This is a genomic window from Alloalcanivorax xenomutans (genome assembly GCF_032810065.1).
Taxonomy (GTDB): domain Bacteria; phylum Pseudomonadota; class Gammaproteobacteria; order Pseudomonadales; family Alcanivoracaceae; genus Alloalcanivorax; species Alloalcanivorax xenomutans.
In genome coordinates this window covers 2,175,341-2,288,565 of sequence record NZ_CP136538.1, presented here as the reverse complement: position 1 = coordinate 2,288,565, position 113,225 = coordinate 2,175,341, and the positions used below count along the sequence as shown (strand labels likewise).

General features: G+C 61.3%; 112 protein-coding genes and 1 tRNA gene (2 of these 113 running past the window's edge). 59 read left to right on the top strand and 54 right to left on the bottom strand.

Going from position 1 to position 113,225, the window contains the following annotated elements; translation table 11 throughout:
* Both RYH70_RS10655 and RYH70_RS10650 read right to left on the bottom strand, forming a co-directional pair.
* A protein-coding gene (locus RYH70_RS10655; RefSeq protein ID WP_317009106.1) for a DUF349 domain-containing protein crosses the window boundary here: on the bottom strand, positions 1–159 show its beginning. Its footprint begins 2,409 nt before the window's first position; only the first 159 of its 2,568 coding nucleotides appear in the window; it begins with the start codon at positions 157–159; the stop codon falls past the left edge of the window.
* A gap of 127 nt (positions 160–286) precedes the next feature.
* Positions 287–1,177 carry an acyltransferase gene (locus tag RYH70_RS10650; protein WP_026949269.1) on the bottom strand — a complete coding sequence of 297 codons (891 nt, stop codon included), beginning with the start codon at positions 1,175–1,177 and terminating at the stop codon, positions 287–289.
* Between the two features lie 411 nt (positions 1,178–1,588).
* Between RYH70_RS10650 and RYH70_RS10645 the strand changes: the two genes are divergently transcribed.
* On the top strand, positions 1,589–2,770 hold the full coding sequence (locus tag RYH70_RS10645; protein ID WP_233917690.1) for a CaiB/BaiF CoA transferase family protein: 1,182 nt from the start codon (positions 1,589–1,591) through the stop codon (positions 2,768–2,770).
* Between the two features lie 35 nt (positions 2,771–2,805).
* A complete protein-coding gene (locus tag RYH70_RS10640; RefSeq protein ID WP_022995020.1) occupies positions 2,806–3,759 on the top strand; it encodes a hypothetical protein in 954 nt (317 codons plus the stop codon).
* Between the two features lie 169 nt (positions 3,760–3,928).
* Here the strand turns inward: RYH70_RS10640 and RYH70_RS10635 are convergent, their stop codons facing one another.
* The 3 genes from RYH70_RS10635 to RYH70_RS10625 all read right to left on the bottom strand — a co-directional run bounded on the left by RYH70_RS10635 (position 3,929) and on the right by RYH70_RS10625 (position 5,649).
* Complete coding sequence (locus tag RYH70_RS10635) at positions 3,929–4,594, bottom strand: TIGR04211 family SH3 domain-containing protein (RefSeq protein ID WP_026949271.1); 666 nt, start codon at positions 4,592–4,594, stop codon at positions 3,929–3,931.
* 136 nt (positions 4,595–4,730) lie between these two features.
* Complete coding sequence (locus RYH70_RS10630; protein ID WP_022995022.1) at positions 4,731–5,030, bottom strand: YciI family protein; 300 nt, start codon at positions 5,028–5,030, stop codon at positions 4,731–4,733.
* Positions 5,008–5,649: an inner membrane-spanning protein YciB gene (locus RYH70_RS10625; RefSeq protein ID WP_022995023.1), complete on the bottom strand. Its 642-nt coding sequence runs from the start codon at positions 5,647–5,649 to the stop codon at positions 5,008–5,010. The genes RYH70_RS10630 and RYH70_RS10625 overlap by 23 nt, the downstream gene beginning before the upstream one ends.
* Before the next feature lie 149 nt (positions 5,650–5,798).
* Here RYH70_RS10625 and RYH70_RS10620 point away from each other — a divergent pair, with 149 nt between their 5' ends.
* The 6 genes from RYH70_RS10620 to rluB all read left to right on the top strand — a co-directional run bounded on the left by RYH70_RS10620 (position 5,799) and on the right by rluB (position 11,252).
* The gene (locus RYH70_RS10620; RefSeq protein WP_022995024.1) at positions 5,799–6,674 is read left to right on the top strand and encodes a PHP domain-containing protein; all 876 of its coding nucleotides are present in this window, start codon (positions 5,799–5,801) and stop codon (positions 6,672–6,674) included.
* Positions 6,671–7,294 carry an L-threonylcarbamoyladenylate synthase gene (locus tag RYH70_RS10615; protein ID WP_022995025.1) on the top strand — a complete coding sequence of 208 codons (624 nt, stop codon included), beginning with the start codon at positions 6,671–6,673 and terminating at the stop codon, positions 7,292–7,294. Before RYH70_RS10620 ends, RYH70_RS10615 begins: the two co-directional genes overlap by 4 nt.
* A gap of 94 nt (positions 7,295–7,388) precedes the next feature.
* A complete protein-coding gene (locus RYH70_RS10610; protein WP_014994666.1) occupies positions 7,389–8,603 on the top strand; it encodes a tryptophan--tRNA ligase in 1,215 nt (404 codons plus the stop codon).
* Positions 8,604–8,642: 39 nt separating this feature from the next.
* A complete protein-coding gene (locus RYH70_RS10605) occupies positions 8,643–9,557 on the top strand; it encodes a segregation and condensation protein A (protein WP_014994665.1) in 915 nt (304 codons plus the stop codon).
* Positions 9,554–10,417, top strand: coding sequence for an SMC-Scp complex subunit ScpB (gene scpB, locus RYH70_RS10600; protein WP_233917689.1), 864 nt, complete (start codon positions 9,554–9,556; stop codon positions 10,415–10,417). Before RYH70_RS10605 ends, scpB begins: the two co-directional genes overlap by 4 nt.
* On the top strand, positions 10,410–11,252 hold the full coding sequence (gene rluB / locus RYH70_RS10595) for a 23S rRNA pseudouridine(2605) synthase RluB (protein WP_022995028.1): 843 nt from the start codon (positions 10,410–10,412) through the stop codon (positions 11,250–11,252). Before scpB ends, rluB begins: the two co-directional genes overlap by 8 nt.
* A gap of 64 nt (positions 11,253–11,316) precedes the next feature.
* Here rluB and RYH70_RS10590 read toward each other — a convergent pair whose 3' ends face one another.
* A complete protein-coding gene (locus RYH70_RS10590) occupies positions 11,317–12,033 on the bottom strand; it encodes a 16S rRNA (uracil(1498)-N(3))-methyltransferase (RefSeq protein ID WP_233917688.1) in 717 nt (238 codons plus the stop codon).
* A 115-nt stretch (positions 12,034–12,148) separates the two neighbouring features.
* Between RYH70_RS10590 and RYH70_RS10585 the strand changes: the two genes are divergently transcribed.
* Both RYH70_RS10585 and RYH70_RS10580 read left to right on the top strand, forming a co-directional pair.
* A complete protein-coding gene (locus tag RYH70_RS10585) occupies positions 12,149–12,991 on the top strand; it encodes an AAA family ATPase (protein WP_022995030.1) in 843 nt (280 codons plus the stop codon).
* A 45-nt stretch (positions 12,992–13,036) separates the two neighbouring features.
* Positions 13,037–14,215 carry a vWA domain-containing protein gene (locus RYH70_RS10580; RefSeq protein ID WP_022995031.1) on the top strand — a complete coding sequence of 393 codons (1,179 nt, stop codon included), beginning with the start codon at positions 13,037–13,039 and terminating at the stop codon, positions 14,213–14,215.
* Positions 14,216–14,263: 48 nt separating this feature from the next.
* Here the strand turns inward: RYH70_RS10580 and RYH70_RS10575 are convergent, their stop codons facing one another.
* The 4 genes from RYH70_RS10575 to RYH70_RS10560 form a co-directional block, all read right to left on the bottom strand.
* On the bottom strand, positions 14,264–15,175 hold the full coding sequence (locus RYH70_RS10575) for a DMT family transporter (RefSeq protein WP_022995032.1): 912 nt from the start codon (positions 15,173–15,175) through the stop codon (positions 14,264–14,266).
* A gap of 131 nt (positions 15,176–15,306) precedes the next feature.
* Positions 15,307–16,068: a slipin family protein gene (locus RYH70_RS10570; RefSeq protein ID WP_055100012.1), complete on the bottom strand. Its 762-nt coding sequence runs from the start codon at positions 16,066–16,068 to the stop codon at positions 15,307–15,309.
* A complete protein-coding gene (locus tag RYH70_RS10565) occupies positions 16,065–17,450 on the bottom strand; it encodes an NfeD family protein (protein WP_063139545.1) in 1,386 nt (461 codons plus the stop codon). The genes RYH70_RS10570 and RYH70_RS10565 overlap by 4 nt, the downstream gene beginning before the upstream one ends.
* Before the next feature lie 168 nt (positions 17,451–17,618).
* Positions 17,619–18,392, bottom strand: a complete 774-nt coding sequence (locus RYH70_RS10560) for a metallophosphoesterase (RefSeq protein ID WP_063139546.1) — start codon at positions 18,390–18,392, stop codon at positions 17,619–17,621.
* A gap of 129 nt (positions 18,393–18,521) precedes the next feature.
* On the opposite strand from RYH70_RS10560, the gene RYH70_RS10555 reads away from it, so the two are divergent.
* On the top strand, positions 18,522–19,601 hold the full coding sequence (locus tag RYH70_RS10555) for a fatty acid desaturase family protein (RefSeq protein ID WP_253825067.1): 1,080 nt from the start codon (positions 18,522–18,524) through the stop codon (positions 19,599–19,601).
* Positions 19,602–19,608: 7 nt separating this feature from the next.
* Here RYH70_RS10555 and RYH70_RS10550 read toward each other — a convergent pair whose 3' ends face one another.
* Positions 19,609–20,796, bottom strand: a complete 1,188-nt coding sequence (locus tag RYH70_RS10550; RefSeq protein ID WP_317009105.1) for a Bcr/CflA family efflux MFS transporter — start codon at positions 20,794–20,796, stop codon at positions 19,609–19,611.
* Between the two features lie 98 nt (positions 20,797–20,894).
* On the opposite strand from RYH70_RS10550, the gene RYH70_RS10545 reads away from it, so the two are divergent.
* The 4 genes from RYH70_RS10545 to RYH70_RS10530 all read left to right on the top strand — a co-directional run bounded on the left by RYH70_RS10545 (position 20,895) and on the right by RYH70_RS10530 (position 24,406).
* Positions 20,895–21,791: a LysR family transcriptional regulator gene (locus RYH70_RS10545; RefSeq protein ID WP_022995038.1), complete on the top strand. Its 897-nt coding sequence runs from the start codon at positions 20,895–20,897 to the stop codon at positions 21,789–21,791.
* Positions 21,792–21,880: 89 nt separating this feature from the next.
* Positions 21,881–22,804, top strand: coding sequence for a LysR substrate-binding domain-containing protein (locus tag RYH70_RS10540; RefSeq protein WP_026949277.1), 924 nt, complete (start codon positions 21,881–21,883; stop codon positions 22,802–22,804).
* Positions 22,805–22,892: 88 nt separating this feature from the next.
* Entirely contained in the window at positions 22,893–23,759 is an 867-nt protein-coding gene (locus tag RYH70_RS10535) for a CmcJ/NvfI family oxidoreductase (RefSeq protein WP_026949278.1), read from the top strand.
* 26 nt (positions 23,760–23,785) lie between these two features.
* Positions 23,786–24,406, top strand: a complete 621-nt coding sequence (locus RYH70_RS10530; protein ID WP_022995041.1) for a 2-hydroxychromene-2-carboxylate isomerase — start codon at positions 23,786–23,788, stop codon at positions 24,404–24,406.
* 7 nt (positions 24,407–24,413) lie between these two features.
* On the opposite strand, the gene RYH70_RS10525 is transcribed toward RYH70_RS10530, so the two are convergent.
* From RYH70_RS10525 to RYH70_RS10505, 5 genes are all read right to left on the bottom strand, one after another.
* Entirely contained in the window at positions 24,414–25,493 is a 1,080-nt protein-coding gene (locus tag RYH70_RS10525) for a saccharopine dehydrogenase family protein (protein WP_317010154.1), read from the bottom strand.
* Between the two features lie 18 nt (positions 25,494–25,511).
* Positions 25,512–26,744, bottom strand: coding sequence for an NADH:flavin oxidoreductase/NADH oxidase family protein (locus RYH70_RS10520; protein WP_317010153.1), 1,233 nt, complete (start codon positions 26,742–26,744; stop codon positions 25,512–25,514).
* Between the two features lie 68 nt (positions 26,745–26,812).
* Entirely contained in the window at positions 26,813–27,241 is a 429-nt protein-coding gene (locus RYH70_RS10515; RefSeq protein ID WP_022995045.1) for a MerR family transcriptional regulator, read from the bottom strand.
* A gap of 177 nt (positions 27,242–27,418) precedes the next feature.
* The gene (locus RYH70_RS10510) at positions 27,419–28,543 is read right to left on the bottom strand and encodes a type I restriction enzyme HsdR N-terminal domain-containing protein (RefSeq protein ID WP_218839862.1); all 1,125 of its coding nucleotides are present in this window, start codon (positions 28,541–28,543) and stop codon (positions 27,419–27,421) included.
* Between the two features lie 361 nt (positions 28,544–28,904).
* Positions 28,905–31,052 (bottom strand): TonB-dependent siderophore receptor, encoded by a 2,148-nt coding sequence (locus tag RYH70_RS10505; protein WP_284455523.1) that lies wholly within the window; start codon positions 31,050–31,052, stop codon positions 28,905–28,907.
* A gap of 290 nt (positions 31,053–31,342) precedes the next feature.
* Here RYH70_RS10505 and ccoN point away from each other — a divergent pair, with 290 nt between their 5' ends.
* From ccoN to RYH70_RS10445, 12 genes are all read left to right on the top strand, one after another.
* The gene (ccoN, locus tag RYH70_RS10500; protein WP_022995061.1) at positions 31,343–32,776 is read left to right on the top strand and encodes a cytochrome-c oxidase, cbb3-type subunit I; all 1,434 of its coding nucleotides are present in this window, start codon (positions 31,343–31,345) and stop codon (positions 32,774–32,776) included.
* A gap of 10 nt (positions 32,777–32,786) precedes the next feature.
* Positions 32,787–33,422 carry a cytochrome-c oxidase, cbb3-type subunit II gene (gene ccoO / locus RYH70_RS10495; RefSeq protein WP_022995062.1) on the top strand — a complete coding sequence of 212 codons (636 nt, stop codon included), beginning with the start codon at positions 32,787–32,789 and terminating at the stop codon, positions 33,420–33,422.
* Positions 33,419–33,589 (top strand): cbb3-type cytochrome oxidase subunit 3, encoded by a 171-nt coding sequence (locus RYH70_RS10490; protein WP_022995063.1) that lies wholly within the window; start codon positions 33,419–33,421, stop codon positions 33,587–33,589. The genes ccoO and RYH70_RS10490 overlap by 4 nt, the downstream gene beginning before the upstream one ends.
* On the top strand, positions 33,582–34,493 hold the full coding sequence (gene ccoP / locus RYH70_RS10485; RefSeq protein WP_022995064.1) for a cytochrome-c oxidase, cbb3-type subunit III: 912 nt from the start codon (positions 33,582–33,584) through the stop codon (positions 34,491–34,493). The genes RYH70_RS10490 and ccoP overlap by 8 nt, the downstream gene beginning before the upstream one ends.
* A gap of 5 nt (positions 34,494–34,498) precedes the next feature.
* Positions 34,499–35,905 (top strand): cytochrome c oxidase accessory protein CcoG, encoded by a 1,407-nt coding sequence (gene ccoG / locus RYH70_RS10480; RefSeq protein WP_317010152.1) that lies wholly within the window; start codon positions 34,499–34,501, stop codon positions 35,903–35,905.
* Complete coding sequence (locus RYH70_RS10475; RefSeq protein WP_116028076.1) at positions 35,880–36,374, top strand: FixH family protein; 495 nt, start codon at positions 35,880–35,882, stop codon at positions 36,372–36,374. The genes ccoG and RYH70_RS10475 overlap by 26 nt, the downstream gene beginning before the upstream one ends.
* Positions 36,371–38,749: a heavy metal translocating P-type ATPase gene (locus RYH70_RS10470; RefSeq protein ID WP_317010151.1), complete on the top strand. Its 2,379-nt coding sequence runs from the start codon at positions 36,371–36,373 to the stop codon at positions 38,747–38,749. Before RYH70_RS10475 ends, RYH70_RS10470 begins: the two co-directional genes overlap by 4 nt.
* Entirely contained in the window at positions 38,728–38,910 is a 183-nt protein-coding gene (gene ccoS / locus RYH70_RS10465) for a cbb3-type cytochrome oxidase assembly protein CcoS (RefSeq protein ID WP_022995068.1), read from the top strand. The genes RYH70_RS10470 and ccoS overlap by 22 nt, the downstream gene beginning before the upstream one ends.
* Positions 38,900–39,610: a sulfite exporter TauE/SafE family protein gene (locus tag RYH70_RS10460; RefSeq protein ID WP_284455526.1), complete on the top strand. Its 711-nt coding sequence runs from the start codon at positions 38,900–38,902 to the stop codon at positions 39,608–39,610. Before ccoS ends, RYH70_RS10460 begins: the two co-directional genes overlap by 11 nt.
* Before the next feature lie 64 nt (positions 39,611–39,674).
* Positions 39,675–41,048 carry an oxygen-independent coproporphyrinogen III oxidase gene (gene hemN, locus RYH70_RS10455; RefSeq protein ID WP_022995070.1) on the top strand — a complete coding sequence of 458 codons (1,374 nt, stop codon included), beginning with the start codon at positions 39,675–39,677 and terminating at the stop codon, positions 41,046–41,048.
* An 82-nt stretch (positions 41,049–41,130) separates the two neighbouring features.
* Entirely contained in the window at positions 41,131–41,844 is a 714-nt protein-coding gene (gene fnr / locus RYH70_RS10450; RefSeq protein WP_116028079.1) for a fumarate/nitrate reduction transcriptional regulator Fnr, read from the top strand.
* A complete protein-coding gene (locus tag RYH70_RS10445) occupies positions 41,841–42,758 on the top strand; it encodes a universal stress protein (RefSeq protein ID WP_055100027.1) in 918 nt (305 codons plus the stop codon). The genes fnr and RYH70_RS10445 overlap by 4 nt, the downstream gene beginning before the upstream one ends.
* Before the next feature lie 336 nt (positions 42,759–43,094).
* Here RYH70_RS10445 and RYH70_RS10440 read toward each other — a convergent pair whose 3' ends face one another.
* Together RYH70_RS10440 and yaaA are read right to left on the bottom strand one after the other, a co-directional pair.
* Complete coding sequence (locus RYH70_RS10440) at positions 43,095–44,198, bottom strand: IS110 family RNA-guided transposase (RefSeq protein ID WP_394356126.1); 1,104 nt, start codon at positions 44,196–44,198, stop codon at positions 43,095–43,097.
* A 129-nt stretch (positions 44,199–44,327) separates the two neighbouring features.
* Positions 44,328–45,107, bottom strand: coding sequence for a peroxide stress protein YaaA (gene yaaA, locus RYH70_RS10435; protein WP_284455527.1), 780 nt, complete (start codon positions 45,105–45,107; stop codon positions 44,328–44,330).
* 223 nt (positions 45,108–45,330) lie between these two features.
* Here yaaA and RYH70_RS10430 point away from each other — a divergent pair, with 223 nt between their 5' ends.
* Both RYH70_RS10430 and RYH70_RS10425 read left to right on the top strand, forming a co-directional pair.
* Complete coding sequence (locus RYH70_RS10430; protein ID WP_080530956.1) at positions 45,331–45,807, top strand: hypothetical protein; 477 nt, start codon at positions 45,331–45,333, stop codon at positions 45,805–45,807.
* Positions 45,808–45,887: 80 nt separating this feature from the next.
* Complete coding sequence (locus tag RYH70_RS10425; protein WP_026949297.1) at positions 45,888–46,727, top strand: MBL fold metallo-hydrolase; 840 nt, start codon at positions 45,888–45,890, stop codon at positions 46,725–46,727.
* Between the two features lie 34 nt (positions 46,728–46,761).
* On the opposite strand, the gene corA is transcribed toward RYH70_RS10425, so the two are convergent.
* Positions 46,762–47,712, bottom strand: coding sequence for a magnesium/cobalt transporter CorA (gene corA, locus RYH70_RS10420; RefSeq protein WP_022995076.1), 951 nt, complete (start codon positions 47,710–47,712; stop codon positions 46,762–46,764).
* A gap of 94 nt (positions 47,713–47,806) precedes the next feature.
* Here corA and RYH70_RS10415 point away from each other — a divergent pair, with 94 nt between their 5' ends.
* On the top strand, positions 47,807–48,448 hold the full coding sequence (locus RYH70_RS10415) for an alpha-ketoglutarate-dependent dioxygenase AlkB family protein (RefSeq protein WP_244168472.1): 642 nt from the start codon (positions 47,807–47,809) through the stop codon (positions 48,446–48,448).
* A 12-nt stretch (positions 48,449–48,460) separates the two neighbouring features.
* On the opposite strand, the gene RYH70_RS10410 is transcribed toward RYH70_RS10415, so the two are convergent.
* Positions 48,461–49,684, bottom strand: coding sequence for a nucleoside recognition domain-containing protein (locus tag RYH70_RS10410; RefSeq protein WP_026949299.1), 1,224 nt, complete (start codon positions 49,682–49,684; stop codon positions 48,461–48,463).
* Between the two features lie 201 nt (positions 49,685–49,885).
* On the opposite strand from RYH70_RS10410, the gene RYH70_RS10405 reads away from it, so the two are divergent.
* Positions 49,886–51,997 (top strand): carboxy terminal-processing peptidase, encoded by a 2,112-nt coding sequence (locus tag RYH70_RS10405; protein WP_022995079.1) that lies wholly within the window; start codon positions 49,886–49,888, stop codon positions 51,995–51,997.
* Between the two features lie 12 nt (positions 51,998–52,009).
* Here the strand turns inward: RYH70_RS10405 and RYH70_RS10400 are convergent, their stop codons facing one another.
* A complete protein-coding gene (locus RYH70_RS10400; RefSeq protein ID WP_055100106.1) occupies positions 52,010–52,783 on the bottom strand; it encodes an alpha/beta fold hydrolase in 774 nt (257 codons plus the stop codon).
* Positions 52,784–52,998: 215 nt separating this feature from the next.
* Between RYH70_RS10400 and RYH70_RS10395 the strand changes: the two genes are divergently transcribed.
* The 4 genes from RYH70_RS10395 to RYH70_RS10380 all read left to right on the top strand — a co-directional run bounded on the left by RYH70_RS10395 (position 52,999) and on the right by RYH70_RS10380 (position 57,775).
* The gene (locus tag RYH70_RS10395) at positions 52,999–54,429 is read left to right on the top strand and encodes an ABC1 kinase family protein (RefSeq protein WP_022995081.1); all 1,431 of its coding nucleotides are present in this window, start codon (positions 52,999–53,001) and stop codon (positions 54,427–54,429) included.
* 470 nt (positions 54,430–54,899) lie between these two features.
* On the top strand, positions 54,900–56,114 hold the full coding sequence (locus tag RYH70_RS10390) for a Re/Si-specific NAD(P)(+) transhydrogenase subunit alpha (RefSeq protein WP_022995082.1): 1,215 nt from the start codon (positions 54,900–54,902) through the stop codon (positions 56,112–56,114).
* Entirely contained in the window at positions 56,114–56,389 is a 276-nt protein-coding gene (locus RYH70_RS10385) for an NAD(P) transhydrogenase subunit alpha (protein WP_014994608.1), read from the top strand. Before RYH70_RS10390 ends, RYH70_RS10385 begins: the two co-directional genes overlap by 1 nt.
* 3 nt (positions 56,390–56,392) lie before the next feature.
* Positions 56,393–57,775: an NAD(P)(+) transhydrogenase (Re/Si-specific) subunit beta gene (locus tag RYH70_RS10380; protein ID WP_022995083.1), complete on the top strand. Its 1,383-nt coding sequence runs from the start codon at positions 56,393–56,395 to the stop codon at positions 57,773–57,775.
* A gap of 78 nt (positions 57,776–57,853) precedes the next feature.
* Here RYH70_RS10380 and RYH70_RS10375 read toward each other — a convergent pair whose 3' ends face one another.
* Both RYH70_RS10375 and RYH70_RS10370 read right to left on the bottom strand, forming a co-directional pair.
* Complete coding sequence (locus RYH70_RS10375; protein WP_022995084.1) at positions 57,854–58,678, bottom strand: hypothetical protein; 825 nt, start codon at positions 58,676–58,678, stop codon at positions 57,854–57,856.
* Positions 58,675–59,190 (bottom strand): RNA polymerase sigma factor, encoded by a 516-nt coding sequence (locus tag RYH70_RS10370; RefSeq protein ID WP_022995085.1) that lies wholly within the window; start codon positions 59,188–59,190, stop codon positions 58,675–58,677. Before RYH70_RS10370 ends, RYH70_RS10375 begins: the two co-directional genes overlap by 4 nt.
* A gap of 198 nt (positions 59,191–59,388) precedes the next feature.
* On the opposite strand from RYH70_RS10370, the gene RYH70_RS10365 reads away from it, so the two are divergent.
* Together RYH70_RS10365 and RYH70_RS10360 are read left to right on the top strand one after the other, a co-directional pair.
* A complete protein-coding gene (locus RYH70_RS10365) occupies positions 59,389–59,700 on the top strand; it encodes a hypothetical protein (RefSeq protein WP_022995086.1) in 312 nt (103 codons plus the stop codon).
* A gap of 55 nt (positions 59,701–59,755) precedes the next feature.
* Positions 59,756–59,986 (top strand): hypothetical protein, encoded by a 231-nt coding sequence (locus RYH70_RS10360; protein ID WP_022995087.1) that lies wholly within the window; start codon positions 59,756–59,758, stop codon positions 59,984–59,986.
* Positions 59,987–60,027: 41 nt separating this feature from the next.
* Here the strand turns inward: RYH70_RS10360 and thpR are convergent, their stop codons facing one another.
* Positions 60,028–60,585 (bottom strand): RNA 2',3'-cyclic phosphodiesterase, encoded by a 558-nt coding sequence (gene thpR, locus RYH70_RS10355; protein ID WP_055100034.1) that lies wholly within the window; start codon positions 60,583–60,585, stop codon positions 60,028–60,030.
* 87 nt (positions 60,586–60,672) lie between these two features.
* On the opposite strand from thpR, the gene rimO reads away from it, so the two are divergent.
* The 6 genes from rimO to RYH70_RS10325 all read left to right on the top strand — a co-directional run bounded on the left by rimO (position 60,673) and on the right by RYH70_RS10325 (position 67,810).
* Positions 60,673–61,989, top strand: a complete 1,317-nt coding sequence (rimO, locus tag RYH70_RS10350) for a 30S ribosomal protein S12 methylthiotransferase RimO (protein WP_233917673.1) — start codon at positions 60,673–60,675, stop codon at positions 61,987–61,989.
* Positions 61,986–62,834: a DMT family transporter gene (locus tag RYH70_RS10345; protein ID WP_026949304.1), complete on the top strand. Its 849-nt coding sequence runs from the start codon at positions 61,986–61,988 to the stop codon at positions 62,832–62,834. The genes rimO and RYH70_RS10345 overlap by 4 nt, the downstream gene beginning before the upstream one ends.
* A gap of 96 nt (positions 62,835–62,930) precedes the next feature.
* A complete protein-coding gene (locus RYH70_RS10340) occupies positions 62,931–63,899 on the top strand; it encodes an alpha/beta fold hydrolase (protein WP_317010150.1) in 969 nt (322 codons plus the stop codon).
* A 68-nt stretch (positions 63,900–63,967) separates the two neighbouring features.
* A complete protein-coding gene (locus tag RYH70_RS10335) occupies positions 63,968–64,633 on the top strand; it encodes a class I SAM-dependent methyltransferase (RefSeq protein ID WP_022995092.1) in 666 nt (221 codons plus the stop codon).
* Positions 64,634–64,743: 110 nt separating this feature from the next.
* On the top strand, positions 64,744–67,122 hold the full coding sequence (gene lon / locus RYH70_RS10330) for an endopeptidase La (RefSeq protein ID WP_022995093.1): 2,379 nt from the start codon (positions 64,744–64,746) through the stop codon (positions 67,120–67,122).
* Between the two features lie 64 nt (positions 67,123–67,186).
* Positions 67,187–67,810 carry a pseudouridine synthase gene (locus tag RYH70_RS10325; RefSeq protein WP_394356131.1) on the top strand — a complete coding sequence of 208 codons (624 nt, stop codon included), beginning with the start codon at positions 67,187–67,189 and terminating at the stop codon, positions 67,808–67,810.
* 14 nt (positions 67,811–67,824) lie between these two features.
* Here the strand turns inward: RYH70_RS10325 and RYH70_RS10320 are convergent, their stop codons facing one another.
* Positions 67,825–68,145, bottom strand: a complete 321-nt coding sequence (locus RYH70_RS10320) for an SET domain-containing protein (RefSeq protein ID WP_022995095.1) — start codon at positions 68,143–68,145, stop codon at positions 67,825–67,827.
* Positions 68,146–68,213: 68 nt separating this feature from the next.
* Here RYH70_RS10320 and RYH70_RS10315 point away from each other — a divergent pair, with 68 nt between their 5' ends.
* From RYH70_RS10315 to RYH70_RS10305, 3 genes are read left to right on the top strand one after another with little or no spacing between them, the layout of a single operon-like run.
* Positions 68,214–69,098, top strand: coding sequence for a haloalkane dehalogenase (locus tag RYH70_RS10315; RefSeq protein ID WP_317010148.1), 885 nt, complete (start codon positions 68,214–68,216; stop codon positions 69,096–69,098).
* A 37-nt stretch (positions 69,099–69,135) separates the two neighbouring features.
* Entirely contained in the window at positions 69,136–70,800 is a 1,665-nt protein-coding gene (locus RYH70_RS10310; RefSeq protein WP_022995097.1) for an ABC1 kinase family protein, read from the top strand.
* Between the two features lie 14 nt (positions 70,801–70,814).
* Positions 70,815–71,600, top strand: a complete 786-nt coding sequence (locus tag RYH70_RS10305) for a M48 family metallopeptidase (RefSeq protein WP_317010147.1) — start codon at positions 70,815–70,817, stop codon at positions 71,598–71,600.
* A gap of 152 nt (positions 71,601–71,752) precedes the next feature.
* On the opposite strand, the gene nfuA is transcribed toward RYH70_RS10305, so the two are convergent.
* Complete coding sequence (gene nfuA, locus RYH70_RS10300) at positions 71,753–72,346, bottom strand: Fe-S biogenesis protein NfuA (protein ID WP_022995099.1); 594 nt, start codon at positions 72,344–72,346, stop codon at positions 71,753–71,755.
* Positions 72,347–72,457: 111 nt separating this feature from the next.
* On the opposite strand from nfuA, the gene RYH70_RS10295 reads away from it, so the two are divergent.
* The 4 genes from RYH70_RS10295 to RYH70_RS10280 all read left to right on the top strand — a co-directional run bounded on the left by RYH70_RS10295 (position 72,458) and on the right by RYH70_RS10280 (position 76,331).
* The gene (locus RYH70_RS10295; RefSeq protein WP_082439254.1) at positions 72,458–73,819 is read left to right on the top strand and encodes an MATE family efflux transporter; all 1,362 of its coding nucleotides are present in this window, start codon (positions 72,458–72,460) and stop codon (positions 73,817–73,819) included.
* Between the two features lie 10 nt (positions 73,820–73,829).
* A complete protein-coding gene (locus RYH70_RS10290) occupies positions 73,830–74,054 on the top strand; it encodes a DUF2970 domain-containing protein (protein ID WP_022995954.1) in 225 nt (74 codons plus the stop codon).
* Between the two features lie 131 nt (positions 74,055–74,185).
* Positions 74,186–75,835, top strand: coding sequence for a nitrite/sulfite reductase (locus RYH70_RS10285; RefSeq protein WP_026949310.1), 1,650 nt, complete (start codon positions 74,186–74,188; stop codon positions 75,833–75,835).
* Positions 75,828–76,331: a DUF934 domain-containing protein gene (locus tag RYH70_RS10280; RefSeq protein WP_022995952.1), complete on the top strand. Its 504-nt coding sequence runs from the start codon at positions 75,828–75,830 to the stop codon at positions 76,329–76,331. Before RYH70_RS10285 ends, RYH70_RS10280 begins: the two co-directional genes overlap by 8 nt.
* An 83-nt stretch (positions 76,332–76,414) precedes the next feature.
* Here RYH70_RS10280 and RYH70_RS10275 read toward each other — a convergent pair whose 3' ends face one another.
* The 6 genes from RYH70_RS10275 to RYH70_RS10250 form a co-directional block, all read right to left on the bottom strand.
* Positions 76,415–77,377, bottom strand: coding sequence for a zinc transporter ZntB (locus tag RYH70_RS10275; RefSeq protein WP_022995951.1), 963 nt, complete (start codon positions 77,375–77,377; stop codon positions 76,415–76,417).
* Between the two features lie 40 nt (positions 77,378–77,417).
* Positions 77,418–78,410 carry a YhdH/YhfP family quinone oxidoreductase gene (locus RYH70_RS10270; protein WP_317010146.1) on the bottom strand — a complete coding sequence of 331 codons (993 nt, stop codon included), beginning with the start codon at positions 78,408–78,410 and terminating at the stop codon, positions 77,418–77,420.
* A 57-nt stretch (positions 78,411–78,467) separates the two neighbouring features.
* Positions 78,468–79,523, bottom strand: coding sequence for a protease SohB (sohB, locus tag RYH70_RS10265; protein WP_116028087.1), 1,056 nt, complete (start codon positions 79,521–79,523; stop codon positions 78,468–78,470).
* A 61-nt stretch (positions 79,524–79,584) separates the two neighbouring features.
* Positions 79,585–80,232, bottom strand: a complete 648-nt coding sequence (locus tag RYH70_RS10260; protein WP_022995948.1) for a hypothetical protein — start codon at positions 80,230–80,232, stop codon at positions 79,585–79,587.
* A 36-nt stretch (positions 80,233–80,268) separates the two neighbouring features.
* Complete coding sequence (gene nudC, locus RYH70_RS10255) at positions 80,269–81,093, bottom strand: NAD(+) diphosphatase (RefSeq protein ID WP_022995947.1); 825 nt, start codon at positions 81,091–81,093, stop codon at positions 80,269–80,271.
* The gene (locus RYH70_RS10250) at positions 81,090–82,823 is read right to left on the bottom strand and encodes a hypothetical protein (RefSeq protein WP_317010145.1); all 1,734 of its coding nucleotides are present in this window, start codon (positions 82,821–82,823) and stop codon (positions 81,090–81,092) included. Before RYH70_RS10250 ends, nudC begins: the two co-directional genes overlap by 4 nt.
* A gap of 227 nt (positions 82,824–83,050) precedes the next feature.
* On the opposite strand from RYH70_RS10250, the gene nhaB reads away from it, so the two are divergent.
* Positions 83,051–84,643, top strand: coding sequence for a sodium/proton antiporter NhaB (gene nhaB, locus RYH70_RS10245; RefSeq protein WP_317010144.1), 1,593 nt, complete (start codon positions 83,051–83,053; stop codon positions 84,641–84,643).
* 91 nt (positions 84,644–84,734) lie between these two features.
* On the opposite strand, the gene thrH is transcribed toward nhaB, so the two are convergent.
* The 3 genes from thrH to RYH70_RS10230 form a co-directional block, all read right to left on the bottom strand.
* The gene (gene thrH, locus RYH70_RS10240; protein WP_022995944.1) at positions 84,735–85,352 is read right to left on the bottom strand and encodes a bifunctional phosphoserine phosphatase/homoserine phosphotransferase ThrH; all 618 of its coding nucleotides are present in this window, start codon (positions 85,350–85,352) and stop codon (positions 84,735–84,737) included.
* 165 nt (positions 85,353–85,517) lie between these two features.
* Positions 85,518–86,492: an HTH-type transcriptional regulator CysB gene (gene cysB / locus RYH70_RS10235; protein WP_026949316.1), complete on the bottom strand. Its 975-nt coding sequence runs from the start codon at positions 86,490–86,492 to the stop codon at positions 85,518–85,520.
* A gap of 110 nt (positions 86,493–86,602) precedes the next feature.
* Positions 86,603–87,517 carry a 5'-nucleotidase gene (locus RYH70_RS10230; protein WP_022995942.1) on the bottom strand — a complete coding sequence of 305 codons (915 nt, stop codon included), beginning with the start codon at positions 87,515–87,517 and terminating at the stop codon, positions 86,603–86,605.
* Positions 87,518–87,722: 205 nt separating this feature from the next.
* Between RYH70_RS10230 and RYH70_RS10225 the strand changes: the two genes are divergently transcribed.
* Positions 87,723–88,367 (top strand): hypothetical protein, encoded by a 645-nt coding sequence (locus tag RYH70_RS10225; RefSeq protein WP_022995941.1) that lies wholly within the window; start codon positions 87,723–87,725, stop codon positions 88,365–88,367.
* Between the two features lie 46 nt (positions 88,368–88,413).
* Here RYH70_RS10225 and RYH70_RS10220 read toward each other — a convergent pair whose 3' ends face one another.
* Complete coding sequence (locus RYH70_RS10220) at positions 88,414–89,082, bottom strand: hypothetical protein (protein ID WP_022995940.1); 669 nt, start codon at positions 89,080–89,082, stop codon at positions 88,414–88,416.
* Positions 89,083–89,197: 115 nt separating this feature from the next.
* Complete coding sequence (locus RYH70_RS10215) at positions 89,198–89,671, bottom strand: DUF2489 domain-containing protein (RefSeq protein ID WP_317010143.1); 474 nt, start codon at positions 89,669–89,671, stop codon at positions 89,198–89,200.
* A 357-nt stretch (positions 89,672–90,028) separates the two neighbouring features.
* On the opposite strand from RYH70_RS10215, the gene RYH70_RS10210 reads away from it, so the two are divergent.
* The 5 genes from RYH70_RS10210 to mtnC all read left to right on the top strand — a co-directional run bounded on the left by RYH70_RS10210 (position 90,029) and on the right by mtnC (position 93,516).
* Positions 90,029–90,454, top strand: coding sequence for a hypothetical protein (locus RYH70_RS10210; protein ID WP_055100111.1), 426 nt, complete (start codon positions 90,029–90,031; stop codon positions 90,452–90,454).
* A 117-nt stretch (positions 90,455–90,571) separates the two neighbouring features.
* Positions 90,572–91,609 carry an S-methyl-5-thioribose-1-phosphate isomerase gene (gene mtnA / locus RYH70_RS10205; RefSeq protein ID WP_284455535.1) on the top strand — a complete coding sequence of 346 codons (1,038 nt, stop codon included), beginning with the start codon at positions 90,572–90,574 and terminating at the stop codon, positions 91,607–91,609.
* Positions 91,606–92,235 (top strand): methylthioribulose 1-phosphate dehydratase, encoded by a 630-nt coding sequence (locus RYH70_RS10200; protein ID WP_063139571.1) that lies wholly within the window; start codon positions 91,606–91,608, stop codon positions 92,233–92,235. Before mtnA ends, RYH70_RS10200 begins: the two co-directional genes overlap by 4 nt.
* A gap of 53 nt (positions 92,236–92,288) precedes the next feature.
* Complete coding sequence (locus RYH70_RS10195; RefSeq protein WP_284455536.1) at positions 92,289–92,834, top strand: 1,2-dihydroxy-3-keto-5-methylthiopentene dioxygenase; 546 nt, start codon at positions 92,289–92,291, stop codon at positions 92,832–92,834.
* Between the two features lie 4 nt (positions 92,835–92,838).
* Positions 92,839–93,516, top strand: a complete 678-nt coding sequence (gene mtnC / locus RYH70_RS10190; protein ID WP_055100044.1) for an acireductone synthase — start codon at positions 92,839–92,841, stop codon at positions 93,514–93,516.
* On the opposite strand, the gene RYH70_RS10185 is transcribed toward mtnC, so the two are convergent.
* Entirely contained in the window at positions 93,498–94,622 is a 1,125-nt protein-coding gene (locus RYH70_RS10185) for a methyltransferase (RefSeq protein WP_284455537.1), read from the bottom strand. The genes mtnC and RYH70_RS10185 overlap by 19 nt on opposite strands.
* Positions 94,623–94,754: 132 nt before the next feature.
* On the opposite strand from RYH70_RS10185, the gene RYH70_RS10180 reads away from it, so the two are divergent.
* A tRNA-Pro gene (locus tag RYH70_RS10180) sits at positions 94,755–94,831 on the top strand.
* Between the two features lie 42 nt (positions 94,832–94,873).
* On the opposite strand, the gene RYH70_RS10175 is transcribed toward RYH70_RS10180, so the two are convergent.
* The gene (locus tag RYH70_RS10175; RefSeq protein ID WP_244168525.1) at positions 94,874–95,653 is read right to left on the bottom strand and encodes a DUF481 domain-containing protein; all 780 of its coding nucleotides are present in this window, start codon (positions 95,651–95,653) and stop codon (positions 94,874–94,876) included.
* Positions 95,654–95,929: 276 nt separating this feature from the next.
* Between RYH70_RS10175 and metH the strand changes: the two genes are divergently transcribed.
* On the top strand, positions 95,930–99,631 hold the full coding sequence (metH, locus tag RYH70_RS10170; protein ID WP_080530944.1) for a methionine synthase: 3,702 nt from the start codon (positions 95,930–95,932) through the stop codon (positions 99,629–99,631).
* Here metH and RYH70_RS10165 read toward each other — a convergent pair.
* From RYH70_RS10165 to RYH70_RS10095, 15 genes are all read right to left on the bottom strand, one after another.
* Positions 99,628–101,679, bottom strand: a complete 2,052-nt coding sequence (locus tag RYH70_RS10165) for a PEP-utilizing enzyme (RefSeq protein WP_284455863.1) — start codon at positions 101,677–101,679, stop codon at positions 99,628–99,630. The genes metH and RYH70_RS10165 overlap by 4 nt on opposite strands.
* Complete coding sequence (locus tag RYH70_RS10160; RefSeq protein WP_055100049.1) at positions 101,676–102,416, bottom strand: lipoprotein intramolecular transacylase Lit; 741 nt, start codon at positions 102,414–102,416, stop codon at positions 101,676–101,678. Before RYH70_RS10160 ends, RYH70_RS10165 begins: the two co-directional genes overlap by 4 nt.
* Before the next feature lie 3 nt (positions 102,417–102,419).
* Positions 102,420–102,950: a type II secretion system protein GspM gene (gene gspM, locus RYH70_RS10155; protein WP_022995928.1), complete on the bottom strand. Its 531-nt coding sequence runs from the start codon at positions 102,948–102,950 to the stop codon at positions 102,420–102,422.
* A complete protein-coding gene (gspL, locus tag RYH70_RS10150; RefSeq protein WP_022995927.1) occupies positions 102,947–104,149 on the bottom strand; it encodes a type II secretion system protein GspL in 1,203 nt (400 codons plus the stop codon). The genes gspM and gspL overlap by 4 nt, the downstream gene beginning before the upstream one ends.
* Positions 104,150–104,190: 41 nt before the next feature.
* A complete protein-coding gene (gene gspK, locus RYH70_RS10145; RefSeq protein WP_026949321.1) occupies positions 104,191–105,282 on the bottom strand; it encodes a type II secretion system minor pseudopilin GspK in 1,092 nt (363 codons plus the stop codon).
* Complete coding sequence (gene gspJ / locus RYH70_RS10140; RefSeq protein WP_116028091.1) at positions 105,273–105,896, bottom strand: type II secretion system minor pseudopilin GspJ; 624 nt, start codon at positions 105,894–105,896, stop codon at positions 105,273–105,275. The genes gspK and gspJ overlap by 10 nt, the downstream gene beginning before the upstream one ends.
* Positions 105,896–106,327 carry a type II secretion system minor pseudopilin GspI gene (gene gspI / locus RYH70_RS10135; protein ID WP_022995924.1) on the bottom strand — a complete coding sequence of 144 codons (432 nt, stop codon included), beginning with the start codon at positions 106,325–106,327 and terminating at the stop codon, positions 105,896–105,898. Before gspI ends, gspJ begins: the two co-directional genes overlap by 1 nt.
* Positions 106,324–107,043 carry a prepilin-type N-terminal cleavage/methylation domain-containing protein gene (locus RYH70_RS10130; RefSeq protein ID WP_063139580.1) on the bottom strand — a complete coding sequence of 240 codons (720 nt, stop codon included), beginning with the start codon at positions 107,041–107,043 and terminating at the stop codon, positions 106,324–106,326. Before RYH70_RS10130 ends, gspI begins: the two co-directional genes overlap by 4 nt.
* Before the next feature lie 31 nt (positions 107,044–107,074).
* Positions 107,075–107,506 carry a type II secretion system major pseudopilin GspG gene (gene gspG / locus RYH70_RS10125; protein ID WP_014994558.1) on the bottom strand — a complete coding sequence of 144 codons (432 nt, stop codon included), beginning with the start codon at positions 107,504–107,506 and terminating at the stop codon, positions 107,075–107,077.
* A gap of 45 nt (positions 107,507–107,551) precedes the next feature.
* Positions 107,552–108,772 (bottom strand): type II secretion system inner membrane protein GspF, encoded by a 1,221-nt coding sequence (gene gspF / locus RYH70_RS10120; protein ID WP_022995922.1) that lies wholly within the window; start codon positions 108,770–108,772, stop codon positions 107,552–107,554.
* 167 nt (positions 108,773–108,939) lie between these two features.
* A complete protein-coding gene (gene gspE / locus RYH70_RS10115) occupies positions 108,940–110,421 on the bottom strand; it encodes a type II secretion system ATPase GspE (protein WP_080531886.1) in 1,482 nt (493 codons plus the stop codon).
* Between the two features lie 50 nt (positions 110,422–110,471).
* Positions 110,472–111,605, bottom strand: coding sequence for a response regulator (locus RYH70_RS10110; RefSeq protein WP_167374840.1), 1,134 nt, complete (start codon positions 111,603–111,605; stop codon positions 110,472–110,474).
* Between the two features lies 1 nt (position 111,606).
* Entirely contained in the window at positions 111,607–112,182 is a 576-nt protein-coding gene (locus RYH70_RS10105; protein ID WP_022995919.1) for a chemotaxis protein CheB, read from the bottom strand.
* A gap of 87 nt (positions 112,183–112,269) precedes the next feature.
* Complete coding sequence (locus RYH70_RS10100; protein ID WP_022995918.1) at positions 112,270–112,761, bottom strand: response regulator; 492 nt, start codon at positions 112,759–112,761, stop codon at positions 112,270–112,272.
* Between the two features lie 13 nt (positions 112,762–112,774).
* Positions 112,775–113,225 carry the 3' portion of a CheR family methyltransferase gene (locus RYH70_RS10095; protein ID WP_026949325.1) on the bottom strand. 404 nt of this gene lie beyond the right edge of the window, so 451 of the gene's 855 nt are visible here — the last part of the coding sequence; its start codon lies beyond the right edge, outside the window — the gene reads right to left on this strand; its stop codon occupies positions 112,775–112,777.

Below are 113,225 nucleotides of genomic sequence, written 5' to 3'. Positions count from 1 at the left end.
CCTTTGTGTGGCGCTGGCCCGCACCTCTTCGCTGGCATCCTCGCGCGCCAGACTGGCGAGCAGGTCGGCCTGTTGCCGAGGGTCGAGCGTGTCTACGGCCGCCTTGCGAACAGCGGCGTCACGGTGTTGCCACCGGGGTTTGAATAGTTTGCCGAACATGGGCATCCCGTGGGAAAGAAGTCACCAGCATCAACGGCGCCCGCTCAACGGGCACCGTTCGTGATTATCGCGGCCGACCCGAATTCGGTGGCCGCCTTTTGACGCCATACTATAGGCAAAGACCGGGTCAGGCGGAAAGGTGGGATTGTATCAGCGCGTCTTTTTCCGCCCAAATGTCGCTGATCCAGCTCTGGAAGCGCTGGCGGTACTCTTCATCGTTCTCGTAATCGCCCTGGTTGGCCCAGTCTGGAATGGGGCGCTGACGGACGATTACCTGGACTTTGTCCATGGCGCCGCCGAGAAACGCCAGCAGAGAGCGGTCGGTTCCGGGCGGATAGACAATGGTGACATCGAGCAGAGTGTGCAACTGGCCGCCCATGGCGCTGAGGGTGAAGGCGGCGCCGCCGGCTTTGGGTTTGAGCAGATGGCGATAGGGTGACTGCTGCTGGTCGTGTTTGTCCTGGGTGAAGCGGGTGCCTTCAAAGAAGTTCATCACCGATACCGGGTAGTGGGCGTACTTTTCGCAGGCACGGCGGGTGGTTTCCATGTCCTTGCCGCGCAATTCCGGATTGCGGGCGATCTGTTCCTTGCTGTAGCGCTTCATGAACGGAAAATCGAGTCCCCACCAGGCCAGTCCCAACAGCGGCACCCAGATCAGTTCCTGCTTGAGAAAGAACTTCAGCGACGGTACGCGCCGGTTGGTGACCTTCTGCAGCACCAGGATGTCGGCCCAGGACTGGTGATTGGCGGTGACCAGATACCAGTCGTCGCGGCGCAAGCCTTCCAGGCCTTCCACTTCCCAGCGTAGACCGCTGCTGATGCCGATGATGACGTTGTTGATCGACATCCAGGTTTCCGCCACCACCACCAGGGCCCGGGAAAGCCGGACCCGGGCGGCGTGCCAGGGAAGAATCAGCTTGATCAAGGTCAGCACGTAAAACGGCCCAATGATCACCGTGGTGCTTAGAACGATGCCTGTCAGCGCCAGAATGCCGCGAATTTTGTTGTATACGGTCATGGATACGTTTGGATGGGAAAACCGCGATGCTAACGGACTTGCAGGCCAAAGTCCCATGTCCATTTCGGTCACTTCGGCGATCGACTTGGCCATTGGCGCAGTGCGATGAAGGTCGTACTCTCAGGCCCGCTAGGGTCAGTTCCCACTGTTTCCATCCCGCCTGTTGTGGCTAAAACGTCACCAATCCAGGCATGAGGAGAGAAGTTTGGTCATTCCAAATAAACGACGAATAACGCAGAGTGGTGACGTTTTAGCCGCAACCCGAAGGGCTGGAGCCCTTTTTACCTCCCGCGTCGTTGTCGGTTACTTATTTGGAATGACCAAACCGCGCGCCCTCCGCCTCGCTGGAGGCAAAAAGGGCATCCAGCAGGCGGGATGGAAACAGTGGGAACTGGCCCTAGGAGTAAACGTATGACCGGCCCCCTTAATTCACTGAAAGTTCTGGATTTCTCCACGCTGTTGCCGGGCCCGTTCGGCACCCTGATTCTGGCGGACATGGGCGCCGACGTGCTGCGCATCGAATCTCCCACGCGCCCGGACTTCGTGCGGCTGCTGCCGCCGTCGGTGAACGGTGTTTCCGCCGCTCATGCCTATCTCAATCGTTCCAAGCGTGCCATGGCGCTGGACCTGAAACAGCCCGAGGGCATCGAGATCGTGCACCGGCTGGTGCGCGACTACGACATCGTGGTGGAGCAGTTTCGCCCTGGTGTGATGGACAAGTTGGGGCTGGGTTACGAGGCGCTCAAGGCGATCAATCCGGGGCTGATTTATTGCTCGATCACTGGCTACGGTCAGACCGGGCCGTATCGGGACCGCGCCGGCCATGATCTTAACTATCTGTCCATCGCCGGCATGACCGGCTACAACGGCCGGCGTGACAGCGGGCCGGCGCCAATGGCGTGCCAGGTGGCGGATGTGGCGGGCGGCTCCTGTCACGCGGTGATGGCGATACTCGCGGCGGTCATTCACCGTCAGCAAACCGGCGAGGGGCAGTACCTGGACATTTCCATGACCGACGCCGCCTTCAGCCTGCATGCGCTGACCGCGCCAGGGGCCCTGGTCGCCGGCGAGGATCCCGAACTGGAAGGCACCAAGCTCAACGGCGGCAGCTTCTACGATTGTTATCGCACCAGCGACGGACGCTATCTTTCCGTGGCCGGCCTGGAGCCGCAATTCTTCAGCCGGTTCTGCGAGGCCATTCAACGGCCGGATCTCACCGCCAAGGGGCTGAGCTTTTCGCCGCAGGTGGTGGATGAGGTAAAGGGCGCCATCGCCGAGGCGATCGGCGCGCATCCACTGGAACATTGGCTGCGGGTGTTCGCCGAAGTGGATTGTTGCGTGGAGCCGGTGTTGAGCTTTTCCGAGGCCCGTGAGCATCCTCAACTGAAGGCCCGGAGCATGGTGGTGTCGGTGCCCGACGGGCGCGGCGGTGAACAACCACAGGTGGCTTCGCCATTCCGGTTCTCCGCCACCCCGGTGAGCTATCGTTTCGCCGGCGTTGGCCTTGGGCAGCACAATGAGGACGTGTTGCGGGAGCAGGGCTTCACCGATGAGGATATCGTCCGTTTGCGTGAGGCCGGCGCGCTGGGCTGATTCCCGCCGCCGCGCTGCGGCGCTATGCTGAGGCCATGAGGCGTGTTTTATGGCTGGGCGTGCTGGTGTTGAGTGGAGCGGTTCGCGCGGAGTCGCCGGACAGCTGTTACTCAGGCGCCAACGATACTCTGGTGGACCGTACCCACGGCTGGTTGTCACGCACACTGTGCTGGCCGAGCCGTTGGGTGGACGGCTTTTTCGAGGATCCGGTGCGCGACAGCAACGAGCCGGCCGCCAGTCGGGTGCGTGTTACCGCGGAGCAGGTGTGGCGCGACGATAACGACGATGCCAGCGATGTGGATGTGGACGCAAGAGTCTGGCTTCCCAGTGCCGAACGCCGTTTCTCTTTGTTGTTCCGTAACCAGGACGAGGAGCAGGGCAGGGATGCCCGGGCGGCCCGGGAGCTCCCCGCGGGCGAGCGCGACGACGGTTTTCGTGGCGCGTTGCGCTGGGTCATCGACCGCTCCGATGCCATGGATCTGGACCTGGACGCGGGCGTGCGTTCCGACCTGACCACCTACACGCGGCTTCGTTACCGCCGTCTGTACCCGTTGTTCAATGAAACCGCCTGGCTGCGCTATACCCAACGCTTTTACTGGCGTGATCCGGAAGGTTGGGGCAGCCGTTCCCTGTTCGAGCTGGACCGGCCACTGACACCAACCTCCAGCGTGCGTTTTTCCAGCGAAGTCCGTTATTCCGAGGAACTCAATGAGGGCGATCTGGGGATGGGGCTGTTTCAAGGAGTCAACTTGTTCAAGCGGCTCGGGTCTCGTTCCGCGTTGGATCTGGGGATGGCCGTGGACGGCTACAGCAAGCCTGGGGTGGTGGAGAATTACCGGGTGTATGCGCGCTATCGGCGCAATGTCTGGCGGCCCTGGCTGTTCGTGGAGGTGGAGCCCTTCGTGTTATGGCCCCGGGAGCACGATTATGAGGGGATCAATGGCGTGGTGCTGCGTCTGGAAACCCTGTTTGGCCGGCTGGAGAGTTGACGCCATGGGCGAGCCTTCGCTTGCAAGGCAAGTCCTGCAGAGGCCTCGTCCGTGGCAGACTGGAGAGCTGTGGGGGCTTGCCTGCAAGCGAATTCTTGGACCTGAAAGCCCATTCGCTGCCAGGGCAGCTCCCACAGCGGCTCTGTGGTCCAGTCCATGGGGCAGCGGGTCAGTTGGCCCAATTGTTCCGGCGGCGGCCGGATTTGGATTTCAGCAGCAAGCCGCCGATGGCACCAAGCAACAGGATGCCCACGCCGGTGATCCACTTGCGGGAGGTGTTGTCATTGCGCAGCAGGGCATTCTCCGCTTTCACCTGATCCAACTCCGAACGCAGCATGCTCAACTCCTCGTTGAGACGGCGGTTGGCCTGATCCAGACGGATCGGGTCGGCGGCCACGTTGCGTAGCTGGTCCAGTTCATTGCTGCGGGAAGTCAGGGAGGAACGCAGTTCTTCCACTTCGCCGCGCAGGGCATCGCGTTGACCTTCCAGTTCCGCCATTTGCCGGCGCAGATCACTGGCCGTGCTGGTGGCTTTCTCGGTGTCCTGGGTCAGCTTTTGCAGGCGCAGCGCCGCGGTGGGAGTACGGCTGATGTACTGTTTTTCCACATAGCCTTCCCGGTTGCCGTAGCGGATGTGGATCCAGTCCCCCTCTTCGCCAAGCAACTCCACCCGGGTGCCGCTTTTGATCCCTCTGTGCACGATGCGGTAGCCAGTGCCGGCGCCGGCTCGCATGGGGACATAGATTTCATCGCCGATCCAGGCCGCGGCGGCATATACAGGGGCTGGCAAACACAGCGCCAGCATCAGCAAGCCGCTTAACCATCGATTTCGCATTCACGGGTCTCCTTGTCGTCCGGCGTGAGTAATACGGCGCAATGAACGGGAAGCGCGGCGGCTATTCTTGCCGAAACAAGCACGCTTTGCCGTAGTGCCGCGTACAGTATTTGTAAAAACGATCTTAAAAAGGCTCTCAGGGCAGAACCTTCTTGAAGGGCTTCACCTGAACCTGGCGGTATACGCCGGCATCCACATAAGGGTCGGCATCGGCCCAGGCCTGGGCTTCCGCCAGCGAGGGGAATTCCGCCACTACCAGGGAACCGGTGAACCCGGCTTCGCCGGGGTTGTCGCTGTCCACCGCCGGCAACGGCCCGGCCAGCACCAGCCGGCCTTGATCTCTGAGCGTTTCCAGGCGCGCCAGGTGCGCGGGTCGTGCGGGCGTTCGCAGGGGCAGGGAGTCGGGCACGTCCTCACTGATGATCGCGTAAAGCATCGTTGTCCTTGTCGTCGGGCTTTTTGTCATTGGCGTCGCCGTGAAACAGACTCTTGCGGTCCGCCTCGGGCATGCGCTTGTAAAAATAGGCGAAAGCAGCCAGATAGAACACCATCTGGATCGCGGTAAAGCCGAACAGTTTGAAATTCACCCAGAAGTCGGTGCTGAAATTGAAGGCGATGTACAGATTCAGCAAGCCGATGAAGATGAAATAAAGCACGAACGCCAGATTCAGCCGCCGCCAGTCCCTGGTTTGCAGGGTGACCACCTTGCCAAAGGCGCTACGCATCAGGCTTTCGCAGAGACGTTGCAGCAGATTGCGGTGTTTCAGGAAATGGCCCACGGCCAGAATCGCCGCCAGCACGAAACTGATGATGGAGGGACGCCATTTAATGAAGACGTCATTGTTCAAGGCCAGGGTGAGGCCGCCGAATACCAGGGTTATCGCCAGTATCACCAGATGCAAACGATGCCAGCGCTTCCAGATCAGGCGTCCGGCGATGACCTGAAAACTGGTGGCGCCGAGCAGCCCCCAGGTGGCCAGCATGATATCCCGGCCGCTAACGAAGTAGAGGCCGAAGAACACCACCACGGGCAAGTAGTCAAATAGGGTTTTCATGGCGACATTACTTTCATAGCGACGTTGTCCTCCCGGAGGACGCATGTTATCGGGAAGCGCGGCACAAATCACCCGCCCCGGTCCATGATGGGGATTGGTCGGCGGTTATGATAGTGTGCCACCACCATGATCGCCCGTCTGGAGGGCTAATGTACCAGTGTCCGGATTTTCACTCCCACAGCCGCGCTTCCGATGGCCAGCTCAGCCCGGCGGAGCTGGTGTCGCGGGCGGCGGACTATGGCGTGGATGCCCTGGCGCTGACCGATCACGATACCCTGGCCGGGTTGCCGGAGGCGCGTGCCCGGGCGCGGGAAGTGGGATTGGAACTGGTGCCGGGGATCGAGCTGTCGGTGCAGTGGGACAATCGTGAAATCCATGTGGTCGGTTTGTGGCTTGATGAGGCCAACCCCGTGCTTCGGGCCCGGGTGGCCAGCCAGATGGAGGCGCGCCGGGAGCGCGCCCGGCGTATCGGCGACCGTCTCGATCGTGCCGCTGGATTGAGTGGCAGCTATGACAAGGCCTGCGCCCTGGCGGACAGTGACGCGCCTGGCCGGCCCTGGTTCGCGCGCATGCTGATCAGCGAAGGCAAGGCCCGGGACAATCAGCACGCGTTCAATCGCTTTCTCAAGAAAGGCCAGTCCGCCTACGTTTCCACACCCTGGTGCACGCTGGAGCAGGGCGTGGCGGATTTGCTGGCCGCAGGCGCGGTGCCAGTGCTGGCGCATCCACAGGCTTACAATATGACCCGCAAACGCTTGCGGCAGTTGGTTGGCGCCTTCCGTGATGCCGGTGGCCTGGCACTGGAAGCGTTGATGCCGGGGTTGACGCCGGCGCAGGGCGCGCTGCTGGAAGAGTGCTGGCGCCACTTCGGACTGGCGGTGTCCGGTGGCAGTGATTTCCATTCCCCGGAACAAAAGTGGCTGCGACTGGGCGGGCTGCCGCCTTACCCGAAGGACGCGGTCCCGGTATGGGCGGCCCGAGACCTTGCGTCAGCGCGCCAAGCGGCGGACAATCCGCGCCCATGACCACCGTACTACACATTCATCCGGAAGATCCGCAGCCGCGTTTGATCAGCGAAGCCGCCAAGGTGTTGCGCCAGGGCGGGCTGATTGCCTACCCCACCGACACCACCTACGCATTGGGTTGTGGCATCGGCGAGAAGGCGGCATTGGATCGGCTGATTCGCATTCGCCGACTGGACAATAAACACCAGTTCACTCTGCTGTGTCCGGATCTGTCGGTGCTGGCGCTGTACGCCAAGGTGGACAACCCGGACTACCGTTTGCTCAAGGCGCACACCCCGGGTGCCTATACGTTTATTCTCCAGGGCACCAGTGAGGTGCCGCGGCGGCTGATGCATCCGAAAAAGCGCACCATCGGTATCCGGGTGCCGGACCATCCGATCTGTCAGGCGCTGCTGGCGGAATACGGCGAGCCGATCATGACCAGTACCGCCCATTTGCCGGACGATGAATTTCCACTCACCGATCCGCAGGACGTGCGCGACTTTCTTAATAACCAGGTGGATATGGTGATCGATGGCGGCTTCTGCGGCGTCACCGAAACCACGGTGATCTCCCTGGTCGATGGCAACGGGCCGGAGGTGATCCGCGAAGGGGCCGGGCCGTTGGACGCCATTTTCTGAACCCGGCGGGGTACACAATCCGTGCACCCTGTCCCTGGGCACCTTCTTCGCCTTATAATCGCTGGCTTTCACGCCTTTACGACAGGAGTCGGTTTTGAGTTCCGTGGTTCCCGCCCAACGAGTGGTTTCCGGCATGCGTGCCACCGGCCGTCTGCACCTGGGACACTATCATGGGGTACTGAAGAACTGGGCACGTCTGCAGCATGAGTACGAGTGTTTCTTTTTCGTCGCGGACTGGCATGGTCTGACTACCGAATATGAAAATCCGGGCAGCATCGAGCAGCACACCTGGGATCTGGTGGTGGATTGGCTGGCCGCAGGGGTCAACCCGGGTTCCGCCACGCTATTCGTGCAGAGCCAGGTGCCGGAGCACGCGGAACTGCATCTGCTGCTGTCGATGATCACGCCGCTGTCCTGGCTGGAGCGGGTGCCGACCTACAAGGACCAGCAGGAAAAGCTCAAGGAAAAGGACCTGGGCACCTATGGTTTTCTCGGTTACCCGCTGCTGCAGGCGGCGGACATTTTGATTTACCGGGCCGGACAGGTGCCGGTGGGGGCCGATCAGGTGGCCCACGTGGAACTGACCCGGGAAGTGGCGCGCCGTTTCAACCACCTTTATGGCCGCGAGCCGGGGTTTGAGGAGGCGGTGGCCGCGGCGATCAAGAAGATGGGCAAGAAACAGTCCCGTATCTACTTGAATCACCGCCGCCAGTATCAGGAACAGGGTGATGAATCGGCCCTGGAAACCGCCCGGGCCTTGGTCCAGGACCAGCAGAACATTACTCTGGGTGACAAGGAGCGGCTCTACGGCGACCTGGAGGGTGGCGGCAAGGTGATTCTGCCCGAACCCCAGGCGCTACTGACCCCGGCTTCGCGCATGCCGGGCCTGGACGGTCAGAAAATGTCCAAGTCCTACGGCAATTTCATCAGTCTGCGCGAGGAGCCGGGGGAAGTGGAAAGCAAGATCCGGCGCATGCCCACGGACCCGGCCAGGGTGCGCCGCAGTGACCCTGGTGATCCGGAGAATTGCCCGGTATGGGAATTCCACAAGGTCTACAGCGATGATGCCACCCGCATCTGGGTGCGCGAGGGCTGCACCAGCGCGGGGATCGGCTGTCTGGACTGCAAAAAGCCGGTGATCGAGGCGGTGCAGGAGGAAGTGGAGCCGATCCGCAAGCGGGCGGAAGAACATTTGCGCAATCCGGACCTGGTGCGGTCGGTGCTGTCCGACGGCTGCGAAGAGGCCCGGGAACAGGCTCGTGCCACTTTGGAAGAGGTGCGGGCGGTAATGGGACTGCACTATCGATGAATAAGCCGTCGATAAGCAGGTACCGATGAGCAAGGTGCGATGAACGATCCGAATCCGGTGGACAATCCGCTGATGCCACCGCCTGCTCCACAGCAGGCGGAGATGCCCTTTGGGCTGATCTACGGCAAGGCGATCACCAAGCTGCCGGATGATCTGTACATTCCGCCCGATGCCCTGGAAGTGTTCCTGGAAGCGTTCGAGGGGCCACTGGATTTGCTGCTGTACCTGATCAAGCGGCAGAACCTGGACATCCTTGATATTCCGGTGGCGCAAATCACCAGCCAGTACATGGAGTACGTTGAGCTGATGAAAGCGCTCAACCTGGAGCTGGCCGCCGAGTATCTGGTCATGGCGGCCATGCTGGGCGAGATCAAATCCCGCTCGTTGCTGCCGCGCCCGGCCAACGAGGGAGAGGACGAAGGCGAGGACCCCCGCGCCGAATTGATCCGCCGGTTGCAGGAATACGAGCGGTTCAAGAAGGCGGCGGAAGATATCGAGGCGCTGCCCCGGCTGGAGCGCGATATCCACCTGGCCGCCGCCCGCCGTCCGGAGTATGTGCGTGAGAAGTCGCAGCCGGACGTGGATATGCGCGAATTGCTGCTGGCGCTCAAGGAAGTGCTGCACCGAGCCGACATGTTTGAGAGCCACCAGGTATCGCGGGAAAAGCTTTCCACCCGCGAACGCATGGCGAATGTGCTGGACCGGCTGAAGGGGCGGGAATTCGTGCCCTTCGTGGAGTTGTTCGACGCCGAGGAGAGCAAGCTGGGCGTTGTGGTGACCTTCCTGGCGGTGCTGGAGCTGGTCAAGGTGTCACTGGTGGAACTGGTTCAGAACTCGCCGTTCTCACCGATCCACATCAAGGCGAAAACGGTGACGGTGGAAGAGTCTGATGTGATCGCGCAGCTGGAATTGGAAGATGACATCCCGGACGCCGAACAAGGGAGCGAGGCATGAGTGAACTGTCGCCGGAGCGGATCAAGAGCATTCTGGAAGCGGCGATTCTGGCCGCCGACGGCCCGCTGGACCGGGATACCATGCTGACTCTGTTCGATGAACAGGATTGCCCCAGCAAGGCGGATCTGAGCCGGTTGTTGGAATCGCTGAGCGAGGATTATGCCGAACGGGGTATTGAGCTGAAGGAAGTCGCCACCGGCTTCCGTTTTCAGGTGCGCACCGAGCTGGGGCCCTGGGTCAGCCGCCTGTGGCAGGAAAAGCCGCCCCGCTACAGCCGGGCGGTATTGGAAACGCTGGCGTTGATGGCTTACCGCCAGCCGATCACCCGCGGCGAGATCGAAGAGATCCGCGGCGTTTCGGTGAGTTCCCATATTATTAAGAGCCTGATGGAACGCGGCTGGGTGCGCGTGGTCGGACACCGGGATGTGCCGGGCCGGCCGGCGATGTTCGCCACCACCCGCCAGTTCCTCGATTACTTCGATTTGAAGAGTCTGGACGAGCTGCCGCCTTTGGCGGAGATCCGTGACCTCGACAAGCTTAACGAGGAACTGGCGCTCAGTGACGCGCCGTCCGAGAACGAGCCTGTGCCGGAGGGAGAAGATGGAGACGGGGCCGAACCGGACAACGCCAACGTGCTGGCATTGAATATGCACGATGAGCCGGAGATCGACGAATCCACCTTGATGAGCATGGAAAAGGTGGACTCGGTGATCGCCAATTTTGAAGCGGAATTCCGCCGCCGGCCGGATTCGGGTGCATCGGAAGAGGAGGGCGCTTCTCCCGATGAGCAGGACCCGGAGCCGCCGGAGCAGGAGGCGGCCGACATGACGGCCGATGAAGAGCGTTCGCCCAATGAGTGAGAAGTTACAGAAGGTGCTGGCCCGTGCCGGGCTGGGTTCGCGCCGGGAACTGGAGGTCTGGATCGCCGACGGGCGAGTCTCCGTGAACGGCAAGGTGGCGACCCTGGGAGACCGGGTGGAGCCAGAAGATGTATTAAGAGTGGATGGCAGGATCATTCGAGTGAAGCCGGAAGAAGACATAGTTCGACGCGTGATCATTTATCACAAACCCGCCGGGGAGGTGTGCTCGCGAAATGATCCCGAAGGCCGGCCCACGGTGTTTGACAACCTGCCGCGTCTGCAGGGTATGCGCTGGGTGCAGGTGGGACGGCTGGATATCAATACCACCGGCCTGATGCTGTTCACCACGGACGGAGAGCTGGCACACCGCCTGATGCACCCGTCCAACGGTTTTGTTCGCGAGTACGCGGTGCGTATCCGTGGCGAGCTCACCGACGAGCAGCGCAGTGCACTGCTGGAAGGCGTGATGCTGGAGGATGGGGTTTCCAAGTTCGACAGCATTGAGGAGGCCGGCCACAACGAGGACGCCGCCAACCGTTGGTACAAGGTATCGCTTACCGGTGGGAAATACCGCGAAGTGCGCCGTCTGTTCCAGTCACAGGGGCTGGATGTATCGCGGTTGATGCGGATTCGTTTCGGCGATCTGACGTTGCCCTCCGGCTTGCGCATGGGGCGTTGGCAGGAACTCACCGAGGAAGAAATTCGCCCGCTATTGGACAGGGTGGATCTGAAAGGCAAGAAATACACCGGTCTGTATGGTCGAGCCCGGTTGCGTCATCAGCGCGGCGGCAACAAGCCACCGCGTAAGCCGCGGCGCAACCCTTACCGCCGCTGACGGCTGCCCTGAAAAACACGACCCCGCTTCGGCGGGGTCGTTTCGTTCGGTAACCTGACAAATATCAGGGCAGGCGCATCAGACTCCCCACCAGGGCGGGCAGGGCGGTCTCCACGCGCAGAATACGGGTGCCGAAACGGTGGCAGCGGAACCCATGCGCTGCCAGCAGTTCCACCTCGAACGGGGTCCAGCCCCCTTCCGGGCCGATGGCCAGGGTCAGCGGCCCCTCCTGCTGATGGGGCAGGTCCGCATGATCGCCGGGGTGAGCCAGCAGCCGCTCTCCGGGGCCGGCCCAGGTATCCAGTTCATCTTCCACGAAAGGACGGAAGCGCGGTGCCAGGCGTAACTCGGGTAATCGGGTATCCATCGCCTGCTCCAGTCCCAGCAGCAGCTTTTCCCGCAACAGGCCGGCCTTCAGATTGGGGGTGCGCCAGTAGCTCTTGTCCACCTTCCAGCTGTTGATCAACACAATCCGCTTGATGCCCAGGCTGGCGGCGTCCACCAGCAGCCGCTTGAGCATCTTGGGGCGGGGCAGGGCCAGCAGCAGGTTCAGATCAAGCGGGGGAGGAGGGGGAGAAAAAGCTTTAAAAAAAACTGTTATCTCATTGTTTTTTATGGAGTCCAGACGAGCAAAGCCTATCTCTCCGTCGAGCACGCCGGCACGGCACTGATCCCCTTCGCTCAATTTCAGCACCTGGCGCACGTGCTCGCATTGGCGGGCATCGAGCCGCCAAAACGGGCCTTCCAGATGTTGTTCCGGGTGCAGAAGGAGCAGATTCATGGTCGCGGATTATGACACAATCCTCCCGCTTCATGGCGGTTCTGGCCCTATGCGCTCTGTCCGCGGATTGCTAGAGTGTCCGGCCATGTTTCCGAAACGATGTGGAGATTCCTGCATGCAGTTCCAGGGTACCGACCAGTACGTCGCCACCGACGACCTGAAAATGGCGGTGAACGCCGCGATCGCGCTGCAGCGCCCTCTGTTGATCAAAGGGGAGCCCGGCACTGGCAAAACCTTGCTGGCCGAACAGGTGGCCGAGGCTCTGGGCAAGCCGCTGCTGGCTTGGCACATCAAGTCCACCACCAAGGCCCAGCAAGGCCTGTACGAGTACGATGCGGTATCCCGGCTGCGGGATTCCCAGCTCGGCGCCGAAGGCGTGGAGGACGTGTCCAACTACATCAAGAAGGGCAAGCTGTGGGAAGCCTTCGCCGCCGATGAGCAGGTGGTGTTGCTGATCGACGAGATCGACAAGGCCGATATCGAGTTCCCCAACGACCTGTTGCAGGAACTGGATCGCATGGAGTTTTTCGTCTACGAGACGGGCGAAACCGTGCGCGCGGCCAAGCGGCCGATCGTGATCATTACTTCCAACAACGAGAAGGAACTGCCGGACGCCTTCCTGCGCCGTTGTTTCTTCCACTACATCAATTTCCCCGATGCCCAGACCATGATGAAAATCGTGGATGTGCATTTCCCGGACATCAAGCAGGAGCTGGTCTCCGAGGCGCTGGAAATTTTCTTCGACCTGCGCAAGGTACCGGGCCTGAAGAAAAAGCCGTCCACCAGCGAGCTGATCGACTGGCTGAAGCTGCTGCTGGCCGACGATATCCCCGACGACGTGCTGCGCAATCGCGACACCAAGAAGGCGATTCCGCCGCTGTATGGCGCCCTGGTGAAAAACGAAGCGGACGTTCAACTGCTGGAGCGCCTGGCGTTCATGAACCGGCGCGAGCGCTGATCGGCGGCCCGTGCCGATACGCTCATTCCGTTCACAGAGGTTGCTATGCTGATTGGCTTCTTTGAAAACCTGCGCACTCACCGGGTGCCGGTGAGCCTGCGGGAGCTGCTGGATCTGTGCGATGCACTCAAACACCACGTGGCCTTCGGCTCCGTGGAGGACTTCTACATGCTCTCGCGGGCGGTGATGGTCAAGGACGAGAAGTACTACGATCGTTTTGATCGCGCCTTCGCCAGCTATTTCGAAGGGATCGAGAACATTGAGCCGGAATGGCTCAATCGGGTGATTCCTGACGAATGGCTGCGCAAACAACTGGAAAAGACCCTGTCTCCGGAAGAGCGGGAAAAGCTCAAGGGGCTGGGCAGCCTGGAGAAAATTCTCGACGAACTGCGCAAGCGTCTGGAAGAGCAGGAGAAGCGGCACCAGGGCGGCAACAAATGGGTTGGCACCGGTGGCACCAGCCCGTTCGGTGGTTACGGCGAGAACCCGGAAGGGATTCGCATGACCGGCCCTTCCCGCAATAAGCGCGCGGTGAAAGTCTGGGAAAAACGCGAGTTCCGGAATCTGGATGACTCGGTGGAACTGGGCATCCGCAACATCAAGCTGGCGTTGCGTCGGTTGCGCAAGTTCGCCCGCACCGGCCGGGAGGAAGAACTGGATCTGGACGACACCATTTCTTCCACCGCCCGCAACGCCGGTCTGCTCGATATCAAGATGCGCCCGGAACGGGAGAACCGTGCCAAGGTGTTGTTGTTTTTCGACGTGGGCGGTTCCATGGACCCCTACATCAAGCTCTGCGAGGAGCTGTTCTCCGCCGCCCGGCTGGAGTTCAAGCACATGGAGTATTTCTACTTCCATAACTTCGTTTATGAGTATGTCTGGAAGGACAACCGCCGTCGTTGGGACGAGAAAACCGCCACTTGGGATGTCCTGCACAAGTACGGCAATGATTACAAAGTGATCTTCATCGGTGATGCCGCCATGAGCCCGTACGAGATCAATTCCGCCGGCGGTTCCGTGGAGCACTGGAACGAAGAACCCGGATCGGTCTGGTTCCAACGTATCAAGGACACCTACGAGAAGGTGGTGTGGCTGAACCCCGAGCCGCAAAGGGCCTGGGAGATGACCACGTCCACCCAGTGGATCAAGCAGCTCACCGAGGACCATATGTACCCGCTGACCCTGGAAGGGCTGGAGCGGGCCATGAAATACCTCAGCAAATAACCTCCCGGGGCGCCTCTCCCCCGCCGGGAGAGAGGCGCCGGGCTGGTTTCAGGCCGGTTTCGGCTTCTTGTCGGATTTCAGCATGGCGATGCTGGCCAGGACCAGCGCCATGCCCAGCCACTGCACCGGCCCCAGGTGCTCATCCGGAAACACCGTTATTGCCGCCAGTACCGTCACCACCGGCCCGAACATGGACACCACACCGGCCCGGCTGGTATCGGTGCGGCGAATGCCCTCGAACATGAGGAAGAACGGGACCACGGTGGAAAACACCACCATCACCAGCATCCAGCCGAGCGCGGGTGCGGGCAACCACAGGCTCTGCAACGGCACACCGGGCAACAGGAACACCAGCATCGCCACCAGCGTGAAACTGTTGGAAAGCTGGTTGAAGCGCACCGACCCCAGCGGTTTCATCAGCGACTGACTGGCCCGCCAGAACAGGGCGTAGCACAGTGCCGCGCCGAAGCCGTAGGCGAGACCGGCCGGGTTTACGGTGCCGCCGTGCCAGCCCGGCATGAGCACCAGAGCGATACCAATCCAGGCGCCGGTGAAGATCAGCAGGGAACGGCCCTCGGGCCAGCGTCGACGCTCCACCGCCTGCAACACCATGACCATGGCCGGAAACAGATACAGCAACATGCGTGACAGACTGGCGCCCAGGCTTTCGATGGCATGGAAATCACACCAGGCGCTGATAAAGAACAACAATCCGGTGCCGGCGCACAGAGCCCATTGTTGGTGTCCCAGACCGCCAGCTGGCGCGGGATTGCGACGCAGCAGCCACATCCCGCCAAGCCAGAACAGCGGCACGGCCAGGGCAAAGCGCCAAATCAGCAGCGCGTTCACGGAGACACCGTGTTGATAGATCAGCCGGGCGAAAATACCCTTGAAGGCCATGGCGAAAGTAGCAGCCGCCACCAAGGACAGGCCGGCTTGCCAAAAACCGCGACGAATCATGGGAACTCCATCTTAAACAGGCTCTTAAAGACTGCATGTTCCCGTCACGCCGCTGGGATATCCAATGAAAAGCAGGATTGGCATCCATTCCCAAATAGAATGGATGCCTTTGGTACCGATAATAAAAAGTATTAGCTGCCCGTTTCTCCAGGTTTCAAGAATCCTTTCAACAGATCCATGGGCAGCGGAAAGACAATGGTGCTGGAGCGATCGTTGGCCACTTCCGTCAGGGTTTGCAGATAGCGCAGCTGCAGCGCCTGGGGCTGCTCCGACAGCGTGCGCGCCGCCTCCAGCAACACCTGGGCCGCCTCTTTTTCTCCGTTGGCGTGGATCACCTTGGCGCGGCGAATCCGTTCGGCTTCAGCCTGTCGTGCGATCACCCGCACCATGGTTTCATCCAGGTCCACATGTTTGATCTCCACGTTGGAGACCTTGATGCCCCAGGAATCGGTCTGCTCATCGAGGATTTCCTGGATGTCGCGATTCAACTCGTCCCGCGATGCCAGCATCTCATCCAACTCATGTTTGCCCAGCACCGAACGCAGGGTGGTTTGTGACAGTTGGCTGGTGGCGGCGAAGAAATCCTCCACATTGACCACCGCCTTTTGTGCGTCGATCACGCGGAAATACAACACCGCGTTGACCTTCACCGAAACGTTGTCCCGGGAAATCACATCCTGAGTGGGCACATCGAGCACGCGGATACGCAGGTCCACTTTCACCATTTGCTGCACGATGGGGATAATCACGATCAGCCCGGGCCCCTTGACCCGGTAGAAGCGGCCAAGCATGAACACCACGCCGCGTTCGTACTCGCGCAGAATCCGAAAGGCGCTGAGCAGAAAGGCGATCAAAAGGACCGCCAGTGAAATCCAGAAATAGTAGATCGTCATGATGCGTCCTCCACATTCAGGGTCAGACCCTTCCGGCCGATGACCCGTAATCGTTGGCCCTTGCGCACCGGGGCGGCGGCGCGGGCACGCCACAGCTCGCCATTGATGCGTACCATGCCGAGAAGTTCGAAATCCTGAGCCGCCACCGCCGACTGGCCAATCAAGGTATCGGCGCCGCTGACCAGAGCCTGCCGCCGGGAGCGGGTAATCAGCCGGATAATGACGCCGATCAAAAGCAAGGATCCGGTGCCGACGGCGGCGATCACGGGCAATGCGATCTGGAACGCGGGCAGTTCGGTATCCATCAGCATCACCGAACCGATCACGAAAGCGGCCACGCCGCCGATACCCAACACGCCGAACGAGGGGGACAGGGCTTCCGCCGCGATCAGTCCTATACCCAGCACAATCAACGCCAGGCCAACGTAGCTCACCGGCAACAGATGCAAGGCGTAGGCGGCCACCAACAGACAGATGCCTCCAAGCACGCCCGCCACGCCGACGCCGGGACTGGAAAACTCCAGGATCAGGCCGTAGATGCCCACCAATAACAGCAGGTAGGCGACACTGGGGTTGGTGATGATCGCCAGAAAGCCGGTGCGCCAGTCCTGCTCGATGTTCCGTACCTGATGGCCGCTCAGCGTCAGGGTGTGTCGCTGCCCGCGAATTTCGATTTCCCGGCCTTCCAACCGCGACAACAAGGCGGGCAGGTCATCGGCGATCAGGTCGATGACGTTCTGTTCCAGCGCCTCCTCGGCGGGCAGGCTGGCGCCCTGGCGTACCGCTTGCTCGGCCCAGTCGGCATTGCGCCCGCGCAGTTCCGCCAGCCCGCGGATATACGCCACGGCGTCGTTGACCTGTTTATTGCGCAGGGCGGTGGCGCTGTCCGGCGCGGTGCTCTGATCTTCGCCATCGCTGCCGGCGGGATTGCGGGCCGGGGCGCCGCCGCCCAACTCAACCGGGGTTGCCGCGCCAAGATTGGTGGCCGGTGCCATGGCCGCGATATGGGCGGCGTAGAGTAGATAGGTGCCGGCGCTTGCGGCACGGCTGCCGGAAGGGGCAACGTGGATGGTCACCGGCACCCGCGAGTCGAGAATGGCGCGAATCATGGCGCGCATGGAGTGGTCCAGGCCGCCAGGTGTGTTCAGCTGTAGCACGAACAAAGCCGCCGCCTCGTCGTTGGCGTCTTCCAGCGCGCGCACGAACCAGTCGCTGACCGCCGGGCCGATGGCGTCATCCAGGACCATCACGCGGACATCAGGTGGTGACGCGGATGCGGCGGAGTGTTGCGCGGAGGGCGATTGAGCGGAAACGGGGAGGGCGATCAGCACGGCCATGGCCAGCGCCAGAAGCAGGATTAGGAACAACGGCTTACGTGCCATGGTTCTCCTCCCGTTGAGGGCGAGGCCCGCCGGACCGGCGCGGCCCTGTATCCATGTAAACGCAAACCGTTGCCGAGTACCAGCGCTTTGCACGCTGGGCGGTTTTGATCTCAGGTTTCTTTTTAAATCAATTAATTACAATGAAAAATTAAAGTAAATACTTCGCCGCTAGGCTGGCACGTTGACCGTCTTGTTCCAGTCAAACCCGGAGGTTTCACCGCGGTAGCCGGACTGATTGGAGATCAAGCGCCCTTCGCCCACCGGCAGATCCAGCGACAGATGGGTATGGCCATGAATCCACAGATCCACCAGACCGATACGGTCTTCCAGCCGGGAGAAGAAAGCGCCGTCCAGCGGTCCGGGTGAGAAGACCGGATGGCAACAGACGCCGGCGGGGCCGTGATGGCTGATCACCACGGTGGGACCGTCAAAGGGTTCGGCGATGCGCCGGTCCAGCCATTCAACGGCGGCCTGATGCAGGGCGAGTGCATGTTCCGGGAGAAACGGCACACCCTCGATGGTGATTAACTGATGGTCCGGCATACGTTGCGCGGCCAGCGCCATCGGCTCGTCCCGGCTTTCGCCGTCATAGGCCAGATAATCGGTCCACAGGGTGCAGCCGAGGAAGCGAACGCCGCCGATCACCGTCTGATCCCGGTCCAGTACCTGGACCCGGGTCCCTTCCGCGCGCTGGCGCATGGCGGCCAGATTATCCTGGATGTCGTGGCGGTAATATTCGTGGTTGCCCGGCACATAAAGCACCGGTTTGTCGTGCTTTTCGGATTGCTCCACGGCCCACTGCACACCGCGGTCGCCGGTGTCGATATCGCCGGCGAGAACAATCAGGTCGGCGTCGGTCTCGGGGATGTCGGGAATCGCCACCGGTGGCTCGGCACGACGGTACAGCTCGTTATGCAGATCGCTGAGAGGATGGATGATCACGATACTTCCTTGCTCCGGCAGGATGGTATGGGGTTCTTAAGCATAGCTGTTCCCTACGGTAAGGTCAGCCGTCGACACCGATGCCTTATTACGGCGATACACACTGAGGGGCTTTCGGTGTAACGTCTCATGACCCGCAAATACACATCCCATTACACGACGGGATTGCCGAACAAGAAATCCGGAGAGCACCGGGAGAAGGTCATGGACCATCAGGCGGTATATCGACATAACCACGCCACCCGTCGCAAGATTCACGACATTTTCACCCGTGAGGAGATGGCGGCACTCACCGCCCGCTCCGATGCCATGGGCGCTTGGGCGATCGCCTCCACCTGGGCCGCTATCGCCGGCTGTTTCTGGGTGATGGCTTGGGCTCAGAGGTGGGAACCATGGCTGCAGATACCGGTATTGATACTGGCGACGGCTCTGCTGGGCGGCCGGCAACTGGCCTTGTCCATTCTCACCCACGAAGCCACCCACAAGACGCTGTTTCAGCGCCGTTGGGCCAATGAAGGTCTCACCGACTGGTTGTGCGCCAGGCCGTTGGGACTCAATCTGGCCAAATACCGGGCCCACCATTTCATCCATCACGCCAGGACCGGTACCGATGAGGACGCGGACATTTCGCTGATCGAGCATTTGCCCACCACCCGCCGCTCTCTGATGCGCAAGTTCCTGCGTGACCTGACCGGCCTCACCGGTCTCAAGTTTCTGCTCGGCCGCGCGTTGATGGACGCCGAGCGGATGGAATGGACCGTGGCCACCAATGTGGAATGGCTGCCGAAGCGCGGCTTTGTCTGGCACCTGCGGGCGTGGCTGCGCAACAGTTTGCCGACGATGATCAGCAATCTGCTGCTGTTTGCCGCGCTTTACCTCTGTGGCTATCCGCAATTGTTTCTCGGCTGGGTCATGGCTTACCTGATTCCCTATCCCTTGTTTATCCGCATTCGCGCGCTTGCCGAACACGCCGGCACCGAACGCTGTGCCGACATGTTCCGCAATACCCGCACCACCCGGGCCGGCTGGCTGGCACGTCTGTTCGTGGCGCCGTTCCGGGTCAACTATCACCTGGAGCATCATGCCATGGCCTCGGTGCCCTGGTTCCGCCTGCCAGCCATGCACCGCATGCTGCGGGAACGGCAAGTGGTACCGGCGCCACCGGGGTACTGGCGGGTGCTGGACATCGTTTCGTCGGCACCGGCGTGAGTGCCACTCAGGAGCCCTTCAGGCCCGGACGCAACAGCGCCACGTATGCCAGCAAGGCCAACAACACCAGTGCCATGCTGTACAACGGAAAGGTGATGCTCTGGCCATCGTGCAAAGCCGCCATGCCTTGAGTAACGGCGGCTACCACGGCGTAATAGGCGAGTCCCATTACGGCTCCGGCGGTTCCGAGCGCATCATGGTACCGCTCCAGTGCCCGGTGCAGACAGACGGTGGTGGTCAGGGTGAAACCGGTGAATAGCAGGGCGGCGAAGGCGATGAACGGGACCAGGGCAAAGTCCCGCGTTGACAGACCGGCGACACCGGCCAGGCCGCCGGCAGCGAGCAACATCCCGATTAGCCCCAGCCGGATGAGCGCGCCGCTTTCCCAGCCTTTCCAGCCCAAATAACGCAGGATTATGGCGCCGACCACGCTGCCACTCACTACCCAGAGTCCAGTCAGACCGTACTCCGCGGGCGTCAGCCCCCCGCTTTGAATCAACAAAAACGGGGCTTCCCCGTGGTAACTGAACAGCACGCCGTTGGCGATTCCGATAACCGCCACCATGCCGGCAATAAAGCGATCACCCAGCATGCGCCGGACAACAGGCAGCAGCGCTGGCGTCGGCCCGCCGCCGGTCTCCGGCAAGGCGCGCCAGACCGCCAGCCACAGGACCAACCCCATCATCAGCAGCAGTGTCAGTGCGGCCCGCCAGCCCCACAAGGTGGTTACCATGCCGCCCAGCAAAGGGCCTATTGCGGTGGACAGCGGAATCAGCATGCCGATCGTGGCAAATACCCGCACCCGATCTTCGCCCTGGAACGCTTCCCGGCACACCGCCTGGATCACCACCGAACAGGCGGCAGCCCCGAACGCTTGCACCGCGCGTCCCGCGCGCAGCATGGCCAGTCCTTCTGCACCAACGCACAGCCAACTGCCCGCCGCGTAGACCGCAAGAGCAGCAAGCAGGGCGGGGCGGCGTCCCCAGCGGTCACTGAACCGACCCCACACCAAAACACCAAGTGCGAAACCGAGAAAGAAGACGCTTAGGGAGGTCTGCGCCTGACTTTCGCTGATGGCAAGTCCCGCGGCCAGATCCGCCAGCGCGGGGGTGTAGATGGTTTCGCCGATCTGCGGCAGTGTCACAAGAGCGGCGAGCAGAATCACCGAGGGTGGGGGAAATCGTGTAGGGGACATGGGGCCTCCGTTCAGCTTGGTGGGCAAGATTAGGAGGCCCGGGGTGTTGATGGAATGTGCTTTAATGGAATCCTTTCTTAATCAGAAGTTACGAATTAATGAAGGCCAGACTGGACCACATGAGCACCTTCCTGAGCGTGTGCGACAACGGCAGTATTGCCGCGGCCGCCCGTGCGCTCGGATTGTCCGCGCCGGCGGTCAGCAAACAGTTGTCCGCTTTGGAGCAGTCCCTTGAGGTTGTCCTGCTTGAGAGAACCACCCGCCGCATGGTCCTGACTCCGGCCGGCAGAACCTTTCAGGAGCACGCCGTGGCCACGTTACGACTGCTCGACGACGCGGAAAGAAATTGCCTCTCGCGAATCAAAGGCGAACCTTCAGGAACCTTGAGAGTGGTGGCTGCCCGTTGGCTGACGAAGACGTCTTTGTTACCACACCTGGACGAATTCGTGCGCCGCTACCCGGCAATTGATCTGGAATTGGAACTGGCCGAGCGCTTCCCGGATCTGGAGCAGGAAAACGTCGATCTGATCTTCGCCATGTCGATGGCGGGCAGCAACGGCATGGTACGGCGAAGTCTTGGCAAGACCGCCTATTGGCTTTGCGCCTCGCCGGACTACATAGAGCGCCACGGCATGCCTGAAACACCGGAGCAATTGGCGGAACACCGGCTCATTACCCATGCCATGCGGCATCCGCCGGATCGTGTCTGGCTGTGGGGTAGTCGCCAAGTGGTTATGCGGCCGGCGCTGCGGCTCAACGACACCGAGGCAATGATCGAAGCCGTAAAACAGGGGCTTGGCCTGGCCTGGTTGCATCACTATATGGTGCTGGAAGCAATAGAGGCCGGACACTTGTGCCGGCTGCGGTCCGAGTGGGAACAACCACCGATTGATGTGGCCTTGTTCTATCGGGCCAGCGGCCGGGCCCTGCCGGCGCTGCGTCATTTCATCGATTTCGCGGTGAGCCACTGTCGCCTGCCGCCACTCCCGACTTAGCATTCCTGACCTGGCATTTCCGACATAGACTCGACAAAAGCGGAACAACAGGCGCAGTCTTGGCGGATGTTTTCCCATGAGAGAAAGGAATGACAGCCCCTCTTTATCGCCTGCCGCCAATGGACGCGCTGCGCGGTTTCGTCGCCGTGGCCCGCAGAATGAGCATCACCGTGGCGGCGGAGGATTTGCACCTGACCCAATCGGCGGTCAGCCGCCAGATCCAGACCCTGGAAGCTCGCCTGGGCTGCAAATTGCTGGTCCGGGAATACCGTGGCGTCAGACTGACCGAGGAAGGCCGGCGGCTGTTCCAATCGGTGGACCCGATGATGCGGGAACTGCAGGAGTTGGTGGAAACGCTGGGTGGCGGTGAACAGCGCAAGCCGGTCACCATTACCGCCAGTATGGGGGTGGTGGGGCTGTGGCTACTGCCGCGACTTGGCGATTTCATCACGCGCCACCCGGAGGTGGATGTGCGTGTGGCCGCCAACAACAGAGTCGTGGATCTGGACACCGAGGGCGTTGATCTGGCGATTCGTTACTGTGCACGCTCCGCGGCTCCGGAGGGCGCGATCAAGCTGTTCGGCGATGAAATTATCGTGGTCGGGCACCCGGACTGGCGGAATGACGCCCTGAACCAGCCGGAAGTGTTCGCCCGTCAGGTGCTATTGGAGTTCGATGATCCTGACCATCCCTGGCTGCAGTGGTCATCCCATCTCGGCAGCACCGGACTGAACCATTTGCGCCCGGCGCGGTTGGTACGTTTCAACCAGTACGACCAATTGATTCAGGCGGCGGTGAACGGTCAGGGGCTGGCGCTGGGACGACGGGCGCTGGTGGCGGATTTGATCAGGGAAGGGCGCTTACAAGTCTTCGATTTTGGCGTGGGAACGTGGTCCGGCCCTCCAGCCCAAAAATACGCCCACTGGCTGATCCAGGCATCGGCGTCGCCGTCCGCCTCGGTGCGTGCATTGGCGGAATGGCTGGTGTCCCAGGCGGCATTAAGCCATGAGTAAAATGCATGTCATGGTTGCAAAATGATCGTTTGAGCCGCGTGCCTTTGAAGCCTTCAATGGAAATCTCATCCAGACGGAGGCGCAGCGTATGAATCATCTCTCATCGTCTTTTGCTCGTCATGAGGCGGCCACGCGGGCCTATCTCAGTTTTCATGTACCTGGCCCCGAGCGGCCCTGTCACTACATGTATCAGCCCGAGGATGGCTCACCCCAGGATTCAGGCCGGTATGAAACCCGGGCCATGACGGTTCTGGATGCGCGTCGAGCGGACTTCGAACCAGGGCTGGACAAACAGGGGTTCCGGTTATTGCGAACGGATACAGCGGTGCCGGACCAGGTGGACGATGGTGCCTGGATCGCCGCGACCTACTATCCGCCAATGGCGGAGATGGCCCGGCGCGCCACCGGCGCCGATCGTGCGCTGGTGTTCGATCATCAGGTCCGCCGCCGTGAGCCAGGCCAGATCACAGCCGGGTTTGGGCGGCATGGTGATGGCAGCCGCCCGGGGGCGGTGGGGCGGCTGCACAACGATTACAGCGAGGCTTCCGGACGGGCCAGGGTGGCCACGGTGCTGGCTCGCCAGGGGGAGCGTATGTCGCCTCACAGTCGCTATGCCATTGTTAACTTGTGGCGGCCGTTACGCGGCCCGGTGCTGGATGCGCCGCTGGCACTGTGCGATGCCTCGACTCTTTCGGTACTGGACCTGAACCCGGCGGAAGTGCGCTACCGGGAGCGCACTGGCGAGATTTATCTGGCTCGCTACACCGCCCGCCAACGCTGGTATCACTACCCGGCAATGACGCCGGACGAGGTGCTGATTTTCAAGCAGTACGACACCCAGTTGAGTGGTACCGCGCGGTTTACGCCGCATGGCGCCTTCGATCCGCCGGCGCTGCCCGCTGATGTGGCTCCGCGGCATAGTATCGAACTTCGCGTACTGCTGATTCATCACTGACCGCTCTCATCGAAGAGGATGTGCTCATGGTCTCGAAACACACCGCTCCAGCCATGGAGCTCTGGTACGACTTTGGCAGCAACTACAGTTACCTGAGCATCATGCGGGTGGAAGAGGCGGCGGATCGCCACGGCGTCGCCATTGTCTGGAAGCCGTTCCTGCTCGGTCCCGTTTTCAAGGCACTGGGCTGGCAGGGATCGCCATTCCTGGCACAACAGGAAAAGCTGCGTTACGTGTGGCAGGACATGCTTCGCCAATGTGAAAAGTACCGGCTGCCGTGGACCCGGCCATCCACTTTTCCCCGCAACGGACTGCTGTCGTCACGGGTGGCGCTGCTGGGAGCGGATATGCCATGGATCGCGGAATTCAACCGCCAGGTGATGCTGCATAACTTTCAACGTGACCGGGACATAAACAGCGAGGAAGAAGTGGGCGGTATCCTTGCGGATATGGGGTTGCCGGCGGAATCCTTGTTGAAGGCCGCCCAGTCCGACCACAACAAACAGCGCTTGAGGGAGCAGACCCAGGAAGCCCTGGACCGGGGGCTGTTTGGCGCCCCGACCTTTCTGATCGGTGACGCCATGTTCTGGGGAAACGACAGGCTGGATGATGCCTTACTGTACGCGGCGACGCGCGGCAACGGATGAAATCAGGCTATTGAATCACCAACTCACCGGACTCCGGCAGCCGTGCTACCAACTCCGCCCCGACAAGAGTCGACGGAGTGTACGCGCCGCCAGTGTGCTGGTTCTCCATCAAATGTTCGATAACGGCCAGGGAGCCGGTTATGGTCAGGCTGTAGCCATTGGCGGTGCGGATGCGCGCGGTCTTCTTTTCCCCACGGGAATTGGTGGCTTCGCCCCAGACAAAAGTGGGCATCTTCTCCCGCGTGGCCTCGTCGGGGCCTTTCACGGTCTTGGCGATGCGCGCCTTGATCAGCTTCTGCACGAACTTAATGCCCAGCAAGGGCCGGAGATAGTTGGCCTTTTGGGCGCTTTTGATCATTCTGGGCGAACCGGGAATAAAAACCTTGATGTTGGGGATACCGGTGCTGTGATAGGCGGTGGACACGTCGCCCCAGGGAATGGTCATGGCCTCTTTTTCGCCGTCACCGAAATCGATACGACGCACTTCATAGGCCAGCGGGACGGTTACAATCTTGCCATCACGGCGTACCTTGCCGCCCTGCGCCAGCCCTTCCACGGAGGTCTTGGCGGTGCCCGGTGAAAAACCGGAGCGAGAGTCGAAGCCCAGCGCCAGATGGGTGGCATCGGGCAGGGCGGCTTTCAGAGAGGCGGCGACGCAGTCAGTGGGAATGACATCGAAACCGACGCCCGGACAGAGCACGATACCGGCGGAGCGGGCCTTGTCGCTCAACGACTGGGCCAGTTCGAACACCGCAATTTCCCCGGTGATGTCCAGGTAGTTGGCCCGTGCCGCGATGCAGGCTTTCATCATTGGTTCGGCGGTGGCGGAAAAGGGCCCGGCGCAATTCAGAACCAGGGACATCCCTTTGATTTGCCGGGTCGCTTGTTCCACGTTATCCAGGCTGAACGCCATGGTTCCCAGACCAAGCTCGTCCGCCAGCGCCTGAATCTTGCCCGGGTTGCGCCCGGCGAGAATCGGCTTGTACCCGCGCCGTGCCGCCTCCCGTGCGATCAGTTCACCGGTATAGCCGTTGGCGCCGTAGATCATCCACGGCTTTTGTTCCGGCTGAGGGCTTTGCTCGCTCATGATGTCGCTCCTGATCATTCACCGTGTGACGCTGGACATTTTCCGCCGATACTTGCGGCTTCTTAAGGTGTTGTCGACCTGGTTGAGCAGCAGTGCCCACAACGGGGATACGCCGGGTCTGGCCCGCCGTTTTACACTGTGCTTAACCAGTTGGTACTTGACCACCGCCATGTAGGCCAGTGATGCCAATGGCTTGTTCTTCCAGGTGATCGGGGCAAGCTCGGGCGCGTTTTGTTTACCTTGTTGCCAGTCCCGGGGCAGGTAGGGATCGATCGCCAGGGCTGTCCCGATGCCGGCCATATCCACACCGCTGGCTAGCACCTTTTCCGCCACGGGCAGGCGGCGAATACCTCCGGTCACCATAACCGGCATTCGAGCGACGCTCTCTATGTCCTCGGCAAACTCCAGGAAATAGGCTTCACGGGCCAGGGTACGGCCATCGCGGGATTCTCCATGCATGGCTGGGGCCTCATAGCTGCCACCGGACAGCTCAACCAGATCCACATCCTGTTCATTGAGCATGCCGACTACCCGGCGGGCATCATCCTGGCTGAATCCCCCGCGCTGAAAGTCGGCGGAATTGAGCTTTACGGCGACCGCGAACGCAGGGGAGACGGCGGCGCGAATTCCGCTGACGATTTCCAGCAGCAGGCGGGCCCGGTTCTCCAGTGGGCCACCCCATTTGTCCGTGCGCCTATTGGTGAGCGGGGACAGGAACTGGCTGATCAGGTAACCGTGGGCGGCGTGCACTTCCACCCCGGTAAAGCCGGCTTGTTCGGCAAGCCTCGCGGTGCGAATGAAGCGCTGAATAACATCCTCAATAACATCCTCGGTCATTTCCCGAGGCGGATTGAAGTGCTTTGACAGCTTGCCGAGATCCACGGAAACCGGGGAGGGGGCCCAGGTTTGCTGAGCAAGATCGCCCGGCATCTGGCGTCCAGGGTGATTGATCTGCATCCAGAAATGGGCGCCCTGAGCGCGACCGGTGCTGGCCCAGCGCTTGAATTGCCCAAGATACCTTTCGTTCTCCAGCACCACGCCGCCGGGACCGGTCATGGCCCGGCTGTCCACCATGACGTTGCCGCTGATCAACAGCCCCGCGCCGCCATCGGCCCAAGCCTTGTAAAGCTGCATAAGCTGCTCGGAAGGCGCGAAATTTTCGTCCGCCATATTCTCTTCCATGGCGGCTTTGGCAATACGGTTGGCCAGGGTGGCTCCGTTGGGCAGTGTCAACTCCGTAAACACGGTCATGGTGAGGCACCTCTACTGTGTCAGTGAGGTGACTCTAACGTTGAAGCCAACTTTAAGGTCAAATCATTTTATGATGACTTTTCGGCGGTTGGCGTGCCCAAACCGAACTGTGAAAGAACCCGCTTGGCATTGGAGGCGCAGTCCATGTCTTCCGGTTTTGACTCGAGCTCGGCGAGGACCGCCTGTAGCTGCGCCTTGCTTTGCGTCAGTCGTGCCTGAATCTCCTCGATGTCACGAATCTTCTGCTGAAGCGCATCAAGCAGCGAGCCATGATCCCAGGCGCCCAGATCCGCGGGCAGCAGCGTACGCAGCTCGTCCAGGCTAAAGCCGGCCTGTTGCGCAGTGGTGATCAGTTTGAGCACGGTCACGGCTTCTGGCGGATAGGTGCGGTAACCGTTGGCCTTGCGGCTGACGGTTTTCAGAAGGCCAATTCTCTCGTAGAAGCGGATACGTGAGGGGGCAAGGTCAGTGATATCCGCCAGTTCGCCAATTTTCATGTCCGTAGCCGGATTGTCGCAGGGTTAAGGCCAACTTTAACAAAAGGGAGGGCTTATCCATATGATGCGTCCTTTTCATCGTTATAGCTTATTTAACATAATATACATTACACCTAATTATGGATAAGCCGAGACACCCCAGAAATGACAACGCCCCTTCACCAGATCGGCACTTCATTAGGAGCCAGCCATTTCGGATTCCAGGTCTTGACCCGTGTCCGATACGTCGTAGTACCCAATGGTTACCCTCAATTGCTCCTTGTATTGAAAGATGTCCGTTGGTGATCGGATTGGATGGCGGGTTTCCCTTTTGTCCTTATCGAACAGGCCGATGTATTTCTGGGATCGATTGAAATGTAACCGGCATATCGGCTTGCGGTTGTTGTCATCCAGTAGTACGCCGAAATAGCTCAGGGTGTCCCGCTCAGCGATGCGGTTGATATCCACTTGGTCAGACAGGATCGCCCGGACGATATAGAAACCCTGGAGTTCTTCCGCCGTGGTTTCGATTTGTGGCCCCTGGCCTTCCTCCTGTTCCGTCTCTTCCTGACGGCTCAGGGCGCTGGAACGTTGGGTGTAATCATCACGCACGGCGCCTTTCAAGCGCTCGTTTAAATTGTCGTTTAGAAACTGGGCGGTGGCTCGTTGTACAATGTCCCGAAATTCCTCTTTGGCTTTCTGGGTGAGTCGCCCGTCATAAACCTTGCCAGCGAAAAGAGCGACGAATTCCTCGGAGGGTTGCGAGAACTCCTCGGCAATCAGCTTCTTGATGCGATTGGTATATTTCAGCTCGCCGGCGGCGGTGATGACATCACCCAGATCAAAATCGTTCTTGGATAGCTTTCGGATCTCGTCAGATAATCGCCAATTGAAGTTGGTGAAATCGACCTCCATAAAGGGGTTTTTGTCCATGCGATTGGCGGCATCAAGATCCGTGAAGAATTGATAGCGAATGCCATTCGTGAGAATGGCAATACGAGCCTCTGTCACCGAAAAATAGCGATAGAGTTGAGATGCATGCTTAAAGCCCAACTCATCGCCGGCTCGTTTGCACTCTATGAGGATCTGAATCGAACCATGTTGTTTAACCGCGTAGTCGACCTTTTCTCCCTTTTTGATGCCCTGATCCGCGGTGAACTCGGGAATGACTTCCAGTGGATTGAATACGTCATAACCCAGAATGTCTTTTATAAATGGCATTACAAGAGCGTTTTTCGTGGCTTCTTCCGTGGCCAGGTCTCCAGCCAACTGCCCTACTTTGGACCGCATTTGTTCCAAACGGTCTTCAAAATCCATGGACATGGAATTCCCCTTCTTCGTGTTGTTGTATTGTTCCCCAGGAGGGCTTGGTTAAACCGGCCCTGTGAGATTGAGTCTAGGCGAACCATGGTTGAGGTCAAATAATAAACAAACAGCTTGGTTTTTTGTTGATTTTGATTTTTATAAAATTTAATAAAAACATAAAGTTAAAATGATTTCTTAAAGTAATTTGTTGTTCATGATGGGCGTGCTCGCTCCTCAGGGCTCTAGCAATACCTCCCCCACGCCTCCTCCCCAGGACGAGAGCATCTTTGCGGTTCTGCTTGGAGGAGTAAACCCCCTTCCCTGCCCTGCCAGACGCCCCCTCCCGAGGAGGTGGGTGCGGTGGCGTACTGGCCGATGGCTACCAGCGATAGCTGACTTTCGCCGTAATCTCGCGCCCCGGATTGTAGTAGTTTGCTGTGCCTGACCCGACCACATGCTGCTCATTGAACAGGTTTTGAACATTGACGGAAACGTCGACGTTTTTAATGAGCTGGTAGCCGAGAGAGGCGTCGAAGAGCGTCTCCGAATCGCTCTTGGAGGTATTGGCGGCATCAAAGTAATAAGAACCGACATGCCGGGCACCAAGACCGAAGCTCATACCTGTATCTGGCAGAGTATAGTGTCCCCAGAGCGAGGCGGTGTGTTTCGGCGCAATAGCGAACTCCCTCCCTTCGAGTGAAGTGCCATCCCCGAGTGTGCCGCGAATCACTTCAGGGTCTATATAGGAGTAGCCCCCGATAAGGCTCAGGTTGTCGGTCAGTTCGACTCTGGCTTCCAGATCAAGACCTCGCACGCGGGATTCGCCAATGGTTTCCTGCTCGATGGTGCCGTTATCCTGCACAACGGCAATGGTAACGTCGTCTTTGTTCAGCTCATAGACCGCTGCCGAGAACAGCGCGTTCATACCCGCGGGCGCGTATTTCACCCCTATCTCGTGCTGCTCACCGCGTTCCGGTTTAACACCGATGGCTGGCGGTGCTACCGATTCCACATAACTGATATAGGTGGAGAATCCGTCACTGACTTTATAGGTCAGAGCGCCCCGGGCCGAAGTTTCCGAAAAGTCATCGCTGTCATCGAAAGGCGAACCGTATGAGCTCCCCTCGCTGGAAAGATCCATTGAGTCATTGCGAACCCCAGCCGTGATAACGAATCGATCATAAAAAGATAAGTTCTGTGTCAGGAAAACTGATTTGGTGGTGTAATCCTGCTTGTTGGTGCTATAGATATTCAGGCTGCTCGGAGCCCCGGAGTAAGCCGGGTCTTCGATATCAATTGATTCCGCATCCCCATAGAAGGAGCTGTCATCCGTTGAGGCGTCACGGTATTCGATCCCCAGCAATGTGCTGCTGTCGACGTGATCGAAGCTGGCATCGTATTGCAGAATGACGTTTCCGATCAGTTCATGCGCCTTACTGTCGGTGCCGAAGTAATCCCGATCCACCACCGTGCCTGTTCTTGCGACGGAATCCGTCAGATAAACGTAACCAAAATCATCGGTCAGATCGCTGTAGCGCAGATTCCCACGCAGGGTAAGCCCATTATTGAAATCATGGGTGAGCTGCCCGGTCATACTGGTTCGTTCAACGTCGTGATAGTTGAAATCAGGCTCACCAAAGAAATCATTGCGATCATATTCCCGATCAAGCGGATAACCGCCACTGTTGGGCGTGCTGTCCCGCTTAAGATAGTCCAGGATCAGCGTGGCGGAGGTATACGCTGTCGGCTCCCAGGTCAGTGACCCCATAAAGAACTGATTGTCGTCTTTCGAGTGGTCGTATTCGCGCTCGCCATCCTTGAATTTTCCGGTGAAGCGATAGGCCAGTGTCTGGTCGGCGTCCAATGCATCCCCCACATCAATGCCGGCCTCTTTCTGGTCGAAGGAACCATAGCCCAGGTAACCCTCACCAAAGCGATAAAACTTCGGTCGCTTGCTGACGAAGTTCACTGATCCCCCAGGATCCGCTGGGCCGAACAAGGTGGAGTTGGCTCCACGCAGTACTTCCACGCGCTCATAGGCGTAAGGCTCCTCACGCACACCGCGCATCGATCCCAGTGTCATGCCGTCACGGTAAGTAGTGGCCTGGAATCCTCGAATCTTGAAATAGTCGTTACGGTCGTCGGTGCCGTAGTAGTCGGTGATGATCCCTGGCGTATATTGCAGGACCTCCTCGGTGGTATTCGCGTTTCGCTGCTCGATCTCCTTTTCCGTAATGACCGACACGGAGGCAGGTGTGTCGAGGATGCTGGTTGCGACCTTGCCGCCCACCCATAACTCCCGGGCAACAGTGGAGTTGGCATCATCATCAGGGGCTACCACGTGCGTATTGACGATAATGGGAGCGAGACGATATACCGTTTCTTCCTCATTCCCGCCGTCAGACTCCTGCGCGCTCCCAATCATCGGGGCAATAGCCAGAGTCGTGCCACATAGCAGAGCGGTCGTGGTTCGCCGGCATCGTGGTCTATTGGCCTGGCGTCGGACTGTGCTGTTGCGATCAATCATTTGAACCCCCAAAGGTGAAGACGTGGCCTGGCGCTCCCCATGAGCCTGAACAGCGCGTTTACGTTTCTCTACCGAAGGGATAGGGATTATCCGGAGAGAATCTGCCTGGGTCAATAATGATAATGCTTTTCATAAGCGTTCATTTTCTTGATTGGCCTGCCACCGGCAGATATCTGCCGGCCTTTCAGATCGGGATTTCCGCATCCGTCACGGTTGTATTGATGTATATCAAGGGCAGCTTTAGCGCCGGCTGATACCTTGCACACGCCTCAATCTGCAAGGACAACATCATGCAAGACGCCGCTGCGCCGCCGGCGTACCACTATCGTGTGGTTCGCCAATTTACAGTCATGACCGTGGTTTGGGGGGTCGTGGGCATGTTCGTGGGGGTCTGGATCGCCGCGCAACTGGCCTGGCCTGCCTTGAACTTTGATTTGCCCTGGCTCAGTTTTGGGCGCCTTCGCCCGCTGCACACCAATGCCGTCATCTTCGCCTTTGGCGGTTGTGCCCTGATCGGCACGTCCTTATATGTGGTTCAGCGTACCTGCCAGGCCCCATTGGTGTTGCCGGGGCTGGCGGCTTTCGTGTTCTGGGGGTATCAGGCGGTCATCGTTCTCGCCGCTGTGAGTCTGCCGCTGGGGTTCACCAGCGCCAAGGAGTACGCGGAGCTGGAGTGGCCGATCGATATTCTGCTGGCCCTGGTCTGGGTGGCCTACGCGGTGGTCTTTTTCGGCACCATCGCGAAACGGCGCACCGGGCACATTTATGTGGCCAACTGGTTCTATGGCGGCTTCATTCTGGCGGTGGCGCTGTTGCACATCGTCAATAGCGCCGCCATACCGATTTCCCTGACCAAGTCTTATTCGGCCTATGCCGGCGCCATCGATGCCATGGTGCAGTGGTGGTATGGCCATAACGCCGTGGGCTTTTTCCTCACCGCCGGCTTCCTTGGCATGATGTATTACTACGTGCCGATTCAGGCGGAACGTCCGGTCTATTCCTACCGTTTGTCCATCGTTCACTTCTGGGCACTGATCGCGGTGTACATGTGGGCCGGTCCGCACCATCTGCACTATTCCTCCCTGCCGGATTGGGCCCAGTCCGTGGGTATGGTGTTCTCCATTGTCCTGCTGGCGCCCAGCTGGGGCGGCATGATCAACGGTGTCATGACGCTGTCCGGCGCCTGGCACAAGTTGCGTGACGACCCGATTATCCGCTTCCTGATCGTCGCTCTCTCCTTCTACGGCATGAGCACTTTTGAAGGGCCGCTGATGTCGATCAAGACGGTCAATGCCCTCAGCCATAACACCGACTGGACCATCGGCCACGTGCACGCCGGCGCGCTGGGCTGGGTGGCGATGATCTCCATCGGCGCGCTTTATGTCATGACGCCGCGCCTGTTTGGCCGTCAACGCATGTATTCGGTGAGCTGGATCAATGTGCATTTCTGGCTTTCCACCATCGGCACGGTGCTCTACATCGCCGCCATGTGGGTGTCCGGGATCATGCAGGGTTTGATGTGGCGGGCGGTCAACGACGACGGCACCCTCACCTACAACTTCGTTCAGGAACTGGTGGAACGGCAGCCCTTCTACATCGTGCGCCTGCTCGGCGGCGTGGTGTTCCTGGTCGGCATGTTGCTGATGGCACTCAATGTCTATCTCACCATTCGCGGCACTCGTGATGACGCCGGTGAAGACAACCGTCTGGCCCTTGCCTACTAGGAGATCAACGATGGCAAACCGACACGCCGTAATCGAAAAGAACGTGGGCCTGCTGATCGTGCTGATTCTGGTGGCGGTGAGTTTTGGCGGGCTGGCCGAGATCGTGCCGCTGTTTTGGCAGAAATCCACCACCGAGCCGATGTCCACTTTGCGGCCCTACGATGCCTTGGAAATGGCCGGCCGCGATATCTACATCCGTGAAGGCTGCCATGTATGCCACACCCAGATGGTGCGGCCGCTGCGTGCGGAAACCGAACGGTTCGGACCTTACAGCGTGGCCGGAGAGGACGTTTGGGAGCATCCGTTCCTGTGGGGGTCCAAGCGTACCGGCCCGGATCTGGCACGGGTGGGACTACGCCCGATCACCGAGCAATGGCATCGCGAACACCTGCGCGATCCACGCGAGGTGGTCCCTGAGTCCAATATGCCCGCCTATCCCTGGCTGCAAAACACGCCGGTGGATTGGAAGCACATGGAACGAAAGCTGCGCGTGTTCAAGGACATATTCGGCGTGCCCTACAGCGAGCAGGATGTGGCCGAGCAAATGGAAAAGGTCAACGGCGAATGGGCCGACGCCAGCGAGGAAGACGCGCTGGTGGCTTACCTGCTCTCCCTTGGCCAGGCCCGTAAGGAGGTCCGCGAATGACCTATCACAGCGTTCTGACCGTACTTTTTTTCCTGGCGTTTCTCGCCCTGGTGGCCTGGGTCTACCGGCCCGGCCGCAAACAGCAATATCAGGAACTGGCCAAGCTGCCGGTGCGTGACGATCAACAGGCCCGGGCCGGGAGCGACGGGGAGCAAATCCATGAGTGATTTCTGGAGCGGGTACATCATTTTTATCGTGGTGTTGAATCTGGTGGGTTGCGCGGTGCTTTTGTTCGCCAACTCCCGCCTGTCCGCCGAAGAGGCGCGCCAGGACACCACCGGTCACAAGTTCGACGGCATCGAGGAGCGAAACCAGCCCCTACCCCGCTGGTGGCTGTTTCTGTTCGTCGGCACTCTGGTTTTCGCCGTTGGCTATCTGGTGCTCTACCCTGGCCTGGGCCGGTTCGGCGGCCTGCTGAACTGGACCAGCGTCACTCAGTGGGAACAGGAAGTGGCGCTGGTGGAAAAAAGCAGCGAGCCGCTGTTCAAGGAATTCGCCAAGGTTCCGGTGGCTGAGCTGGCTCATTATCCCGAGACCCGGGACGTCGGTGGCCGGCTGTTCGCGCAGAACTGCGCCATCTGCCATGGCTCCGATGCGCGCGGCGCACGCGGCTACCCCAACCTTACCGACGATGACTGGCTCTACGGCGGCTCCCCCGACGCCATCGTGCAGACCATTACCAGTGGACGCCGCGGCACCATGACGCCGATGGCGGCGGCCATTGGCAACAGCGACGAAGCGGTGCGGGACATGGCTATGTACGTGCAAACCCTCAGCCGGCCCGACCTCAAGAACAAGCCAGAGTATCGTGACGCGGCCGAACGGGCCGAGCCCCGGTTCCAGGTGTGCGCGGCCTGTCATGGCGCCGACGCCACCGGCAACCAGATGATCGGCGCCCCCAACCTTACCGACGGCATCTGGCTCCATGGGGCCCGTCTGGAAGACATCGAAACCACCATCCGGGAAGGCCGTCAGGGGCATATGCCGGCCCATGAAGGGGTGCTGACCCCGGAACGTATCCACGTTCTGGCCGCCTACGTCTACAGCTTATCCATGGAGACCGAGGAGTAGTCAGAATGTCGAAAACGGAGCGCATCCCGGTTCATTCCGAAGGCATCGACGACGGCCGCTCGGTGGCGCTGTACGCCAAACGCGAGCGGATTCAGGCCAAGCATGTATCTGGCCATTACCAGCGTCTGCGCGATCTGGGGCTGAGTATGACCATGGGGCTGTACCTGATACTGCCCTGGGTGCAGTGGCAGGGGCGCCAGGCGGTACTGTTCGACCTGCCCCATCGCAGTTTCCACATCTTCGGTATCACCTTCTGGCCGCAGGACTTCCTGTTCCTGGCCTGGGCGTTGATGCTGGCCGCGTTCGCCCTGTTCTTCTTTACCGTTCTGGCCGGACGGGTCTACTGCGGTTATGTCTGCCCGCAGACCACCTGGACCCGTTTCTTCATGGGCATCGAACGGATATTCGAAGGCGACCGCCATCAGCGCATGAAGCTCGACAAGGCGCCCTGGTCGTTCAACAAACTCTGGCGTCGCACTGGCAAGCACCTGTGCTGGCTGTTGCTAGGGCTGGTCACGGGACTGACCTTCGTCGGCTACTTCACCCCGATCCGTGAGCTGGTGCCAGACTTTTTCACCGCCCAGGTGGGGGGCTGGGCGCTGTTCTGGATCGGCTTCTTCACCGTCGCCACCTACGGTAATGCCGGCTTCCTGCGCGAACAGGTATGCCTGTACATGTGCCCCTACGCGCGCTTCCAGAGCGTGATGTTCGATCGCGACACGCTTATCGTGTCCTACGATACCGCCCGGGGCGAACCGCGTGGCCGCGGCTCCCGTAAAAAGCAGGCCGCCCCCCTGGCCGGTGATTGCGTGGACTGCAGCCTGTGCGTTCAGGTCTGCCCCACCGGTATCGATATTCGCGATGGCCTGCAGTACGAATGCATCACCTGTGCCGCCTGTATCGACGCCTGCGATCAGGTGATGGACCGCATCGACAAGCCCCGGGGACTGATTCGGTACACCACCGAAAACGCCCTCGCCGGCGGCCGCCATCAGGTACTGAGGCCACGCCTGATCGGCTATGGCGTGGTGATTTCCCTGTTGTCGCTGGCGTTTGCCTGGGCGCTGTACAGCCGGGTGCCGCTGCAAGTGGATGTATTGCGTGACCGTAACCAACTCTACCGACTCACCAGCCTGGGTGAGGTGGAAAACAGCTACCGCCTGGAACTGCTGAACAAGGACCAGCACAGCCACCGCTATCGCGTCACCCTGGAAGCGCCGGAAGGCCTGAAACTGGTCCATGGCGAAATGACCGTGACGCTGGAGGGCGGACAACACCGAAGCCTGCCCGTTACCGTCAGCTACGACCCCTATGTCGCCGATCTGGACAGCCGGACCATTTGGTTCCGGGTACAGGATCTGGATGTGCCTGATCTGGAGGTGCGCCATGAATCACGCTTCATCGCTCCGTGATGGCACCCTGCCCTGGTACCGCTACCCGTTGGTGTGGCTGGTTATTCTGATCCCGCTGTCCTCGGTGGTGGGCGGCATGGTCACCCTGACTCTGGCGATACGCCATGCCGACGCCACCGTGGCGGACGACTGGTATCAACAGGGCAAGGCCATCAACCGTTCCATGGCCGACCTGGATCAGGCCCGCCGGCTTGGCCTCGAACTGCAACTGTACGCCGGTGAACCGGCCTCCCTGCAATTGACCAGCAAAGTGCCCATGCCCTGGCCTGAACGGCTGCAACTGGCGTTCCGCCACCCGACCTTCGCCGAGCGCGATATTGCCATGACGTTCATCCATCAGGGGGGTGGTCGTTATCGCGCCGACGGTGGCGCTCTGGCGGCGACCGATCACTGGGTGGTGACGGTGACGCCGGAACAGGGACATTGGCGATTGCGTCAGCGGCTGCGGCCACTACAGGGCGCGCCATGAGTACGGCCTGCTGGCACTGTGGCGAAGGGGTTGGTGTATCACCTTTCGTTGCCCGCACTCCGGGAGGGGAAAAACCCACCTGCTGTCCCGGCTGCGCCGCCGCCGTGGAGATGATTCATCGTCTCGGCCTGGAAGACTATTACGCTATCCGCAGCAATAACGGGCCGCTGGTGGCCAGCGAGGAAACGGAGCGCACTCTGGCATTGTTCGATGTGCCCCAGTTGCTGGCCGCTCACATCCAGGAGCAGGACGGCCGGCGCCGCTTGCGGCTGCAAGTCTCCGGACTTACTTGCGCGGCGTGCTGCTGGCTGATTGAAAAAGTGGTGATGGGGCTGCCCGGCGCCCGTTCGGTTCAGGTCAATCTGGCCAGCATGCAATTGACCCTGGAATATGACGCCGCCGAGCCCTTATTTCCCCGCAATGCCGTGCGGCGCATTCTGGAATTGGGCTACCGGGTCGCCTTGCCGGGCGACCCCACCTGGGAGGGGCATCAGCAGAAAGAACGGCGTCGTCTGCTGGGTCGGTTGGCATTGGCCGGCCTGGGGGCGATGCAGGCCATGATGTATTCCGCCGCCCTTTATATCGGTGTGTTCGAAGGCACGGATCGCATTTACCAGGACTTGTTCCGGCTGGCCGGCCTGCTGGTGGCCACACCGGTGGTGTTTTACTCCGGCTGGCCGTTTTTTCAGGGCGCCTGGCGGAGCCTGAAAGTGCGCCGCCCGACCATGGACGTGCCGGTGGCCCTGGCGTTGTTGCTGGCCTGGGGCGGTTCGCTGGTGGTAATGGCCAGTGGTGGTGAGCACGTTTACTTCGATTCCGCCGCCATGTTCGTGTTCTTCCTGCTGCTCAGCCGCTGGCTGGAACTGCATCAGCGTCAGCACATCCAGCGCTCCTGGCAGCAGTTGCAGGATACGTTGCCTCTGGTGGTGCGGCGGCTGGATGACGCCGGCGGCGGCGACTGGGTGGCCACCGCCCAGCTGTGCGCCGGCGATACCGTGCGGGTCAGCCAGGGGGAAACCGTGCCGGTGGATGGTGTCATCCGCGCTGGAGAGGCTCGCTTTAACGAGGCGGCCCTGACCGGCGAATCCCTGCCGCGTACCCGTACCATCGGCGACACGGTGCAGGCCGGGTGCCGGATCCTGGAAGGTGGTGTGGATATCGAGGCCGCGAGTGCCGCCGACAGTAGCCTGGTCGCGCGCATTGGCGAACAGGTGGCGCGCGCGCAGGAAGAACGAGTGACGGTGGTGCGGGACTGGCAAAGAGTGGCCCCTCTGTTCACCGCGACGGTGCTGGCATTGGCCATGGCCACCCTTGTGTTGCATTGGCATCGCGGCCCGGCACAGGCATTCGAGCACATGCTCGCCCTGCTGGTGGTGACCTGTCCTTGCGCCCTGGCTTTGGCGGTGCCGTTAACGCTCTCCGCCACGCTGGCCCGGGGGCTGAAGCTGGGCTTGCTGATTGCTTCCCCCTCTCAGTTTTTATCCTTGCCGGGTATTCGCGGCGTCCTGTTCGACAAAACCGGCACTTTGACCACCGGCCGGTTCCAACGGGTGGAGTGGCGAGCCGCCGCCGACGTCGAATCGGAATGGCTCACCACCCTGCCCCGAATCGCAGCCGGGTTGGAGCGGGACCACCCGCACCCGCTGGCGCGCGCTTTCGATGACCTCTCACCGGTGCCGATCGAGGATTTGCGTTTGAGCCCTGCCGGAGCCAGTGGCCGCTTCCAGGGCCACCAGTGGGCCATGGGCGGTGCGCCGGAGCTGAGCCGTGGCAGTGAGACTTGTCTGGCTCTCACCCGTGACGGCCGGACGCAGGCACTGTTCTGGTTGCGGGATCAACCGCGCGCGGAAGCCCCGGCGGTACTTGATCAACTGCGTCAACGGGGTTGGCGGCTGCGCATGGCCAGTGGTGACGCCGCGGAGCCAGTGGCCACGCTGGCTGAAGAACTGGGCATGGGCGAAGCCCGCTCGCGATTGACGCCCCATGACAAAGCCGCCTGGTTACAGAAGCTGGAACAACAGGAAGGACCGCAAATGATGGTGGGGGATGGCATCAACGATGCTCCCGCACTGTTGCGGGCCACGGTCTCCGTGGCGCCGGCGGCGGCGTCCAGTCTGGCCCGCCGCGCCGCTGGCGTTTATCTGCTCAACGAAGGGCTGCAGGGGCTGGCCGATCTGCCCCGTCTGGCGGATCGCTGCCGGGCGGTGATCCGCCAGAACCTGACCTGGGCTCTCGGCTACAACCTGGTGGCGATTCCTCTGGCCATGGCTGGCTGGATCCCACCCTGGGCCGCGGCTCTGGGGATGTCAGCTTCGTCACTTCTGGTGACGCTCAATGCCAACAGGATAACCACATGGAAAGCCTCCTCTTGTTGATTCCGGTGGCCTTGCTGTTCCTCGCCGTAGCGGTGTGGGCGCTGTTCAAGGCTTTACGCCAGGGCCAGTTCGAGGACCTGGATCATGCCGCCTGGACGGTGATTTTCGAAGACCGGGAACAGCGCCGTAATGCTGGCAAGGGGGTGGGTGATGATCGTTGACCCGCTTACCGTGGCGTTGACCGGCGCTCTCGCCCTCGGTGTCGGCGGGGCCCTTCACTGCGCGGGAATGTGCGGCGGCATCGCCGCCGCCCTGAGTTTCTCGATCCCCGAAGAACGACGGCGTGGCAGCAGGCTGATCGCCTGGCAGAGCTTGTTTGGCAGCGGCCGCCTGTTGAGTTACGCCGGCCTGGGCGCGATCGCCGGGGAGCTGGGCGGGCAATTGGCCAGTGGCCCGGCAGGCGACGGCTGGCACTGGCCAGCGTTACTGTCAGCGCTCCTGATGGTTTTGCTGACCGCTCATTTCCTCGGCCACAGTGCGCCGATCCGGGCTCTGGAGCGTCTCGGGGCCGGACTGTGGCGGCGGCTGTCCCCGTTGACTCGCCGTTTGATGCCGGTGGACCACCCGCTCAAGGCGCTGGCGCTGGGCGGGCTGTGGGGGTTCTTGCCCTGTGGACTGCTTTATTCCGCCCTGGTGCTGGCCGCCGGAACCGGTGAATGGGCTGACGGTGCCCTGGTCATGGGCATGTTCGGCGCCACTACCCTGCTGCCGGTGGGGGCCGCCGGTGTACTCGGCGGGCAACTGTCGCGGTTGCGGCGGGGGCCCGCCCGATATGTGGCGGCGGCGATGACGCTGGCGCTGGCGCTGGTGTTTCTTCAACACGGGCTGCCCGGAGATGTCCATGCTCATCACTATCCTTGATCTGCATCAAGGTCGGCTGTGTTCATAGTGGCATGATGCCGCCATTCCCCTTTGGAGCGCTGACATGACGCAATGGAATCCGGATCTGATCCGCCGATTCGGAGGTCCCGGGCCTCGCTACACGTCCTACCCACCGGCCACCCAGTTCCATGAGGAAGTCGGCGAGGAGGACTATCGGCGCGCCGTTGCTCGCGGCAATCAGGCCCGTCGCCCACTGTCGCTGTACTGTCACATCCCATTCTGCGCCACGGTGTGTTACTACTGCGCCTGCAACCGCATCATCACCGGCAACCGGGCCAAGGCCGAGGATTATCTGACCTTCCTGAAGCAGGAGATCAAAGCCAAGGCGGCGCTGGTGGACCCGCAGCGGCCCGTGGTGCAGATGCACTGGGGCGGTGGCACCCCCACCTACCTCAGCGATGCGCAGATGACCGAGCTGGTTTATGACCTGGCCCGTCATTTCAACCTGCTGGAAGAGGATCGCGGCGAGTACGCCATCGAAGTGGACCCGCGCACGGTGGATCGCGCCCGTCTGGGGCTGCTGCGGGGGCTGGGTTTCAACCGGCTCAGTATCGGTATTCAGGATCTGGATCCGGTGGTGCAGAAGGCGGTGAATCGGGAACAATCCCTTGAGCTGATCACCGAAGTATTCGACGCGGCCCGGGATTTCGGTTTCCACTCCATCAACGCCGACATGATTTACGGCTTGCCCTGGCAGTCTTCCTCCAGCCTGGCTCGCTCCCTGGAACAATTGCTGGCTTTACGCCCGGAGCGCATTTCCCTTTACAACTACGCCCACATGCCGGCGCGCTTCAAGGTGCAGCGGCAGATCCAGGAAACCGCGCTGCCCAGCCCGGAGGAAAAACTCGCCATGCTGAAACTGGCGGGCGAAACCCTGGAGGCGGCCGGCTATGTGCTGATCGGCATGGATCATTTTGCCCTGCCGGATGATCCCATGGCGGTAGCGCAGCGCAACGGCACCCTGCACCGCAATTTTCAAGGCTACTCGCTACATGGCGACGCCGATCTTCTGGGCATGGGGGTCAGCGCGATCAGCGCTTTTGATGATTTCTACGCACAGAACCTCAAGGTTCTGAGCAACTGGCAGGAAGCCGTGCAAGCGGGTCGCATGCCGATTGAACGCGGCTTCCTGCTTGACTGGGATGACCGCCTGCGCCGTGACGTGATCATGGGGCTGCTGTGCGACCTGCGGCTGGATCTGGTCGCCTTCCGGCAGCGTTGGGAAGTGGATTTCGCCGATTACTTCAAGGACCAGCTGGCCGCGCTGGGTGAATTCGAAAAACTGGGGCTGATTGATATGAACGGCCCCGTGTTGAAGGTCACTGACACCGGGCGCCTGGTGGTGCGCGCTCTGGTGATGTTGTTCGACCGCTATGCCGGCACCCCGAACCCACAGCGATTCAGTCGCATTATTTAGCTCGCCGTTACCGATCCGGGAGACCATAATGTCTCAAGCCGTAATTGCAATACGCAGTGTATCCAATATGGAGGTACGCAGCATGCCTCGTCACGTTTCATGCAACGACTGTAGTCTCAGCCCCATTTGCCTGCCGTTGGCGGTGGCGCCTTCCCAGCTCGACGAACTGGATGGCATCATCCGCCGTGGCCGCCCGCTGAAGCGCGGAGAGCACCTGTTTCGTGCCGCCGCCCCGTTCAGCGCCGTTTATGCCGTGCGCTCCGGCGCACTGAAGACCTATGTCCTCTCCGATGAGGGGGAAGAACAGGTTACCGGGTTTTACCTGCCAGGCGAGATCATCGGCATGGACGGCATCAGTACCGCGCACCATGTTTCCAATGCCAAGGCGCTGGAAACCGCTACCGTGTGCGAGATCCCCTTCCATCGCCTGGAAGATCTGTCCCAACGCATCCCCTCCTTGCAGCATCACTTCTTCTCGCTGATGAGCAACGAGATCCGCGCCGACCGCGAACTGCACATGCTGTTGAGCAAGAAGAGCGCGGATGACAGAGTGGCCTCTCTACTGTTATCCCTGGCCGCGCGTCAGCAGCGCCGGGGTTTGAGCAGCCGCCGCTTCCGCCTGCCCATGTCCCGCTATGACATCGCCAATTATCTGGGACTGGCGGTGGAAACGGTTAGCCGCATTTTCACCCGTTTTCAGCAGCAGGATATGCTGCTGGTGGACGGCAGGGATGTGGAAATCGTCGACCGTGAGGCGCTTTGCGGTGGCGGCAGACTACATGTGGAGGCACCATGACTATTCCGACCAATGGCATTCTCGTCGTCCTGGACCGGCACCTGAAGGCCCCGCAGCCGGCGCTGAAGAAAGGCCGGTTGCTGGCCGCGGCGCTGAGCTGCCCGCTAGTGGTGGCCGTCAATAGTGATTCGTCGGCCATGCGTCGCGCGGTGGGGCTTGACCAGAAGCGCCGCCAAGCGGCCGAACAGCAAATTCGCAATGCCTGGGAACGGCGCATTCAGGACTTGCTGGCGGGTACCGAGGCCACCGTGCATATCACCACGCACAAGGATCAGGATGAGGACCTGCGGCAGACGGTCATTGCCGCCAGACCACGTCTGGTGGTGGTACATACCAGTGAGGAAGGCACCCTGAGGCGCCACCTGTTTACGCCGCGGGACTGGTTGTTGATTCGTCGGGCACCCTGCCCCGTGCTTTGCGTGCAGGACCGTCCCTGGAGTGAAACACCTGTGTTTACCGCGGCGATCGAACCGGAGGAAGAGGACGAGAGCGGCCTGGACAGTGCCGTGCTGAGCGCGGCGCGGGAATGGTCGGCGCCGCTGCAGGCATCACTCAACGCCGTGCATGTGCTCGAGCACCCGGACGAAACGTTGTTGTTGGTGGCGGGCGAAGCGTTGCCGGAATACGCCGCCAGCGCCGAGAGCATTCGCAAAAGCCACCGCGAAGCTCTGGACCGTTTCGCCGAGCGCCACGATCTACCGCTGGAACGCACGGAAATGTTGGAAGGACCGATCGCCGGCACCCTGGCTGACTACTGTGAAAATAACGGCACAGATGTACTGGTGGTGGGGACGGTTCGCCGCAACAAAGTGGAACGCCTGCTGCTGGGCGCCACCGCTGAGTCCCTGCTGGTGCATGCCCGCAACGACGTTCTGGTGATCAAACCGGACGGCTTTGACGCCGATTGGCAGTAAGTCGCGGTCGGTGCTAAGAGGCCACTGTCGTGGGAGCCTGCCCTGCAGGCGAATTCAAAGTTCGCTTGCAAGGCAAGCTCCTATGTATGGACTCGCCCGTTGCTGTCAACCCTGCCTTGAACATGGCTACCCGGTGGCATCTATGTATCAGGCCTGTTCGAGGAAGCCTCGGTGGGCTTCTGGCCAACATCGGATAAGCTCGCGGTATGCCGATTACAGAGAGGCTTCAAGAGCCGGTAGGAGCTTAGGCATCGATCCGCGACGGTCTGACCTGGAGTCCATGTTACTCAGCACGGGTTGGAGCGCTTCAGCACCCCGGTGGCAGTACTCGGTGAATCAGTTGTTCATGGTCGCCTCCTGACGGCGGGTGGGCTGACGGTGATAGGTTTGCTCGTTCTGCAGCAACACCCAGAGGATGCGCAGGTTGCGGTTCGCCAGCCGCACCGCAGCGCCTTTGCGCCCCAGTCGCTGCTGCCAGCGCAACAGCCGCCGGTCGTCCGGTTGCTCGGAGTCGGGCCTGAGCTGCTGCAAGACCGCCTGCGCCCCCTGGATCGCCAGGCTGCGGATGTAGCCATCCCCGCGCTTGCCCATCTTGCCCAGCCGGACCTTTTCGCCGCTGCTGTGCTGCTCGGGCACCAGACCGAAGTAGGCGGCGAACTGGCGCGCGTTGGCGAAGCGTTCCGGCTGGGTTTGCTTGGCCAGCAGCGCCGTCGCGATGATCGGGCCGACCCCGCGCACGCTCATCAGCCGCTGCGCCGTCTGGTCAGCGCGCGCCTGCGCTTCCAGGCGTCCGCTCAGGACCGAGAGGCGCTCGCCCAACTGGCGCCACTCGGCCAGCAACTCGTCGATCAGCTCACGCAACGGATCCGGGATCGGCTGGCTGGCGTCTTCCAGTATCTCGGGGATCCTCCGGTTGATGGCCACATCGCCCTTCGCCAGCGCGATACCTTGCTCCAGAAGCAGTCCGCGCATCTGGTTGCTCAGCGCCGTGCGCCGCCGGATGTAGCCTTGCCGGGCCCGATGCAGCGCCTGCATCGCCAGCGCCGCCACGTTCTTGACCGGCACCGACGCAATACGGCGGTCATGCCCGGCCCGCAAGATCGCCAGCGCATCGTTACGATCGTTCTTCGGCCCGCTACGGTGTTTGCCCACATGCTGGGCCGGCAGGATACGCACCGCGTTACCCCGCTGTTGCACCTGGCGCGCCCAGGCCTGGGCGCCCGGACCGGTTTCCACCAGCACCGTCACGCCTTCGGGCAACTGCTGTAGAAACGCCTGGAAGGCGTCACGCGACTTGATCCGCTGTTCGTACACCACTTGGCCCAGGGCATCCTCGCCAGCCACCTGGAACACTCGCTTGGCCAGATCCACCGCCACGGTCTTACACCCAGGCACCTCGGACAGTGGCTGGACTGAATGCTTCGTTGTACGCTGTTTCATGGGCTCGCCCTCGCTGTCGTTGACATGTTTAGAATGCCACCGTGGCGCCTAGACGCCTCGGCGAGGGCGAGTCCATCCGATTACAGTGGCGGTGTGGCGACCCGGGAAATCATGCCTCCAAAGACTCGGTCAACCCCCCTGCTCCGCTCTTCGGAACACCGGTTTGGTGTCCGTGGAAGACGCTTTGTCATAGCGATACCCCGCCTCCTTGAATCGCTTCAGATCCTCCGGCTTTTCAATCCCTTCGCGCAATATCCAGGCCGCCATCAGGCCGCGGGCTTTCTTGGCGTAGAAGCTGATAACTTTGTACTTACCGTTCTTTTCGTCCTGAAAGACCGGTTCGATGACCGGGCCCGGCAGCAGTTTGGTGCGCACGGATTTGAAGTATTCATTGGAGGCAAGGTTCACCAGTACGTCGGTGCCCACGGCGCGCATATCCTTGATCAACTGGCGGGTGATGCGGTCATCCCAGAACGCGTACAAATCCTTGCCGGCGGACGTATCCAGCCTGGTGCCCATTTCCAGACGATACGGTTGCATCAGATCCAGTGGGCGCAAAACCCCGTAAAGGCCGCTCAGCATGCGTAAACGATGCTGTGCGGCGGCGAGATCGTCCTTGCTGAAACGGCTGACATCCAATCCGGTGTAAACATCCCCTTTGAAGGCAAAGAGGGCCGGACGGGCATTGTCCTTGTTGAAGGGGCGTTGCCACAGAGCGAAGCGCTCGACGTTGAGATGGGCGATCTTGTCACTCACCCCCATCAGGCTGGACAGATCCGCCGGCGACAGTTTGCGGGCTCGTTGCACCAATGTTTCACTGTCCTCCAGCATGCGCGGTTGAGTGGCGCGCAGCGCCGGCAACGGTGACTCGTAATCCAGGGTCTTGGCCGGCGAGACCACTATCAGCATGGGTTTTCCTCCGTGGCATGAAATCGTGAATACCGCCATCATGATGGTCTGGCAACCGCCATGCCGGGGCAGCGCGATTGCGGCTCATGACTAAGCGGCCATAGATGGTAGCGCAAGCGGCCATAGTTTGGACCACTAAACGGCATAGGCAGAGCCGGTTCCCATTCCGATGATGCTGGTACCGTGGCGTCGTCGGGGAAACCAAAACAGAAGGATAAAGAGCATGCGGTATTTATTGGTTCTGGCGGTGGTTACCGCAGTGGTGGTGTTGCTGTGGGGCAGCTGGCAGGCCGGGCGGCGCCCCTTCTATCTGGTGCTCGCCGGGGTCGGCGTGGCCAGCGCCGTGATGCTGATGTCCTTTCTGTTCACCGACCAGGAACGCCTGGTGCCCGGTGATCCCGCTTCGGTCACCGTTACCGTCACCGGTGTCAGTCAGATGGAGACCGGGGTGCGGGTGAGTGGTGAGATCAGCAACCGGGGAGAGCATGCCATCGCCCATGTGCTGCTGGATACGGTCGCCCTCTCCTGCCCGCCGGCGAAAGCCTGCGAGACATTGCATGAAGAGCGGATTCCGGTATCCATTCATGTGCCCGCCGGCGGCCGTTATCCGGTGGCGGTGGTGGCCGACCGCGATCGCGGCATGCGGACGCCGGACCGCTGGGAATTGCGGGTCCGGGAAGTACAAGTGTACGGCGAATAGGCACCGCCGCCATCATACCGGGGGGTTTGCAAGCTGGGACTAAATGGTCACAATGCGCTTCCCGAACCAATGGAGTTACCATGGCGGCGCTGATTCCCGGCCAGCCCACGGCCATCGCTACCAATGCCTGGCGTGTGCTGGGCCGTAACCCCGGCATGATGACCGGCCCCGGCACCAACAGCTATCTGGTGGGCGGCCGCGCCCTGACGGTGATTGATCCCGGCCCCACCGACCCGGAGCATACCCAGGCTCTGCTGGCCGCGGCCGAGGAACTGGGGCGTCCGATCGAACGCATCATCGTCACCCATACCCATCGCGATCACTCCCCCGGAGCTCATGATCTGGCCGCCGCCACCGGCGCCGTATTGGAAGGCCCCTGGGTCCCGGACGACGGCTTGCAGGACACCACGTGGGAACCGGAACGCGAGCTCAAGGACGGTGACACCGTGGACTGCGGCGGCCTGACCCTGGAGGTGATCGCCACGCCCGGTCACGTCGGCAACCACCTGTGTTATCTGCTGAAGGAAGAGGCGCTGCTGTTCACCGGCGATCATCTGATTCAGGGGTCCACCGTGGTGATAGCCCCGCCTTCGGGCTCCATGAGTGCCTATCTGTCTTCCTTGGACAAGCTGCGGCAATGGGACATCAAACGCATGGCTCCCGGGCATGGCGACGTCATCGACGAGCCGTTGGCGCTGGTGGACCACACCATCAAGCACCGGCTGGAGCGGGAAAAGAAAGTCTTCGCCGCCCTCACCGGTGACGCCACCAGCGTGCCGGACCTGGTGAAACGGGTTTACGACGATGTGCCTGAATTTCTGCACGGTGTGGCGTGCCTGTCACTTGAGGCGCATCTGATCAAGTTGCACGAAGATGGCCGCGCCCATCGCCAGGATGATCTCTGGCGCCTGCCTTCCTGAGACGCGGTCCATTGTGGGCGTACCAACAGTGCGCTTACAGCCAGCCTTTCCGCTTGAAATACCAGTACGGGGCGAAGCCCGACAGGAACATCAGCCCGATCACCGCCGGATAGCCGAACTCCCAGTTCAGTTCCGGCATCACCTGGAAGTTCATGCCATAAATACTGGCGATCATGGTCGGTGGCAGGAACACCACGGCGGCGATGGAAAAGATCTTGATGATCTGGTTCTGCTCGATATTGATGAACCCCTGGGTGGAATCCATCAGGAAGTTGATCTTCTCGAACAGAAAAGTGGCGTGGGACATCAGGGTGTCCAGGTCATGCTGGATTTCCGAGCAGGTGCGGCGGCGTTCCTTGTCGGCCCGTACATAACGCTGGATAAAAGAAATCGAACGCTGGGTATCCATCAGGCACAGGCGGATTTTTCCGTTGCTGTCTTCCAGATGGGCCAGCTTCTCGATGCCGTCCTCCAGCTCCGCTTCCTCATCCTCCAGCACCAGATAACTGACATCCTCCAGGTCCCGATGGATGTCCTCCAGCGTATCGGCCAGATTCTCGGTCTTCTGCTCAAGAATGCTCAGCAGAATGTCCAAAGGCTCCAGGGCACGGACCCAGCCGCGCCGGATGCGCATGCGCATGAGACGAAAATCCGGCGCGCGGGAATCGCGGAAGGTCAACAGCCGGCCCGGCTGCAACACAAAAGCCACGGTCGAGGTGCGATGGCGCCCCTCGCTCTGATGAACGAACAGGGAGTGCACATGAAGACCATGCTCATCATGGAAGAAACGGGCGGAGGATTCGATTTCCTCCACATCGTCGGACTCCGGCAGCGCCTGGCGGAACAGATGCTGCACCTCCTGCCGTTCCTCATCGGTGGCGTCCACCAGGTCGATCCAACTGGCTTCCTTGGCGGTGTCCGGGGTCAACCCCGCCACATCCCGCTCGCGGAGCACTCCGTCTTCAATATCGTAAACGTACAGCATGCTAGACTCCTGGCGACGGACCTTCCACTAACTGCGCATAGCATCATCCACGCGTACATAGATGGTCAAAGGCGCTTAGATAGAGCAGGTTGCTATGACTGTCAACCACACCCTGTCGCGGCTCGACTCCCTGCCCCCTCCCCTGGAATTGGGGCGAGGGGCTCGTATCTGGCTGATTGAGCGGCTTCTCGGCCCTTCGGCCCTGGACCTGTTCCACACGCTTTGTAACGAACTCCCCTGGGAGCAACCCCGTGTACAGGTGTTCGGCCGTTCCCACCCGGTGCCCCGGCTGGTCTGCTGGCTGGGCGACACCGGCGTCACCTACCGCTATTCCGGGCTGACCCACCGGGCCGGGGGCTGGCCCGATCCGCTGGCGCCATTACGGCGCGCGGTAACGGCGTTGACCGGATTAACGCCCAATGGTGCTCTGGCCAATCTCTATCGGGATGGCGACGACACCATGGGGTGGCACCGGGATAATGAGCCGGAACTGGGACCGGCCCCCTGGATCCTGTCCTATAACCTTGGTGCCACCCGCGACTTCTGTCTGCGACGTTATGGCGAGCATCGGCAAAGCCACCGGTTGCCACTGTCCCACGACAGCCTGTTGATTATGTCTCCCCAGGTACAGCGTTATTATGAACACGCCCTGCCCCGCCGCCGGCGGGTGCGCGAGTCCCGCCTTAATCTTACCTTCCGCCATATCGTCACCGCAGCGGCGGACCTTTCCGGCTAGCAGAGCAGGCAATCAGCCAAAAAACAGGTAGCTCACCAGAATCGCAGTGATCAGGCCGGCGGCGTCGGCGGCCAGACCGCACCACAAGGCATAGCGGAAGTTTCGCACTCCGACACTGCCAAAGTAGACGGCGAGAACGTAAAAAGTCGTCTCGGTGGAGCCCTGCATCACCGCCGCCATACGGCCGGCAAGCGAATCCACGCCTTGCGTGTGCATGACATCCAGCATGGCGGCGCGGGCGCCGGATCCGCTTAATGGTTTCAGTAAAGCCACGGGCAGAGCGTCGACGAAACGAGTATCCCAGCCAAGCCAGAGGGCTGCATGCCGGATCGCCGACAACACCGCTTCGAGCACACCGCTGGCGCGCAACATGGCGATGGCGGCCAGCATGGCCACCAGGTACGGAATCAGCCTCACCGCCAGGTTGAAGCCTTCCTTGGCGCCCTCGATGAAAGCGTCATAGCTATCCACCCTGGCCCGCCAGGCCGCCACGAAAAAGGCGCCGATTACCGCCAGCAGCAAGCCATTGCCGAGCAGGCTGGAAAGCCGCGTGCTGGCGTCTGGTGGCACCCACCATACCGCCAGCCCAAGCAAACCGAGCAGCGCCAGCCAACCGCCGGCGACAGCAAGCAGTATCGGATCCCGTAACCGTATACCCTGCAGGCGGGCGGTCAGGGCCACGCCGACAAAAGTGGAAGCGGTGGTTGCCATCAGCATGGGTAAATAGATGTCGGCGGGGTCGGCCGCGCCCTGCTGGGTGCGGTATAGCAGCACGGTTACCGGTACCAGTGTCACCGCGGAAGTGTTCAGTACCAGGAACATGATTTGCGCATCGCTGGCCGTTCGCGGCCGTGGATTGCTCTCCTGCAGCGAGCTCATCGCCTTCAGCCCCAGCGGCGTGGCGGCGTTATCCAGACCGAGCATGTTGGCGGCCATATTCATGGAAATGCCGGCGCCGGCCTGTGAACCTTCCGGCACCGATGGCATCAGACGATGAAGTACCGGTTGAACCAGAGCGGCAAGCCGGTCGGCGAGACGGCTCTGCTCGGCCAGACGGAACAGGCCGCTCCACAGGGCCAGCACGCCGATCAGCCCCAGACTGACCTGAACCGCCAGATCGGCCGCTTCCCACAGCGCGCCCACCACACGGGCGGGAGCTCCGGTATCGCCGAGCAGTAACTGCAGGATGGCCCCGGCGATGCCGATCAGGAAGAAACCGGTAAACAGGCGATGCATGGTGTACGGTGCTCTCCGTGTCGTGGATGCCGTGGCGGTGGGTGGCGGTCACAAACGCATCGTCAGGAACGATGTTTGATGTCGCCTTGGCGACGGCCCGCAGGGTGACCACCATGGATGGTGGTCACAAATCCGGACCTCCCATACGAATTAATCAGAGGTTCCCGTATACTGCCAGTAAATGAATCATTGAGTGAGTCCATGAGCGTAATTCGCAAGCTGAGTGCCTTGATTGTTGCCGGGTTGCTGCTGGGCGGCGCCCTGCATATTGGAGACGGCCTGCAGGCGGCGCCGGAGGTCCAGGGCAGCATCAAGCCGGATAAGGTGCACCGGGAAGCGGCGAAGGAAATCGTCGACCGCCTGAAATTGCACTACCGGCGGCTGGACTTCAATGATTCTCTGTCCGGACAGGTGCTGGACCAGTACATCAAGGATCTGGACCCGAGCCGCCTGTACTTCACCGCCGAGGACATCGGTGAATTCGACCGCTATCGCGACCAACTCGACGATCAGTTGCGCAGAGGCACTCTGGAGGCGGGCTACACCATCTTCAACCGCTTCCAGCAACGGGTGGAACACCGTTTACAGAAAGCGTTGACGCAACTGCGCGGCGATATCGATAAATGGAAATTCGACAGCGACCGCAAGGTGCTGGTGGATCGCACCAAGGCCGATTGGGCACCGGATCAGCAGGCCCTGGATCAGATTTGGGACGACTATCTGCGTAATTCCGTGCTGTCCATGCGGCTCAACGGCACCCCCGAGAGTGAAATCCAGGACCGTCTGGTGCGCCGCTACGAAGGCCAGCTCAGCCGGGTGCAGCAAAACAGCTCCGAGGACGTGTTCCAGCTCTACATGAACGCGCTGGCGCAGACCTTCGATCCGCACACCAACTATTTCACTCCGCATAATTCGGAAAACTTCGACATCAGCATGAGCCGCTCCCTGGAAGGCATCGGCGCCGTGCTGCAGTATGAGGACGGCTATACCAAGGTGGTACGGCTGGTGCCGGGCGGTCCCGCCGCCAAGGCCGGACAACTGAAGCCGGCGGATCGCATCATCGGGGTCGGTCAGGGTGACAAGGACGCCATCGTCGATGTGGTCGGCATGCGTCTGGATGAGGTTGTCGACATGATTCGCGGGCCCAAGGGGTCCGAGGTGCGGCTGGAGATCATTCCCGCCGGCGGTGCGGGCGAACACAGCACCCGCACGGTCACCATAGTGCGCAACAAGGTGGTACTGGAGGAACAGGCCGCCAAGAAGGAAGTAATTGAGCTGAATCACGATGGCGAGAACATCAAGCTCGGCATCATCGAAATTCCGGCCTTTTACCTCGACTTCAACGCCTTTCACCGTGGCGATCCGAACTACACCAGCACCACCCGGGACGTGGCCAAGCTGCTGGTGGAACTGCGCAAGGAAAATCCGGACGGCCTGATCATCGATCTGCGCAACAATGGCGGCGGATCGCTGCTGGAAGTCAACAAGCTGGTGAGCCTGTTTATCAACCGCGGCCCCACCGTGCAGGTGCGTGAATCATCCGGCCGTGTCAGTGTCGAGAATGACCAGTACCCGGGCATGCTCTACACCGGCCCCATGGCGGTGCTGGTGAACCGTTACAGCGCGTCCGCCTCGGAAATTTTTGCCGGCGCCATGCAGGACTACGGGCGGGCGCTGATCGTGGGCGAGCCCACCTACGGCAAGGGAACGGTGCAGACTCTGCTGGACCTGAACCACGGCAAGCTGAAGATGACCAACGCCAAATTCTATCGGGTGTCCGGTTCCAGCAACCAGAATCTGGGCATTGTTCCGGACCTGTTGATGCCGTCGCTGATCGATACCAACGAGGTGGGCGAAGGCGCCCTGCCCAATGCTCTGCCCTGGGATGAAATCGACTCCGCGGATTATCAGCAGGTGGCGGATCTGATGCCGTTCCTGCAGACCTTGCGGCAGCGTCACGAAAGGCGCATCCAGAAAGATCCCGAGTTCGTTTATGTGGAAGAACTGCGCTCCTTGCTGGATGAGGCGCGTGAGCGTAAGGAAGTGACGCTCAACGCGGCCAGCCGGGAATCCTGGCAGGAAGGCTTCGACAAGCGCCGTCTGAACATTGAAAACGCCCGCCGTAAAGCCCGCGACGAGGAGCCGCTGAAGGACATGGCGGCGCTGAGGACGCTGGAGGAGCAACGGGCACTGGATCCGGAAGCGGCGGAGGATCCGATGAAGAAAGACCCTTACCTGCGCGAAACCGGCCACATCCTGGCGGATATGATCGAGCTGGCGCAGGCCCAGCGGGTGGCGGACAAACGGGATTAGTAGGGCGCCGCGTCAGGAATCCGACGCCGTCGCCCAGCTCTTCAACTCCCGCGCCAGCCAATCCGGCGCATCCAGGGACAGATCGTGACCGGCCCGAGGGTGTACGCTCAATGGCCGGTTCCAGGCGCGGGACAACGCTTGCGAACAGCGTGGACTCACCAGGCGATCCCCTCCCCCATTCACAATCAGCACCGGGCTGCCCTCCGGCAGTTGGACGGGTGCCCGAAACCGGGTAGCCGCCCACAATTGGCGCAGACTGTTCGCCGTGGAAACCGGCCTTTGCCCGGCGATCAGAGCCCATTGCCGCGCCACTTCGGCCAGACGGTCCGGCGCCAGCAAGTTGGTGGTCAACTCGAGAATCGCCCGCTCCTTGCCTTCAGTATCCCGGCTTAGCAGCACATCGCTCAGCAAACGCGGGTAATTACCTATCTGCAAACGCTGGTAAAACGGACTGAAGCGCGCGGTACTGCTGTTGATCAGGGCGGCGCCACCGAGTTCGCCAGGAAAACGCCGCAGCCAGTCCATTCCCACCATGCCGCCGAGAGACAGAGCCACCAGCCTGGGCCGTCGGCTCAGCACCTGGTCTCCCAACTCGGCACGGGCGGCATCGACCATCGCCGCCACGGTGCAGGGGCTGCGCTCATGGTGACGCCGCCCATTACCGGGAAGATCCACGCAGCGCACCTCATTCCCCTCCCCCAGCACCTCCGCCAAACGGCGATCAAAGCCCTGCCAGTGGGCCTGCTCGCGTATCAGTCCGCGCAGCAGAATCCATGTAGTGGTCATAAAGTTTCGGTTCTCCCAGCCGTGGCGCCAATGCCGGCACCAGATTCCATTTGATTTTCCCTGCTCCTGGCGCACCGGCGTCACCTTGTTGCCGGTGCCGCCATACCACTAGCATCGGAGCCGGGCTACACTGCCCTCTGTGAACCGCGGTTTATGGCGTTCCGCCGCCCGTGGTTGATGCCATCGCCTTAGCAGATCTTGGAGTGCGCGAAAATATGGCACGAAAAACCGTCAAAAGGGTTAAAACCGGTTCCCTGGAACGGCGTTTTTCCCTTGCCCGCGCCGGCTTTCTCGCCGGCGCCCGCTACGCCACCGCCAGCGCCGGTACCCTGTTCTCCGCCCCGGACAAGCGCGAGGAAAGACGGAAGGCCATTCTCTCTCAACGGGCCGAGGAATTGGTGGCCGAGTTGGGCGAATTGAAAGGTTCGGTGGTGAAAATCGGACAAATGATGGCCCTGTTCGGAGAGCATTTTCTGCCCGAAGAAGTCACCGCCGCCTTGCATACGCTGGAAAACGACACCGCCGCGCTCGAGTGGCCGGCCATGGAGCGCCATCTTAAACAGCAATTGGGCACCGTGAAACTGGCGGAACTGGAGGTGGATCCAGAACCGCTCGGCGCCGCCAGCCTGGGGCAGGTTCACCGTGCCCGGCGTAAGAAGGACGGTCGTGAGCTGGTGCTCAAGGTACAGTACCCTGGTGTCGCCGATGCCATAGATTCGGACATGCGCGCCTTGGTGCGGCTGCTCAAGCTGAGCCGTCTGGTGCCGATCACCGACCAGTTCAATCAATGGCTGGACGAAGTGCGCGCCATGCTCGGCCGGGAGGTGGACTACGATCTCGAGGCCCATACCACCCGCCATTTCCGTGAAGTGTTGAGCGAGGACCCCCGCTTCATTGTTCCTGAGGTGTTTTCCGAGTACTCCTCCCACAACATTCTGTGCCTTTCCTTCGAGAAGGGATTGCACATCAGCGACCCGAAGGTGGTCGCACTGAGCCAGGAACGCCGTAATTTCCTGGGGCGCGCCATCATGGAACTGTGCTGTCGCGAGGTATTCGAGTGGAACAAGATGCAGACCGACCCGAATTTCGGCAATTACCTGCTGCAAATCGATGAGGAAGGCCACGACCGTATCGTGCTGCTGGACTTTGGCGCCATCCGCGATTTCGATGACCAGGTGCTGGGCCCCGGCCGGGAGATGATTCGCGGTGCCTGGCACCACGATACGGAGCGCCTGGTGCGGGCGATGAAGGCGCTGCATTTCCTTTCCGGTGACCCTCCTCGCCGGGTACAGGAGGATTTCGCCGGCCTCTGTTTCGAGGCCATTGAGGCCCTGCAGGACCCGGACCGCTTTCCGCCGCCGGCGTCGGTGGTCAATGAGAAAGGGGAATACCTATGGGGGGAGAGCAATCTGCCCAGCCGGGTGCTGAATCGCGCCAGTCGCAATGCCCTGTCCGTGCACTTCGACGTACCGCCAAAGGAATTTATCTTTCTGCTCAGGAAGTTGCTGGGGGCTTACACTTTTTTGCATGTAATCAAGGCGCAGGTGCGTGGCGATACCATTCTGGGTCCATTCATCCATATGCATGAAGATGATGACAAGGCCCGTGTTGATCAACAATTGAGCGAAAGTGCGAAGAAATCATGATCTTTATGATCAAAATATAACCATCTATCCGTCAAACCGCGATTTCTTGTTTGCCAAGCTCGCCACTCCACAATAAGGTTAGCAGCCTGCTCGACGGCCGGTTTTCTTGGAGCCTGTTCAAAGTCTCTACGCCACCGCGCCGGAGTTCATTTTGTCGTCAGGGCGTGATTTCGATTGTGCGGTGTAGTCATTCTACATAAACAAGCGTAATCGCGGTCTGACGGCAAAAAGGGCCCGGCCCTTCGGGTTGCGCTGGAAAAACCGCCAGAGGGCGTTGTGGCCTTTGACTTTGGAACCACCAGAGCCTGCAGTCCCCAACGCCCTCTGGCGGTTTTTCCAGCGGCAACGCGGCGGCGTAGAGACTTTGAACAGGCTCCTAACCGGCCTTTTTGTGAGGGCCTCTGTGCATTTCCGGTTAATGCCGTGGCATGGGGGCTGCCCAACAAACCATATAAACGGGGGTAACGCAGGTGATTATCGGTGTTCCCAAGGAAATTCGCCCCGGCGAGGAGCGCGTCGCCCTGACGCCCGCCAATATCGCGGCTTTATTAAAGAAGCACGATGTTCAAATCCTCGTTGAAACGGGTGCCGGCGTCGCCGCCGGTTTTACCGACGGTCAGTATGAAGCCGCCGGTGCCAAGCTTGCTGACCGGGATCAAATCTTCTCCAGCGCCCAGGTTATCCTGCAGGTGCAAACGCCAGGCAGCAATACGACCAATGGCCAGGACGATTTGGACAAGATGAAGAGCGGACAGTTCCTCATCGGCATGACCGATCCTCTGGCCAATCCGGGTTTCGCCCAGCAACTGGCGCAAAGCAATGTCACCGGCATCGCTCTGGAGCTGGTGCCGCGGATTACCCGGGCCCAGGCCATGGATGTGCTGTCCTCCATGGCAATGATCGCGGGCTACAAGTGCGTTCTGCTCGCCGCCACCACCGCCAACCGCATGTTCCCCATGAACATGACCGCCGCCGGCACGCTGAACGCCTCGCGGGTGTTTGTCATGGGTGCCGGTGTGGCGGGTCTGCAGGCCTGTGCTACCGCCAAGCGCCTCGGCGCCGTGGTGGAGGCCTATGACGTTCGTCCCGCGGCCCGTGAACAAATCCTTTCCGTTGGCGCCAAGCCGGTGGAACTGGATCTGGATACCGGTGAAGCGGAAGGCAGCGGCGGTTACGCCAAGGCCCAGGGCGAGGACTTCCTCAAGCGTCAGCGCGAGCTGATGACCGACGTGATCAAGGACATGGACGTGGTGATCACCACCGCCGCTGTCCCTGGCGCCAAAAGTCCTATCCTGGTCACCGCCGACATGGTCAAGGCGATGAAACAGGGATCGGTGATCGTCGACCTGGCCGCCGAACGGGGTGGCAACTGTGAGTTGACCCAGTCCGGCAAGACCGTGGTCGAGCATGGCGTGACCATCATCGGCCCGGAAAACGTTCCTTCCTCCGTGCCGCACCATGCCAGCCAGATGTTCGGCAAGAACATGGAGAACCTGCTCAACCTGCTGCTCAACGACCAGGGTGAGTTGGCGCTGGACTTCGAGGATCAGATCGTGGCGGACACCGTTATCAGCCACAATGGCGACGTGCCGCACACACGCCTGCGTGAGCTGCTTGGCCTGCCCGCGCTGGAGAAACCGGAACCCGAGGCGGCGGACGCCGACAACGGGAAGGAGGAGAAGTAATGGACTTCGTAGCCGAATTAACGCTTTTCGTGCTGGCCATCTTTCTCGGCGTGGAACTGATCACCAAGGTTCCCCCCACCCTGCACACCCCGCTGATGTCGGGTTCCAATGCCATTTCCGGCATTACGCTGGTGGGCGCGCTGATCGCCGCCGGCTCCGACGCCGGCATGCTGGTTAAGGTGCTGGGTTTCATCGCCGTGGTACTGGCCACCATCAACGTGATTGGCGGCTTCATGGTGACCAATCGAATGCTGGCGATGTTCAAGAGGAAGTAAGCAATGCAGATTTCCCAGAACTGGATCGATATCGCCTATTTGATCGCCGCCGTGCTGTTCGTGCTCGGCATCAAGGGCCTGACCAAACCGAAAACCGCGGTGCGCGGCAATATGCTGGCCGGCGCGGGCATGGCGGTGGCCTGTGTGGTGACCTTGCTGCACCGGGACATCGTCAGCTATGAAATCATCATCGCCGGCATCCTGGTCGGCGGCATCATTGGTGTGCTGCTGGCGAAGAAAGTACAAATGACCGCCATGCCGCAGCTGGTGGCGCTGCTTAACGGCTTTGGTGGCGGCGCTTCCTTCTCCGTGGCGGCGGCCGAGTTCTTCCGTGGTGGCCATCCGGACACGGTGGGCATCATCGCCACCGGGGCCGCGGTACTGATCGGTGCGGTGACTTTCACCGGTTCCTTCGTGGCGTTCGCCAAACTGCAGGAACTGATCGACGGCAAACCGATGGGCTTCCCGGGCATGAAAGCGGCGAACGCCGTGTTGCTGCTCGGCTCCATCGTGGCGATTGCCTACTTGGTCTCCAACCCCGGTTCACCAACGGTATTCTGGGGGCTGGCCATCGCCGCCGCCGTGCTGGGCATCCTGCTGGTGATGCCGATCGGCGGTGCCGACATGCCGGTGGTGATCGCGCTGCTGAACTCCTACTCCGGTGTGGCCGCGTCCGCCGCCGGTTTCGTCATGGGCAACAGCGCGCTGATCATTACCGGTTCCCTGGTGGGTGCCTCCGGCCTGATTCTGACCCAGATCATGTGTAAAGCCATGAACCGTTCTCTCACCAACGTGCTGTTTGGTGTGATGGCGGAAGGCGGCGAAACCATTGATCAGGATGAGGTCTACGCCGGCAAGATCAAATCCACTTCCGCGGACGAAGTGGCCATGCTGCTGGAAACCGCGCAGCGCGTGGTGATCGTGCCCGGCTTCGGTCTTGCCATGGCTCAGGCTCAGCACGCCGTGCGCGAACTGGCTGACACCCTCGAAGCCAACGGCGTCGAAGTGGAGTACGCCATTCACCCGGTGGCGGGCCGTATGCCCGGCCACATGAACGTGCTGCTGGCGGAGGCGGAAGTGTCCTATGACAAGCTCAAGGATATGGACACCATCAACCCCACCTTCGAACAAACCGACGTGGCGATCGTACTCGGCGCCAACGACGTCACCAACCCGATGGCCCGCGAAGACAAAGGCAGCCCGATCTACGGCATGCCGATCCTCAACGTCGACAAGGCCAAGACCGTGGTGGTGGTGAAACGCTCCCTGAGTGCCGGTTTCGCAGGTCTGCCCAACCCGCTGTTCGCCAAGGACAACACCCTGATGTTGTTTGGCGATGGCAAGGGTGCGGTGGTGGACATCACCGCCGCTCTGAAGGAAGGCTGATCGCCGCATTTCTTCAAGCCCGCTTCAACGAAAAAGCCCGCTTTCGCGGGCTTTTTCGTATTGGGCGGTTTCTCGCGGCTACATCTCGCTGATATCGCCCCTCGCCGTGGCCGTATTGGCCGCCGGCCCGCCGGGGCCATGGGCTGTCGATGGCATGGCGGCCCCCGGTGTGGCGCCCGCCGCCATGGACAGGGCATCGTGGATGCCCAACGCCAGCCGGGTAAGTTCCAGCGGCGCGCTGTCCGCGGCCAGTACGTAACCGCGTCCGTTCTGGCTCCAGCGCACCAGGGTTACCGGCGACTGGGTCAGCACGTGCAACCAGTTATCGCCGGATCCGCCCTGCCCTGTTTCATACAGCGCCACCCGCTGCCCTTCGGCGTTCTCGAAACGGTACTCTTGAATATGCTGTCCGGAAACCAGCAGCGGCTGCTGGCCAGAGGAAACCAGACCCAGGCGATCCAGTGGCAATGCCGGGGCCGGCGTGGTATCGGGTAACGCCACTGGGTTGCTGAAGGCATGGACGATGGCCTGGGTCAGGTCGACGGAAGGGCGCGCGGTGGCCGGATCGGGAGGCGGTGTTTGCCACCACACCGCCATTATCACGCCTGCCGCCACCAGCGTGCCGAGTCCTCCGGCGGCAAGCCAGTGGCGCCGGGGGGCAGCGCCTGGCGCCTGGACCGGAGAGGACAATGGTGCCGCGGTGCTATCGTCCTTGAGTGCGCGCCACAGTGTTTCGTCATGACGCCAGTAGTCACGCACACGATCCGCGTAGGCCGGTTGCCGCCGGATTCCGGCGGCCACCCGGCGGGCACGCCGGCGTGGCAGCTCGCCGTCGGCGAAGGCGTTCAATTCCTCTTCGGAAACCATCTCGCGATACAATAAACCCTGCTCCCGCCAGCTCATTTCACCCTCCTCAACCGGGGGCGCCCGCCACCCCGAACCGGACCGTCGAGCACCTGCCGCAGTGTCTCGCGGGCTCTGGAGAGACGTGAGCGCAGCGTCCCTACCTTGATGCCGAGAATGCGGGCTGCCTCGGCGTAACCAGGACTTTCCAGCACCATCAACAGCAACGCCGCCCGCTGCTCCGGGGGTAATGCCCGCATCGCCTCTATTGCTTCGTGGCAGGCCAGAAAGGGCTCCTGCCGTGCTTCCTGAGGCCGCTCCAGCCCGGCATCCGGAGCCAACGATTCCCACCGCCGTCGGGCACTGGCGCGATCGTTCAGGTACAGCCGGTACAGCATTCTGAACAGCCAGGGCCGTACCGAACGCCCGGGCATCCACAAGTGGCGCTTGCGCAGCGCCCGTTCCAGACAATCCTGCACCAGATCCTCCGCCTGCCCCGGGTTGTCACACAGGGCTCGGGCGTAGCGTTGCAGGTGCGGGATCTGGTCGCAGATCCGGCGTTCAAAACTCACTCCGGCGGTTCCTTTCCGGCCGACCTTAAGGCCTTCATTAGTACTTACAGCCGGGGGTGTGGTTTGGTTCCCAAAAAACACTTCGTCATGGAACCAAACCTGATCCTGGCCTGTAGACAGTAGTGAGGCGGCGGTAATCCGGACCTTTTGACGGTACCCCGCCCACTGAAGTCACCCGATGGATCGGGAGGTAATGACATGTACGTAATGACCGTTCGCAAAACTCTATTGCTGATCCTCGGCGTCGCCTTTCTCGGCGCTTCCGTTACCGCTACCGCGAATGATGGCAATCGCCCGGCACAAGACCACCCCGACTATCAGCGTACTCTGCCGGCCCAGCCCGGCCCACCAGCGGATCCGGATCGGCCCGGGCAGCCCGCTTACGGCAACCCCGGTGGCCTGGAGGGAGACTCCGGGGATATGGGGCGGCCCGACGACCGTGGCTGGCCCACCGGAGAGGATCGCGATGGCGGCGACGACACCCGGGGTGACGACCTCGATCGACCCTGATTATTCGGGCGGCCCGACGCCGCCCGCGCACAGCTATTTAATGGGAGGAAAAACCATGAAAGACGGAAAAATGGAACCAGGACGCGGATTGAAAAGAGGCGTGGCCGGCACTCTGGCCTTGTTGCTGATGGGGTCGGTGCTGGCCGCTTGCGATCCCAAGCAGCCGGATTCGCCGGGACCAGGCGACCCGCAGCAGCCCTCTCAGCCGGGCATGCAGAACGGTGGAGACCCCGCTGGCGGCGGTTCCGCCGGAGGCGCGGGCGGTTACGGCGAAGGCCAGCAGTAACCCGTTGAGTGGCTCTGGGTTCCGGCGTTATGTGCCGGGGCTCAGAGCCGGCTTTTCAGCGATTGCCGCCAGCGAGGCCGATAGCCTTGTCGGCTCTCGTAGAGAACAATTTCGTGGACATCAAATTCGATATGGTCTCCAGGTGGACTTTTCTCGCTCTCGTTTGCCATTTTCGCGGTGAGCCGGTGGCGGCCGCGAGCCAGGGTTACATGGGGCTGAAAGGCGCGCTCGTCACGTGCCACGCCGAGATCTTCCAAAGGCCGCCAAATACGCTCATGCAGTGCCATCAGCGCTGGCGATGGCAAAGCCCTCGCCGCCCATAGCCGGCCGCCGCGGGAAGGGCTTCCTTTGGGGGGACTTCCATTCGGTGGAAAGGGGCCGCCACGAGTAAGTTTCAGGCTCAGTGGCTGTACTCCCGTCAGAATCGCTTCCAGTTGCCGGCAGAGTGCCTGCGTCCAGCAAAGCTCCCGCTCCCCGAGGAACGCCAGAGTCAGATGCAGATCCGCTAACGGCAATTGCCGCCCAACACCTTCCGGAACGCCCCTCAACAGAGCGCGACCAGCCTCCTCCGGCACCGGCAGTCCGATGAAACAACGCATGGGTGTTTTCTCCCTGCACCGCCAACCCAATAGGCATTCACGCCAGGTTAATAGTAGAATGCCGCCCCGCTGACTTCGAGGTGGTTTATGTCCGGTAAAGTTGGGTTTATCAGCCTGGGTTGTCCCAAAGCTCTTGTGGATTCCGAGCGCATTCTCACCCAACTGCGCACCGAAGGGTATGAGGTGACGCCCAGCTACGATGATGCCGATGTGGTGGTGGTAAACACCTGCGGGTTCATCGACGATGCCAAGGCCGAGTCCCTGGAAGCCATTGGCGAGGCCCTGACCGAGAACGGAAAGGTCATTGTCACCGGCTGCATGGGTGTGGAAGAAGACAACATCCGCAAGGTTCACCCGGCGGTGCTGTCGGTTACCGGGCCCCAACAGTACGAGCAGGTCGTCAGCGCCGTGCACCAGGTGGTGCCCCCTCGCGCCGACCACAACCCCTTCACCGATCTGGTGCCGCCTCAGGGCATCAAGCTGACCCCGCGCCACTACGCCTATTTGAAGATCTCGGAGGGCTGCAACCACAAGTGCAGCTTCTGCATTATCCCAAGCATGCGTGGCAAGCTCGATTCCCGGCCGGTGGGCGACGTGCTCGATGAGGCGGAACGGCTGGTGAAGGCGGGCGTACAGGAGCTGCTGGTGATCAGCCAGGACACCAGCGCCTACGGTGTGGATCGCAAGTACCAGACCGGCTTCTGGCAGGGGATGCCAGTGAAAACCCGCATGCTGGAGCTGTGTCAGGCGCTCGGGCAGCTGGGTGCCTGGGTGCGCCTGCACTACGTCTATCCCTATCCGCACGTGGACGAGATCATTCCGATGATGGCCGCCGGCCACATCCTGCCGTACCTGGATATTCCGTTCCAGCACGCCAGCCCGTCGGTGCTCAAGGCGATGAAGCGTCCGGCTCACGCGGAAAACACTCTGGAGCGGATTCGCCGCTGGCGCGAGATCTGCCCGGACATCACCCTGCGCAGCACGTTCATCGTCGGCTTCCCTGGCGAAACCGACGATGATTTCGAGATGCTGCTGGATTGGTTGGAAGAGGCGCAGTTGGATCGGGTTGGCTGTTTCACCTATTCACCGGTGGACGGTGCCCCCGCCAACGCCCTGCCCGACCATGTCGACGAAGAGGTGGCGCGCGAACGCCAGGAACGCTTCATGAATGTTCAGGCGCGGATCAGTGCCGCGAAACTGCAACGCAAGATCGGCCAGACCCTGGAAGTGCTGGTGGACGAGGTTGGTGAAGACGGCGTGGTGGCGCGCTCCCAGGCGGATGCTCCGGAGATCGACGGCCTGGTGTATCTGCCCGACGACGCGCCGGTAAAGCCCGGCCAGCGCCTGCGGGTGACCGTCGAGGACGCCGATGATCACGACCTGTGGGCCCGGCCGGTCGCGTGAATAACGACCAGCCTCTGAAGGGCGCCTTGTTGCTGATTCTGGGTGAAGGGTTGCTGGCGATCATGGCGGCCCTGATCAAGCATCTTTCGGACACGCTTTCCACCGAACTGATCGTGTTCGCGCGCAACTTCGTCGGCCTGCTGGTATTGCTGCCGGTGCTGATGATCAGTGGTGGCATCCGCGACCTGGGCACCCGCCATCTCGGCCTGCATTTCATCCGCGGCTTCACCGGCGTCGCCGCCATGTTCTGCTTCTTTTACGCCATCGGCCATATCACTTTGGCGGAGGCGGTGCTGGTCAAGATGACGGTCCCCTTCTTCCTGCCGCTGGTGGCCTGGGTCTGGCTGGGCGACCGGGTATCGCTGCGCACCTGGATGGCGATCGCTCTGGGTTTTGTTGGCGTCGCGGTGATTCTGCGTGCCGATCAGGGTCAGGTGGATCCAGTAATGTGGGTGGCACTTGGCGGCGCCGCCATCATGAGCGTGGCCAAGGTCAGTATCCGTCGTATGGCGGTGAGTGAGCCGGCGCACCGGGTGGTGTTCTATTTCTCGCTGTTCGCCACCCTGCTTTCCGCTTTGCTGTTACCCAGCGTCGAGCAATGGCCCAACGGTGTGGAAATGCTCTGGATGCTGGGGATCGCCCTGTTCGCCATCGCCGGACAGTTCGCCATGACCACCGCCTATCAGGTGGCCCGCCCCGGCCAGGTCGGCGTGTACAACTACTCCGCGGTGGTGTGGGCGGCGATTCTTGGCTGGCTGTTCTGGGGCGAGGCGCTGGCCCTTAGCACCTATCTTGGCACCTTGTTGATTATCGGCGCCGGTATCTGGAACCTGAAATCACGGTGATTGCGCAATATTGACCTCTCCGGCGGTGCCATCCGCCACGCCGATCCTCTACGGTGGCTTTCCACGAGGAAAGAATAACAACCGGAGGGAAGAAGGATGGCATGGCGTCGTGTGGGGTTGATTCTGGCGGTAGCCGTTCTGGGTGCCGCGCTGCTGGGCGGGTGTGAAGACACCCGGCGTTGGGCCTACCACCAAGGCATCGCGTTCGAGCAATGGCGGGCAGGCCTCGAGGCCCTGAGAGTATCCACCGAGGATGGCCTGGACTGGCATTTGCTGCAGTCCAAAGGCGGCGAGGAGGCCCCGGTGGTACTGCTGATCCATGGCTTCGGCGCCGATGCACGTAACTGGGTGCGTTTCGCCAATCAGCTGGAAGGCGAGTACCGCTTTATCATTCCCGATCTTCCTGGTCACGGCGACACCCTCCCCCTGACCACATCGATGGACTACCGCGTGAGCAAACAGGCTGACCGTCTGTTTGGCCTGCTCAATCAGTTGGGAGCCGAACGCTTTCATGTGGCGGGTAATTCCATGGGCGGTGCCATCGCCATTGAAATGGCCCGACAACACCCGGGCCGCCTGATCTCCCTGGGGTTGGTGGACGCCGCCGGGGTTACCCTGCAAACACAGGAATTCCGCGATGTGCTGGCGCAATCGCCGGGCAATCCTCTGATTCCTCAGCGGGCCGAGGACTTCCACACCACGCTGGACTGGGCCGCCGAACGCTCGGTGGGCATGCCCGACTTCGCCATCACCCTGATGGGTGCCGAGAAAGCCGCCAATGCGAAGGTGGCGGAAAAAGTCTGGGCGGATATCGAGGGCGATCCAGCGATGCAGCTGGGGCAGAGTGATGTGCTGCTCTCGATCAATACCCCGACACTGGTTTTGTGGGGGCGCGAAGACCGGCTTTTGGGAATCGATAACGTCGCGGTCTTCACCCGCACCTTGCCCAATGCCCGGGCGGTAATCCTTGATGGTGTTGGCCATGTGCCGATGGCCGAGGCGGCGGGACAAAGCGCCGAGGTCTTCCGGGTTTTCTGGAGCCAGGTCCCTGAACGCGCGGACTGATCATCCCAACCTTGAACAAAGCCGCCGGCGCCCGTAAGGTCTTTCCTTTTTCAAGGCGCCGGCCGGCCATGACCTTATCCGAGACCCCCATTCCCAAAATCCAACGGGGCGAAGCCCATACCATCCATACCCGGGGCATTACCCTGCTGCGCTCCGGCCACCGTGAAGTGCGGCGCCTGAAACGCGCCAATCACGTGCCCTCGATCCACGGCAACAAAGTGTGGAACTCCAGTTTTCTGATCATGGACCAGTTGACCCGCGACCGCCGGGCGCTGTCCCTGGGCCCGGATACCCATTTGATGGACATAGGCTGTGGCTGGGGCCCGCTGTCCATATTCGCCGCCAAACGCCTTGGCTGCCGGGTTACCGCCGTGGACGCGGACGAGGATGTGTTCCCCTATCTGGAATTGCATGCGGCCATCAATAAAACCTCGGTGACGACACTGCAAAAACGCTTTGAGAACCTGACCAAGGCGCTGCTGGCTGATGTGGATGTCATTACCGGCGCCGACATCTGCTTTTGGGACGAGCTCACGCCGGTGCTGTTCAATCTGATTCGCCGTGCCTTGAATCAGCGGGTGCGGCGGATCATTATCGCCGACCCCGGACGATCGCCGTTCTACGCCCTGGCCGAGCGGTGTGAACAGAAATTCGACGCCCGGTTGGTGGAGCGGCGTACGCGGACGCCCCGCGAGCTCAGCGCCGATCTTTTGATCATCGACGGCCCGCGCTGAATCCGGCTATTGAAAACCGGTTCGGAGACTCCATTCTGAAGACTGGTCGCGCGTCGCCGTCCTGTCGTAATGTCAACGGCGACGCTTCCCGTTTATGACGAGTGGATATCATGAACCAAGACGAGCAGGAAACCACCATCGAACAGCCCACCCCCCAGGGCGCCCTGGCTTTGCCGGATCATCATTTGCCACAACGGGTTTATCTGATACCAGTGCGTCACCGCCCCTTCATGCCTGGGCTGGTGCAGCCGATTCTGCTGAATCGGGAACTGTGGCAATCCACCCTGGAGCGGGTCAGTCAGACGCCGCACCATGCCCTGGGTCTGATCTATGTGGGCGATCGTAACCCGGACGAGGTCTCGGTGGAGGACTTTCCGGAATACGGTTGCCTGGTGAAAATTCACGCCGTCAATCAGGAAGATGATCATCTGCAGGTGGTGGCCCAGGGGCTGGCCCGTTTCCGCGTCTCCGGCTACACCAACCGCAAACGGCCCTTCATGGCGGAAGTGGAATACCCGGAGCCCAAGGACGAGCTCACCGACGCCCTGCGTGCCTATGCCATGGCGATCATCAATACCATCCGCGAGTTGTTGCCGCTGAACCCGCTCTACAACGAAGGGCTCAAGCACTATCTGCAGAACTTTTCGCCACGGGATCCTTCTCCGCTGACTGACTTCGCCGCCGCGTTGACCAGCGCCAACGGGGATGATCTCCAGGATATTCTGGAAACCGTGCCGCTGAAGCCGCGCATGGAAAAAGTGCTGACGCTGGTGCGCAAGGAAGTGGAAGTGGCGCGCCTGCAGAACGAGATCAGCGAGGAGGTCAACGAAAAGATCTCCCGGCATCAGCGTGAGTTTTTCCTTAAGGAACAGCTCAAGGTGATCCAACGCGAGCTGGGTCTGGAAAAAGATGACCGCACCGCCGATGTGGACGAATTCCGTGCCCGCATGGAATCGCTGACCCCGCCGGAGGCGGTGGCCAAGCGCTTTGAAGAGGAAGTCCGCAAACTGGGCGTGCTGGAAAGCGGCTCGCCGGAGTACGCGGTGACCCGCAACTATCTCGACTGGCTCACGTCCGTGCCCTGGGGCCGCTTCTCCGAGGACAATCTGGACCTCACGCACGCGCGCGATACTCTGAGCGCGCACCACAGCGGCCTGGATGACGTCAAGGACCGCATCGTTGAGTTCCTCGCGGTGGGCGCCATGCGCGGCGAAGTCAAAGGCTCGATCCTGCTGTTGGTGGGGCCTCCAGGGGTGGGCAAGACCAGCGTTGGCCGCGCCATCGCCGAAGCCCTGGACCGCCGTTTTTACCGCCTCAGCCTCGGCGGCATGCGCGACGAGGCGGAAATCAAAGGCCACCGGCGCACCTATATCGGCGCCATGCCGGGGAAGCTGATCCAGGCACTGAAAGAGTCCGGCACCAGCAATCCGGTGATCATGCTCGATGAAATCGACAAGCTCGGCACTTCGTTCCAGGGTGATCCGGCCTCCGCCCTGTTGGAAGTGCTGGATCCGGAACAGAACCAGGACTTTCTCGATCACTATCTGGACGAACGTTTGGATCTGAGTCACTGCTTGTTCATCTGTACCGCCAATACCCTGGACTCGATCCCCGCTCCCCTGCTCGACCGTATGGAAATGATTCGTCTGAGCGGTTACATCACCGAGGAAAAGGTGGAAATCGCCAAACGGCATCTGTGGCCACGTTCTCTGGAACGGGCGGGGGTCAAGCCCGGGCAGCTCACCATCAACGCCAGCGCCTTGCGTCAGGTGGCGGAGGGCTATGCGCGAGAGGCCGGTGTGCGCAACCTGGAGAAGCAGCTCAACAAAATTATTCGCAAGGCGGCGGTTCGGCTGCTTTCCGGCGAGAAAAAAATCAGCGTCACCAGCAAGAATCTCGAGGAGTTTCTCGGCCAGCCCTATTTTCAGCGGGAAAAAACCCAGCGTGGCATCGGCGTCGTTACCGGTCTGGCCTGGACTTCCATGGGCGGCGCCACGCTGTCCATCGAGGCCACTCAGGTGCATGTGCAGCAACGTGGTTTCAAACAGACCGGGCAACTGGGCGACGTGATGAAAGAGTCCGCCGAGATCGCCTACAGCTACGTGGCCAGCAATCTGCCGGCCTATGGCGGCGACGGCGACTGGTTTGACCAGTCCTTCGTCCATTTGCATGTACCGGAGGGCGCCACTCCCAAGGATGGGCCCAGCGCTGGCATCACCATGGCCACGGCACTGATCTCCCTGGCCACCGGCAAGAGGCTGCCGCGCAAGCTGGCCATGACTGGCGAGCTGACGCTGACCGGACAGGTGCTGGCCGTGGGCGGTATTCGCGAGAAGATCACCGCCGCCCGCCGCGTTGGCATTCGTGAAATCATTCTGCCGAAGGCCTGCGAGCGCGATTACAAGGAACTGCCGGAGCACCTTAAAAAGGGGCTGACGGTGCACTTCGCCGAGCGTTATCAGGATGTCCATGACGCCATCTGGGGATAGCCCGGTGCGATTGCCGCGAGCCAGGCAGCCCGAGCACTATATCGTGCCCCGTTGCCATGAGGAGGTGGTCATCCTGCACCGGGATGATCACCTTCTGGTGGTGAATAAACCGGCCTTCCTGCTCAGCGTGCCGGGCCGGGCGCCGGAGAACAAGGACTGCGTGATCCGCCGTCTGGCGCTGGATTTTCCCGAAATACGGCTGGTGCACCGGCTTGATCTGGACACCTCCGGCATCATGGTGTTCGCTCTGACCCGCGAAGCGCAGAGCCAACTGAGCCGGGCCTTCCAGCAGCGTCGGGTGTTCAAGGAGTATCAGGCCGTGGTGGATGGCCTGGTGGAATACGGAGACGGCGTCGTGGACTTGCCCCTGATCGCCGACTGGCCCAATCGGCCGTTGCAGAAAGTCTGCTTTGAAACGGGCAAGGCGGCCCTCACCCATTGGAAAGTGCTGGAACGGGATGTCGTCCGAAGCCGTACCCGGTTGCGGTTACGGCCAGTGACCGGGCGCAGTCATCAGTTGCGCATTCACTGCCGGGAGCTGGGCCATCCGATTCTCGGCTGTGATCTCTATGCGCCGGAGGCGGTGCTGGCCGCCAGCGAGCGATTGCTGTTGCACGCCCATCGGCTCGCCTTCAATCATCCTCACACCGGTCTGTGGAGTGAGTTCGTTTCGCCGGTGCCCTTTTAAAACCGGCTCTTGGACTACTCCCAGTCCTCACCGTAATCGTGCAACAACTCCTGCCCTGCTTTCACCGCTTTCAGCGTCACCACGGTAAGGTCGTCATAGTAGGCCACATTGGCCGGCCGCCCGTGGTTGATGTAACGCAATTCGCATAAAACCCGGTGCCGTTCTTCACCGTCATCATCCAGCCACAACACATAGGGGCCGTTGCGGCGAGCGGGCTTGGTTTTCAACACACCGAGGACGGTGCCGGCGGGAAGACGTTTGCGGGCGAACAGCCCCTTGCCATGGATATCACTGGTCTGGACCGAAACCAGGTCGTGACGTACATAGGGTTTCATGGGCACCGTGCTTGCAGTTGTTATCGTCAGCGTGGCATCTTGCCAGAAAAGCTACCTGGACGCATGGCATGGGCTTCGCGGACTGTCCTTTCCGATCCCGATACGTATCGGTGCATGGGCAACGGCTGCATTATCTGGATGAAGGCTCCGGTCCCTCCCTGTTGTTCGTGCATGGCAATCCCACCAGCAGTTATCTGTGGCGGAACGTGATCAAGCTTCTCTGCCATCGTTATCGCTGCGTCGCACTGGACCTTCCCGGTTTCGGCCGCAGCGCCAAGCCGGATCTGGATTACCGGCTATGCACTCTCCACCATTTCTTTTCCGGTTTCCTGGAACAGCTGGCGCTTGAGCCGGTGACACTGGTGCTGCACGATTGGGGTGGTCCGCTTGGTTTCAGACTGGCTCAGCAGCAGCCGCAACGGGTACGCGCTCTGGTGTTCATGGAGACCTTCCCTTTCACCTTCGACTGGCAGGAGTTTCCGCTTATTGCCCGTCCGCTGTATTTCGCCTTTCGCCGGCCGGCCCTGAGTTCCTGGCTGCTGCAGCGGCATAATCTTTTCGTCAATACGGTATTGCCCATGGGCACCTTGCGGCGTCTGCCTCGCAGCGTCATGAATGTTTATCGCGCGGCTTTCCCCGACCGCGACAGCCGCCGGGCGATCCGCGCCCTGCCCGCGGAGTTGCCGATTGATGATCGTCAGGGGGAAACCTGGCGAGCGATCGAGGAAATCGAGAAGCGTCTGCCGGAGATGGACCAGCCGATGCTGATGCTGCACTTTCGCCCTGGCGCGGTATTGCCCGAACAACGGATTCCCTGGTTCAAACAACGGTTGAAATACCTGGATGTGGTGCATGCTGGCCCGGGGCTGCACTTTGTGCCGGAAGACAACCCGTCGGTGATCGCCGATTCTCTGGATCAGTGGTTCCAGGTACGCTTGGCGAATCCGCGATGAGCGCGGTGAGGGTCTGTTCAAAGGAAGCCCGGACATCATGAACCTGCTGCACACTGGCCAGGATCTGCGCCGCCTCAATGAACTGGCGGCGATCCTGCTGAAATACGGATTTGCTGACATGCTGCGCCGGCTGGGACTGGCGCCGATGATAGAGCATGCAGGGCGTTTGCTGCGCAGCGGGCTGGATCCCCGCTTCCTGCACATGGGCAGTGCCGAGCGTCTGCGTCATGCGATGGAGGAAATGGGGCCAACCTTCGTCAAGCTCGGTCAGGTGCTGGCGACCCGGGTGGATCTGTTTTCTCCGGAGTGGATCGAGCAGTTCGAAAGGCTGCAGGACCGGGCCCGTCCAGTGCCCTTCGCCAGCCTGGCACCGACGGTGGAAGCGGCGCTGGGCCGGCCTCTGGATCAGGTGTTCGCCTCGGTGGATGAGCACCCTCTGGGCGTGGCCTCCATCGGCCAGGTGCACGCGGCGGTGACCCGCTCCGGTGATCGAGTGGTCATCAAGGTGAGAAAGCCTGGCATCGAGGCCAAAATCCAGTCCGATCTGCGGCTGCTGGATCAGTTGGCCAAGCTGGCCTCCGACAATTCCCAGGAACTGCGCCGCTACCGCCCGGTGGAGCTGGTGCGCGAGTTTCACCGCTCACTGAGCCGGGAACTGGACTTCACCATCGAGGCACGCAACGCCGAGCGCATCCGCCAGAACGTCAAAAGCCTGCGCTGGGTGATGATCCCGAAAGTCCATACCCGTCTCAGCTCCGCCACTCTGCAGGTGCAACAGCGCCTCAATGGCACACCCGCGAGGGATCTGGCCCGTCTCGACGCACTTGGCGTTGATCGCCCGCTGGTGGCAAGACGCGGCGCCATGGTGGCCTGGAAAATGGCTCTGGAAGATGGCTTTTTCCATGCCGACCCCCATCCGGGCAATGTGCTGATCCTGAGCAACAACCGCATCGGCCTGCTGGACTTCGGCATGGTCGGCAAGCTCACCGATGGCCGGCGTGAGCAGATTGTGCAGTTGGTGCGCGCCATCATAACCCGGGAGTCGGAGCACGCCGCGGCGGTTTTGACCGGCTGGTCCGACGGCCAGCCACTCAACTTCGATCAGCTGGTGGCGGATGTGGAGGACGTGGTATCCCGCTACTATGGCCTGCCGCTGGCGGAGCTGGACCTGCCCGCCCTGCTCGGCGACATCACCGCTCTGATCCGCAATCACGGTCTGATCCTGCCCAGCGATATCGCGTTGTTGATCAAGGCCTTGATCACCCTGGAAGGGTTTGGTCGGCTGCTGAACCCACGCTTCGATCTGATTCGCGAAGCGGAGCCTCTGATGCACCGGTTGCTGCGGCAGCGTTATGGTCCCAAGCGACTGGTGCGCAGTCTCGGGCTGCGGGCCTTGGATGTGGTCGATCGGCTCTATGCTCCGCCGCCACCGTCGACACTGGCCAATGGCCGCACCGACGGTGGTGTCGATCCACGCCATCTGGAGCGCTTGGTAAGCCGCCTGGAGCGTGGCCAATACCGGCAGATACAAACACTTTTGGTGTGCGCATCGATGATTACCGGCGCTTTACTGCTCGCCGGGCGGGTGCCGCCGACAATTTGGGATCTTTCCGTGCCCGGAGTGCTGGTATTATTGGCGTGTGGATTGTGGTCCACATGGTTGCTATGGATAGCCCGCCGCCATTTGCGTGAGTGGGAATAAGGAGGAATGCCTTGATGAAAAGAATCGCCCTGCCCGTGCTGACCGCCCTGGCGCTGACGGCTTGTGCCACCTCACCGCTGGGGCGCAGCCAGTTCCTGCTGATGCCGGCGGACCAGATGGATCAGATGGGAGTGGCTGCCTATGATCAGATGAAGACGGAACAGAAGATCAGCACCAACAGTCAGCAAAAACGGTATGTGCAATGCGTGGCCGATGCGGTCACCGCCGAATCCGGCAGTGATGAACAGTGGGAAGTGACCCTGTTCGACGATCCCGCCGCCAACGCCTTTGCTCTGCCCGGCGGCAAAATCGGGGTCTACACCGGCTTGCTGAAAGTAGCCAAGACCCAGGATCAACTGGCCGCGGTGCTGGGCCATGAAGTGGGCCATGTGCTGGCTCAGCACTCCAATGAGCGCATGTCGATTCAATACGCCACGGAAACCGGCACGCAATTGCTGGCGGCCCTGGCCGGGGACAGCGGTGGCGCAGCCCAGCAGGGCCTGATGGCGGCCCTGGGGCTGGGTACTCAGGTGGGCGTGACGCTGCCCTTCAGCCGCAAGCATGAATCCGAGGCCGACATCATCGGCTTGCAGATGATGGCCCGAGCCGGATTCGACCCGCGTCAGAGTGTGCAGCTGTGGAAAAACATGGCGGCGGCCAACAACGGCAGCCCACCGGAACTGCTTTCCACTCACCCCTCCAGCGGCACCCGTATCGAGGACCTGGAGGCCAGCATGCCCGAGGCTCTGCCGTTGTATCAACAGGCCCGCGCGGCGGGCAAGCGGCCCAACTGCGGTTAATCGGGAAGGCATCGATCACGCTCCGAGGCCCGCTCAGGTCTCGGTAGGAGCTTGCCCTGCGAGCGAATGTGCTGACCGCGGGACAATTCGCTTGCAGGGCAAGCTCCTACAGCGGCTTCGTAGATCGGTCTGTGGGAAGCGGCCTTAAGTGATCAGCTGTAGTAGGCGTTGTCGGTAACGCTGTGGTCGGTCTTGTCCCGCACGCCGGTCAGTTCCGGCAGGCGCTCCTTGAGGGTGCGCTCCACGCCGTCACGCAGAGTGACATCCACCACGGAGCAGCCCTGGCAGCCGCCGCCGAATTCCAGCACTGCCACATTGTCCTCGGTCAATTCCAGCAACTGCACACTGCCACCGTGAGCCGCCAGATTCGGGTTGATCTCGGCGTACAGCACATAGTTGATGCGTTCTTCCAGACTGGCATCCGGGCTTATGTCGGGGACCCGGGACTTGGGCGCGCGGAAGGTCAGCTGGCCGCCCATGCTGTCCTTCTTGTAATCGATCACCGCGTCCTCGAGGTAGCGTACGCTCTTGCCCTCGATCCAGGCATGAAAGCCTTCGTAGTCATAGCGCACGTCCCCGTCTTCCTGCTCATCCGGCGGGCAATACGCCATGCAGCATTCGGCATGGGGAGTGCCGGGGCGTTCGACGAAGATGCGCACACCCATGCCCTCCTGGTCCTGCTTGGAAAGCAGGTCGCGGAGGTAATCCTGGGCGCTGTCGGTGATGCGGATCAGTTCTTCGCTCATTCCGGTTTCCGGTTGGGGTATTTCCTGACTATTTTAGTCAGGTACTGCGTGGTTGCAATGGGGAGGCGTTTTTCTCCGGGTTGATCCTGGGGCGGGGATACGCTTTCTGGTATGGTTGCCGCTTTCGTCAAAAAGCCAGAAATCACCGTGCCTCCACTGCATCGAAGCCGTCGCGTCCTTGCCCTGGGGCTGCCCATCATGGCGGCCATGATAAGCCAGAGCCTGCTGAATCTGGTCGACGCCGCTCTGGTCGGGCGGCTCGGCGGTGATGCCCTGGCCGGCGTCGGCCTGGGCGGCTATGCCGCCTTCCTGTCGATCAGCGTGGTGATCGGGCTCGGCGCAGGGGTTCAGGCCATGGTGGCGCGGCGCAAAGGGGAAGGCGACGAGCGTCAATATGCCTTGCCCTTGAACGCCGGATTGCTGGTGGGACTGGTGCTGTCATTGCCGCTGACCGCCCTGTTCTTGGCGATCAGCGGGCCGATGATGCATTTTCTTGCCCCCAATGCGCCGGTGGCCGGACTGGCGGAGGGCTACTTTGACATGCGCCTGCTGGGCATCTGGGCGGTGGCGATGAATTTTTGCTATCGCGGCTATTGGAACGGCATCAGCCGCTCCGCGGTGTACATGCGCACCCTGATCACCACCCATGTGGCCAACGTGGTGCTCAGCTACGGCCTGATCTTTGGCCGTCTCGGCCTGCCGGAAATGGGCGCCGCCGGCGCTGGCCTCGGCACCACCTTGTCCCTGTATCTCGGCAGCCTGCTTTACTTGCTGCAAACCTGGAAACTGGGGCGCGAGCACGGTTTCATGACCGCCTGGCCCTCCGCCTCCACCCTGCGCAGCATCGCCAGGGTCAGTATTCCCAACTCAGTGCAGCAGTTCTTCTTCTCCGCCGGTCTTACCGTGCTGTTCTGGATCATCGGCATGGTCGGTGCCGATGAAGTGGCGGTGGCCCACGTGCTGATCACCTTGATTCTCCTGCTGATTCTGCCGGCCATCGGTCTCGGGCTGGCCGCCGCGTCGCTGGTGGGTCAGGCGCTGGGACGCCGGGATGCCGCCGACGCTTATCGCTGGGGCTGGGACGTCACCTGGCTGGCGGTGCTGATGCTGTTCGTCACCGCGCTGCCTATGTGGCTGGTGCCGGAGTGGATTCTGGGTTTGTTCCTGCATCAGCCGGATCTGGTGGCGCTCGGACGGGTGCCGCTGATGATCACCGGACTGGCGATCTGCCTGGACGGCGCGGCCATTATTTTCACCCAGGCTTTGCTGGGGGCCGGCGCATCCCGGTCGGTAATGATGGTCACCCTTGTAGTACAATGGTGCCTGTTCCTGCCGTTGGCCTATATCATTGGCCCCTGGCTGGGATTCGGCCTGCTCGGTATCTGGCTGGCCCAGGCCCTGCAACGGCTGGTGACCTCCTCCCTGCTGGGAGGGCTGTGGGTTCGCCGGAGCTGGGCTCACATTCAATTATGATGAGGTCTTCATGAGCGATCAGAACAATTCCGGCTCGGACCGCCCCAACTTCCTGCAAGTGTTGAAAAGCATTCTTGCCGGACTGTTCGGCGTGCAGAGCCACGCCAACCGCGAGCGGGATTTTAACAAAGGCAATCCCGGCGATTATATCGGCGTTTATGTGATCCTGGTGCTGGCTCTGGTGATCGGTGTTTTCGTGGTAGTGAAAATGGTTCTCAGTGCCGCGGGATCATAGCGGAACACACTAGGGATATAGCGATATATTTCTTTTAAGTATAAAAACCCTTTGCTAAAGTTCGCGCCACTCGGAATTGTAAGCCGCCAAACGGCTTGCAAATCAACGAATTAACACGGCGCGACACAGCAATGTACGTATATCAGGACTATGACCAACGGCTTCTGGAAGAGCGGGTGGCACAGTACCGTGACCAGACCCGGCGTTACCTGGCGGGCCAACTGAGCGAGGACGAATTTCTCGCCCTGCGGCTGCAGAACGGGCTCTACATCCAGCGCTATGCGCCGATGATGCGTATCTCCGTACCTTACGGCATGCTCAATACCACCCAGGTACGCAAGCTGGCGTCCATTACCCGTGATTACGACAAGGGCTTCTGCCACGTCAGTACCCGTCAAAACATCCAGTTGAACTGGCCGGAAGTGGCGGACACTCCCGACATCCTCGCCGAGCTGGCCAGCGTGCAAATGCACGCCATTCAAACCAGCGGCAACTGCATTCGCAACATCACTACCGACGAGTACGCCGGCGTTAATCCGCGTGAAATCGAAGACCCGCGCCCCTGGTGTGAAGTGATCCGCCAGTGGGCCACCTTCAACCCGGAATTCGCCTATCTGCCACGCAAATTCAAGATCGCCGTGAACGCGGTGCCGGACGCGGATCCGGCCTTGATCGGCGTGCACGATATTGGCGTGCAGATCGTGCACGACCACAATGGCGAAACCGGCTTCCAGGTCTGGGCGGGCGGTGGCCTCGGCCGCACCCCGATGACCGGCGAAGTCATCGGCGAGTTTGTCGCCTGGCCGGATCTGCTTGCCTATCTGGAAGCGATTCTGCGGGTGTACAACAAGTACGGTAATCGTGACAACAAGTACAAAGCCCGCATCAAGATTCTGGTGAAAGCTCTGGGCGCGGATAAATTCCGTGAGCTTGCGGAAGCCGAATTCGCCGAACTGAAAGGCGGTGCGATGACGCTGACCCGGGAAGAGGTGGCTCGAATCAAGGCCTGCTTCGTGGATCCGGATTACCGCACCGATGTGGACACCGCCGCCCTGCGCAACGCGCTGGATCAGCACCGCGCTTTCAACCGCTGGTACCACACCAATACCCGTGCCCATAAAAAGGACGGCTATCGGTCAGTGACTCTGACGTTGAAGAAGACGGGCCGGATCCCCGGTGACATTACCGATGAACAGCTGGAAGCGGTGGCCGACCTGGCGGACCGTTATGCGTTCTCCGAAGTGCGCACCACGCACCAGCAAAACATGGTTCTGGCCGATGTCGCCGAGGACGAGCTGTATGATCTCTGGCGGCAACTGGATGCGCTCGGGTTCGCCACTCCGAACCTGGGGCTGATCACCGACATCGTGTCCTGCCCCGGCGGTGACCTGTGCGCCCTGGCCAACGCCAAGTCCGTGCCGATCGCCGAGGGCATCCAGCGTCAGTTCGACGACCTGGATTTCGTTCATGATCTGGGGCCGCTGGACGTCAATATTTCTGGCTGCATGAACGCCTGCGGTCATCACCATATTGGCCATATCGGTATTCTCGGCGTGGACAAGAAAGGCAAGGAGTTCTACCAGATCACCCTGGGTGGTCGCGGTGACCGCCAATCCCGCATTGGCGAAAAAATGGGGCCGTCCTTCGAGTCCCACGAGGTTACCGGGGTGATCGGCAAGATCATTCGCGTGTACCTGGACAACCGTCTGGAAAACGAGCCTTTCATCAGCACGTACGAGCGTATCGGCATGGACCCGTTCAAGGAGGTGGTATATGGCTAAGGTGATCGTCAACGGCGAAATCGTCGAGAACACCTGGCGACGGCTGACCTCCGAGGAACTGGAGCAGCAAGATGTTCCGGCGGAAGGCGCGGTGATCGTGCCGCTGGCCTATTGGCTGGCCCATCGTGATGCCCTGCTGGAGCGCGCCGCGCCGGTGGGGGTGTGCCTGGAACCCGGCGAGGAGCCAGCGGACCTGGCCGCGGACCTGCCCGCCCTGCCCCTGGTGGCGGTCAATTTCCCTGCTTTCAAGGATGGCCGTGGCTATTCCTACGCCCGTGAGTTGCGTACCCGCTATGGCTTTGAAGGTGAAGTCCGGGCGGTGGGCGATGTGCTGCAGGATCAGTTGTTCTACATGCACCGGGTCGGCTTCAATGCCTTCGAGGTGCGTGCCGACCGTGACATCGAGGAAGCCCTGAACGGGCTGCGTCCGTTCTCGGTGACCTACCAGGGCGATGTCCATGACGAGCGCCCGATTTATCGCCGTCAGTCAGCCTGATCTCCGTGCTGTAAGAGCTTGCCCCGCGCGATCCTGCTATTCGCCCGCAGGGCAAGCTCCTCCAGTGGCCATCTTATCCCGATTCACACCCAGCGTCGTCGAATCATCCACAATAAAATGCCGGTGCCGGTGATAACAAGCATGCCGGTAAACCACCAGAAGCCGTTAGGGTCTTCCAGCCAGGGCAAACCGCCCACATTGATACCGAACAGACCGGTCAAAAAACCCAGCGGCAGAAAGGTGGCGCTGATGATGGCCAGCAGGTACATGCGGTCGTTGATGGTCTCATTCTGGGCGGAAAAGACCTCCTCTTGCAGCAGGGTGGCGTGCTCGCGGGCCGCGTCCAGATCTTCCAGCAGGCGTTGCAGACGATCCGTGGCTTCACGAATGATCTCCGCGTCACCACTGCGAATACGGCTGTCGCCATGCAGTTTGGCCAGGGCATCCCGTTCCGGAGCCATGTAACGTCGAAGGGTAATCGCCCGGCGCCGCAATGCGCCGATCCGGCGGGTCTGATCGCGGTTGCCTGACCCGCCTTCCAGCCGTTCGGAAAAGTCCGCCACTTGATCCTCGATCTGCTCGATCACCTCTTCCATGCGCCAGACAAGCCCGTCCACCAGGCCGGCCAGCAGTTCCGACGGGGTCGCCGGCCCTTCTCCGGCATGCAAAGCGTCAACCAGCTCGGTAAGGGACTTCAATGTGCGCTTTTGCGTGCTGATTACCAGGCCATCCCGGATCCACAGCCGCACCGCGATCATATCCTCTGGCCGGGCGTCCGGAGACAGGTTCACGCCCCTGAGATAGACCAGCAATCCTCCGCCCACGTCGCTGACTCGCGGGCGGGTCTCCGGTGTCAACAGCGCTTCGCTGACCACCATCGGGATATCCGCCCGCGCTTCCAGCCAATCCCGGCTTTCCGGGCAGGTGTAATCCAGATGAATCCAGCGGGTGCTGTGGTCGCCGGCGGACAGCTGCGGCTCGAAGGGTGCCGCGCCACCCTTGCCGTCCAGGCGCAGTGCGAATTTCAGCCATCCCGGGTCAGTCATGGTGTCTCCCGTATCCGCGGCCTGTTGGAGGGTGCCGGGATCAGCCGCCGACCTTGACCACCACGCGGCCGCGCACTCCGCCGGCGAGGATCCGCTCGAACCATTCCGGCAGTTGTTCCCGGGTGATTTCCGCCGCTTCCAGCGCGGCCAGATCCGGGGTCCAGTCCGAGGCCAGCAGTTGCCAGATCTGCTGCTTCACTTCGCGCGGCAGTTCCACGCTGTCCACGCCGAGCAGGTTGACGCCACGCAGGATAAACGGAAGCACCGTGGCATTATTGAGCTGCGGTGAGCCCACCAGGCCGCAGCAAGCGGCACTGGCGCCGTATTGCAGGCTTTTCAGCGCGTTCACCAGCATGTCGCCGCCGACACAATCCACCACCCCGGCCCAGCGCGGCTTCAACATCGGCTTATTAGCATCCGCCAGAGCTTCCTCGCGGGAGATGATGTCCGCCGCTCCCAGGGCTTTCAGCCAGTCATGGGCATCACTTTTACCGGTAACGGCCACCACCCGGAATCCCAGCCGGGACAGGATCGAGACCGCCACGCAGCCGACACCGCCGGTGGCGCCGGTAACCAGAACATCGCCCTGGTCCTCTTGCAGGCCGGTATCCAGCAAGGCCTCCACGCACAAGGCGGCGGTGAGCCCGGCGGTGCCCAGCACCATGGCGGAGCGCGGGTCCATGCCATCCGGCAAAGGCACCAGCCAGTCCGCCGGCACGCGAATGTAGTCGCCATAACCGCCAGCGGTGTTCATGCCCAGGTCATAACCGGTGCAGATTACCGCGTCACCGGGGCTGAAGGGGCCCTGCTCCGCTTCTTCCACCACACCGACGGCGTCGATGCCCGGCGTGTGCGGATATTGCCTTGTAACCCCCTTATTGCCGCTGGCGCTGAGCGCATCCTTGTAATTCAGGGAAGACCAGGCCACCTTCACCAGGGCCTCGCCTTCCGGCAGGTCGCCCAGCTCGCGCTCCCCTACCCGGCTTTGGTAACCATTGTCGGTGTTTTCGGTGATCAGGGCCGTGAATGTCATTGCGAGCTCCGTTTGCTGTTGTCCGTCGGGTATTGCCATTTTTTATTGGAAAGAGCGTTACTGGAATGGCCGCTGCGAGCCGCGCTGCCAGAAACGGTCCACCACGCGCTGGGCGGCGGCCGCCAGGGACAGGCTCAGCCGGTCGGTGAGCTTGCGCTTCTCTTCCCAGGTGATCTGATAGATATCCACCTGGGCCTTACGCCCCTGCAAGTATTCATCACTGGTCATGATGTCGTCCACCAGCCCCAGTTCCTTGGCCCGGCTGCCAAACCAGTGTTCCCCGGTGGCGACGGCGTCGATATCCAGGCCGCGGCGATGCTCGCGGACAAAACTCTTGAACAGCTGATGGGTTTCCTCCAGCTCTTCCTGGAACTTGGCGCGAGCCTTGTCGGTGTTTTCGCCGAGCATGGTCAGGGTGCGTTTGTATTCGCCGGCGGTCATCAATTCCACATCCACATCGTGCTTTTTCAGCAGGCGATGAACATTGGGAATTTGCGCCACCACGCCGATGGAACCGATTACCGCGAAGGGAGCGCTGAGAATACGGTCACCAATACAGGCCATCATATATCCACCGCTGGCGGCCACCTGGTCCACCGCCACGGTGAGTTTCAAACCGCGTCCGCGCAGGCGTTTCAGTTGCGATGCGGCCAGCCCGTAGCTGTGCACCAGCCCGCCAGGGCTTTCCAGCCGCAGCAAGACTTCGTCATCGGCCTCCGCCACCTCCAGGATGGCACTGATCTCCCGGCGCAGGGTTTCCACATCGCTGGCTTGAAGGTCGCCATTGAAATCCAACACGAACAGGCGCGGTGGAGCCTTGTCCTCGCCGCCGGCTTTTTTGCGCTGCTTGGCCCGCGCCTTTTCTTCCTTGCGCTTTTTCTTGGCCTCGGCCTTGCGGCGTTGCTCCGGCCACACTTCATCAATGATGCTCTCGCGCAGATCGTCGAACTCCTCATTGAGGTATTTGACGCGCAGTTCGCCATCACGGCCGCTGCGCTGGCGATTGCGCGCCGCGGCCGTGGCGATCCCGCCGATCACAAACAAAATCGCCACCACGAGGGTGGCGACTTTGGCGAGAAACATGCCGTATTCTGAAATTAAATCGATGATCACCGTGTCTTGCTCACCTGTATTTATGGGTTGAATCGCCTGCCCCGCTCGCGCCGAATGCCGCCTATTGCCAGCCGGAGACCGCTTGCTGCGCGCTGCCGTTGAGAGGCCGGCCCACCAGGCCAGTGGGGGAAACCGTTACTTCAAAAATCGCCCCGTCGGCCATCGGCAGATAGGCGGCGCTACCATAGCGCGCATCGACAAGAAAACTCCACCCCTCCCGGGCCTGGCGCCAGACATCCAACACTGGCGGCTCATCATGGAGACTATACACGGTGCGTTCCCGTGAGCGCTCATCTTCCAGGGCGAAGTAGCGCCCCTGGAGGCGATCCAACTGATAGGCCGGCTTCAGCCCCAGCAAAGTGAAAGGGGTCTTCCATTTGATGATTCTGGCGTCCAGTTGCCATTGATCGCCGGCCAGCCGGAAGTCCCGGGTGCGGCCATCGCGGCCAGTGACCGTGGCGATGTAAGCCTGGTCATCGGTGGCCCGGAAGCTGATGGTGGCCACCGGTGATTCGGCGCTCAGTTCGTGGTAGCTATACAGACTCACCGCCACCAGTACCAGATAGATGGCGCCGGCCACCATCAGCAGTCCGAACGTGCCCTTGAGCCATTGCCACAGCCACTTCTGACGCAACAGGATCCAGGCTCCGATCAGCACCAGAACCAAGCCAATGACCATAATCAAAAGCGGGGCGAACGAAAAGCTCATCGGGACTCCATCATCATGGAAGGCTGTGTCAGGGCGCTACCGGTAAGGCGCGCGCCATTGTTCAATCAGGGTGTGGGCAATGCTGCCCGGTGGTGGCGTGCGCGGCAATTGGTCGTGGCGGTACCAGCCGGCATCAACGATTTCATCGTCATCGATGACGATGTCGCCGCCGGCATAATCGCCATGGAAGCCGAGCATCAGGGAGTGCGGGAAGGGCCAGGACTGGCTGCGCGCGTAGCGTAGATCGCCAACCTGGATGCCGGTTTCCTCCATGACTTCCCGGCGTACCGCCTGCTCAGCGGTTTCTCCGGCCTCCATGAATCCAGCGAGGCAGGAGTAGAATCCCGATGGAAAGCGCGCGGAGCGGCCCAGCAAAGCGTATTCGCCATCGCTGATCAGGGCGATGACGCAGGGCGTGATGCGAGGATACTGGCGATAGTCGCAAGCCGGGCAGATCATGGCCAGCTCACGTTCATGGGGTACGGTGGGTGAGCCGCAGCGGCTGCAGAAACGGTGGTTGTGTCTCCAGCTCATTACCTGCAGGGCCCGCGCCACCATGGTGAAAGTGTCGTCATCCAACTGGCCGATGATCTGCCGCAACGGGGTCGGGTGCAGGCGCTGGTCGGCCAGTTCATGCTCGCCTTCATCGCACACGTAACAGGGCTGGCCGTGCAGTACGCCGATGTAGCGGTAATTCGGGTGTTGGCGCAGCAGGAAGGCCGGCAGCCTGGGAATGCCCAGGTCGCCGGGCTGCTGGGCGAAATCGATGTACAGGTTTTGTTCTTGGACCACGAAACACCAGGCTTCGTCCGCGTCTCTCGGCTCCGCCGAGGACAGGTCCAGGGAAAAGAAATGGTTCACGATGTCGCTCCGCCTGTGGGATAGCCAAGGGCACCCACGGCCTGCTCCGCCACATCCAGAACGCCTTCTCCGATCGGTTTCTGTTCTTCCATGCTCTCAAGATAGTAATCGATGGCGGTCAGGGCATCCGCCAGGGTCTCCATGGCGGTGACCGTGGGTGCCTCGCTGCCACCGATCAACTCCTTCTCGATATAACACCGACAGGCGTTGGTTACGGCGCAGGCCCGCTCCAGATCGAGGAAGGTCAGCCCTCCCACCACCGAAGCGAAAGTGCCCGGAAGATTACTGAGATGCATGGTATCCCACTGTTGCTCCATATAGGAGGCCAACGATCGTTTTGCCAGCGCCAGGCCGGCCCGGCACTCGCCCACCACCGTCATGCGCGCCTCATCCAGCTGGTAACGGGAAATGCGATCGTTGTTGACCTCGCGACGAACGTCATCCGCGGGTGCCAGACTGCGCTCCAGGGTGGCGATGGTGTTCTCCGCGGCGAGCAGGTCGTCCACCAGGGCGTGGAAGGCATCGCTGTCCACTTCGCCGCCGGGACGCCAGCCGGCGACATCCTCGGCACGGCGCCGCAACCCCTGAGCAGCTTCGTTTTCGCCAATCATGTCCAGGGTGCTGGCGATGCGTCCAAGACCTTCGGCCACGGCGCCATAGTCGGTATCGGCCACGCCCTGGGCGGCCATGTCCAGGGTGTCCTTGATCTGGTTGATTTCCTCTTTCAAGGCGCCGGCCACGGTGCGGATCACGGAACCCTTGGAGCCGGTCATCAATGCCAGTTCACGCTGCAGATCGGCGTCGGCGGGGCGCTCCCGCAGCCCGAATGCGGAGCGCACCTCGGTGGCGGCGTCTCCCTTTCCGCTGCCTAAAGCAGAGAGGTACAGACATTCGCGCAGCAGCTCCGCCGGCGGCTCCCGCTCAAGAGCGCCGGCCCCGTCGTATACCAGGGCCTTCAGCTGTCGGTCATAGCGTGCCAACAAGGCGCGCCGGGCCGCCGTCAGCGCCATATCGTCGTGCAGCAGGGACTCCAGTGCCGCCCGAGCCAACCACCAGCGTTTGCCACCGGCAAGCCGGTCAATACGCTCCATGGCCCGCAGCATCAGACGCAGATGAGTCCGCCGGTCCTGCCCCCGCAGCAAGCCCAGCAGCCCCACCTGGTACATGTGGCGCAGGCGGCGGCTTTGCCGGGCCAGACCATCCACATCGGCTGACGGCCCCGGTGGCGTACGCGGCAGGCTCTCGTCCACCTGGAAAAACTGGCTTTCCGGTAACGGCGCGCGGCCGGCGGCCTGGCGCAATTCGTTGATGCCGGCCACCAGAACCTCGGGCAGCGGACTGCCGCTGAGTTGAACATACTCCAGGTAGTGGCCGAGCAACACGATGGCGTTTCCCAGGGCCTGGATCAGGGGGGGCTCGGGGCGCCGCTGAACCTCCCGGGCGGTGAGCACCATGTCCTCCGCCATCACGGTGGCGGCATCCAGCTCCAGCATCTGACAGATGCCGCGCAACTGCTGGAAGGCATCGATGCACCGCTCCAGAGCCGCCCCCTCGGCCTGGTTCTCGGCGAAGGCTTCCAGGCTGGATTCCGATTCGCCGAGGGTGGTGTCGATGGCTTCCTTGAGAAAGGTCAAGGAGGTGGTATTGGTGATCGCGACCATGGGCAACCCACTCGCTTGTTTTGGTTTTGTCTTGATGCCACGGGCCTGGCGGGCAACCCAACCCAGCATGGGCTCCGTAGCGAGAGCGAAATAATTTTCACTTTGTCACTGCTTAAACAGTGCGTCAACTTTCGAGGCTAAACAACTGATTTGTCTGCGTATTGTTAACCAGGGCACAGCGGAAATCCGCGCCTTGGCCCGCCATGGCACTTTAGTTGACTGTACCGTGAGAATTGAACTGCTTATGATTGCCGCGCCCATCCGATCCGATCCGAAATCTGTAGGAAAACGTCGTCATGTCCGCCCGAATCGGCCGTGCCCTCGGCCAGAATTTCCTGGGGCAAGCCCCCGCCTGGTACAAATACACCATTGTCGTCTTTTTGCTCATCAACCCCCTGGTGGCCTGGGTGCTCGGGCCGGAAGCGGCCGGCTGGTTACTGCTGGCGGAGTTCATCTTTACCCTGGCCTTGGCGCTGAAGTGTTATCCGCTGCAGCCAGGCGGCTTGCTGGCCATCGAGGCACTGCTGATCGGACTCGCCTCTCCCGCCACGGTGCTGCATAAGGTGGAAGGTAATCTGGAGGTGCTGCTGCTGTTGATCTTCATGGTGGCCGGCATCTTTTTCCTTAAGGATTTACTGCTTTACACCTTTACCCGGATTTTGCTCGGCGTGCGCTCCAAGGTACGCCTGAGCCTGCTGTTCTGCTTCGCCGCCGCTTTGTTGTCGGCCTTCCTCGACGCGCTGACCGTGACCGCCGTGGTCATCGCCGTCTGTACCGGCTTCTACGGTATTTATCACAAGGTGGCCTCCGGCAAGACGTTCCAGCAAAAACATGACCATGGCGATGACACCAGCGTGGAAGATTTGCACCGGGAAGATTTGCGCCGCTTCCGGGCTTTCCTGCGCAGCCTGCTCATGCATGCCGCCGTGGGGACCGCCCTGGGCGGTGTCTGCACCCTGGTGGGTGAACCCCAGAATCTGTTGATCGCCACCCGCGCGGACTGGGAGTTTGGTGAATTCTTCCTGCGCATGGCGCCGATCAGCCTGCCGGTGCTGGTGGTCGGCCTGCTCACCTGCCTGTTTCTGGAGGTCAGTGGCAGCTTCGGCTATGGCGAGGACATTCCTGAAAAGGTCCGCTCCATCATGCGTCAGCACGCGCTTGAGCAGGACCAGCGCCGCACCACCCGGGACAAGGTCAATCTGGTGGTGCAGGGGCTGATAGCCGTCTGGCTGGTAGTGGGACTGGCGACCCATGCGGCTTCGGTGGGGCTGGTGGGACTCAGCGTGATCATCCTCGCCACCGCCTTCTGCGGCATTATCGAGGAGCACCGGCTGGGACAGGCCTTCGAGGAAGCCTTACCGTTCACCGCCCTGTTGACGGTGTTCTTCGCGGTAGTGGCCGTCATTGCCGACCAACAGTTGTTCGCGCCGGTGATCGAATACGTGCTGACCCTGGATGAGCATATCCAGGGTCCCGCCTTCTATGTGGCCAATGGTGTGCTGTCAGCGGTCTCCGACAATGTTTTCGTGGCCACAGTCTACGTGGATGAGGTGGCCCAGGCGCTGCGCCTCAACGAGATCAACCGGGACACCTTTGATTTGCTGGCCGTGGCCATCAACACCGGAACCAATATCCCCTCCGTGGCCACGCCCAACGGTCAGGCCGCATTTCTGTTCCTGCTTACCTCGGCTCTCGCGCCGCTGGTGCGGTTATCCTACGGACGCATGGTTATGATGGCTCTGCCCTACACCATCACCATGAGTCTTACCGGCTTGCTGATGACGGTGATGGCGCTGGAGCCCGCCACCGAATGGATGTACCAGAACGGCTGGATTGAACATCACAGCGCCGCGGAATTGTCCGATAGTGAGCCCGGCGCCCAACACTGAAGCCGTCCCCCGCTCTCACACTAAAAAGCCCGACTTGCTGGTCGGGCTTTTTTTCGCCGTGTCATGGCGAGGCAAGTGCCGTCAGCACGGCCTACAGCGGAATATCCCGCTCACTGGCCTTGACGATTTCCTTCTTCAGGTCCTCGTAGCTGTGTACCGCCGGGAACTGAGGAAATTCCGCGATCACATTGTCCGGAGCGTGAAACAGAATGCCCTGCTCCGCCTCGGACAGCATGGTGGTGTCGTTGTAGGAGTCACCCGCGGCGATGACCCGGTAGTTCAGGCTGTGCAGTGCCTTGACCGAGGCTCGCTTGGGATCCTGCTGGCGCAGCACGTAGTCGATGATGCGGCCGTTACCGTCCACTTCCAGACGGTGACAGAACAGCGTCGGCTGACCCAGCTTGCGCATCAGGGGTAAGGCAAACTCGTAAAAGGTATCGGAAAGGATGATCAGTTGGAAATGCTCCCGCGCCCAATCGACGAAGGCCCGGGCGCCGTCCAGCGGTTCCAGGGTGTCGATCACCGCCTGGATATCCGGCAGACCATAGCCGTGCTGGTCAAGCAGCCCCAGCCGCATTCGCATCAGTTCGTCGTAATCGGGGATGTCCCGGGTGGTGGCCCGCAGTTCCTCGATTCCGGTGCGCTCGGCGAAGTTGATCCAGATCTCGGGGATCAGCACCCCTTCCAGATCAAGACATAACAATTCCACGTTGATCCCCCTTGGGGTTGAATGAAGATGACGGTGGTTGGCCGCGAACGGCGGTCCCGGCGTCTCCGGGCCGGCACCACCCGGCGTCTCCGGGCCGGCACAATGTAGCCGCGCCCTGGCCGCTTTGCAACGCGCTGGCGGGGATCGGAGCCCCTGAACCGGCGCTCACAGCATGGGCAGTTCGATGTTCTGAAACAGCGCCTCGCGTTCCTCGCGGGTGCTGGCCCGGACCGCCGCGTCAATGACATCGCGGGTCAGATGCGGCGCGAACAGCTGGATGAACTCGTACATGAAACCGCGCAGGAAGGTGCCTTTGCGGAAGCCGATCCGGGTGGTGCTGGGCTCGAACAGATGGCCGGCTTCCAGATTGACCAACCCTTTGTCCTGAACCGGATCCACCGCCATGTGGGCCACGATCCCCACCCCCATGCCAAGGCGCACATAGGTCTTGATCACGTCCGCGTCGGCGGCGGTGAACACCACTTTCGGCTCCAGGCCCTGCCGGGCGAAAGCATCGTCCAGCTTGCTGCGGCCGGTAAAACCGAACACATAGGTGACGATGGGGTACTCGGCAAGCGCTTCCAGAGTCAGCGGCTTGATCTTGGTGAGCGGGTGCCCTTCCGGCACCACCACGGTGCGGTTCCAGCGGTAGCACGGCATCATCACCAGATCGGAAAACAGATCCAGGGCTTCGGTGGCGATGGCGAAGTCCACACTGCCATCCGCCGCCATCTCGGAAATCTGCATGGGCGTGCCCTGATTCATGTGCAGGGAGACGTCCGGGAAGCGCTGGGTGAACTTCTGAATTACCGGGGGCAGTGCGTAACGGGCCTGGGTATGCGTGGTGGCAATGCTCAGGTCGCCCTTGGTCTCATCGCGGAACTCCTGGGCCACCCTCTTGATCGCTTCGGTCTGCTGGAGGATGTCCCCGGCGATACGCAGGATCGCCTCCCCCGCGGGGGTCACGTGGGTCAGATGCTTGCCGCTGCGGGCGAACACCTCGACCCCCAACTCGTCCTCCAGCATGCGGATCTGCTTACTGATGCCGGGCTGCGAGGTATACAGGGCCTGGGCCGTGGCGGACACATTCAGATCGTGGCGGGCCACTTCCCAGATATAACGAAGCTGCTGGAGTTTCATGGGCGCTCCCGGCCTATGCTGAACAGGTTATAAAAATATAAAGAACTATTCAGAGAAAGCATAGGGGGCGGCGTTTTTTCCACCAGGCGCGTGAACTGCCCCCCAGGCCCTTAGGGATCCGCCGGCGGCGCATTGGCGATGCCATGCGGAACATGGCCGGCGGCCACATGCTCACGGGCGGATTCGCAGTGGCCCTGTTGATCATCGAAAAACACATCGGCGCCGAAGGCGCGTAGAAACGGCCCTTTCGGCAGTCCGCCCAGGAACAGACTTTCGTCCAGGCGAATCCCCCAGGCCCGCAGGGTACGCACGACCCTTTCATGGGCCGGCGCCGAACGCGCGGTGACCAGAGCGGTGCGAATCGGGCATTGCTCCATTGGGAAGGCCTTCTGGATCTGATGCAGCGCCTCCAGAAAAGGCTTGAACGGCCCGTCGCTGAGGGGCTGCCAGGCAGCGGCCTTTTCGCTCTCCGCGAACGCCTCCAGGCCGGCGCTCTGGAAAACCCGCTCGGATTCGTCGGAAAACAACACCGCGTCGCCATCGAAGGCGATACGAAGGAGATCGTCCTGTTGTTCCAGAGGTCCGCCGGAAAGGATATTGGCGGCGGCGAAGCCGGCATCCAGCACCTGACGAACGTCATCCGGGCTGGTGGAAAGGAACAGGTGGGCGCCAAAAGCCGAGACATAACGATGCGGACTTTGCCCACCGGCAAAAGCCGCCCGGGTGATGGGGAGGCCGTAATGCTCTATGGAATTGAATACGCGCAAGCCGGTATCCGAGCTGTTGCGAGACAACAAAATCACTTCCACCCGATCGCGGCCCTGCTCCAACTGATTGATCGCCAACAGTTTGGTCACCAGAGGAAAGGCGTCACCGGGCTTGAGGATGTCGTCCTCATGGGCGGTCTGGTACTCCTGAAATGCGTCCAGCCCTTCCTCTTCGTACACCTTGTGGCTGTCGCTGAGATCGAACAGCGCCCGCGAACTGATCGCCACCACCAGCTTGCCGTCAAAGGAAATCGCCATATCCGTTTATCCCGTTATGCTGCGGGCAGTATCTCCGCTGGCCCGGCAAAGCTCAATGGCATTGCCGGAATGACGTGAATCATCGGCGCTGCGCTGTTGTCCAGCTCCAGGATGTGACATAAAGTTTCAGTGGCACCGCGGAGGATTCCAACCCGGTGCTGATCAACGCCCTCACACACATCCATCCGGGGAAAGGGAGTCATCCATGGCCGCGAATACAGTACGAAGCCGCCTTGACGATCTGCAGGCACAGATCCGCAAGCTGGCGGAACGTTTCGATAACGAAAGGGATAAACAGATCGCGCAACTGGAAAAACAGCTGGAAAAGGCTCGCCAGCGGCTTAATCAGGAGGTTGAGCGGCGCCGTGATACGCTCAATCGATTGGAGAAGCTGCAGGCGGAATACCGGAAGAAAGCCAATGCCACCGTCAAGCGGCAACTGGATCGCGCCCGCAAGGCAGTGGACGAGGCGCGCTCCCGGGTGGACGAATCGGAAGCCCGCAAGCGTTTCCTGGAAACCGAGGTCAAAGTGCTCAAGGCCACCGCCAAGCAAGCCAACAGTCTGGCCAAAGTCATCGGTCAATACCAGAAGGATCTGGAAAAGCGTGCCAAGGAGATTGAAAAGCGCGTTGGCGGTGATACGCCGAAAGCGGCACCTAAACCCAAAAAGGCCGCGGTGAAGAAGAAAGCCGCCACGCCCCGGAAGAAGGCCGCCGCCAAGAAAAAAACCACGGTTAAAAAGACGCCGGCAAAGAAAAAGGCGGCCACCCGTAAGAAAGCCGCCACCCGGGCCAAGAGTGCTCCAGACACATCCACTTCATCCACCCCGACCCAGGAAGACGCCTCCTGAGCCGAGCCGCGTCGGCGGTAATGCCGCCGGCGCGGTTAGAGCCTGTTCAGCCGAATCGATGCAGCAGGCTCTGATAGTACGCCACCACCGGCTTGCGGTGACTGCGTTCCATGGCGGGCAACCCCTTGTCCACGGCGGATGCGGAAGCCTTGTTGATGGTGGCGCGGGCGGTGGACACCAGGCCGCGGTTGATGGCGCCGAGTTTCAGGCTGCCCAGAGTCTTATCCAGATAGTTTTCGATCGCTCCGTCGGTGATGCCGTGCATCACTTCCACCAACTGCGCCATCTCCCCTTCCCCGTTGGCGAAGGATTCGAAAACCTGATTGGCACGCTCCGCCAGATCCGCTGGCAACGGGTAGCCGACGAAGACGCCGCCATCCTTCTCCAGCCGCAAGGAGCTGAAATGTTGAGCCAGAGCCTGTTGCTCCTCGACACTGGCTTTGCGCATCAAACGGCCGGCCAGTCCGTGGGCGGCCTTCTGGATCACCTTCATGGCCCCCATGATCATGTTCACCGCGGTGCCGCGCGCATTGACCGCTTCGATCGGGCCGGTGAAGTAGGTATGCAGGACTTCGTCGATGAAAGGATCGGTGATGCCATCCAGGTCCGCGGCATGGTTGCCAGACGGGTCATCCCGCATCTTGGCAAGAAAGGCATCGATACGCTGGCACAGTGTTTCGCTGGCGGGAAAGGCCACGTACAAGGTGTCACTCATAATCTGAACTCGGCTTCCAATGACTGATAAGGTGATTGCAAACAATGGAAAGCGCCGATCATACCCAATGGTATACAAGGCGCCCGCAGCCGTGACGCCTGAGTCGAGTGTCTTTTCAGTCAGTCCGCCGGCGCGGACAAAGTTGTTGCCGCCATTGCACCAGCACACCAGCAAGCCGCTCGGTGGCCTGCATGAACGCCTTCGCCTGCTCATCTTCCAGACGCAGGCGATCAAGATCCTCCCGGTTACGTTGAGCCGGGGTCAGCGCCTTGCGCGCATCGCCCCGGTGAAAGTTCTCGCAGTCGCTGGCCAACTGGTGGATCGCCGCCAGATCCACTTTCGGCGCGACCCGCGCTGGCAAACAGTCCAATAGCGCCGCCATCCTCAGACTGGCTTCACCGGCATCCACCTGACCTTGCATATAAGCGCGGCTGAGCACCTCCAGGCTTTCCAGCACCTGGGCGTGGCGATGCCGCTCAAGGGCGGCCTCACGGCGCCGTGACATCCAGCGCCAGATCAGCAGGCCCAACAGCACACCGATCAGCAGACCGATCCCGATTGCCAGGGCCAATTGCGCGGCCATCCCCATAAAGGTTCTCCTGGTTCACCTGTCTTCGTTGCTTACTTTCGACTCACCGGACCGCCACGGCGGCACGGTTGGCCGTTCCGACGGTCCCATGTTATACGGCGGCGCATGGGCGGTACGACGGCGCATTGCAAATCATCATCGCCGGTCTCATATTGCGCCGGGTGGGTCGCCGATCTTGTCCCATGGCCGGCGGCTCACTCGTCATGGGCCGGTCCTTGAGGCGGCACGGCACCCCCCATGCGAAGCGCAACATACCGGTTCAACCGGCCAGACGTCCAACCCGCCCCGTCTGGCGATGCTCGGGCAATGGTGCCAGACGCCAAGGCCATGCAAGGAAAATTTGAGGAGAGCCAAGCAGTGACGCTGAGCCTGCCCCCCTGGCTGCATCAACTGGGACAAACCCTGGAACCGTGGTTCCCCACTCTCACCTTGATCGGGCTGCTGATGGCGGTCATTTCCACCCTGGCCATTCCCTGGCTGGTGATTCGCATGCCGGCGGATTATTTCACCGCCGAGCGGCGCCCCACTCACTATCGGCACCCGGGGCATTGGGTGTTGTGGGCGTTGCGCAATGCTCTTGCGGTGGTGTTGTTGGTGGCGGGTCTGCTGATGCTGGTTCTGCCCGGACAAGGCCTTTTGACCATGCTGATCGCGGTCATGGTCAGCACTTTTCCGGGCAAATACCGTCTGGAAAGGGCCATTATTCGTCAACACAGTGTGTTCCGGGCGGTCAACTGGATTCGTCGTCGCCGGCGGCGGGAACCGCTGCACTATCCTCCGTGAACGAGGCCTCCATAAAAGAGGCCTTCCCAAGAGATGCCTCCGTAACGGATGGCTGTTGTAGAATAACCGCCCCGGCCCGGACCGGGTGACGCTTTCGCTACTTTCACGGAGACATTGATGGCCCTGGCGAGTCTCGCGATCCGCTGGCACGACACCGCACTTGATCTGCTCGATCAGCGCGCCCTGCCCGCCGACACTATCTGGCTGCGCATCACCAACGCGCGGGAAGCCGCTCATGCCATCCGCGAGATGGTAGTGCGCGGGGCGCCCGCCATCGGCATCACCGCCGGCTATGGTCTGGCGCTGGAAGCCCAGCGGCTTGGCGACCAAGCGTCCCTGGCGGCGCTGGCGCCGGCCTTCGAGGTGCTCGCCGAGAGCCGCCCCACCGCGGTGAATTTGTTCTGGGCGCTGGACCGGATGCGTGAGGCCGCCGGCGATCTCAGCGGCGCGGCTCTCGCCCGGCACCTGAGTGAGCAGGCCGAGCGCCTGCACCGGGACGATCTGGCCGCCAACCGGCGTCTCGGTGAGGCCGGTCTGTCTCTGCTACCCCCGGAGGCCCGGGTTTATACCCACTGCAACACCGGCGCTCTGGCCACCGGTGGCCACGGCACAGCCCTTGGCATCATCCGTTCCGCCTGGGAAGCAGGCCAATTGAGGTCGGTATATGCCGGCGAGACCCGCCCCTGGCTGCAAGGGGCTCGTCTGACCAGTTGGGAACTGATGCAGGACGGCATTCCCGTCACCCTGGTGGCGGACAGTTGCGCCGCCATGCTGATGGCCCAGGGCGAGGTGGATGTGGTGATCGTCGGCGCCGACCGTATCGCCGCCAACGGCGATACCGCCAATAAGATCGGCACCTATTCCCTGGCCGTGCTGGCCCGTCACCATGGCATCCCCTTTATTGTCGCGGCGCCGGATTCCACTCTGGACGCGGCGATGCAGGACGGTTCCGGTATCGTCATCGAGCAACGCCCTGCGGAGGAAGTCCGGCAGGTAGCGGGGCGGCCCTGCGCCCCGACGGACTGCCCGGTCTATAACCCCGCCTTTGATGTGACGCCGGCCGCCTTGATCAGCGCCATCGTTACCGAAAACGGGGTTATCCCGTCCCCCGACCCAACCGCCATGGCGGCGTATTTTGCCCGGAGTGCCTCATGAGCCAGCGCCCCTACTCCATCTCCGCTTTTCGTGAAGCCGCCCGCACCCTGGCGGCCACTGGCCACCGTCTGTATCAACACGGCTGGTCCCCCGCCACCAGCAGCAATTACTCAATACGGTTGAACGCCGGACACGCCGCCATTACCTGTTCTGGCAAGGACAAGGGGCTGCTGGAGGAAACCGATATCATGGTGGTGGATTTGCGGGGCCGCCCGGTGGGTGATGGCAAGCCCTCGGCAGAAACCCTGTTGCATACCCAGCTCTACCAGCGTTATGACCAGGTCGGCGCGGTGCTGCATACCCACAGCCATGCGTCCACCGTGTTGACCATGCATTGGCCGGCGGATCACCTTACCCTGGAAGGGTATGAGCTGTTGAAAGCGCTAGAGGGCATCACCACCCACGATACCCGGGTCACCTTGCCCGTGTTCGACAATACGCAGGATATCGCCGAGCTGTCGGCACGCGTGGATCAGGCCATGGACCAGGGCCTTGCCCGCCATGCTTACCTGATTCGCGGCCATGGTCTGTACACATGGGCCGCGGATATGGCCACTTGTTACCGCCAGTTGGAAGCATTGGAAACGCTGCTGGCCATTGAACTGGATCGTCGCCGGCTGGGTTGACCCCGCCCCACCGGCGTAAAGATCGTGAACAGGCTCTTAACGAGGATCACCCCATGAGTAATCTGAAAATTTTCCGCGACGGTGAGCCGGATAATCCGCAACTGGTGGTGGATAGCAAAGCCGCCATGGCGGTGGAACTGGCCAAGGTCGGGATCCGTTATGAACAATGGGAGGCAACCAAGCCGTTGACGGCCAGCCCACCCCAGGAAGAAGTGCTGGAAGCCTATGCCGAGGACATCGACCGCCTGAAGCGCGAGGAAGGCTACCAGACGGTGGACGTGGTCAGCATGCAACCGGATCATCCGGACAAAGCGGCGTTCCGGGAAAAGTTCCTGGACGAGCACCGCCACTCGGAAGACGAGGTTCGCTTCTTCGTCGAGGGTCAGGGGCTGTTTACCTTGCACATCGAGGATCAGGTTTATGAAGTGTTGTGCACCAAAGGCGACCTGATCTCCGTGCCAGCCAATACCGCGCACTGGTTCGACATGGGCCCGAATCCGCATTTCGTGGCCATCCGGTTGTTCAATAATCCGGAAGGCTGGGTGGCCAACTTCACTGGCAGCGATATCGCCGGCCGGTTCAGCCGCCTGGAGAACTGAGACGATGGCGATCGAGGTCATTCTCACCGACATCGAAGGCACCACCAGCAGCATCTCCTTCGTCAAGGAGGTGCTGTTTCCCTATGCGGACCGGGAAATGGAGGCTTTCCTGCGGACGCATTGGGAGCGGCCCGCCGTGGCGGAATGCGTGGCCCAGGCCCGTGCGGAGAGCGGCCAGCCGCTGGCGTCACCGGAGCAAGCCGCGGCCTTGTTCCGGGGCTGGATTGCCGAGGATCGCAAGATCACATCTCTGAAAACGTTGCAGGGCATGATCTGGCAAACGGGCTATGAGAACGGCGACTACCAGGCCCACATGTATTCCGACGCGGTGGAACGGCTCCGGCAGTGGCAGGCCCGGGGGTTGAAGCTGTACGTGTATTCGTCCGGCTCCATTGCCGCCCAGAAGTTGTTCTTCGGTCACAGTGTGGCCGGTGACCTGACACCGTTGTTCAGCGGCTATTACGACACCACCAGCGGCGGCAAGAAAGACGCCGACAGCTACCGGGGTATCACCGCCGACATCGGCGTGGCTCCTGAGCGGGTGTTGTTTCTCTCCGACGTGGAAGCGGAACTGGACGCGGCGCGGGAGGCCGGCTTGAATACCACCTTGCTGGACCGCGAGAAGGTTCTGCGGAACTCCCCGCATGCCCGCGCCGAAACCTTTTACGACATCGAGCTCTGACACCGGTAGATGATGAATTTGGCGTTGCCGTCCACCACATCCACTTGAGCGAATGCCCGCCGCAACGGCGGGCGATAAGGCAAATGCCGATTCGCCACTACCCACAACGCCCCTGCATCCGCCAAATGCCGCCGGGCATGACGAAACAGCGTCAACGCCACCCGATCGTCGACGGCATGGCCCCGGTGGAACGGCGGGTTCAGCACAATCAGGTCAAACCGTTGCTCCAGGCCGTCCAGACCGTTGCCGAGATGGAATCGGCAACGGTCTGGGTCGGGAATATAAAGGGCCGCGTTACGACGTGCGCTTTCCACCGCGAGAAAGGATTCATCGCAGAACGTCACCCGGGCCCGGGGATTGTCCGCCGCCAGCGTCAGGCCCAGCACGCCATTACCGCACCCCAGATCCGCGATCTCCCCTTCCACCTGCCGGGGCAGATGGTCCAGCAGGAAGCGCGCGCCGATATCCAGATGCTGGCGCCCGAAGACGCCGGCGCCGGTATGCAGTTTCCAGCCACGCTCCGGCACGCTGACCAACGCCGCTTCCGGTGCCGGCTCAAGGGTCTTGCCCGGGGCAACAGCCGAGAATCGGCGCGCCTTTTTCCAGCCCAACTCCGCCCGGCCATTGCCCAGATAAGTCTCCATCAAAGGCACCAGGTTCGGCGGCAGGTGCTTGTCCATCCCGGCAAGCCAGACCGGTGTGCCTTCCGGAAGAATCCGCGCCAGCCAGGCCAGTTGCGCCTGCAGCAGCGACAATTCCTTGGGAACCCGCATCAGTACCTGGTCAGGCCGGATCGAAGGCTCTTGCCAAGGCCACGACCAGCCGGCTTCCGGTAATGTCATGGCGTTGTCGGAGGCGTTGGCCACCGCCGCGCGCCAGGCCAGCCAGGAATCACCGTGGCTGCATGCAGGGCCACGCCGCAGCGCCGTCAACCACAAGGCGCCGCATTGGTCGTTTACCACCAGTGTGGCCGGCCCCGCCCCCTGCTCTTGCAAGGTCTTGAGCAAATACCGGTCCGCCGCGTCCCAGGCTTGCAGGCGCTCATCGCGCCGGCGGGGCCAGCGTCGCAGGCGCAGATCGTCCAGTTGTTCAGGTAATTCGGGCATCAAAACGGCTATCAGGCAGGGCTGGGAAGGCGCATTGTACGGGGAATTGAGCAGAATATGGACAACCGGATAAATTCCCGTTGCAAAACAGTAGCATTCTGAAAATTCGCTGCTAGAATACGCCCCCACATTCGGAGTATAGCTCAGCCTGGTAGAGCACTACGTTCGGGACGTAGGGGTCGCAGGTTCGAATCCTGCTACTCCGACCAAATAAAAAAAGCCGGCCCTCGGGCCGGCTTTTTTTATGTCGATCAGAAAGTGTAGACCACGGAGACCCGGGTTTCCTGGTCGCTGCGGTGACTGCCGTCATCCGGCACCTTGGAGTTACGCTTCAGCAGATGGCTGAGCCGTAGTGAGAAATGATCGTTGATCTTGGACGTCAGCGAGGTTTCCGCCCGCACCACGGTGTTCTCATCGCCCACTTCGGTGGTGAAATCTTCCTTGAAGGAAGCGGTTTCGGAGATCTTCCACTCGTATTTGGCGGCGAAACGGCCGATCAGACTCTCCTCGGTATCCTCGCAGCTGGTGTAGGAATCAGAGGGATCGAGGCAGTCCACGCGGTAACCGGGACCGGCTTCCAGGTCCAGAGTGTGGGTTTCCGTATCCAGGAAACGGCGGCCAAGACCAATGGCATAGCTGGCCTGGTAATGGTAGCCGGAGAAGTTATCTTTATCGTAGGTCACGATATTGAAGATGTAGTTCCGGCCAAGGTCTCCGAACTTGCGATCCAGCTTGTAGGAACCGTAATAGCGTTCGGCGGTGCGCTCATCCTCGCGGGTGTCGTCATTGCGAGACATCTCATTGACCGCTTCCATTTTGCCGGTATGGCGCCACACCCGGCCATCGTGGGTCAGATTTGCCGCGGCGGCGAGGTTCTGGGAGCGGGTGTTGCCGGACTTCAGAAGGTACGAGCCTTCCAGTTCGATGTCCCAGCCACGCGGTTTGGCGGCTTCTTCCGACTCCTGGGCGTGACTCAGGGTTGGCCCCGCCGCCAGGGCGCATGCCAGGACAAAGCATTGTTTGCGCATCATGCCTCCTACGCTATGTTGATGATTCAAAGCCCGTTCCGGGGCCATTGACGGTAAAAGGGCGCATTATGCGCAAACGCGCGCGCCTGCCCCACCGTATACAGTGCATTGGCGGTTTTTTTTACAATATGGCTATCAACCGGTCACAATCCGGCCCTCGCCGAAAGCACCATGAGTAAGATCATGGCAACGGCGCTCAGTATAGCGGGCACTCGGGTGCGTTGGGCAACACCGTCCCAGCCGCTATAATGCGCCCCCGGTCACCCAACGGAGCAGTTCATGTCCAACCAACGCCGCGCGCAGCTCGCCTCTCTTCTGCAGGATCGCATCGTCATCCTGGACGGGGGCATGGGCACCATGATCCAGCGCCTCAAGCTCAGCGAAGAAGACTACCGGGGCGCTCAGTACGCGGACTGGCACTGCGATCTGAAGGGCAATAACGACCTTCTGTCCATTACTCAGCCGGAAAAAATCGAGGCGTTGCATCGCGCCTACCTGGAAGCCGGTGCCGATATCATCGAGACCAACTCTTTCAACAGTACCGCCATCGCCATGGCGGACTACGACATGCAGGCGCTGGCCCATGAATTGAACAAGGCCTCCGCCGAGGTGGCCCGTCGCGCCGCCGACGCGGTGGCCACGCCGGAACGGCCGCGGTTCGTCGCCGGGGTTCTTGGCCCCACCAACCGCACCGCCAGTATCAGCCCGGATGTGAACGACCCCAGCTACCGCAACGTCAACTTCGACACCTTGGTGGAAGCGTATCTGGAAGCCGTGGACGGTCTGGTCCAGGGTGGTTCGGATCTGATTCTGATCGAAACCATCTTCGATACTTTGAACGCCAAGGCCGCGGTGTTCGCGGTGGATCAGTACTGTTACGAGCGAGGCCTCGATCTGCCGGTAATGATTTCCGGCACCATTACCGATGCCTCCGGCCGTACGCTTACCGGGCAGACCACCGAGGCTTTCTATAATTCGCTGCGCCATGCCAGACCGATTTCCATCGGCCTGAACTGCGCTTTGGGCCCCATGGAGCTGCGCCCTTACATCGAAGAGCTGTCGCGCATTTCCGAATTCCACGTCTCCGCCCACCCCAATGCCGGACTGCCCAACGAAATGGGCGAGTACGACCTGGATCCGGACACCATGGCGAAGGAAATCCGTGGTTGGGCACAAAAAGGCTTTCTTAACATTATCGGCGGCTGCTGTGGCACCACCCCGGAACACATCGCCGCCATGGCGGCGGCGGTGCGGGACTGTGCCCCCCGTGCCCTGCCCGCGATCCCGGTGCAATGCCGCCTGTCCGGCCTGGAGCCATGCAGCATCGCACCCGATTCCCTGTTCGTGAACGTGGGCGAGCGCACCAATGTCACCGGTTCCAAACGCTTTCTGCGCCTGATCAAGGAAGGCGACTACGATACCGCCCTGGATGTGGCCCGGGACCAGGTGGAAAACGGCGCCCAGATCATCGATATCAACATGGACGAGGGCATGCTCGATTCGCTCGAGTGCATGGTCCGGTTCCTCAATCTGGTGGCCTCGGAACCGGAAATTTCCAAAGTGCCGATCATGATCGATTCCTCCAAGTGGGAGGTGATCGAAGCCGGCCTGAAATGCATTCAGGGCAAGGGGGTGGTGAACTCCATCTCCCTCAAGGAAGGTGAAGAGGCGTTCCTGAATCAGGCTCGGCTGATCCGCCGCTATGGCGCCGCCACCGTGGTGATGGCGTTCGATGAGGACGGCCAGGCGGAAACCCGTGAGCAGAAGGTGGCGATCTGCAGCCGCGCCTACAAGCTGCTGACCGAAGAGGTGGGCTTCCCGCCGGAAGACATTATCTTTGACCCGAACATCTTCGCCATCGCCACCGGCATCGAGGAACACAACAATTACGCGGTGGACTTCATCGAGGCCGTGGCGGAGATCAAACGCACCCTGCCCCACGCCCTGATTTCCGGCGGTGTCTCCAACGTGAGTTTCTCGTTCCGGGGCAACAACCCGGTGCGCGAGGCGATTCACGCGGTGTTTTTATACCACGCCATCCAAAATGGCATGGACATGGGTATCGTCAACCCGTCGCAATTGGCGATTTACGCGGACATTCCGGCGGAACTGCGCGACGCTGTGGAAGACGTGGTACTGAATCGCCGGGAAGATGGCACTGAACGTCTTCTCGATCTGGCCGAAAAATACCGTGACAGCGGCGATGAGGAAACCAAGAAGGAAGATCAGGAATGGCGCTCCTGGCCGGTGGAGAAACGGCTCGAGCACGCCCTGGTCAAAGGCATCACCGACCATGTGGAAAGCGATACCGAGGAGGCCCGGCTTCGGGCGGAGCGCCCTCTGCACGTGATCGAAGGCCCGCTGATGGACGGCATGAACGTGGTTGGCGACCTTTTCGGCGCCGGTAAGATGTTCCTGCCCCAGGTGGTGAAATCCGCCCGGGTAATGAAAAAGGCGGTGGCCTATTTGCTGCCGTTCATGGAAAAGGAAAAAGAGGAAATGGGCACCCAGGATGAGTCCAACGGGCGCATTCTGATGGCCACGGTGAAGGGGGATGTTCACGACATCGGCAAGAACATCGTTGGCGTGGTGCTGCAGTGCAACGGCTACGAGGTCATCGACCTCGGTGTCATGGTGCCCTGCGATAAAATCCTTGAAACCGCCCGTGCGGAAAAGGTGGACATCATCGGTCTGTCCGGCTTGATCACCCCATCCCTGGACGAAATGGTCCATGTGGCCAGTGAAATGGAACGCCTGGAGATGGATCTGCCATTGATGATCGGCGGCGCCACCACCAGCCGCATCCACACCGCGGTAAAGATCGACCCCAACTATCGCCATGCCGTGGTCCATGTGGCGGACGCTTCCCGTGCCGTTGGCGTGGTTTCCCGGTTACTGTCCGATACTCAGAAAGACGGTTACGTGGAAGAGACCAAGGCCACCTACCAGGAGCTGCGCGAACGACGCAAGCAACAGCAGGTGGACCGCTCCCTGGTGAGCATCGACAAGGCCCGGCAACACCGGTTCCAGCCGGACTGGAGTAACTACACACCGCCGGAGCCGAAGATCAAGGGCCTCAAGGTGTTTGACGATTATCCTCTGGAAGAGCTGGTGGAGCGCATCGACTGGACGCCGTTTTTCCGCTCCTGGGAACTGGCCGGCCGCTTCCCCCGTATTCTCGAGGACGAAGTGGTGGGCGAGGAAGCCACCCGGCTTTACCAGGACGCGCGCGCCATGCTGGACCGCCTGCTCAAGGAAAAATGGCTCACCGCGCGGGGCGTGATCGGCTTCTGGCCAGCGCAATCGGACATGGACGATATTCAACTGTTCCGACAGCCTGGCGATGCCGAGCCGTTCATGACGCTGCATCACCTGCGCCAGCAACTGGACCGGGAAAAGAACGATAAACCGGACTATTGCCTGAGTGATTTCATCGCGCCGAAAGACAGCGGCAAACAGGACTGGCTGGGCGGCTTCGCGGTTACTACCGGCATTGGTATCGATGAGCATGTGGCGCGCTTCGAGGCGGACCATGACGATTATTCCGCGATCATGCTCAAGGCCTTGGCGGACCGGCTTGCCGAGGCGTTCGCCGAACGCCTGCATGAACGGGTGCGCAAGGAGTTCTGGGGATACGCCGCGGACGAGACTCTGGATAATGACGCTCTGATTTCCGAGCAATACCGGGGCATTCGCCCCGCCCCCGGTTACCCGGCCTGCCCGGATCACACCGAGAAAGCCTTGCTGTGGGAGCTGCTTGAGCCGGAAAAAAACGCCGGCATGACGCTTACCGATCACTACGCCATGTTCCCTGCGGCGGCGGTATCCGGTTGGTACTTCTCTCACCCGGAAGCCAAGTACTTCGGTACTGGAAAGCTCGGCAAGGATCAAATGGACGACTACGCCGCCCGTAAGGGGATGAGCCGAAAGGAAATCGAGAAGATGGTTCCTCACTTGCTCGGCTATATCGACGAGGACTAGCCGCCCGGCCCAGGCGGCGCGTTCCGGGCCACGGTGCCCGCCGCGCCGTCCAGGGCCACCCTCTCCTCGTCGCGCACGCCGTGCAAGGCATCGGCCAACCCCCATACCGCCGGGATGCCGCAGGCCCGGGCCAGGCTGGCGGCGGGGTTGGCCGGGTCCCGGCGGCTCAGGATCAAGGCGCTGGCGCGGGCCAGCCAGGGGGTCCAGGCGGCGTCCGCTTCGTCCAGCACCAGCACGTCCCCGGGCCGGATGTTGTTCAGTGCCCAGGCACTGCAGATTCGGCGTACCGGTCCCTCCACCCGACCCGCCACCAATGGCAGTCCGAGCAATAAAGGTTCGGAGGGGCTGCCCCCGAAACCATAGCCGATGCGATCCATTTTCCAGTCCGGCGCGCCGACCAGAGCGTCTTCCAAATAGCGGACCTTGCGTTGGGCGATGATGCGCCCGGCGGCGGATTTGGGAATACGGCGCTGCATCCACAAGATCCACAGCTCATCGAAGTATAGAAAATGGATATCGTCCGGATGGGCCAGTAACTCCTGCGATACCAGTTCGCGGGCGGCATGAACCAGCCATCCCCGCAGTTGTTCCGCCAGTTTCTGGCGCAATGCCCGCGCCCGCTTTGCCACCGACAACCAGGCGGCTATCTCCGTATCCAACCGGTCGCCAGGATCATGACGCCGCCGCCGTTCCCCGGCTGCCTCCAATACCGCTTTCAGGGAAGGACTGTCCTGAACGGATGCGTGCACCGGATCATCGCCCGGGCGCAGCGTCGCCAGCTCCGGTCCCTCTCCTGTGTCCCCTTCATCCCTCTTTCCCCGATCCCCCATTTTCAAATTAAGGGCCTGATCCAGAGCCCGCAATTCAGAGGCCGTCAGCAGTGATGTGAGTGGAAAGGGCTGGGCATGGTAATGCGACAATTCCGGCAACCACAGATAACACAAACGGCCTTCCAGGCGGGCCAGGCGTTCGCCAATGCGATCCAGTTCGATAAGCTGGTGCCAGAGGGCATCCCGGTCGCCCACGGCCCGCTCATGTTTCAGCTGGAGCTGTTTCTGGCGGTGCTCCAGTACCGCCAGAGCCCACCGCCAGCGCCGGCGTGGCGGTGAAAGCCGACGGCGGGTGGTTGCATCGTCCAGAGACTCCGGTGGCTGCCAGGCGGGTGGCACCTGTAGCCAGGCCGCCGGCCAGGTTTCCGCCAGGCGCCGGAAGTAAAGCCCGTTACTGTACAAATGGCTGTGCTGACGCCGGTAAGGCTCGACGTTCTCCAGTTCCTTCCAACCGTAACGGCGAGCCAGAGGCCACCAAAAGGCGGTTTTCAGCCAGCGCCCTTCCAGGGTATACCACAGGGGGGTCAGAGCCTGATTGAACAAGGCACCGCCGGCCCGACGGTTCCAGGCTTCCTCGGGCACTGGTAGTGAACCCACGGGCAGGCTCTGCAACAGCCAGATCCGCTCGCCGTCATATACCCACTCGCCGGCCTGCGGATGATCAAACCGGTTGCGCAGCATCTGTCCCAGGGTCACCAGAGCTTCCGCGGGTACGATCCGGTCCAGAGCCGGGGAGCCGTCACCACGATGTACCAACCGTCCATCCGCGTCGAACACCAGCCGCTGCCGCTGCCCTGCTCCGGCGCGAACGCCCTCCACCACCATGTGGGACAGATCCTGGCGCAACGGATGGCGGGTAAACAGAACTCCGGCGGCCTGCAAATTCGGCAATGCCTGGATTATGGCGTGATCCGGGCCGGGGCGGTGTTCGAACAACTGATGAAGGGCGCGGGCCAGCGCTTGGTCACTGTCCAGCTTCAGCAGGCTTTCCCGTCTGGAGCGAGGATTCATCACACCGTGATGCAGCACCCAGCGACGTTGTCGACCGAACATGCGCGGTAAAGCACGCAGGCGGCGGGCGAGATCATCCACCTGCAGTGCCAGCACCGCCTCCCGGCTGACCCGCCAGCTCGGTGGTATCGGCAACCCTGATGCCGCCCAGCGCTGAACATTCTCGGCCCCGCTGGCGTCCGGACCCAGTACTTCGATACCACTCATGCGCTGGCAGGACTCCCCCGTCCCGCCAGCCGCAGACCGGTGAAATAAATCACGGGTGTCAGTATGGCAACTCCGACGGACAGCACCAGAGCGATACCGCCGAACAGCACTGGCGCTTTCATCAATGTGCTCATGAGTGAATCCTGCCAGTAGAAAAACCATTCATGTTCGGGTGGAAAGAGCCAGATATGAAACTGGTAAAACACCGCCTCCGGGCCGGCCACCAGCAGCCAACCCGCCAGTCCCAGCAACGGCGCGGCCAGGGCAATCAGGCGACTGCCAGCGGGCGGGCGGTGCTGACACCGCACCCATAGGGCCAACGGCCACCAGAGACAGGCGGCAATCAACGTGATCACCGTTCCCATACGGATAAGATGAGCCACATCCCTGAGGTGCAGGATTTCCGCCTCCCGCAGCAGCGGAACGGGTTGTTCCAGGCGATTGGGATAGTGGATGTCTTCCAACCCCTCGCCGTTGTTGTGGACGGCATTGCGGATTTGGTGGAACAGCGCCTGATATTGCTCCGCCTCGAGCCGTTCGAAGTCCCTACGGTATCGGTTCTGAGGACCGTATTCCTGGATGTGCTCCTCAATATCCAGGGTTGGATACCAGAACGAGTAGCCATAGTCGCACAGGCTATAGAATCCCCAACTGACGCCAAGCGCCAGGACCATGGCGTTGAGGGTATACAGCCACCAGGCCGCCAGGGCGGCGGCGCCACCAACGCGCCCCTTCATCGACTAGCGGCTCAGAGACGCACGTAGCGTGGCGGTGCCGGACTCGTTGCCCGGCCCCAGTTCCAGGGTGCCCAGGTTGAGGCCCTGCTCTTCGAGGAAATGCAGCCAGATCAGCACGGCGTTGGCGGGCTGGTCTTCCAACTGAATCCTCACCGAGCGGTCACCGTCGGGAGTGAACCCTTGCAGGGTAAGGCCGTGGTTCTGAGCCGAACGACTGATCTCGCTAACCCAGTTATCGCCGAAGGCGCTGGCCTTGTCGCGATTGTCGCTTTGGCCCCGGGCTGCGCGTACCGCCGGCGCATTCAGTTCGATCCACTGACGGGTTTGCTCATTGGCGACGTAACGCTGACGGGCGGATTCCCGTGCGTTCCAGATTGGCTGCCAGATCAGTGCGTAAATCAGGAACAACACGATGACCGCGGCGAGCAACTGCAGAATGGTTTGCTCCCGGGGTTCCCTGGAGGCGTACCATTCAAAGGCGGGCTGCAACCGCTTGTTCAATTGGCTTCGGGCTTGCTCTAATTGCTGTTTCATCCGGCCTGCTCCACCCGAATACGCGCGGTGACCCCATTGGGCCCATTGCGATAGTTGGCGATGGACGCATTGACGCCCTTTTCCCGTAATGCGGTTTGCAGTTTCTCCAGGTCGGCGTATTCCTTGGCGCCCAGATCCAGCAGCAGATTACCCTGACGCTCATCGAACTGCAGCCGTTTGGGTTCCACTTCGCTGGCGGAAAGCACCGCCGCCACCGAGGGCAGCACCTGGAACAACCTGGCATTGCCGGTGGCGCCACCGCCGCTGGAAAGGCGGGCCAGCCGGGCTTCGAATTGCCGCCGCAAACCGGCGGTGGCCCGATCCCCCGGGAACAGGCTTTGGTAGAGTTTGCCGGCGTCGGCGAGAGCCTGGTCCGCGGCCCGTTCGTAGCGCCAGGTCTGGACGCCCAAGGCGACCAGGGACAAGACGAACACCGCCGCGGCCAATCCCAGCACCGGTTTCCACGGCGTCCAGGGCGAGGGGCCGCCGCGGCGATTCTGGCGTGGTGCCAGGGCCCCCTGCAGGATCTCCACGGCGCTGGAGTCACTGAGGCCATCCCGAAGCTGCTGAAACAGGGCGGTGGGGGACTCCACGCGAGCCAGGGGCTGTTCCGGGTCGTTTGGGGCCGGCTCCCCGGTGATCTCGAACCCCTCCGATTCCGGAGTCGCGCACAGTGCCATCAGCGAGTTCAGTTGGGCTTCGTCCGCGTAGCCGAGGGCCCGCTCCCGATCCAGCACCAGTGTCTGGCAGCCAGGTACCGCCACCGCCACGGGCGCGCCGTGGGCCAGCACGTCCCCCAAGGATTTAATGCTGGTGATGTGCACCTGCGCATCCCTGGACAAGGTCAGCAGCGCGTCCACGGCTTCCCGGTCCACCACGGTGACCGGATAGCGGCCGTGGTCACCCTTGCCGGCGGCGAACCAAAGCCGCTCGGGAGCATCCAGCAATTGCTCCTCCAGCAGAAACGGCAACACCCTTTGCAGATGACGTGCCTGCTTCCGCGACAGATTGACATGGGTGCACAGGGCATCGGCGCCGCTAATGACGATCCGTGCACTGCTCCCATGCAGGACCTCCAGAGCCTGTGACAGACTGCCCTCGCTCACCGGGTCCGCCGGCGATTCCTGGTACAGCGCCGGGCTTTCGGCGAGTCCGTTACGGAATGCCCCCGGGGCCAGATAAATCAGTGCTGTGGCCACAAATTTCGTCCTTTTCCGTTTATTTAACCGCCGCAACGGGCTCAGCCGTTCGGATTCAGTTCCACGGTATTATTGCTTTCATTTTCCGCATTGTAGAAGGGATTGCAGGCCGGTTCGAGGGGGCTCAACAGAGGCGTTACCTGCCGGCTGAACACCCGAGTGCCGTCCGGCCCGCCCTGGGAGGAGCGGCGTAGCCGGCTGACCAGACGGCTGACCTGCCCGTCCACTTCCACATCCACCATGATCTGGAAATATTCGCTGCCCACCGTCAGCATGCCCGCCAGGTTCTGTTTTTGCTCGTCATCCAGAGACGTAAACGGGGCCAGGGCCATGACGTCATCGACATTGACGATCGGCCCTTCTTCGCGCAACGCCATCACCGCCTCGGCGGCATCGTTGCCCGCCATGGTCCCCAGCACCGCGTCCAGCACCGGCTGCGGTGCCGTGTTGACATTCAGCTTGGAGCCCGATGGCAGCGCGGTGAACAGCCCCCACATCATCATGTCCGGAAACAGATCCTCGACGGTGAAGCTGCGCAGCGCGCGCAATTCGGTTTCGTGAGCCACCGCCATATTCGGCGTGCGGCGGGAGCGATACTCAGTGTCCTCCGCCCCTTCCACGTTGTCGACGATGTTGTTGGTATCAATCCAGTCCGCCATCTCATTGGACAGTAAGGAGGCCTTGTTCGGCTCCGGCAGCACCTGTTCCAGCAGTCTTCGCAGGCGCTCCCGGTTTTCCTCATTACGTTCAAATCCGGGACCACTGGCGGTACCCAGCCAGTTGAGGTTGAACCGGCCCTGCAAATCCTGCACCGAGGCACTGAGAATGGCGTCTTCATAGGGCGTGGCGGGCAATTCCACCGCCCATTGCTCTTCCACGCAATCGTCCACCATGGCGTTATTACGCTTGTCGTCTTCCAGATCGTCGATCAGGCCCTGAGTGGCCACCACTTCCACCGCCATGGCGTATTGATAGCGCTTGTCCCATTGCAGCAGGTTGTCGGCGCGCGTGCGGAAGCGGTCCTGGCGGAACATCACCTCCGTGGCCACCGCGGCAAGGATGGCGAACAGCATCAAAACGATGATCAGGGCCATACCACGCTGGCGGCGCGGGCGCATCACGGTCACGCCCATGGGTTCACCACCGTGCGGAAGAAGCGGTGCAGAACATCGCCATTGTCCAGTTCAACGCTGATTTCGACGCTGCGTGGCAGCCGTTGCAGCCACACCGGCTGGGTCGCCACATTCGGCTCGGGCCAGAATTCCAGCCACTGCCACTCCCCTTGATCGTTCTGGTCCAGGTAGCGCACGGTGAAGCGTTTGACGTTATCGATCAGAACGTCTTCCTGATATTCTGTGGCCACGGTGGTATCGAGCACCGGCCAGTAGCGACGGTACAAAGTGCCATTCTCGAAAACATAGATGACCCTCTGCATCTCACTGCGGCGGCGCAGTTGAAAGGGATTGGACCAGCCCAGGCGAGTGAATTCCACGTATTGCTCGGTGCCGATCATGGCCGGCTGGTAGTCGCCATAGCCATCCCGTATGGGGCGGGAGATAAGCTGCTCGAAGTCAAGGGTGAGATAGGTCACCGCGCGCTGGCTGTTTTCCATCTCAGTGGCGCCTTCGGCCAGTTGCTCCCGGCTGTCCAACGCATTGCTGAGAAACTCCACCGCCACTATGTACATCATGGCGAAGATGCCGATCACCACCAGCATTTCCAGCAAGGTAAAGCCACGCTGGCGCATTATCCCCCCGGGTTGTTCGGGTTGTTATTCGGGCCGTTGCCGTTCTCGCCCATGGCGGCGGCGGGTTTGCCGATCAGACTGGCGAGACTGTATGCCAACCCCATTTCCTCATCGTCGATCAACGGCCCCACATCGATATCCACCCGGCGAGTATCCGGATACGGCCCATCGCTGATTTTGGTTTGCACCCACCATTCGCGCTCGCCATATTTGACCCGGTCATCCTGTTCCCCGTTTTCCGGCCAAAGCTGGAAGGTTTGCATCTCCACCAGCTTGTCCGCCGCCACCATGTAAGCCAGACGGGTGTCGTCAATATTGCGGTAGGCCACGGCGCTGGCGCCCAGGGTCTGCCCGAGCGCGATCATCGCCAGGGACAGAACGGCCAGGGCCAGCAGCACTTCCACCAGGGTGAACCCGCTCTGCCTTTTCATTGCTCGTCCCGCTTCAGGTTGAACAGACTGCCGGGGTCCTCGCTGGTCCGGGTGCGCATCTCGCGGATGGTTTGACTACGCTCTTCCTCTTCGCGCACGGCCTCCGCATCATCCGGATCGCGAATCTGGCCAAGAGCGGTGAGACGCCGGCGGACTTCCAGGTCCGGCTCATTGATAGAGCGGAGCGTGAGCAACACCGGCGTGGTTTCACCACTGGGGAAGAAAAATACCTGGGGCAAAGGCTCGGAGCGGGCCTGCTCATCTTTCTCCGACTGCTCTTTGTCCAGCAATCCTATGCCTCCGGAAAACTTGCTGTCGTCCACCAGCCTTTTGGCCACGTCACCGAGGTTCACCGGTGTCACCCGGTCATCCTCATCGCGCTCCAACTCCTCCACTTCCCACAGCAACTCAATGCCTTCCGGCAAGGACTCGGCGCTTAGGCCGTTCCCCTCCGCCGGGCGGAATACCCGCGCTCCCACATCGTATTCCACCGGGGTCCAGCCGCGCTCGGTGAAACGCATCGCCATCAGCCGGCCAGAAAACAGGCTTTGCTCATTGAGCAGTACCAGTTGGTCTGTGAGCTTGGCTACATTAGTGTCCAACTGACGGCCGTCATCGGTCCACACCGGCACCACCAGCACGGCCAAGGACAGCAGCGCCATCAGGCCGATAACCACCAGAATTTCCAGCAGGGTGAAACCGCGCTGCATCCGCATGGCAGATCCTTCCGGTCGTCAGTCGCCAGCGTCAGTTGCTGCTGTCGCGCCAGCTGATGTCCGCGTCCACACCGGTGCCGCCTTCAGCACCGTCCGCTCCCAGGGAGTAAAGATCGAAAGGACCATCCACGCCCGGGCTCAGATAGACATAGTCATTACCCCAGGGGTCCTGGGGAATCTGCGGCAGGTAGCCTCCCTCGGGCCATTTCTTCGCCGACGCCGGGCGCTCCACCAAAGCCCGGATACCTTCCTCGGTGCTCGGATAGCGGCCATTGTTGAACTTGTACATATCCAACTGCTGGACAATGCGGGACATGTTGGTCTTGGCGATATCGACCTTGGCCTGTTCGCCCTGACCGATCACATTGGGCACGATCATCGCCGCCAGCAGGCCGAGAATCGCCACCACCACCATGATTTCCAGGAGGGTAAAACCGCGCTGGTTCCGTCGCTTGGTTTTCATTTGTTCACCTTCTTTACGTTATCGAGCACCTAAGAAAAAGGGGGGTTATCCCGCCATGAAATTGTTCATCTGCATGATCGGCAGCATCACCGCCAGGACAATCATAATCACGAATCCCGCCATCACCAGCAGCATGATCGGCCCCAGCAGCCCCACAAGAGTACTGACCGTACTATTGAGCTCCCGTTCCTGGTAATCCGCCGCCCGGGTGAGCATATGATCCAGCTCGCCGGAGGTCTCGCCACTGGCGATCATCTGCACCAGCATGGGCGGGAAAAAGCCACTCTTGTCCAGCGCGCGGCTTAGGTTGCCGCCCTCGCGCACCCGTGCCGCCGCGTTCTTGACCGCCTCGCGGATAGCCAGGTTGCCGACCACCTGGGCAGCAATGAACAGAGCGTCCACCAAAGGTACGCCGGAGCGCCCGAGAATGCCCAGGGTGCTGGCCAGACGGGCGCTGTCCGAGGCGCGCAACATGGTACCCACCAGGGGGATATTGACCAAACGCCGATGCACGCGCAGGCGAAACCCGGGTTCACGCAGGGCCCGGGCAAACAACGCGATGGCGCCGATCAGAACCAGCACCACCAACCAGCCCCAGTCGCGGGAAAAGTCACTGAGCCAGATCACCACTTCCGTGATAGCGGGCAGTTTCTGATCGCGGTTTTCAAATACCGCCACCATTTTCGGCACCACGAAAGTCATCAGGAAGGCGATCAGCACCATGGAGAAGACCATGATAAAGGCCGGGTAAATCATCGCCTGCGATACCGAACGACCGGTGTCATGGCGGGTTTCCAGGTAATCGGCCAGTTGCTCGAGCACCTGCTCCAGATGGCCGCTCTGTTCACCGGCCGCCACCGTGGCCCGATACATTTCCGGAAAGGCACGGGGGAACTCCGCCAGGGCGCGGGCCAGACTGAAGCCCTCGAGAACCTTGGCGCGAACCGCCATCATGATCCGTTCGACACGCGGGTTGGCGGCCTGCTTGGCCACCGCGGAGAGTGCCTGCTCCACCGGCAAACCGGATTTGAGCAGTGTCGCCAGCTGGCGCGTCACCAGCGCCTGCTCGCCACCCTTGAGTTTGTTGGAGCCGCCGGAGAGGCGCAGTCCGCCCTGCCCGCCCCGGTCGCGGGTTTCCACCACTTCCAGCGGCACCCAGCCTTTGTCCCGCAGCTGTTGGCGGACCTGGCGGGCGCTGTCGGCCTCGGCGGTGCCTTTTTTGACTTTGCCCCGGTGATCCAGGGAACGGTATTCAAACGCGGGCATGATGGCGGCCTGTTACTGCTTGCCCAGAGGCGCAAAGTGGGGGCACTGTCACCGTAAACCATGACCGTTGAATGACAGACGCTTGCCGGCCATCTCCGATTGCTCGAATTCCATACTTCACGACATTTCTCCATGCGCCTTTCCGGCGTCTTATTGAAAGCGGCGAATCAGTCTTCCCGAGTGACTCGCAGCACTTCCTCGATGGTGGTTTCTCCGGCCAGCACCTTGCGCCAGCCGTCATCACGGATACTCGGCGTCAGCGTGCGGGCATGGCGGGCCAGTTTCAGCTCACCGGCACGGTCATGAATCAGCTGACGCATGGGCTCATCAATAATCACCAGCTCATAAATGCCGGTACGCCCGCGGTAGCCTTGATGATTACACTTTTCACAGCCCACCGGACGATACAAAGTGGCTTCCTGGTCCGGGGCCAGCCCCATTAACTGGCGCTCGCTTTCGGTGGGCTCATGGCCTTCCTTGCAGTCATCGCAAAGCACTCTCACCAGCCGTTGCGCCAGGGCTCCAAGCAGGGAACTGGAGAGCAGGAAGGGTTCGATGCCCATGTCCTGCAAACGGGTCACCGCGCCCACCGCGGTGTTGGTGTGCAAGGTGGACAGCACCAGGTGCCCGGTCAGTGACGCCTGTACCGCGATTTCGGCGGTTTCCAGGTCGCGAATCTCCCCCACCATCACCACGTCCGGGTCCTGACGGAGAATCGCCCGCAAACCACGGGCGAAGGTCATGTCCACCTTGGAATTGACCTGGGTTTGGCCGATTCCCTCGAGCTGATATTCGATCGGGTCTTCCACGGTCAGGATATTACGGGTGGATTCGTTCAGTTCGGTCAGGGAAGCGTACAGAGTGGTGGTTTTACCGGAGCCGGTGGGGCCGGTAACCAGAATGATGCCGTGGGGTTTATGGATCAACTCGCGCATGCGCGAATCGCACTCTTTGCCCATGCCCAGATGGGAGACTTGCAGCCGCCCCGCCTGTTTATCCAGCAGACGCAGCACCACCCGTTCACCGTTGCTGGAGGGCATGGTCGATACCCGCACGTCCACATCGCGGCCGCCGAGCCGCAGGGAAATACGGCCGTCCTGGGGAACCCGTTTCTCGGCGATGTCCATACGCGCCATGACCTTGATCCGGGAGACCAGCAGCGGCGCAAGTTCCCGTTTCGGCGTCAGCACTTCGCGCAGCACACCGTCCACGCGCATGCGCACCACCAGGCGACGTTCAAAGGTTTCGATATGGATATCGGAAGCGTTCTCGCGGATCGCTTCCTGAAACAGGGCATTGATCAGGCGAATGATCGGAGCATCGTCTTCCTGCTCCAGCAGATCGGAGGTTTCCGGCAGAGAATCCGCCAGGCTGGCCAGGTCCAGGCCTTCCAGGTTGTCGGCGGCTTCCGCCGCGGCACCACGCTGCTGCTCATAGGTCAGCGCCATGGCGGTATTGAAAGCGCCCTCGTCCAATGTCACCACTGGCGGCAATGCGCCCAGCCAGCGTTGCACCTCGGACAGCGCGGACAGATTCACGCCACGGCGGCAGCATAACTCCTGGCGCCCTTCTTTCTCCCTCAGCAGCACGCCGAAGCGGCGCGCGAAACCATAGGGCAACAGCAAGGGGCCATCCTGCACTTCTTCCATATCGGCCGATTGCCGTTCTTCGGTGCCTTCCAGGACTGCTTCGCTCATGGTCAATACCTGTTCATTAACGTCTCCACAATCTCCCGATTCGCCTCCGAGAGATCCAGGAACTGGAACCCCCCGTGATATTCCGAAGGACCGGTTCCCTGCTCACTCCACACCACCCGGGCATCGAAGCTCATGGTGTTCACGTCTCCGATTCGATCCGGAAGCACCATACCCAGTTCCCAGTGCTCGCCAGGCGCCGCATCACGGCGCATGGCCAGCCGGAACCCGCCCAGGCTCAGATTGGTCAGCCTGCCCACATTACCACCGGTGCCACGATCAAACACCACCAATTCCCGAAACATCTGTTTACGGGGATGCTTGCGGCGTTCCGGTCCGCGCATCGGTTCCTCGCCATGGCGCGGCCGCAGCACGAAGACCGTCCCGGTGAACGGATCGTCCTGACGACACACCGGATTGGCATGAACCCGCAGGTATTGAGGCGCTTCCTCGCTGCCGCTTTCCAGGGTCAAATCGCCTTCCCAGGCTTCCCCTTGCGAGCAACGGGCGAATATGGGGCTATCCTGCCAGCTTGCGTTGCTGTCGTCACCTGCAACGATAGGCAGGACTTGCGTAATCGGCCGGCTCAGCAGCGAATCCCGTTCGCGGTCCAGTAATGCACAGGCGGACGCGTTGCAGAAGCTGACCACGCCATCCGCGTCGGTGCCGAGGACTGCATCCCCCAGCGCCTGCAGCAAGCGCTCGTTCTCGTCCTTGAGCCGCTTCATCTGCACCACCGCCTGCCGTAAGCGCCAGCGCTGACGGTCCAGCTCCAGGAAGACATTGACCTTGGCTTCCAGAATCTGTTCATCCACCGGTTTGAACAGGTAGTCCACCGCGCCGTGCTGATAACCCTTGAAGACGTAGCTCTGATCCTTGGAAATGGCGGTGACGAAAATGATCGGAATGTGCCGGGTACGGCGGTTCTGCCGTAACAGCGTGGCCACCTCGAAGCCATCCATGTCCGGCATCTGCACGTCGAGCAGAATCAGGGCAAGATCATACTTGAGCGCCCGCGCCAGGGCTTCATCACCGGATTTCGCCATGATCAGATTACGGTCCTCCCCCTCCAGCACCGCTTCCATGGCGACCAGGTTCTCCTGACGGTCGTCCACAACGAGAATATTCTGTTTTTTCATGTCACAACCCAACCAAATAGTCCGCCAGGTACGGCCCGATCCGTTCCAGATCGAGCACCTCTCGCGCCGCGCCTTTTATTATCGCCGCTTCGGGCATCACCGGCGCCTCGCTGCTTTGCGGTGACTGCACCAGAGTATGGCCGCCGCGTCGACGGATATAGTCGAGACCGTCGGAACCGTCGTCGTTGGCGCCGGTCAACAATACGCCGACCAGTGCCGCGCCATAGGCATGACCCGCGGAGAAGAACAGCTCATCAATGGACGGCCGGGAAAAATGCACCGGCCGGTAGGTGGAAAGTGCCACGGTGTCGTCCTCATTGACCAGCATGTGGTACCCCGGCGGCGCCACATATACGTGACCGGGCAGAATCTCCTCTTTGTCCTCCGGAGCCCGCACCGGCAAGGCGCTATAGCGGGACAACAACCACGCCAACCGGTTGTCGGCGCTGGCATGCTGATGCTGGACCAGCAGCACCGCGGCCGGAAACCGCGCCGGTAAAGCGGCGAGAATCGTGGAGAAGGCGTTCAATCCCCCCCAGGACGCCCCCATTACCACCGCTTTCACCGCCCTGCGCATGGCGCCCGGCCGGCGCGCCTACTGGCTTGCCGGTGTTGTGTCATTGCCATCCGCTCCCTTTCGCTCCTGCTCCCCGCCCTATCGTCTTCAGGCCGTACCGGAGCCGCCTCCCCGTTCCCGTTGCATACGGGCCTTCTCCGCCTCATAGGCGGCGCGGTGGGCCTGGGCTTCCTTCAGCTTGGCAAGCAGGTCCCGGCGTTGCCGGTCCAGCTCCAGGAAGAAGTTGACTTTGCTTTTCAGAATCAATGGATCCAGAGGTTTGAACAGGTAATCCACGGCGCCGGCCTGATAACCCTTGAACACATACTTTTTCTCTTTGGAGATAGCCGTCACGAAAATAATCGGAATGGTCTGGGTATCCTTGCGCTGACGCATCAGTTCCGCCACTTCGAAACCGTCCATGCCCGGCATCTGCACATCCAGCAGCACCAGCGAAATGTCCTCCCTGAGCATGATTCTCAAGGCGGCCTGACCGGACTCGGCCTTGAGCAACACGCGTCCTTCCTCCTCCAGAATGGCTTCCAGAGACACCAGATTGGCGGGTTGGTCATCGACCAAAAGCAGCTTCTGCTCGATCATCGTTCTTCTCGGTTTAGGCGTTATGTGGGATCTGTCGCTTACGGAAGATGCGCAGTGACTTGTTGATTACATCGAAAGCGTCTTCGTTCCCACTGAAACGCAGGCTTTCCTTGGTCCCCAGGCAAAGGAAACCACCCAGATCCAGGCTGTCGTCGAACAGGCGGATCACCCGTTCCTGTAACGGCCGGTCAAAGTAGATCAGTACATTCCGGCACAAGATCACGTGCATCTCGCCGAACACCTGGTCCGTGGCCAGATCATGATCGGCAAAAACGATATTGCGCTTTAGCCGTTGCTCCATGATCACGCTGTCGTAACGCGCCGTGGCGTACTCCGACAGCGATTTGCGGCCACCGGCCCGGCGGTAGTTCTCGGTATACTGCTTGAAGGCATCGATGGGATAGATCCCTTTCTTAGCCGCCACCAGTACATTCTTGTCAATGTCGGTGGCGTACAACATGGCC

Coding starts and splice junctions, on each gene's coding strand:
- RYH70_RS10305 (WP_317010147.1), top strand. CDS start 70,815: ATGAAAAGAATCGCCCTGCCCGTGCTGACCGCCCTGGCGCTGACGGCT.
- gspG (WP_014994558.1), bottom strand. CDS start 107,506: ATGAAAACCAAGCGACGGAACCAGCGCGGTTTTACCCTCCTGGAAATC.
- RYH70_RS10490 (WP_022995063.1), top strand. CDS start 33,419: ATGACCTATCACAGCGTTCTGACCGTACTTTTTTTCCTGGCGTTTCTC.
- mtnC (WP_055100044.1), top strand. CDS start 92,839: ATGGCGATCGAGGTCATTCTCACCGACATCGAAGGCACCACCAGCAGC.
- RYH70_RS10290 (WP_022995954.1), top strand. CDS start 73,830: ATGAGCGATCAGAACAATTCCGGCTCGGACCGCCCCAACTTCCTGCAA.
- metH (WP_080530944.1), top strand. CDS start 95,930: ATGTCCAACCAACGCCGCGCGCAGCTCGCCTCTCTTCTGCAGGATCGC.
- RYH70_RS10635 (WP_026949271.1), bottom strand. CDS start 4,594: ATGCGAAATCGATGGTTAAGCGGCTTGCTGATGCTGGCGCTGTGTTTG.
- RYH70_RS10415 (WP_244168472.1), top strand. CDS start 47,807: ATGACTGTCAACCACACCCTGTCGCGGCTCGACTCCCTGCCCCCTCCC.
- RYH70_RS10105 (WP_022995919.1), bottom strand. CDS start 112,182: ATGCGCAGGGCGGTGAAAGCGGTGGTAATGGGGGCGTCCTGGGGGGGA.
- RYH70_RS10230 (WP_022995942.1), bottom strand. CDS start 87,517: ATGGCGATTTCCTTTGACGGCAAGCTGGTGGTGGCGATCAGTTCGCGG.
- RYH70_RS10640 (WP_022995020.1), top strand. CDS start 2,806: ATGAGGCGTGTTTTATGGCTGGGCGTGCTGGTGTTGAGTGGAGCGGTT.
- RYH70_RS10365 (WP_022995086.1), top strand. CDS start 59,389: ATGTACGTAATGACCGTTCGCAAAACTCTATTGCTGATCCTCGGCGTC.
- lon (WP_022995093.1), top strand. CDS start 64,744: ATGAACCAAGACGAGCAGGAAACCACCATCGAACAGCCCACCCCCCAG.
- RYH70_RS10100 (WP_022995918.1), bottom strand. CDS start 112,761: ATGATCGAGCAGAAGCTGCTTTTGGTCGATGACCAACCCGCCAATCTG.
- RYH70_RS10535 (WP_026949278.1), top strand. CDS start 22,893: ATGAATCATCTCTCATCGTCTTTTGCTCGTCATGAGGCGGCCACGCGG.
- nfuA (WP_022995099.1), bottom strand. CDS start 72,346: ATGAGCGAAGAACTGATCCGCATCACCGACAGCGCCCAGGATTACCTC.
- scpB (WP_233917689.1), top strand. CDS start 9,554: ATGAGTGAACTGTCGCCGGAGCGGATCAAGAGCATTCTGGAAGCGGCG.
- RYH70_RS10250 (WP_317010145.1), bottom strand. CDS start 82,823: ATGCTGGGTTGGGTTGCCCGCCAGGCCCGTGGCATCAAGACAAAACCA.
- RYH70_RS10605 (WP_014994665.1), top strand. CDS start 8,643: ATGAACGATCCGAATCCGGTGGACAATCCGCTGATGCCACCGCCTGCT.
- RYH70_RS10590 (WP_233917688.1), bottom strand. CDS start 12,033: ATGAATCTGCTCCTTCTGCACCCGGAACAACATCTGGAAGGCCCGTTT.
- RYH70_RS10440 (WP_394356126.1), bottom strand. CDS start 44,198: ATGAAACAGCGTACAACGAAGCATTCAGTCCAGCCACTGTCCGAGGTG.
- ccoO (WP_022995062.1), top strand. CDS start 32,787: ATGGCAAACCGACACGCCGTAATCGAAAAGAACGTGGGCCTGCTGATC.
- yaaA (WP_284455527.1), bottom strand. CDS start 45,107: ATGCTGATAGTGGTCTCGCCGGCCAAGACCCTGGATTACGAGTCACCG.
- RYH70_RS10160 (WP_055100049.1), bottom strand. CDS start 102,416: ATGAAGGGGCGCGTTGGTGGCGCCGCCGCCCTGGCGGCCTGGTGGCTG.
- RYH70_RS10340 (WP_317010150.1), top strand. CDS start 62,931: ATGGCATGGCGTCGTGTGGGGTTGATTCTGGCGGTAGCCGTTCTGGGT.
- RYH70_RS10110 (WP_167374840.1), bottom strand. CDS start 111,605: ATGAAAAAACAGAATATTCTCGTTGTGGACGACCGTCAGGAGAACCTG.
- RYH70_RS10260 (WP_022995948.1), bottom strand. CDS start 80,232: ATGAGCTTTTCGTTCGCCCCGCTTTTGATTATGGTCATTGGCTTGGTT.
- RYH70_RS10285 (WP_026949310.1), top strand. CDS start 74,186: ATGTACGTATATCAGGACTATGACCAACGGCTTCTGGAAGAGCGGGTG.
- thpR (WP_055100034.1), bottom strand. CDS start 60,585: ATGCGTTGTTTCATCGGACTGCCGGTGCCGGAGGAGGCTGGTCGCGCT.
- rimO (WP_233917673.1), top strand. CDS start 60,673: ATGTCCGGTAAAGTTGGGTTTATCAGCCTGGGTTGTCCCAAAGCTCTT.
- RYH70_RS10360 (WP_022995087.1), top strand. CDS start 59,756: ATGAAAGACGGAAAAATGGAACCAGGACGCGGATTGAAAAGAGGCGTG.
- RYH70_RS10570 (WP_055100012.1), bottom strand. CDS start 16,068: ATGACGATCTACTATTTCTGGATTTCACTGGCGGTCCTTTTGATCGCC.
- RYH70_RS10320 (WP_022995095.1), bottom strand. CDS start 68,145: ATGAAACCCTATGTACGTCACGACCTGGTTTCGGTCCAGACCAGTGAT.
- RYH70_RS10410 (WP_026949299.1), bottom strand. CDS start 49,684: ATGCATCGCCTGTTTACCGGTTTCTTCCTGATCGGCATCGCCGGGGCC.
- RYH70_RS10445 (WP_055100027.1), top strand. CDS start 41,841: ATGACTATTCCGACCAATGGCATTCTCGTCGTCCTGGACCGGCACCTG.
- RYH70_RS10555 (WP_253825067.1), top strand. CDS start 18,522: ATGACCCGCAAATACACATCCCATTACACGACGGGATTGCCGAACAAG.
- RYH70_RS10405 (WP_022995079.1), top strand. CDS start 49,886: ATGAGCGTAATTCGCAAGCTGAGTGCCTTGATTGTTGCCGGGTTGCTG.
- ccoS (WP_022995068.1), top strand. CDS start 38,728: ATGGAAAGCCTCCTCTTGTTGATTCCGGTGGCCTTGCTGTTCCTCGCC.
- RYH70_RS10165 (WP_284455863.1), bottom strand. CDS start 101,679: ATGAGTGGTATCGAAGTACTGGGTCCGGACGCCAGCGGGGCCGAGAAT.
- gspM (WP_022995928.1), bottom strand. CDS start 102,950: ATGAAACAGCAATTAGAGCAAGCCCGAAGCCAATTGAACAAGCGGTTG.
- rluB (WP_022995028.1), top strand. CDS start 10,410: ATGAGTGAGAAGTTACAGAAGGTGCTGGCCCGTGCCGGGCTGGGTTCG.
- RYH70_RS10275 (WP_022995951.1), bottom strand. CDS start 77,377: ATGACTGACCCGGGATGGCTGAAATTCGCACTGCGCCTGGACGGCAAG.
- RYH70_RS10625 (WP_022995023.1), bottom strand. CDS start 5,649: ATGAAAACCCTATTTGACTACTTGCCCGTGGTGGTGTTCTTCGGCCTC.
- ccoN (WP_022995061.1), top strand. CDS start 31,343: ATGCAAGACGCCGCTGCGCCGCCGGCGTACCACTATCGTGTGGTTCGC.
- gspK (WP_026949321.1), bottom strand. CDS start 105,282: ATGGGCGTGACCGTGATGCGCCCGCGCCGCCAGCGTGGTATGGCCCTG.
- RYH70_RS10585 (WP_022995030.1), top strand. CDS start 12,149: ATGCAGTTCCAGGGTACCGACCAGTACGTCGCCACCGACGACCTGAAA.
- RYH70_RS10540 (WP_026949277.1), top strand. CDS start 21,881: ATGACAGCCCCTCTTTATCGCCTGCCGCCAATGGACGCGCTGCGCGGT.
- RYH70_RS10215 (WP_317010143.1), bottom strand. CDS start 89,671: ATGGGGATGGCCGCGCAATTGGCCCTGGCAATCGGGATCGGTCTGCTG.
- hemN (WP_022995070.1), top strand. CDS start 39,675: ATGACGCAATGGAATCCGGATCTGATCCGCCGATTCGGAGGTCCCGGG.
- RYH70_RS10310 (WP_022995097.1), top strand. CDS start 69,136: ATGAACCTGCTGCACACTGGCCAGGATCTGCGCCGCCTCAATGAACTG.
- RYH70_RS10380 (WP_022995083.1), top strand. CDS start 56,393: ATGCAGATTTCCCAGAACTGGATCGATATCGCCTATTTGATCGCCGCC.
- RYH70_RS10430 (WP_080530956.1), top strand. CDS start 45,331: ATGCGGTATTTATTGGTTCTGGCGGTGGTTACCGCAGTGGTGGTGTTG.
- RYH70_RS10520 (WP_317010153.1), bottom strand. CDS start 26,744: ATGACCGTGTTTACGGAGTTGACACTGCCCAACGGAGCCACCCTGGCC.
- RYH70_RS10270 (WP_317010146.1), bottom strand. CDS start 78,410: ATGACATTCACGGCCCTGATCACCGAAAACACCGACAATGGTTACCAA.
- RYH70_RS10425 (WP_026949297.1), top strand. CDS start 45,888: ATGGCGGCGCTGATTCCCGGCCAGCCCACGGCCATCGCTACCAATGCC.
- RYH70_RS10195 (WP_284455536.1), top strand. CDS start 92,289: ATGAGTAATCTGAAAATTTTCCGCGACGGTGAGCCGGATAATCCGCAA.
- RYH70_RS10565 (WP_063139545.1), bottom strand. CDS start 17,450: ATGGCACGTAAGCCGTTGTTCCTAATCCTGCTTCTGGCGCTGGCCATG.
- RYH70_RS10575 (WP_022995032.1), bottom strand. CDS start 15,175: ATGATTCGTCGCGGTTTTTGGCAAGCCGGCCTGTCCTTGGTGGCGGCT.
- RYH70_RS10505 (WP_284455523.1), bottom strand. CDS start 31,052: ATGATTGATCGCAACAGCACAGTCCGACGCCAGGCCAATAGACCACGA.
- mtnA (WP_284455535.1), top strand. CDS start 90,572: ATGGCCCTGGCGAGTCTCGCGATCCGCTGGCACGACACCGCACTTGAT.
- RYH70_RS10580 (WP_022995031.1), top strand. CDS start 13,037: ATGCTGATTGGCTTCTTTGAAAACCTGCGCACTCACCGGGTGCCGGTG.
- RYH70_RS10220 (WP_022995940.1), bottom strand. CDS start 89,082: ATGAGTGACACCTTGTACGTGGCCTTTCCCGCCAGCGAAACACTGTGC.
- ccoP (WP_022995064.1), top strand. CDS start 33,582: ATGAGTGATTTCTGGAGCGGGTACATCATTTTTATCGTGGTGTTGAAT.
- corA (WP_022995076.1), bottom strand. CDS start 47,712: ATGCTGTACGTTTACGATATTGAAGACGGAGTGCTCCGCGAGCGGGAT.
- RYH70_RS10515 (WP_022995045.1), bottom strand. CDS start 27,241: ATGAAAATTGGCGAACTGGCGGATATCACTGACCTTGCCCCCTCACGT.
- RYH70_RS10225 (WP_022995941.1), top strand. CDS start 87,723: ATGGCCGCGAATACAGTACGAAGCCGCCTTGACGATCTGCAGGCACAG.
- RYH70_RS10185 (WP_284455537.1), bottom strand. CDS start 94,622: ATGCCCGAATTACCTGAACAACTGGACGATCTGCGCCTGCGACGCTGG.
- RYH70_RS10510 (WP_218839862.1), bottom strand. CDS start 28,543: ATGTCCATGGATTTTGAAGACCGTTTGGAACAAATGCGGTCCAAAGTA.
- RYH70_RS10545 (WP_022995038.1), top strand. CDS start 20,895: ATGAAGGCCAGACTGGACCACATGAGCACCTTCCTGAGCGTGTGCGAC.
- RYH70_RS10400 (WP_055100106.1), bottom strand. CDS start 52,783: ATGACCACTACATGGATTCTGCTGCGCGGACTGATACGCGAGCAGGCC.
- RYH70_RS10200 (WP_063139571.1), top strand. CDS start 91,606: ATGAGCCAGCGCCCCTACTCCATCTCCGCTTTTCGTGAAGCCGCCCGC.
- RYH70_RS10620 (WP_022995024.1), top strand. CDS start 5,799: ATGTACCAGTGTCCGGATTTTCACTCCCACAGCCGCGCTTCCGATGGC.
- RYH70_RS10385 (WP_014994608.1), top strand. CDS start 56,114: ATGGACTTCGTAGCCGAATTAACGCTTTTCGTGCTGGCCATCTTTCTC.
- RYH70_RS10530 (WP_022995041.1), top strand. CDS start 23,786: ATGGTCTCGAAACACACCGCTCCAGCCATGGAGCTCTGGTACGACTTT.
- RYH70_RS10550 (WP_317009105.1), bottom strand. CDS start 20,796: ATGTCCCCTACACGATTTCCCCCACCCTCGGTGATTCTGCTCGCCGCT.
- ccoG (WP_317010152.1), top strand. CDS start 34,499: ATGTCGAAAACGGAGCGCATCCCGGTTCATTCCGAAGGCATCGACGAC.
- RYH70_RS10280 (WP_022995952.1), top strand. CDS start 75,828: ATGGCTAAGGTGATCGTCAACGGCGAAATCGTCGAGAACACCTGGCGA.
- RYH70_RS10470 (WP_317010151.1), top strand. CDS start 36,371: ATGAGTACGGCCTGCTGGCACTGTGGCGAAGGGGTTGGTGTATCACCT.
- cysB (WP_026949316.1), bottom strand. CDS start 86,492: ATGAAACTCCAGCAGCTTCGTTATATCTGGGAAGTGGCCCGCCACGAT.
- RYH70_RS10475 (WP_116028076.1), top strand. CDS start 35,880: ATGAATCACGCTTCATCGCTCCGTGATGGCACCCTGCCCTGGTACCGC.
- RYH70_RS10130 (WP_063139580.1), bottom strand. CDS start 107,043: ATGCGGATGCAGCGCGGTTTCACCCTGCTGGAAATTCTGGTGGTTATC.
- RYH70_RS10395 (WP_022995081.1), top strand. CDS start 52,999: ATGGCACGAAAAACCGTCAAAAGGGTTAAAACCGGTTCCCTGGAACGG.
- nhaB (WP_317010144.1), top strand. CDS start 83,051: ATGTCCGCCCGAATCGGCCGTGCCCTCGGCCAGAATTTCCTGGGGCAA.
- RYH70_RS10650 (WP_026949269.1), bottom strand. CDS start 1,177: ATGACCGTATACAACAAAATTCGCGGCATTCTGGCGCTGACAGGCATC.
- RYH70_RS10615 (WP_022995025.1), top strand. CDS start 6,671: ATGACCACCGTACTACACATTCATCCGGAAGATCCGCAGCCGCGTTTG.
- gspI (WP_022995924.1), bottom strand. CDS start 106,327: ATGAAAAGGCAGAGCGGGTTCACCCTGGTGGAAGTGCTGCTGGCCCTG.
- gspF (WP_022995922.1), bottom strand. CDS start 108,772: ATGCCCGCGTTTGAATACCGTTCCCTGGATCACCGGGGCAAAGTCAAA.
- gspE (WP_080531886.1), bottom strand. CDS start 110,421: ATGGAAGAAGTGCAGGATGGCCCCTTGCTGTTGCCCTATGGTTTCGCG.
- RYH70_RS10295 (WP_082439254.1), top strand. CDS start 72,458: ATGGTTGCCGCTTTCGTCAAAAAGCCAGAAATCACCGTGCCTCCACTG.
- RYH70_RS10645 (WP_233917690.1), top strand. CDS start 1,589: ATGACCGGCCCCCTTAATTCACTGAAAGTTCTGGATTTCTCCACGCTG.
- RYH70_RS10315 (WP_317010148.1), top strand. CDS start 68,214: ATGGGCTTCGCGGACTGTCCTTTCCGATCCCGATACGTATCGGTGCAT.
- RYH70_RS10630 (WP_022995022.1), bottom strand. CDS start 5,030: ATGCTTTACGCGATCATCAGTGAGGACGTGCCCGACTCCCTGCCCCTG.
- gspJ (WP_116028091.1), bottom strand. CDS start 105,896: ATGCGCCAGCGTGGCTTTACCTTGCTGGAAATGCTGGTGGTGATCGGC.
- fnr (WP_116028079.1), top strand. CDS start 41,131: ATGCCTCGTCACGTTTCATGCAACGACTGTAGTCTCAGCCCCATTTGC.
- RYH70_RS10525 (WP_317010154.1), bottom strand. CDS start 25,493: ATGAGCGAGCAAAGCCCTCAGCCGGAACAAAAGCCGTGGATGATCTAC.
- RYH70_RS10175 (WP_244168525.1), bottom strand. CDS start 95,653: ATGATGCGCAAACAATGCTTTGTCCTGGCATGCGCCCTGGCGGCGGGG.
- RYH70_RS10460 (WP_284455526.1), top strand. CDS start 38,900: ATGATCGTTGACCCGCTTACCGTGGCGTTGACCGGCGCTCTCGCCCTC.
- RYH70_RS10335 (WP_022995092.1), top strand. CDS start 63,968: ATGACCTTATCCGAGACCCCCATTCCCAAAATCCAACGGGGCGAAGCC.
- RYH70_RS10375 (WP_022995084.1), bottom strand. CDS start 58,678: ATGAGCTGGCGGGAGCAGGGTTTATTGTATCGCGAGATGGTTTCCGAA.